Raw genomic sequence first — 115,343 nt, 5'->3', positions numbered from 1 at the left:
TCTCCCGAACTGAAAAAGTTAAACGAGAAGTATGCTAACGATCCGGCAAAAAAACAAGAGAAGATGTTGGAATTATACAAAAAACATAATATGAATCCGCTCTCTCAATTGGGTGGATGTCTTCCTATGTTGATCCAACTTCCTATCTTCTTCGCATTATACGTTGCGTTTGCAGATACAATCGATCTTTGGAAGTCTCCTTTCCTTTGGATTTCGGATTTGAGTGAGCCTGATTTTATCTGGACTTCTCCTGCGATCCCTTATCTCGCAGCAGCCGGGCTTTCTATTAACTTATTGGTATTATTGATGGTCGGAACTCAGTTTCTTTCTATGAGACTGACATCAGTGCAGACTGACCCGAACCAAAAAATGATGATGTATTTAATGCCTGTTATGATGGTATTCTTCCTTTGGAGCATGCCGTCCGGACTGACATTATATTGGACTGTGACTAACGTCCTTTCCATTGCTCAACAGTGGGTAACCAATATTCGTAAAAAAGACGAAACCCCTGTAAAAGTTTGAATTCATATATCGAGGATACGATATGGAAAACTATATTTTCGAAGCCGAAGGAAAAACAAAAGCCGAGGCCGAAGAGATCGCGTTAGAAACCTTAAGACTAGAACCCGGAGACATTCGTTTTGAAACTGTCGAATCCGGTAAGTCTGGATTTTTAGGTTTAACACAAAAAAAACCGGCAGTTGTTCGAGCATTCGTTTCGAACTTTGATATTCCGGCTGAAAAGATCATCCATGGAGTGGTGCTTACACTTCTCCGCAAGATGGGAGTAGAAGCGGAAGTTGTCGGAATGGGAGACGTGGACGGAAAGATCTATATTGAACTTACCAGCCGCGAATCCGGACTAATTATCGGAAAGAGAGGAGCAACTTTGGATGCTCTTCAATTTTTGGTAAACCTGATGGTGGATTCTAAGATCCGTCACGGTCGTAAGATCGTATTGGATACCGAATCTTACAGAGACAAAAGAGAACTGTCCTTGATCAGATTGAGCAAGTCGGTAGCTTCTTCCGTCGCAAAATCAGGTAAGTCCAAATTACTTGAGCCAATGAATCCTTTCGAAAGAAGGATCGTTCACATGGCTCTACAAGAGAACGAAAAAGTTTTCACTAGATCGGAAGGGAACGGGACTTATAAAAAAGTTCGAATCATTCCGATGAAAGACAGACACAAGTACAAAGACGTCGTCGAAAAAAGCCCTAACGGGGACTTACTCGAGGAAGTAAACGATTACTGATCGGTCGTGGCTGATACAATAGCAGCTATCTCCACAGCTTCCGGCGCCGGTGCTATCGGCATCCTTCGGTTATCCGGACCGGAAGCACTTCCTATCGCCTATAGGCATTTATCCTTTTTTGAGGGAGCCTTTCCTCTTTCTTCCATCAAACCTCGTAACGCATATACCTGTCGATTTGTAGATGGGGAGAAAAAATTAGACCAAGTAGTTTTTATCTATTTTGCAGGACCGAATTCTTTTACGGGAGAAGATCTGTGTGAGATACATACTCACGGAAATCCTATCCTACTCAGAGAAGCTTTAGAATGTTTGTTTCGTTCAGGAGCTAGGCCGGCCAAACAAGGCGAGTTCACTAAAAGAGCATTCTTAAACGGTAAAATAGATCTGAACGAAGCGGAAGCGATCGGAAGGATCATAGGCGCTCGTTCCAGATTCGAATTGGAACTGGCCCAAAAGAATGCTTTTGGCGAAATTTCCAGACTCGCTTCGAATCTCAGAAGCCAATTGATTTCTCTCAAAGCGGAATGCGAAGCCGAGATCGATTTTTCTACAGAAGATCTTACTTTCGAATCCTTCGAAGAAAGAAAAAAAAGAATTCGTTCTATTTCGGATATTTGTTCCAACCTTCTGAAAAGATCCAGCGAGACAGAAACTCTTTTAGAAAGAAGTAGAGTAGTTTTGTATGGAGAGCCGAATACCGGCAAGTCTAGTTTGATGAACCTGATCTTAGGAAGAGATCGTTCTATTATCTCCGAAATTCCTGGGACTACCAGAGATTATATCAGCGAGGACCTATTACTTTCAGGAGTTCCTATCCGGCTCATCGATACCGCAGGTGTTAGAGAGACCGGTGATAAGATCGAAAAGATGGGAATTGAAAGAAGTGAGAAAGAATTCTCCCAAGCAGATGTAAGATTATTCGTGATAGACGTCTCTCAAAAGAACGATTGGGACAAGTTTGCAGAAGAGAACAGATCCAAACTGGAAGGCGCAATCGTTGCCGCAAATAAATCGGATATAAGAGATCCAAGCTGGGATCCTGAAAGTATTCTAAAGAAAAATTATCCCGGCACAGTCCTAGTCGAAGTTTCCTGCAAATCCAGACAAGGTCTAGATACTTTGGTCTCTGAAATCGCCACTAAACTACAGGGTTTAGAAAGTTCAGAAGATTATGTCCTTTTGGAAGAAAGGAACAGATTTCATTTTTCTTCTATCACTCGAAGCCTGGAAAACTGTCTGACTTTAATGGAAGAAGGGGCTCCAGCGGAGATTTACATCAAAGAAATTGATTTCGCTTTGGAACAAATCGGGGAAGTAAATGGAAGAGTGGACACGGAAGAAATTTTAGGAAGAATTTTTAGTAAATTCTGCGTTGGGAAATAAGCTCTTTCAGAAATAGAATAGAACCTAGGCCCGATCGTCGAAAAATTGGTTTTATCGTTATGAGAGAAAAATCCCTCGAATATCATTCCCTTCATCCAAAGGGTAAAATACAAGTTGTTCCGACAAAGCCGACTAGAGATTCATTCGACTTATCCTTAGCATACTCTCCGGGAGTTGCCTATCCTTGTCTGGAAATTAAAGAAAATCCGGACCTGGTGTACGAATACACCAACAAAGGGAATCTGGTAGGAATTATTACTAACGGGACTGCAATTTTAGGTCTCGGAGATATCGGACCTGCCGCAGGAAAACCTGTGATGGAAGGTAAAGCGGTACTTTTCAAAAAATTTGCCGGGATAGACGTTTTTGATATTGAGGTAGACGCCAAAGATCCGGACGACTTCATAAAAACTGTAAAAATGTTAGAACCTACCTTCGGCGGGATAAACCTAGAAGATATCAAGGCTCCCGAAAGTTTTTATATAGAAGAAGAACTCATTAAAGCGATGAATATCCCGGTCTTCCATGATGACCAACACGGGACAGCAATCATTACCGTTGCTGGGTTGCTGAACGCATTTGAGATTAATAAAAAACGTCCTAGTGATGTAAAACTGGTAGTCTGTGGAGCGGGAGCGGCAGGGATCGCGATCGCAGAATTAGTCCAACATATTGGTATCAGAAAAGAACATATCTTCTTAGTAGATACCAAAGGTGTGATCCACACTGAAAGAACCGATCTAAATTCTACCAAACAAAAATATGTTCAGAAGACAAACGCTCGTACTCTTGCAGACGTTATGCAGGATGCGGATATTTTTGTGGGAGTTTCAGTAGCAGATATGGTTACCGAAGACATGGTAAAATCCATGGCTCCAAATCCGGTTATTTTTGCTTTAGCAAATCCTGATCCTGAAATTCCGTATGCAGTGGCAAAAAAGGTTCGTCCTGATATTATTATGGGAACTGGAAGAAGCGATATGCCGAACCAAGTGAATAACGTACTAGGTTTCCCATTCATTTTTAGAGGTGCATTGGACGTTAGAGCCAAACATATCACTTTAGAAATGAAATTGGCTGCGGCTCGTGCCTTAGCGGAACTTGCTCGGATGGACGTTCCTGATGCGGTTAGCCTCGCTTATGGCGGAGAAAAATTCGTATTTGGTCCTGATTATCTGATTCCAAAACCTTTCGATCAAAGGGTATTGTATCATGTGGCTCCGGCAGTTGCAGAAGCTGCAGTCCAAAGCGGAACAGCCAGAAGACCATACCCTGGAAGGGAAAATTACGTTTCTTTCTTAGAAGGTTTGATGAGGTCTTAAGACGGACTTCTATAGAAGTTTCGAATTTAGTCTAATACTCTTGGAACTTGCTCAAGAAAGCATGTATTTGTTTCCGAAAATATTATACTAGCTCGGCTCAGACAAAAAGCCAAATCAAGATCGGAGCAAAAGGGAAGAATTTATGCCCGAAATGGAAAGTAATTCCACGCCCCCGGCTTCGAATCCGCTCTCGGAAGAAGGTGTAATTCCGGTAGATCGTGTAGATCTGATACCGGAAGAGGAACTTCGTAACCTTCTTCTCCAAACGACTCCCAAAGCAATGAGGGATTTGGACCTAATTGAGAAAGGAGTCGAGAACTTCTTCTTATTCAATTATTCTCCTTTCGCTCTCGCAAAATTCGAACAGTTACAATTCTTAAAACCTGCAGATCTAAAATATTTCGAAGATAAGAACGGTTTCGTTCTCTACCAGTATCTATTCGTCTCGGAAGAAACAAAAGAATTAGGATTAGCCAATGTTGCCCTTCGCCCTGCGTCCAGAAGAGCAGAGCAGATCCAAAAAATCAAATCTGCTTGTTTGGCTCAGTCTGCAGCTGCATTTTTACAATTCATCGTCCGAAGAGACATCAATTTGGCAGATAGAAGGTCCGCTGGGGAATTAAGGGATTGGGTGATTCGACAATATCTGAATACAGATGAGAAAGGAAATCTTTTGGATTTCCAAGATTCCAGAAATCTTCCTTACTCGATGAGGAATGTTAAAACTCTTTCTGTAGAATCTTTTCTACAAAGGAATTTTAAAATCCGAGAAGATATTCTAACTTCTTTAATTTCCCTTTTGAGTAAAAAACCGAACGAGATAGTCGCCTTCTTATCACAGATCAAAACGGTTCCGGACGCATTACTTGCATTAGAAAAAAGAGGAAACCGCCCTCCTTTATTAAGACTACATTTGGAGTTTCATGTTATCCAACCTTCTTTAGAAGAACTTGTGGGCGAAATTTCCATAGATAGCAAAAAACCGAATGCAAATGAAGAGACTGAATTAGAAATCATTTTCGAATTATTCATTGGTTTATCTAGAAAGATATTAATCTCACTTCTTCCCGGAGAACAAGCCGGATGGATCAAAGCCTCCGGGACCGAACAAGGCCCCGACTATCTAAGAGAATTATCCAAACACCCTGCATTTACTTCCGGAAAAACCTGGGAAGGTTCTGATATATTCTTACAAGCTTTCGAAGTATTAATGGGCTCCATGGACTCTCTTTCCAGTTTAAGAAAAGAGTCTCTAATCAATTTAGCTTTTAGTGATATGGTGATTCGTATCAGAGAATCTAAAGAGCCGCTTGTAGTAGATTCAGGTGCTTTGAAGATCAAGGACTCTTCTATCCAAGCCGCGGGCCTTACTAAAACAGAAGTTTTGGATCAGGTACTGGAAAGATTCAAAACAAGAAATGATATTCTCACGAGAGAAAAAGTAACAGGTGGCGGCCCCGGGATCGTAGCACTTGCTCTGGAAAATGTGGTTTCTTCTTTTTTAAATAATAAAGAAAGAAGGACTTCGATTCACACTTTGATCCGTAAGAACGGACAGCCGAAAGGAATTTATGCTTTTCTAAAGGATGTTGTAGAAGGTGTCGATCCTGAACTCGTAATAGATGATCAGATCCGTCTTTCTAAAGCCATTGCAGATTGGGAAAAAGAAACGGAAAAACAAAGACTGAAAGCAATCCAAGATTCCAAGTCCTTCTTGGTAAAACTTTTGGAATGGATCCTCAGTTTATTCGGCGTGAATTTTTCTCCATCTCCTAAAAAAGACATCGAACCTGCGGACGAATTCCATTCTTCCAAACAGAGTAAAAAATCTCCAAGCAGTGGAGCTGCTTCTGCCGAGCCCGAAAAAGAAGTTCCTAAAAAGAAAAAATCTTTGGGAGTACTCCTAGGTCCTAAAGAAAAATCCACTTTGATCCCCGCTAAGGTCCAGAAAGCGATTGATTACGTGGATCGTAAAAATAACGGAATTATCTGGCTCGATGAAGTGGTGAATGCTAGTTCTGCTCCGGAATTCGGAAAAGACAAAGTAGCCGACCTTATGTATTATGACCAGAAGCGGAGATATATCGAGATTCGCTCCATGAATTCTATCCGGCATGTGTTTATCCGGAAAGAATTGGAATCCGATTCCGCCTGGTTGGATTCTACCTTGGAATATTTGGAGAATGTCACCGCCAAAAAACCGGAGTTTGCAGCCTTAGCGGATACTCTTCGCAAATTCCGAGACGAGTGATCTACCCCATATTCTGATTAGGACATTCGTTCCGATCCCGGAAAATCCAACCCGATCAATTTACTACTATTGAACGGAGGATTCATGAAAACTAGAATCGAAACCGACTCCATGGGAGAAATCCAGGTAGACGATTCCAAATACTGGGGCGCTCAAACCGAAAGGTCTCTTCATCACTTTCATATCGGGAACGATCGTTTCCCAAGGGAAATGATTCGTGCTCTTGGAGTTCTTAAAAAATCAGCAGCAATCGTAAACGCTCAGCTTGGTCTTTTGACCGAAGAGAAAAAAAATCTGATCGTTCAAGCTGCTGACGAAGTGATCTCCGGAAAATTGGACGAACATTTTCCTCTAAGCGTTTGGCAAACGGGTTCCGGAACACAAACCAATATGAACTCCAACGAAGTAATCTCCAATCGTGCGATTGAGATTGCAGGCGGGACAAAAGGTTCTAAAAAACCTGTACATCCAAATGATGATGTAAATAAGGCTCAATCTTCTAATGATACTTTTCCAACTGCAATGCATATTGCTGCTGCAGAACAATTAGTGAATAAACTTTTGCCTGCATTAGAACAATTGAAAAATACTCTAAAGAAGAAATCTGATGAGTTCAAAGATATTATCAAGATCGGAAGAACTCACTTGCAGGACGCGACTCCTTTAACTCTTGGTCAAGAATTCTCCGGTTACGTAAAACAATTAGAGTACAATATTGAAAGAGTGAAGTCAGTTCTTCCTTCCGTATACAGATTGGCTTTAGGTGGAACTGCAGTCGGAACTGGGTTGAACACTCATCCTGAATTTGCAGTAAAAGCTGCGGCTCAGATCGCTAAAGAAACTGGACTTCCTTTCACTTCTGCAGAGAATAAATTTGAGGCATTAGCGGCTCACGATTCTTTGGTAGAAACTCATGGAGTTTTAAAAACAATCGCTGCTTCTTTTATGAAGATTGCAAACGACGTGAGATGGTTGTCTTCCGGTCCTAGATGCGGGATCGGTGAGATCTCTATTCCGGAGAATGAGCCTGGCTCTTCCATCATGCCTGGAAAAGTAAATCCTACTCAGTCAGAACAAATGACTATGGTTGCTTCTCAAGTGATCGCTAACGATGTTGCCGTGAATATTGGCGGAGCCTCCGGAAACTTCGAATTGAATGTTTTCAAACCTCTGATTATTCATAATGTTTTGAATTCGATTCGTCTATTGGCAGACTCAGCAGTTTCTTTCGAAGAACATTGCGCGAGAGGAATAGAGCCGAATAAGGAAAATATCAAAGAACATCTGAAGAACAGTTTGATGCTTGTGACTGCGTTAAATCCGCATATCGGTTATGATAATGCTGCTAAGATTGCAAAGAATGCTCACAAAAAAGGAACTAGTCTGAAAGAGTCCGGGATTGAACTTGGCTTATTGACTTCAGAACAATTCGACCAATGGGTTCTTCCTGAAAAAATGATCTCTCCAAGCGTTGATTGATAAAAGCCTAAAGATTCCTAAAGCTCTGAGGGCATAAAAAAGGCAGTGTGTAAACACTGCCTTTTTTGTCGGATCGAAACCCTACTGATTATTGTTGTTGAGCAAATTTGAAGGTTACTCTACGGTTTTTAGGATCTTTTGCATCCAATCCGGAAACTGGAGAAGAAGAACCTGCGCTCTTAGTAACGATACGATTTGCAGGAATTCCTTGTTTAACTAAGGATTGTTTAACCGCTTTTGCACGAATTTCTCCGTAGAAAACGTTTCCTTTTTTATCGCCTTCTGCTTCTTCAGGTCCTACTTGGTCAGTGTGACCAGTGATCTCTAATACCCAAGAATCAGGAAGTTTAGAAATTCCATCTTTAAGAACGGAAATATTAACTTTTGCCCACTCGCTGAAATCTCCCGCGCTAACATCAGCTTTTTTGTAGCTGAATCCTGGACGAGTGATCCCGTCTGGATAGCGGAAGTCTTTAATTTGATTATTGAAAGCGTCTGCAGGAGAGTCTACGTTGACGTTACGAGAAGCTGCGGAATTTTGTTCTCCAGGCTCAGGAGCCGCTTGGTCTTTGTTGTCTGCAGAAGAGCAAAGAGCTAAGGAAAAAACCGTTGCACCGATGAGCAGGATATTGAGAATTTTTTTTACCATGTTGTATTCCTTCCTTGATTAGGGTAGGGGTTTATTTCGATGAATTTATCCAAAATATACCTATTCTCGCAAAATGGGAAATCTTTTTTAGACCTCTGTGCGAAAGGGATACGTTTTCGCCGCTTACATATTTCTTAGGAGAACTATTATGAATCTGGAACTTCATGCCGAAGTTAACGCTGACTCTGATGGATCCAGACTCGATCGATTTTTAAAGGACTTTCTGGGAGACGAAATATCCAGAGCTTCCATTCAACATTGGATCGATTCCGGTTGGGTCAAAGATGGAAATGGAAAAATACTCCTTAAATCTTCTTATAAAGTAAGCCCTGGAGAAAACTTCCTTATCTCAGTTCCACCTAAACCTCCATTGAACTTAACGCCAGTAAAAATGGAGATCGAAGTTTTAAAGGAAACTCCTCATTATCTGATCATTCGTAAACCGGCAGGCATTGCATCACATAGCGGGCCAGGAGATAGATCCGCTACCTTGGTTAACGGATTACTCTACAAATTTAAGGAGCTTTCGAGTGTCGGCGGAGAAGCAAGGCCTGGTATCGTGCATCGTTTGGACAAACCCACGGAAGGGATTATGATCGTCGCAAAGAATGATCAAGCGCATGCAAAACTTTCCGAGTTGTTTAGAAGAAGGGACATTACCAAGAAATATCTTGCCTGGGTCCAGGGCACACTTCCGGAAGGAGAAGGCACAATAGATAGACCGATCGGAAGACATCCGGTAGAAAGATTAAAGATGACTGTGACTCCTAAAGGAAGAGCCTCTGTCACTCACTATAGGATCTTAAAAACTGCGGTTTCTAAAAACGGCAGAAAGTTCTCTCTCATCGAAGCTGATTTGGAAACAGGAAGGACTCACCAGATCCGGGTTCATTTTCAGAGCCTTAGATGTCCTGTGGTTGGAGATCTTCTTTATTCCAGAAACGCTGCACTTTTTGAGAACTACGGACTTTTACTCCTTTCTTATTTGTTAGAATTCAAGGATCCTTTTACGGGAGAAGAAGTGCAGATCGTTCTGGATCCTCCCCAAAGGTTCGAAAATTTCGAAAGTAATTTGGAGAATTTTTGATCTTATTCAGATCTTATAGAATAAGTAGCACTTATGGAAGAAGATAAAATAGAAAAGATCAAACAGGGTTTCTGGCCTAAGGTAAAGAAGGTCGCAGGAAAGGTTCCTTTCCTTGCGGATGCAATCTCTTTGTATTATGCGATGTTGGATCCTTCTACTCCCCTGAAAGCAAAACTTACGATCGCGGGCGCACTTGCTTATTTTCTTACACCTTTTGATGCGATCCCGGATATTTTATTTGGAGCAGGTTATATAGACGATGCAGGAGTCGTCGCCGCTGTTTTAGCAGCTGCTTCTATGTACGTAAAAGAAGAACATAAGAAGAAGGCCGCGGATTTTTTAGATTCCAATCCTAAGGGTACCCTGGAGAATTGAAAAACTTCTCCAATGAGCTACCAAAACGAAATCAAGATAAGATACCAACATTTCCTCAACTTCGTCCCAACAATCTCTGAGTTCCTGAAAAAAACTCACGAAAGAGAAGATCTGCAAATCTCCTTTAAGGGAAGTATAGAGTCCGACCTAGTAACGATCGCAGATAAAGGTTCCGAAGAATTGATCGTCTCCGAGATCAGAAAAGCATTCCCGAGCGACCATATCTTAGGAGAAGAAGGAAGTAACTACGAAGGAAGTTCTCAATTCAAATGGATTATAGATCCCTTGGATGGAACTGTAAATTATTCTCATCGTATTCCTCTATATTGCTGTTGTATCGGATTAGAAGATCAGGAAAAAAAATCAGCAGTCATGGGAATTGTTCCAATGCCTGCACTCGGACATGTATATCATGCGATGTTGGGAGAAGGTGCCTTCAAAGATAAAACTTCCATCAAAGTCACTCAAACCAAAGAAATCAAAAAAGCACTTTTATGCACCGGATTTCCTTATGACAGAGAAGAGAAGATAGAACAACTCATGTTCAATCTGAAAAAATTTATCTTAAGATCTAGAGGTGTAAGAAGGACAGGTTCCGCCGGTCTGGATGTTTGTTGGGTGGCCGAAGGCAAGTTTGACGCATTCTGGGAAGAAGATCTAAAACCTTGGGACATGACTGCTGCTGCGGCAATACTTCAAGAAGCCGGCGGAAAATTAAGTACTTATGCCAACAATACATTTCATCCGTACGTGACCAGTTTGATTGCGTCTAACGGAGTATTGCATGAAAAAATGGTAGAGATCTTACAGGAGTTTTTAGATATATGAGTTGGGTTTTATTGGTGTTTGCCGGACTATTCGAAGTCGGTTTTACTACTTGTATGAAATTATCCGACGGCTTTAAGGACTGGAGATACGGGCTTGGATTTTTAGTGTTTGCTATTTTGAGTTTTTACTTTTTGAACAAAGCAACTCAGAATATTTCTCTTGGAACTGCGTATGCTGTATGGACAGGGATCGGCGCAGCAGGGACTGTGATTATCGGAATTCTGTCCTTTGGAGATTCTATCAATACTTGGAGGATATTTTTCCTTTCCACTTTGATATTATCCGTGATCGGCTTAAAGTTTTTAGGCGGGGACTAAATCCTATTCAGAATATCTTCTTCTGATACATCTTTCTACGATATGGGCGATCTTTTTTTCCACGATATCAGGATTGAAGTTCGCTTGAACGTATCTTTTACCGTTCAGACCCATTTCTTCTCTTTCTCTTCCGTGATTTACTAAATATTCTGCGACCGCGCAAAAGCTGTCTAAGTCGGAATAATATAAACCGCCGTTACTTCTCAAACAATGACCTCTTAGAACGTCCGATTTTCCGTTGACTAAGACTACTTTTTTACGGATCCAAGCTTCCATAATAATAATCGAAAAACTTTCCATAGGAGAAGGATTGATAAGTATATCGGAAGAACGAATTATCTCGTCCTTGGCTTCTTCGCTTACAAAACCTAGAGGAGATACATGAGAAAATTTTGATATTCTTTGTAAAAGTTTGGAATCCCCCCTTCCAGCCAGGAGCAATTTATCATTACGGCCGCTTCTTTTTTGCCAATCGGAAAAGTATTGCGCCATCTCCAGCACACCTTTTCCTTCGTCTATCCTTCCCACATACAAGAACTGAAAGGAGTCCTGGGGATTTTTTTTCTCAGAAGGTTTTTTATCCGTTTCTTCTGGAATGGCTAAATGCATTCCGATTACATTCCCAAGACTCGGCTCGTATCCGTACAATTTATGAAAGAGATCTTTTTCTTCGGGAGTATTAAAACAATATGCAGAGTCATCTTTGAAAAGATTCGAATATACTGATAATTTTGCAGGTGGTTCATCGTGCAATGTTGGAATTACTACAGATTTTTTTGCGACCAACGGAAGTCCATAAACCATCGGATAATACAGATAAGAAACGAACACGAATACATCGTAATCTCTTTCGTTTGTCTCAATGTATTGGATCAGATCCGGACAATAAGGACCTTGCATGTCTACCCAGATCCTTTCTTTTTCCTCTTGTGATCCTACACTTTTTCCTGATTCAGAATTTCGAAATAGTTTGTTCGAAAATTTGTTAAACTTGGAAATATTTCTTTCTTTATCAACAGAGAATCTAAGAACTCTGATTCGATTTCCCGGTTCAGGTTCGATCCATTCTCTGCTAACCTTCTTCTCTAAATCTTTTCCTAGAAGTACAGGTTCTAAATCTTTGATTGGGATCTGGTTTTTCCAAGTGATATAATCAAGTGAGCGGCTCGCGAGAACTGTAACTTCGTAAAACTTGGATAATATTAGAGTATATTGATAGATTAGTTTTTCGGAACCACCTGAAATATGATCCGAAAAAATAGGAGTAACAACGGCTAATCTTCTACGAGAGTCTAGCAAGAACAGGCCTCAATACAGTTTCTGCGTTGATCTGAGAGAAGGAAGAAAGTCGTTTTTGTTGGGTTTCTAAGATCAGATCTTTCCAATTTCGATCCGTCACCATTTTGTGGGCAAGTTCTACGATTATATCCATTCTCTTTTCTTTGAATAAGATTCCTGCGCCGGATAGAGTTTCACCTACTGCGCCTCCATCGAATGCAAGGATCGGAATATTATGAACCATCGCTTCCAATAACGGAACACAAAATCCTTCATGCTCGCTCATTGATAGGAAAAGATCACAGTTGAGATACATGGATCTTAATTCTTCGTCGGATAAAAAATCTGTGATGATCACATTCTTTCTCAATTTATAAAAATCGAGCATACGTTCCAATTCTTCTCTGTATAAATATAACTCTTTAGAACTGAATCCTACCATAAAAAGTTGGAACTCAGGACCGTAAGCCTTGAGATAATGGAATGCAAATCGGATCAAGTCATCCTGTTTTTTATTCGGGGCAATTCTTCCTACAAATAGGAAGCGGGGAATATTGGGTCGATTTTTCGGAAAATTTTCCTTAAGAGTTTGTCTGCCTTGGGGGAGCTGGTAGGTGATCGGAAGAACATCCACATCTTCAAAACCCAATTCCAAGAGTTCGGATTTATTGTATTCCGAAACTGCGAATACCTTATCAAATTTGTTTCGTAATGACTCTAATTCTTCTCTTCCTTTCCGAAGAAGGTAAGTAAGTTTCAGATCATATTTTTCGAAAAAATGGCCAGGCGTTACGTTATGGTATATTAAAATTTTTGAATTCTTGGGCTTTAATATCGTTTCCAAGACATCGGAATGGATAGAATGATGATAGATTAAAATATCTTTGTTATTGGAAGAATACGCCTTATACTTTTTTACCAAAGTATCCGTTCCAGGACCCGTATTTTCCGCATATATTTCAGAAGAATATCCTATTCTTTTGAAAACGGATTTTAAGGAATTCATTTCGTTAGAAATTGCATCCCCTAAATTGAAACCTGCGGCGAATTGATGTACTCCTCTTCTTCTGAAGATCATGAGGCCGCCGCTTCTTTAAATGTGAATATCTGTTTTAAAACTCTTCCGTAAGGCATGGAATCATAATCCATACAAACTTCTCTTCTTTTGGAAGAAGCATGAGGACCATCCACTGGGCGAACGGAAGATTGGGATTCTAAGATAAAATGGATCCACTCTGCTAATTTTTCCAAACTATTCAGATCTTTTTTTCGGAAAAGATATCCGGCATCTTTTAAAGTTTCCGGAACGGCAGTGCAAGCATAAGCGAAAACAGGAATATCATAACTCAATGCTTCTACAAGAGGTATGCCGAAACCTTCGTGCTCACTCATGCTGATATAAGCGTCCATCTCTTCCCAAAATCTGGGTAGCTCGGAATCTTGAACCCCCATTCTAAATTGAATGTTTCCTCCGACGCCGAGTTCTCTAGCCATTTGTTTTAAGTTCGTAAAATAATCTTCGAAAATACTGGGTACATTTCCGATCAGTAAAATCCTATATTTAGGTTCTATTCTTTTTAGGAAGTAAGAGAGGAATAGTATATCTTCTATCTTTTTGCTCGGGACTAATCTTCCGACATAGCCAAGAGTATAGCCGTTCTTACGATTTCGTTTTTCGCCCTTCCATCCATATTTTCTAACAATTGGAAGAACGCTGGAATTCACTATATTCAAATCTTCTAGATTGGATGCGCTGTATTTTGAGCTGGGAAGAAAACGTTCGGTGAATCTTTTTAATTTATGTAATTCTAATATGGATTTTTTATAATCCAATTCAAAACTTCTAAATATATCCTGAGAAACAAAAGGTTTAAAAAACTTAGGAGGGGTGATATTCTGGTAACGTACGAATTTTCTGCCGGGAAAAGAAAGAAAGGAATTTATCGGATAACCGGAACCGCCATACTCCAAAATATGCATGGAATTAGAGGACAAATTGTTCTCACTTTGAAGTTCTTCTGTTCGTAACGTATTAATAGAGCCGTCGCTCAGATCGGTTTGGCAGACAATCTCTGTCTTGATCCCGGAAGAATTTAAAACTTCCCTTAAACCTTTGATATCGTTCCCGATCCCGTCCTTATCTCTAAATTCGGAAATATGGAGATAGGCGTTCATTTTCTAAAACTAAACACCGAAAAGCCGTCTCCGGCTTTGGTATCCACTATATTCTTAAAACCTAATTTTTGTAAGAACTCTCTGAATGCTGACTCGCTGATCTGAGTCAAAAGGATCGGTTGAAATGGAGAGACCATTCTATTCGAATAATTGGAATATCTAAAGATGAATTCTGTACCGGTGGAAGTTTTAGAAGCCAGTGATTTGAAAAGTTTTTCTAAAACCCAATTCGGCAAAAGACAAAGGTTTGTATTGGAGATAATTTTAGAAGGAAGAGGAGACTCGGGAAGAACTTCCTCGAAAGAAAGAAGGGATACTGAATTCGTAATATGTTCTTTGATATAAGAATATTGGGACTTGTTCCAAGTGACTGCTTTGAATTCTATCTGAGCCTTTAAGAGTTGTTTGAGGAATTTTCCCCATTCAGGATTGATTGCAAGAACCGAGTCTCCAGGGTTTAGTCTGGAAAGAATGAGAGTCTCACTTTCTTCTAAGGTTTCTTCCTCGTATAAAAACTCATTAGACCAAACGAACTCGGGACTGATCTCTTTTTTAAGAGTATAATTTAATTCCACAAACTCGTTGTAAAACTTTTCGAATTTGCGTTTTAACTTTTCATGATCTCCTCTTAGTAGGATCAATTCATTCAAAACACTGTAGAATGCGCGGGTTCTGTTCTCGGAAAGTTTTTTGTCTAGGAAAGCATATAGCTCGATCAGTTTGATAAACAGCCAACGGATCGGACCGCGGATGTATTTAAATTTTGGATTAGTAAACTTAGGAGGGGAGATTCCTTTTTCGAATAAATGAGCAGTTTCTGCAGCATCAAATTCCCTATATCCTTCAGGGGACTGGGGAGAAAACTTCCAACGAGAAAGTCGTTCCAATTCTTCCTTGGAAACTGGCCTCCTGGCAAGCCTGGATTCTATTTCTTCCATGAGCTCGCGGACATTGACCGAGCTGTCCTTGATTTCTATAATATCTGAGGATCTTTCTTCCATGGGCGCCCGGACTTTTATTCGATTGTTTTTTTCTTATTCGACAAAACAATCGTATTTTTACTTCGATTTATCATAACAAACATGAAATACTTGGTCACAGGAGCAGAAGGTTTTGTTGGATCTTATCTGGTTCCAGAACTTACGCAAGAATCCGGGTCTGAACTTCTGGGCCTGGGAATGAATCCTAAAAATACCGAGTTTCCATTTCCTTATAAGGTTTGTGATATCAGGGATATCCAATCACTCCAACAAGTATTCGAGTCCTATTCCCCAGATGTATTATTCCATTTAGCAGGACAAACATTCGTTCCGAGATCCATCGAAAATCCTGAGGAAACATTACTTATCAATGTGGCGGGTACATTGAATATTTTAGAATGTTTTAAACGTTCCGGTAAAAAAATAAAACTAGTATATATATCTTCTTCGGAAGTGTACGGAAATATAAGGGAAGAACAACTTCCAGTTTCAGAAAACCTTCTTCCGAATCCTGTGAATCCGTACGCATCCTCCAAGCTTGCTGCAGAAACTTATTGCCTTCAATATTCCCGCTCTTATCAGAATATAGAAACTGTGATCGCAAGGCCCTTTAATCATATTGGAGTTGGGCAAAATCCGAACTTTGTAGTCCCGAATTTCTGCAAACAGGTATTGGACAATATTTCTAAAAACGCTTCTTCTGAAATTTTAGTCGGAGATCTGACTCCCACTCGTGACTTCTTACATGTAAGAGACGTAGTCAAAGCCTATCTTCTTTTAGCAAATAAAGGACAGAGTGGAGAAATTTATAATATATGTTCCGGAACCGAGACGCCGATCTCTCAAGTATTAAAATGGATTTTGGAATTTGCAGATTCCAAATTAGTTTCCAAACAGGATCCTACAAGACTAAGACCCGCAGAGATGAAAAGATCTTTGGGAAATAATTCCAAACTGAAATCTTTAGGATGGGCTGCCGGAATTTCCGTGAAGGACGCGGTTCGGGAAATTTTCGAACATATTCGAAAAACAGAATATTCTTCTTAGATTACGGAACCTTTCCAAGTTTTGACTCCGCTGCCTTCGATTGGGAATGGTTTGCCAAGATATTTGGGTGCGGTGTTCGTCAGATTCATATCGATCCAAGCCAAGGTTCTTGCAAAAAATTCTCTGAACCTGCTAGTAGGTCCGCTGATATAGATTCTTCTATCCGATTCATAAGATTGCAGATCCAATCCTATCTTTTTAGAAATGAATGCTGCCCTAGGTTGGTGAAATCTTTGGCTAACGAAGATCGCATCCTTCACTTGGAAAATTTCCTTTGCTCTTACTAAAGTGTCCAAGGTTCTAAATCCTGCGTGATCTACGAACACATCTTTTTCGCTCACTCCTCTTTCTAAAACGTATAATAGCATAGGTTTTACTTCGTTGTAGTAGCTGGTTCCGTTATCACCTGAGAGTAGAATTTTCCGGACCTTCCCCTGTTTATAAAGTTCTACTGCACAATCAAGACGGTCTTGCAAAACGGGAGAAGGGATTCCCTTGTAAACGGAAGCTCCCGGAACGATTGCAACAGTCGCAGGTTTGAGAGAACGATAATTTCCTGCATGGATACTTCTATTTTCGTAATCCCATTCGATAGAAAGATCTATGGAAGCAGGGATTCCAATGCAGATGGCGGCCGCGAGTAAAAGTGCGAGTCTTATCCTCCCCTTAGAAAAGGGAATGGGTGTTTTCTGGATTTCCTGGTTTTTTAGTCCGAAGTCCATAGTACTTTAAGGGGAGAATACGCTAAAGAAGCGGTTCTGGAAAAGGAATTTTCCCAAAAATCCGGGTTTTGTCCCAAATTATGTTCTCTTTAAAGAAGACCGGATTTCTTTTTTTCTCGGACCAAAAATTTCGATCGATATTTGGAAACGTGGCGGCTACCTTGGGGTCTTAGGATACACTAGGTTATGAACCGAGTAAGACTCATGAATCTCCTGAATTCATTCGTCAGAGTTGCTCTGGCCGGTGTGTTCCTCACGCCGGCGTATCTTTTCTCTGAAGATACCAAAACTAGTTTTCATACTGCCCGACCTATTCGCACCATCTCCTTCTACCGTAATGAAAGAGCTGCCGGAGTAGTTTTCGGTGACCTAGATTCATTTAAAAATCGTTATATTCTTACAGACACACAACTCGAACGTATCGCTGAGCTGAACCGGAGATATAAAAACGAGCATGAAAGATGGCTTCGCAGACTTTCTCCGAAACAAGTCGAACTCGAACTGGTTCTCATGGATGAAAATCCTGATCTAGTCAAAGTTCGACTTCTCGTTAACGCGATTGCAAAGTATACATCCGAAATCCGGATGAATCAAATCGCGCATCGGCTCGCGATCGAAAGGGTTTTATCCTCTGAGCAAAAAAAGAGGGGAAAGGAAAGGGAATTAGTTACCCTACCCGAGGAGCATAGGGAAGCTCCAGGGTTCCCCTTGAATCTGTTTGTTCCCGAGAGAATAATTTTGCCTGTGCCGGGCATCCTGAGATAAGGAAACTAAAATGGACCAAAGAGAATTTGCCGGATTGATAGACAGTACGAAACATATCGTACTCTCCGCGATTAAAAAGAATTTATACGAAGAGTTTTACGATACCATCGATGATGTTGTCCAAGAAACTTATATCCGTGCTTATAAAAGTTTAGCAGCCAATAAGTTCAGAGGAGAATCTTCTCATAGTACTTGGTTATATACAATTGCAAGAAACGAATCCTTGAGAATGAACCAGAAGCGTATGCGCCAAGCAAACCTTGCGATGAAGTTGAAGGAAAAAGCCACTCAAGATTCTATTTTAAATCCAAGAGAAGAATATTCAGATTCTGGAATGGACATAGAACTAAAGGATCTGATCTCCAATCTACCTTGGAAATATAAGTCTGTGCTTGCATTAGTTTCCGAAGGATACAAAGAGCAACAGATTGCGGAGAAGTTGGGAATTCCGGAAGGAACTGTTAAGTCCCGATCTTTCCGGGGCAAACAAATGTTAAAGAAACTTTTTTTTCAAGAGACCTAGAGATTATCGGCAATGGAAGATAAAAACAGAGAAAAGTTAGACCAAGAGATTTTCCGTCGTTTGGAAAGTTACGAATGGAGCGACAATATTTCTGCAAAGATTATGAGAAGGAGAAAGATCGCTAGCTTTAAGCGATTTTTCATCTTCTCCTTTAGTGGATTGATTATCGTAGGTCTTGGTTTATCTTCCTTTTACTTTCAGCCGGAAGGTGAATCCGAATCCGGAGATTGGCAGGTCCTGATCGAGGAGCAGATCGAAGGAACCTTCGAGGAAGCTGAGACAAGTATGCAAACTCCTGATTTGAATCAGGAGGATACTAGTTCTTCTTCGAACGTACCTTCTTCTTCCTTAATGGATATGGACGCGTTGATCGAAACTTCTTTCGAACGTAGATAGGTTTTCGAAAATAAATAGAAACTCGGCTTGCTAATATAGCGGTTGTTACATAGAATTGCGGCAAGGATTGGTTGGGTGAAACTAATCCAAACGTCCATTTTGGACTAGGAGTACACTCTTGTTTTCCTTGCATGAACCGACCTCAGGTCGTACCAAAAAAAATAAGCCGAATCTTCCTCCTGGAGTTTTCGGGATCCGGGCCCTTCCTTACGTTTCCAAATTGGCAAAAGATCCGATCGGATTTTTTCAATTAATGCATTCCAAATTCGGAAAATCGGTTCGATTCGGTTTGAGACAGGTTACATTTCATTTAATCACTCAGCCTGAAGATATGAAAAGGGTCCTGCAGGAAAACAATCAGAACTATCATAAGGGAGTTTTTTATAAAGAACTCGGAAGAATTTTAGGCAAAGGATTGTTGAATAGCGAAGGAGAGTTTTGGAAAAAGCAGAGAAAGCTTATCCAACCTTCTTTTCATAAACAAAGGATCTCCGAATTTGTCGAGATCATGGCTCAGGAAACCCAAAAAACTTCCGAAAATTGGAAGAAAGTTTCCAGTCTGGACATTTCAAAAGAGATGATGCGACTAACGTTTGCGATCGTAGGAAGAACCTTATTCAGAACCGAAGTAGAAAGTTACGCCGCAAGAATAGAACATTCTTTAAAGATTGCGTTGGAGCTGGTCACTAAAAGGATCACTCGTATTTTTCCATTTCCTTTTAGCTGGCCTACTCCTGAAAATTTAAAACTCAAACGTGCCTTAAAAGATATGCATTCCGTAGTGGATGAGTTGATCGCAGAACGTAAAAAAAATCCTTCTAACGATTTGATCTCCATGCTTCTAGAAGTCAGGGACGAAGAAACCGGAGAAACTATGAGCGAAGCTCAGGTTAGAGACGAGGCAATCACACTTCTTCTTGCCGGACATGAAACTACTGCAAATGCATTGTCTTGGGGATTTTATCTTTTATCCAAACATCCTGAGATCTGTGAAAAAGTAAGGGAAGAAGCAACCAAAGTTTTAGGAGATAAAACTCCTAGTTTGGAAGACGTTCAAAAATTGACATACACTCGCAAAGTATTGGATGAGGTTTTGAGATTATATCCTCCTGCTTGGGTGATTGAACGAACTGCGATGGGTCCTGACCAAATTGGCGGTTATGATGTAGAGACCGGCACCAATATCTCCATTTGCATTTTTAATATTCATCGAAATCCTGATTTTTGGGAAAATCCTGACAAGTTTGATCCGGATCGTTTTGATGAAGAAAGATCTGTGGATAGGCCAAAGTATGCATATCTTCCTTTTGGAGGTGGGCCAAGGATTTGTATCGGTAATATTTTCGCATTAACGGAAGCCACACTGATCCTTGCTATGTTGGTCAAAAACTACAAATTCCAAACGGATCCGAATCATCCTGTAGTTATGGAACCTTTAGTCACATTAAGAGCGAAGTACGGAATTCTATTAAACATAGTTTCCACTTGACCCTATCTTTCCCGGCCGGAATCCTTCTACCAGAGGGATTTCGACCATGGAAAAGATGATAAAAAAACGCATCGACCAGGTAAAAGAAAAAGGTCACCAAAGGTTGACGGTTCTTTTAATCCCTCATGGATTCGATAAGTCCTTCCATTTTCAAATTTCTATCTTCACTATCTTCTTTTTAGTAGGATTATTATTTGCGATCGTAGGGATCGCGGTTTTAGGAATTGTTCGTTATAATAATACAAGGATCCAGATCAACGCACTCGCTTCCGTTTACGGAAAATATTTCGATGAGTATATCGAATACAGCGAAAAGTTAGGAGATATCCGAGATGATTTCGCAAGTCTGAACGAAAATTTGCAGGAAGTTCATTCTTTGATTGATGGCGAGTCGGATGAGTTGCTTAAACTTCCCGATGAATCAGACTCGGAGGACTTAGCTGCTACAGAATTAAAGGTAGAAGAAGCAGTGGATAAGGATCTCATGTTAGGTAGATCCTATCTCTCTGAAATTTATGGATATCGCGCAGTAAGAGTTTCCATGGAAAAGAACAAAGCTCTTGTCGACTCCGTATTTAACTTTTTAGACTCCAGATATGGAATTATGAATTCTCTCCCATTTGGAGAACCATTATTATCTTATAATTTAACTTCTTATTATGGAATGAGAAGGTCTCCTACTTTTGGATATATGGAATTCCATGACGGAGTGGACTTGGCGAATGTTCCAGGCACAGACATCACGGCTACCGGAGATGGAAGAGTTTATCGTGCCATTTATTCCAACAGAGGATACGGAAATCATATCGTGATAGCTCATGCAAATGGATATTACAGTTTATACGGCCACTGCACATCATTAAAAGTAAGAGAAGGTGAATATGTTCATAAAGGACAGAGGATCGCGACTGTGGGTGCCACAGGAAACGTAACAGGTCCTCACCTTCACTATGAAGTATGGATCGGAGAGTCGAACCGCACCGATCCTATGGATTATATGAAAGTAGGTTTCGGCCAATATTAATTTTATATAATCGACTATGCCTAAAAAAGTCCCGGCTAAAAAGACCTCCTCTAAAAAAGCGGAGCCAACCGAAACGTCTAAAAAGGCTTCCCTAGATCTCCCCAAAGATCCCAAGAAGGCGGAAAAGGAAATGCGCTCCTTAGAAGAGCAGATCCGCCATCATCAATATTTATATTACGTTAAGAACACCCCTAAGATATCTGATTACGATTTCGATCAGATGTTCAAGAGGCTCCAAGCTTTTGAAGAAGCATTCCCGAAATTAGCCGATCCTGCTAGCCCCACTTTAAGTGTTGGTTCCGATTTGGACAAAGATTTCGAGAAATACACTCACAAACTTCCGGTTCTTTCCTTGGAAAACACATATAACGAAGAAGAACTTATGGAATGGATCCAGAAAACGGGATCAGATGAGTTGTACTCAGTCGAATGGAAAATCGACGGTGCTTCCATCATGTTATATTATGAAAATGGAATTCTTGCTAACGGGGTAACCCGAGGCACAGGGGGGGTCGGGGATGATGTTACCGAAAATATTCGGACCATTCGATCTATTCCTCTCAGATTATCCGAGTCTGTTTCCATTTATTTAAGAGGAGAAGTTTATATGACTTTCTCCGACTTCGAAGAATTTAATGAAGCTTCTGAAGGAAGATATGCGAATCCTCGAAACTTGTCCTCGGGATCTTTGAAGCAGAAAAATTCTTCAGACGTAGCAAAACGACCTCTTAGAATATTTACATATGATGCATTTTTTCCAGGCTCTAAAGCAAAATTCAAAACTCACCAAGAGGTAATGAAGAAGGCAGAAGATCTGAAATTTCCTCTTCCACCAGATACTAAATTACTAAAAGGTTCTGAGATCCCTGCTGCGATCAAAGACTTTAAAAAGAAGAAAGAAAAAGTAGGATTTCCTACAGACGGATTAGTTATCAAACTAAACGATCTTTCTAAAAGAGAAGCCTTAGGTTATACATCTCATTCTCCTCGCTGGGCCCGCGCTTATAAATTCGATGCTTTGATGAAAGAAAGTAAGATCGTAGGTATCGATTATGCTGTAGGAAGAACAGGAAAGATCACTCCAAGAGCTGAAATCGAACCTATTAGTTTAGCTGGAACCACAGTTACATTTGCGACCTTGCATAACCAAGATTATATTGATGAGTTGGGAGTAGGGATTGGAGCAACTGTTAGGATTTCCAAAAGAGGAGAAATCATTCCTGCAGTAGAAGAAGTAGTCACTCCAGGAAAAGAAGTTTTTAAGATCCCCCTTCGTTGTCCTTGTTGCGGCACTAAGACTGAAAAGAAACAAGACTCTGTGGACTATTTCTGCCCGAATCCAGAATGTCCCGATCGAGTAAAGAACGGGATCATATTCTATTGTTCTCGTAAACAAATGGATATAGAAGGTCTGGGAGAGAAGCAGGTAGAATTTTTATACGATCAAAAGTATATCAAAGACATCGCAGATCTTTATTCTTTGAAGGCGCATAAAGAAAAGTTAATGGAAGAAGAAGGGTACGGAGAGAAAAGTGTATCCATCATTTTAAATGGGATCGAAGAATCCAAAAAGAAGGATTTTAGATTTGTACTTTCTTCCTTGGGATTAAGAGAAATAGGTCCCAAAGTTGCTGAACTTCTGACAGAGCATGGATATGATACGATCGATTCTATTATCTCCGCAGCTAAAAATCCTAAGAAGCTGGAAAATGTTTTAGAAATTCCGGGCATAGGACCATCTACAGTAGAAGCTATCCAAGAAAGTTTTACGGATAAAAGGATTCTTTCTCTTATTGATCGTTTGAAAAAAGCCGGCTTGAAGATGAAGGCAGATCCGATCGAAAAATCGGATAAACAACCTTTTGCGGGACAGACTTGGTGTGTGTCCGGTTCCTTTGAAAATTTCCAACCTAGAGATAAGGCAATGGATCTGGTCGTTTATTATGGCGGAAAAAAAGTTGGATCTATTTCTTCTAAAACAACTCACCTTTTGGCAGGACCTGGTGCAGGCTCTAAATTAGAAAAGGCAGAAGAGTTAGGAGTGCAAGTAGTCTCCGAAGATGAGTTTATAAAAATTCTAAATCAAAACGGAATTAAGATCTAAAAGATCTCTAATAAAATTATACGTCGCGTATAGTTTTATAAGCTTTTCTCTTTTTCTATCAATATCGCTAAAGGATTGAAAATTCTCCGCTTTCATTACTATAGAGCTATGCCCCAGAAGAAATGCCCTCAATGTTCTCGCGTTTTGGAATGCGGAGTGGACCAAGGAACTTGTTGGTGTTTTGATATTCGTTTAGATGGGGAAGTTTTAAAGAATATAAGAGAAATGTATGAAGACTGCTTATGTAAAGATTGTTTAACTCATTTTGAAACGAACGTAGTTAATCAAAATATTTGAATAGCGGCCGTATAATTTGTGAACAATCGTTCAACACATTTCAGTTTTTTTAATCTAAATAAAAATCGATTGAAGCATAGGTCCTTCAACATAGTGTTTCCGCCGTAGGGAAAAAAACCTAGTTTATAGTGTTCTCAGGGGGAGTTTTTGGAAACTGATCAAAAGTATTTTTACGATATGCTGGAAAGGACGGCATCTAAATTTCCGAATAAGGAAAGTTTTTCCCGTAGAACCAAAGATGGAATTAAAGGAAGGACTTTTTCAGAGATCAAGTCCTTAACGGATTCTTTGATTGCAGGTCTGATCGAAGAAGGAGTCCAAAAAGACGATAAGATCTTATATCTTTGTGATTCGAGTCAGAACTGGATCATAGGTGATATCGCTATCGTCTCTGCAGGGGCTGTATCTGTTCCGAGAGGAACCGATGTGGTTGACGAAGATATATTATATATTGTTAATCATTCCGAGAGTAAATATGCAATCGTTCAGAAAGAGAAAGATAAACAAAGATTAGTCAACCTTGGTTCTAAACTTCCTAGTTTGAAAAAAGTTTTTGTGATCGAAGACGATATTGGAGATCTAAAATCGGGAACCGACACGATCCTTGGCCTAATCGAAAGAGGAAAATCGAATCTGTCAAAAGATCCTGGCATTGTTCGCAAAAGACTCCAGGAAAAATCTCCGAATGAACTTGCTACTTTGATCTATACCTCGGGAACTACCGGCGCTCCCAAAGGAGTTATGCTCACCCAAACAGGCTGGATTTCCGCGGTGGAAAAAGTAATTGGATTTGTTCAATTAACTTCTGCGGATTCAGGTGTAAGCCTTCTTCCTCCTTGGCATGCTTTCGAAAGAGCGATCGAATATTGTATCTTAGAATTAGGTGCAGGGTTTCTAGTTTCCAATATTAGTAACTTGAAAGAAGATTTGAAGGAATTCCAACCGACATTATTCCCTTCTGTTCCAAGGATTTGGGAATCTCTATATAACGGAATTATGAATAAGGTCTCCAAGGAATCCGGCTTCAAAAGAGCAGTATTCAATTTCTGTCTGAAAATTGGGAATCTTTGGGCAGTTCAAAAAGGAGTTCTGTTTGGTTACGATTTCAGGATAGAAAAGCCTAATTTTATCGTCTGGACCTTCTCTAAATTCTCCTCTTTGGTCCTTCTCATTTTATTATCTCCTCTCAAGTTACTAGCATTGGCAGTTTTCAAACCTATCCACAATGCTCTTGGTGGAAAATTAAGAGTCTCCGTTTCTGCAGGAAGTGCTCTTCCTTCTGTAGTGGATAAATTTTTATCTTCTATCGGGTTAATCGTTTTGGAAGGATATGGAATGACGGAAACTTCTGCAGTACTTTCCATTCGTAAGCCTAAACAACCTTCTCCTGGAACCGTAGGAACTCCAATACAAGGCTACGAATGTATTTTGAAAGATGAGCATGGCAATCTTGTCTCTCAGGGCGGAAAAGGAAGTCTTTGGGTAAAATCCAAACAGGTTCTTATGGGATATTACAAACGTCCTGAATTGAACGATGTAGTTTTTGATAAGAATGGTTTCTTCGATACTGGTGACATCATGCGTTTTAATTATAGAAACGAATTGGTGTTTGCAGGAAGGGCAAAGGATACTATAGTGCTTGCCGGAGGAGAGAATGTGGAACCGGTTCCTATAGAGGACCAGCTTTTAAATTCTCCTTATGTGAACCAAGTTATGGTAACAGGTCACGAGGCAAAACATTTAGTGGTTCTGATCGTTCCGGATTTTGAAAGATTGAAGGCCGAATTTCCGGATATACCGGAGGATGCGAATGTTTGGAATTCTCATCCTAAAATTAGAGAGATCTTCAAGAAAGAAGTTTCGGATAGAATATCCCGTAAAACAGGATTTAAATCTTTCGAGCTGATCCCTCAAAATGCGTTCTATGTCATTCCAAGACCTTTCGATCCGGATAAGGAAATGACCAGGACCTTAAAAATAAAAAGAAACGAAATATTAGAAAGTTTTAAAAAAGAAGTTTCCGATCTGACCAAAAATTAGAGCGGGATAGGGAGAAAAATTATGTTTTTAAATCCGTACTTAACGTCCTCCGATCTGGAGTTTTACGAAACCGTAAAGGACTTCGCAAAAGAGAGAGTATTACCTTCCGTAGAAGATCGGGACGAACACGGCGTATGGGGAGACGATATCTGGAAGGAAATGGGGAATATGGGCTTATTAGGCATTCCTGTTCCAGAAGAATTTGGAGGCCAAGGTGGGACCTGCCTTCAATGTTGTATTGCTCAAGAAGCGTTTAACGCAGGTTCTCTAGACGGAGGATTCGGACTTTCTTGGGGAGCCCATATGATTATCGGGACTCTTCCTATTCTTTTTCAAGGAACAGATGCTCAAAAGAAAAAATACCTTCCTAAACTTGCATCCGGAGAATGGATAGCAGGTCTAGCTTTGACTGAGCCTGATTCAGGTTCGGACGCTGCAGCGATGAATACATTCGCGACTAAAGTGGATGGAGGTTTCATTCTAAACGGAAGCAAACTGTTTATCACCAACGGACCGAACGGACAAGTGTTCATCGTGATGGCGAGAACGACTAAGTCAAGAGGACCAATGGGAGTCTCTGCATTTATAGTAGAATCCCATATGAAAGGATTTCACGTAAGTAAAGTCCTTAAGAAGTTGGGGCATAATACTTCCATGACTGCTGAACTTTCTTTCCAAGATATGTTTGTGCCTGATGAAAATCTTTTAGGTCCTCTAAATTCAGGTTTTGTTCGTATCGGAAAAGGAACACTAGAATGGGAAAGAACAGTTCTAGTCGCAGCAGTTCCGGGTGGAATGGAATTCGGATTGGAACTTTGTTTAGATTACGCATGGAAACGTCACCAATTCGGAAAACCGATCTTATCTTTCTTCGGAGTACAAGAAAAAATTGCACGTAACTGGGCGTATCTATGCGCTTCCAGAAGATTGATCTATTTCGTAGCAAATAAGAAGGATCAAGATCCAACTGCAAGTCTTCCATTCGAAAGTTCTGCATTAAAAGTTTTTGTTACGGAAACTGCGGAAGAGTTAGCAAGCGATGCAGTTCAGATCCACGGCGGAATGGGTTATATGAGAGAATGTCATGTAAGCCGTCAGTATAGGGATGTAAGACTCGGCACAATCGGTGGAGGAACAACCGAAGTCCAAAAAAGTATTATATCTTCTACCTACAAAGGTTTTGAAAAGTTGATGGATGTCCTACAACAATCTCAACCAGAAGAGATCAGAACTAAGGCAGAAAAAATCCTAGCAAACACTCCGGAAGAGAAAGTTCTTACTGCGGCGAAAGAATTATTGAAAGCAGCGGGAGAACATTCTGACAGAAAGAAAAAACAATCTTTGGAATTCGGATTTGCAGACCTTGCAGTATTCGTGACCACAGTTCAGTTAGGATTCTGGGATACTGCAAATTCTACTTCTGAATACAAATCGGAAGACAGGCTTAGAGATCTAAAAATACTAACCTTCTACGCCGGATGCAGATTTTTCAAAAGTGTACATTTCTTAAAAGAACTGGATGCCGAAAAAACCAAAAACTTGATGAGACTTTTCTCCGAACTTCCTTCCGTGGAAAAAGAAGTGGCTGATTGTGTGGAGTTCCTGAAAAACGGGGTCTTAGGCGCACAACTCGCTTAATCCAAAAAAGAATAAGGAAATCGGAATGTACGAAAGAGGAAAGACTTACGACGAAATACAAATAGGGGAAAAGGCAAGTTTCACAAAAACGATCACTGAAACGGATATCTATATATTCGCAGGGATCAGCGGGGATTTTAATCCTCTGCATGTGGACGAAGAATATGCAAAGACCACAGCGTTCGGAACTAGGATCGCTCATGGTGGACTTGCTGCTTCTCTATTAGCTCCTGTGCTCGGGATGAAACTTCCTGGGTTAGGGACAGTCGCTTTAGAAACATTAACCAAGTTCCGCAAACCTGTGTATCCTGGAGATACGATTACTTGCACAGTCACAGTGAAAGAAAAAATCCCAAGACTGAAAGCGGTCTCCATGAACATAGAGTGGACCAATCAAAAAAAAGAAACAATCGGCAAGGGAGAATGTAAAGTTCTACCTCCTTCTGCCCAAGCCTAGAATTTTCAGGAGTGATACATGAGTTTTCCCGTTCTACTAGGAGTCGCTGACAGTACGACCAAAGATTTTTCGGAAGAAGAATACAAATCGTGGAGCGGTTCTCAAAAAGTTTTTCAACATTATAAAAAATCCATAGCTACACTTTTAGATTTTTTAGGAATGAAAAATGAAACATTGGCTTCAGAGATCACTGACTTTGTAAGTATCGAAGCTGCTTCTTTAGGAAAGGGAGGTTACGGACACACAGTTCGTATTGCTAACGAGCTTGGATATACAGGAATGAAAGCCCATGTGATCGACTTGGGAGGCGCAAGCGTTACAGGAGCAATCGGACAAGCAAGAACCATCTTAGTGGATAATCCTGATGCAGTCGTGTTAGTTGCAGCAGCAGATATTCCTAAATCAGCATTTCGTCAAGTTTCCGATCTAAAGATGGTAAATGAAACGGTATGTCATCCTGAATTTGAATTAGATAATGGCGCAACTCTCATTGCAATGTATGGACTCATGATGAAAAGAATGATGTTCGAAGAAGAGATCAGTCTTGATGATCTGAAAGAGATTACTCAAAAGTTCAGATCTAATGCAATAGGAAATCCAAGAGCATTCTATTATGGACAAGAGATCACAGAAAAACAAATGTCTCGTCCTATTTCGGATCCTTATCCGACACCAATGATCGCGATCGTGACCGATCATGGTTTTGCCACCATCTTAATTTCCGAAAAAAAAGCGGAAGAATGGAAATCTAAAGGTTGGATCCGAAAAGATCTGAAACCTTTACATCTTGTGGGAGCTTCTCATGCTGCTCATAGCGAATATTTCATTTTAAAAGGTGGATTTGATTCTCCTTCCAGAAATTCAGCAGAAAGACTTTTCGCTCAATCGGGTTACCAAAGAGAAGAAGTGGATTATGCTTGGATTTACGATTGTTTCCCTGGGCAGGTTATCCAACAGTCCGCTCAATATTTTAAATTGGGCAAAAAAGACGTAGTGAATGCTCTTAAAACTTCTTCATTAAAACTTTCTAATGGAAAACAGATCCCAATCAATCAAATGGGCGGGATTCTCAACTACCAGGCTGCCATGTCTATTTCTGCTGCTACAGGACTTGTAGATATTGCAGTTCAATACGGGTTATATGCTCAGGTTGCTGATTCTGGAAAAATTCCGGCACATTCTCCTAAGTTATCACTCTTGGGAGGGAATGGTGGAATAGATAGTATCAATTCCATTGCGTTATTCTCATCGGAACGTCCTTCAAGCGACAGAAAATCCAGAACACCGGAACTTTCTCCACTTACGTTAAACAAACCAGGCGCAGATATTGGAGAAGAAGGTGTCGTTTGGTCAGCTACAACAGTTAACATGAATCCAGGATTCTCTTGGAAGCCTCCTTATTCCTTAGCACTGATCAAGTTGGGAGAAGATCGTTTCGTTCTGGCAAACATCCATGAGAAGGATGGGACGATTCGCAAGTCCGGGGACGAATTGCAATACGACAGAACTAGGGTAAAAATAGAAAAAGAAGGCCGAAGATGGAAGGCCATACTTTTATAAACCGATCGTTCGTCTTGCAAAACTAAATAGATTTTTTCTAATATTCTCCGCAGAAATTTGAAAATAAATTGATTAGAATTGTTTTAAGAAGAAAAACTTTTACTTTGTTTTTGGAAAAAAATTTCCGAACTTGAAGTACGCTCCGATTCCATTCCGTCAGATTTTTTCTCGGAACGAAAAAGCGGCTTCGGATCGAAATGATCTGAAAACAAGGCAGTCAAAAAAGCAGTCTAATACTTGAGGCCGCCTAGCCCCGGATAAAACCGGAAATCTGAAAAGAAAATGCGAGAACCGTTTCCGTGATTTGATCTTTGTATAGGGGACGATATTCTTGTTTATCACTGCGGAGAACATTCGAACTGGAGAAGTTAGGACCTTTCTTGGAAAAGAAAGGATCTTAGTGCCTGATTCCAAACATACCGAGGAAACCCGTTCCCTCTGCGCACATTGGGAAACGGTAGAGGATTGTTTGGACTTACGAAAATATTCCAAATTTTTCTATGTCTCTGAGTCGGAAGGTAAATGGCAAAGGGGAGAAGAAGTTTTAATCTCCACCGAAAGGCCTGTTTCCGACAGACCGGGAAGTAAAAGCCTATCTATGGATCATGTGGACAGTTATAGGGTACTCGGAATTTTTTTAGAAAAGGAATAAAATCCGAGTAGAATACGAATCGGGAGAAGATAAGGTACGGACCCGAAGCACTCAGTAACAATGGTCCAAAAAAAGAAAAAGAAACCCTTACCTAAAAAGAAGGTAGTTAAACGGGCAAAACCCTCTTCTACCGGGACAAAAAACGTGCGTATCCCTAGGGATAACGACGTTAAGATGAGCGAAATGGTAGATTTGGCCGCTGAGATATTCGTTCAGACCTTAGAGATCTCCACTAAAATTCCAGACAAGCTCCGAGCCAGATTGATCAAACAACTTAAGGATGCTGCGAAAGAAGCCTTATCCTGAAAGTTTTCCTACCCTTCCTCCAGGGATAAATTTTCGATTTTGAGAAATTTTTTTCCAAAAACCTCGCTCAAACGAGGTGGGATTCCTGGTTTATGTCCGTCGAAATGGAATATGGAAACGATGTTTTTAGCAACGGCCCTTTTCTTGATTCTTTTCGAACAATATAAGGAAAGAAAAACCCGAGAAAAGGTTTTTGTAGAACCTTTACGTAACTTCCTTCACCGTTAACCTACGGTCCAAGCGCCAGGCGAAAGGATGCCCTGGCCTTCGTTTTTCTCGCCTCGTTAATGTTGGAACCGACTTGAATCCTTCCGGATACCAGGGATAATGGCCTTGGGCGGATTTCAACTTCTATGAAGAACAAATTACTCACACCTATCAAAGCGATAGACACCTTCGTAAAATGTAAAAAAGAAGGGGAGCGCATTCCCATTTTGGTTTGGGACAGTTTAAGAACCTACCAAAGATGGAATCAGGTGGAGCTAACGGGACTTCTAAATGCTAGCGCCTATTTTCCTGATATTCTTTTCGAAAAGGATATGGAGAAGAAGATCCAGAATCGTCTGGACGAATTTAATTCCAGGATCGTGGACATTCCTATTAAATGAACCAAACTGCTGAACCTAAAATTTTATACCAAGAAGCAAATCCTTACGGATCATTAACCGCGTATTTGGAAGACGACGGAAGAACTGTTTATCTTTATTTACAAGCGGAAGAAAGTCCTGATTTTGCGATCAAATCCGTTTGGGTATGCAATCGTATAGACGCACCCAAAACAAGAACCGATCTAGATCTAAGATCGGGCCTCGCACCATTCTTAACAGAAGACGAAGTCACCGATCCTAAGGGCCAACCGGAATTTGATCCTAAAGAGATCCATTTTATCTGGTCAGAAGAAGGAAACGGAGTCTCCTTATTTTATAAAGAAGAATTGATCGCATATCTTCCTCCTTGGTCCGGTATCAAAGGATTTCACGGATATTCTAAATTTACAAAGGCGGATACGATCACCGCTTATCCTATAGGAAACACAGAATACGGAGTGATCCCCGATCGTATCAACCAAGACAGAAATTTTTGGGAATACAGATCTACCAAAGGAATTTGGAAGAATATACAAGAATCCAGGCTTGCTTATCTAGAATACGTATTTGGTAAACATGATAAATATTGGTCTGCTGATGGCGGAAAATATCCTCAACTAGGAATCGTAAGATTCGCTCCTAAGAATATGCCGGGCGTTTATATATATTCCACGATTGGAATGAGTGCACAAAATCTTCCTTCAGTCGAATTGTACAGAAAAGATTATGAAAACTATGCAAGAGTAGAGTTAATCTGTGCTGTTAAAGTTTCAGATGAGGATAGATCAGAAAGTTGGGTCCCCCATCAAATCGGAGAGATTATTCGTTATCCTTGGGTCATGAGCAAATGGTTTGGTCATGGACATTCGATTGCAATGAATAGGAGAGATCCGGAAGCTTTGTACTTAAGTTTTAGCTCCTTAACAATTAGAGAGATCGGAAAAGAAGAAGGCTTCCCTGAATTGACTGAATTAAAGTCTGAAAGAGGCAATCCGATCAAATTTTTGGCTTTGATCCCTGTTTCAGAGGAAGAAAGGGTCTTTATAGAAGAAAAAGGCGCAGAAGAGTTCTTTTCTTTATTAGATTCCACTCAATCCAAGTGGATTCATAATCCAGAGAGACAATCTACAATCTGATCAGAAAGTTTTGAATGAAAACATTTATCTCGAGGCGATATTTAACTTTTCTGAATTTATTCTTAGCGTTTAGCTTTTTAAATCTGAACTTAAACGCTCAAGAGAAGAGTTCTGCAGCGAATATCGAGAAAATTTGGGAGAATATATACTCTCAAGACTTCATTTCAGCTAAAAAACTAGTCCAAAAAGAACTTCAATCATCCAATTCTGAGTCGTTACAGCTTCTTTCTTTGATGGAAATCTGTTTGAATGGCTTGGAAAGATATAAACAAGCCGATGAAAGTCGCAAAAAGATCCTAAACGTTTGGGAAAAGAACCATAAAAAGGCTTATCTAGAAGAGAATTATCCCTTAAATCTTGCTACTTGGACTAGAATGGCGGTTGTTACGCCGAATATTTTAGTATTAGGAGCGGAATATTACCTTCCATATCCCGTAAATTCAAAGAAAGAAGGCTTCTATTATCATAAATTCACTGCATATAACCGCTATAGCAAGCATGCAGTTAAGTTTTTTAAGCTAGAGAACTCTCCTAAAACTGAAAAAGAGTATAGGTTATTCGAAATTACGGAAGAAGGAGAAGCGAAACTAGTTAAAAATTATGGAAATGCACTGCCAGATTTCAGAGATGAGATGAAAGACGTGCTTAAATATATAAATCTTTAAGTTGATCACACCTAAAGTGTTGTATTTTTACAACACAACGCTTGCAAAATTCGGAAATTACTACTTAAGAAGGGCTATAAAAGAAAAAACCCGCCTCATAGAAGCGGGTTTTAAGCTTCATTTCCTCCATAAACAAATATGGAAGAGATGTTGTTGAAGTTACTTATTTCTTTTTCGCAACTTTCTTCTTAGCAGCTTTTTTCTTTGCTACTTTTTTCTTAGCTGCTTTCTTGACTGCTTTCTTTTTTGCAACCATTGACGTCCTCCATGTATTAGATCTTTAATGCTCTTCATATAATATGATAGATCAGTAAAGATCTTGGATAGTGACATAATTAAGCAATTTACTTTTCATTGTAAAGTATTTTAATTAATTTTAGGAAAAAAATTTAAAGAAGTTGATTTAACACTAAGTGATACTTACTCAGCGACTTCTAGACAAACAAAAGAGATATCATCGCTAGGTTCTTTGTAATTTCTAAACTCTTCTAGCGTTTTTTTAATAAGATCAGCTAGTGATTGGGCATCTTTATCGTGATTTAAGGATAATATTCTTAAAAGATTCTCTTCTCCGAAGATTTCTTCGTTATCATCGAACGTTTCAGTCACTCCGTCGGTGAACAAAACTAATTTATCTCCCGGATTTAAATGAATAGTTAAGATTCTATAATCCGTTGGTAGAACACCTAAAACTCTTTGAGTTTCGTTTCTAAGTTCTATTTTTCCATTCTTTCGAATACAAATCGGTGGAGTGTGACCTGCATTTACGAATGAGAATGCTCCATCGCTAGCGTTATATATCCCTGCGATGGAAGTCATGAACTCACTTCCTCTATATCTCTCGATCAAAAACAAGTTAATCGCTCTAAAAATATCGGGAAGAGAAGAAGAATTGCCCAGCTGACGGCGAATAATTCCTCTTACTGCAGAAACTAGATAACCTGACCCAAGTCCATGTCCTGACACATCTCCTAAGAACAATAACTGCTTTTTAGGAGAAAGTTTGAGAATATCTAGATAGTCTCCTGAAATTCCGACTGCAGGAAGTGTAAAATAGCCTAATTGAACCGATTTTATGGTCTCTAATTCGGGTAAATGAAGAGTTTTATCTAAGACCGCAGCCATATTCAGGTCTCTAACGATTCTTTTCTTCTCCACTTCATCAACTAGTAGGGAGTAGTTTCGAATAAGTAAGGATGCTAATCTAGTACATTCTTTTAAAAATCTAAGCTCACCTAGGGTAAAATTCTTACGATTGATCTTCTCTCCGACCAAAAATACTGCGATGACCTCTTTTCCTTTTTCAAAATTGAATAAAGGATAAGCTAGTTGGACTTCCATCTGATTTAAAAATCTAAATACGGACTCTCTGATCCCTAATCCGTATGCAAGGTGAGAAGTAATGGTAACTTCGGTATGATTTTCGAAATAAGTCCAAATTTCGGATCCGTAAGGAATTCGAATGAAGTTGATATTTCTTAGGTCAGTTCCGGAAAATTTATCCGCTGGGATCAATATCTGAAGTTTTTTTACCTCTAGTGCATCTACTAGCCTTCGGATCAGATTATTGATCGTAGCTCTCATGGAGATCGGAGCACCGATCATTACGGATAATTCTTCTAATGCAGTGTGAAGTTTGGGATTATTTCTGAAGCTCCAATAATCTATCCACTTATACAATTTATTGTTCAATGAACCTAAAAAGTAGGCCGCGGCGACTACATAGAATAAATTCCATTCTCTTTGGTGTTTTCCTAAAAATCCCGGGTTCCATCTTACAAAAAACTCCAGACCAAACAAATATCCGAAGGTTAAGATCAAGATAGAGTATATAGAAGTTAAAGAGGAACTGAAAGCGATCTGTACCGGCACTAAAGAATAGGTATAAGTCCCGAATACGATCAGGACTGGAAATAGAATCAATGCCGTCATTAAATAAGGACGGATCATAAAGAAACTTTTAGTTGTTCCTAATTCTGCCATTAAGAACGGAACGACCGTAATTAAGAAGAATGCTAATACGATGCTTAATTTTTTAGAAACTTCCTGAAACGTTCCTTTGTTTCTAAATGTATGAAATACCAACTGCAAGATACAAATTCCTGCAGAGAATAAGTTGAAATACATTCCATTGATGGATAAGAACTGAAACAGATCTGGATTTCCTTTTTGAGAAAGTCCTACAAATCCTGCTACCAAGGAAAAAATCACCTGAGGTGCAAACCATCTGGAAGGGATCTCTTTTCCTCTTAATCTGAAGGAAACGTCTAAGATCAAAAATCCAGTGAAGTATAAGAAGAAGAAAAATGGAAAAAGGAAATCGTGGAATGCTAATAAGAAGAAGTTAAATAAGAATAAGGAGGATAAAGATCCGAATAGTAAGAAAATATATAAATCTCTGGTATAAAAGAAAAACCAGATCGCTACTAAGAAATATAATAAAGAAAGAAATATATCCGGCAGGAAGTCTTTTAGAACCTCAAAGGAAGATCTCATGTCCAGGGAAAGACTTTTGACTATACTTCCTTCTTTTGCAAAAAAATGAAATGAAAGTCCGGATAATCCGTAATCTGCTCCAAGCTTTCGAAAGATTTCATATTCGATCAGATCTATTTTCATTCCGACTAGATCTGCATGCGCTCCGCCGGAAACCGCGATCTTTCCATTCGGGTAAAAGTAAAAAGGAAGTCTTGCTTCTTTAGAATAAGAGTTCAATAATCCTGAAAACAGGATCAAACTGAAAAGGATTACGGAAAGAAATACGATCAGGATATTTCTCACGGCTGCATCCCCAAATGTTGGAACGAAATAATATTACGATCATTTAAAGTTAAGAAGAGCGCATCTTTGCCGGGAGTTTCTATATTTTCCCAGCCGATGGATGCCAAGTTCCTATCCGGTTTGGAAGCATCGAACAATTTGAATTTTTTTCCGATAAATCTAAGAGAGATCTTGCCCGTTTCCTTTTCTACCATTCCAACTGCAAGATCGTATTTTTCCGTCCATGAGATTTCTTTTAAGTTATCTTCTACCATTGATTTGATCTGAAGAATGTTCTTTAATTCTCCATTTAATCTGGAGGAATATAGAGTTCCTAATATATAACAAAGTGCTAAAACGGAAACTGCGTTGGTAACACTCAAGCGTAGAAATACGAAATAAAAATCTCCGGAAGGACTTTGGAAAAATTCCAGAAGTTCACCAGGTTCTCTGGACAATAGATCTATTTTTATATCTCCTATCATAGGAGGCTCAGGAGATTCCAAAAACTTGCGGATCTTGCCCGCATTCTCTAATTCTTTTCTGTATTTTTTATTTTCCGCAATTTGAGAAGAAAGGATCTGATTATGGACCGCTAATGCGCATTTTCCGGCCAGGAAACCAAGCTCATGTCTAACATTATCTTTCGGAATATTAGAAACCGCTAAAAAGCCGAAAAGTTTTTCTCTAAAAACGAAAGGAAGAATAAAGTTCGCTCTTAAACTTACGAAGTCTTCGTTGATAATTTTATTTTGGTCCGGTTCTCCGATCATAGCTCCGGATCTTTTGTTCAAGATATAAGTAAGAAGTGCCGCTCTTGGGTTGATCCCTTCGAATGTGTTTACCTTTCTTTGTTTTTTGTGAGCGTAAGTATATAATTCGTAATGGACCAAATCATTTCTTAGTATTGCCAATTTTCCGAAATTACTATTGGTCAATCTTACTAATTCAGGAAATACGTTTTTGATCAATCCTTCTGAATCGAATCTTCTGTGAGCGAGTCTTGAAGAACCAGGGTCGTCGCTTAAATATTCGGAAACGAACGTGGATTTTAAAAAGCCTGAAATTTTTTCCTGGATGGGTAATAGTCCGAAAACCCCGAATACCAAACAGGTAAGAACTGAAATTTCACTTACGAATTCTATTTCTTTAGGAAGAAGATAAATGCTGAGTTCATACAAACCTAGGATCACGAATACGGAAAGTAATCGTACGGTTATAGTGATAACCGAAGAGATAAGTCGTAGATCGGAAAAATAGGTCTTCACGTTTCAGGGATTCGATACGGATTCGGCAAACTTAGGTTGTGTAGTATGCGTTTTCCTTCACGTAACCTTCGGTCAGGTCGCATCCCCAGAACACCATCTCTTTGTTTCCGGTATTCAATACCACATCGACGAAGATCTCGGAATTCTTTTTTAGATACTCTGATAATTTTTTGAGAGTTTCAGTATCCGCACCTTTGACAGGAAGTCCTCCGAAATAAATTTCCAAAGAGTCGAAAGGAATGGGTTCGTCAAAAACCTTACCGACTGCCATGACCAATCTTCCCCAATTCGGATCCCCGCCATAAATTGCGGTTTTGATCAATGGAGAATTTAGTATGGATTTTCCGATCTTTCTGGCTTGGGATTCATCTTTGGACTTTTTGATACGGACTTCTATCAATTTAGTTGCACCTTCTCCATCTCTCGCCACTTCTTTGGCAAGATCGGTACATATTTCTAAAAGAGCTGATTTGAATTCGTTTGCATTTACTGAACCTGCAAGACCATTACTAAGTAAAACAACTGTATCGGATGTAGAAGTATCCGAATCGATTGTGATACAATTAAAACTTAAATCCGCACAATCCTTTAAGATCGGGTAGACTTCTCCTTCAATTTGAGCGTCTGTAAGAATATAAGAAAGCATAGTAGCCATATTCGGCTCTATCATCCCCGCACCTTTGGCCATACCGAAGATAACTGCTTCTCCATTCGAAGATTTGATCTTTCTCACGGAAATTTTTCTGCGAGTATCTGTGGTCATAATTGCTTCTGCCACTTCTTCCAGATTGCCAGGTTTTAAATTTGATTTTGCTTGAGCACACGCTGGAAGTATAACCTGCATCGGAAGAGGAACTCCGATCACTCCAGTGGAAGAAGGTAATACAGAAGTTTCTGCAATACCGAGAGACTTTGCGATCTCGGAACAGATTTGTCTGGAGTTTGAGATCCCTTTTTCTCCCGTAGCTACATTCGAGTTTTTAGAATTGATGACTACAGCTTGCAAAACTCCATCTCGTATATGTTCTTTGCCTACGATGACTGGAGCGCCTGGAAAATTATTTTTAGTAAATACCGCAGCTGCCTTGCAGGGTTTTTCGGAATAGATAACTCCGAAATCTTTGGTTTTATCTTTAATACCTATATTTGTGCCGAATGACAAAAAGCCCTTAGGATAATCCATGTTCTAACCTCGACCGGAGGGTCCGGGATTTCGGTAATGTGAATACATCACCGATTTTTATATAGAATCTCTATATTCGCTTTGGGGCAGTTTTAGGAAAAGCGTATTACGAGCAAATGCTCGGATTTCAAACTTCGGAAATTTCGGAATACACTAATGGAAGGGTTACGGAGAAGATAGTTCCACCTTCCGGATTATCGAAAACTTTGACAGAACCGTGATGTAATCTCACAATATGTTTCACGATAGAAAGACCTAAGCCGGTCCCTCCTTCTTTTCTGGATCTATTCTTATCTACTCGGAAAAATCTTTCAAAAATTCTATCCTTGTCCTCGTCCTTGATCCCGATCCCTTGGTCTATAACCTGAAAATTCACGGAATCAGGTTCTACCTTGGCGATTTTCAAAGTGATCGTTTTATCATCTGGAGAATAAGAAGAAGCATTCGAAATCAAATTTAAGAGCATATGTTCCAAGAGAACCCAGTCAGCAGAGATAGTCAGAGGAGAAGGCATCTCCACTACAAGCTTTTGTCCTTTGGGAGAAATAACACCATCCACAGTGAAGGAAAGATTTTCTACCAGAGACTTTAAAGTAAATTCTTCAGGCTGAGCGATTGCACTTTGGTTTTCAATCCTAGTGATCGTAAGCATATCTTCTACGATACGCACCATTCGGTCTGTGTTTCGAGAGATTGCGTCCAAAAATCTTTTTTCATGACTTTCTTCCAAAAGTTTCAAACGGCCGAGCAATGTTTCCGTATAACCTTTGATGGAAGTGATCGGTGTTTTTAATTCATGAGAAGCGTTTTGTACAAACTGTTCCCTTATCAGATAAGATTGTTTCTCTTCAGTGATATTTCGAATTACTCCTATAAACATAAGGAGGTTCCCATTCGTTCTAAGAGGATACATTTTGATTGCATAGAAGTTTTGGCTCAGGTCCAGTTCCGTTTTAGGTTCTCCCTTTCCGGAAAGATTCTTTTTAATGAAGTCTAGCAGTCTTGGATCTTTGACTGCGTCTTCTACCTTTCTTGAACCTGAATTAGGTTCTATCAAAGAGCCAGGGATACTTCTGTTTTGAAAAACGATGGAGCCTTCCAAATCAACGGAGAATACACCTTCTTTCAAATTTTGTAATACTGAATCGAACTTTTCTTTTTCGATCGTAAGGTCTACGAATTGGTGTTTCAAACGTCCCGACATCAAATTGATAGAGACTGCAAGATCCGCTAATTCTTGGATTTCGGGTAGACTCAACTCGGAACCGAAATCCCCGGCGTTGATCTCTCCCGTTTTCATTTCGATCTGGTTGAGTGTTTGGGTTACACTTCTTGCAATCGAAAAGGACATATAAAATGTCCCGAACATTGCTAATAAGATATAAGCGGAGAATAAAAGTACTTTGAGGTCGGGGTTGATCAAGTCCTCTAAAAAGAGGACGATCCCCGCAATAGCCATGAGGAAAACGAGTAGAAGCCAGTTACTTAAGAGTAGTTTAGAAAATAAGCTACGCCTCATTGAATCTGTAACCGATCCCGCGGATGGTTTCCAACCTCTCCTTCTCTTCTCCTAGTTTGTCTCGGAGTCTTTTAATATTAACATCGACAGCTCGATCCGTCACGTAAATATCCTTTCCCCAAACTTTATCTAAAAGTTTATCTCTGGTAAAGGCAACACCCGTATTAGTCATAAATAGATAGAGTATTTTGTATTCGATCAATGTAAGGTCGATTTCTTCGTTATTGATGAATACTTTATGAGCTTTTGGATTCAGAAAAATTTTGCCGACCGTGATGTTTCCTTCTTGGTCCTGCTCATCTTCTCCTTCTCCTGATCTTCTCAATACGGAACGTACTCTTGCGATTAGTTCTCTGGTGGAGAATGGTTTTCTAACATAATCGTCCGCACCTAGTTCCAATCCTAAGACCGCGTCGGTCTCTCCGGATTTTGCGGTGACCATGATGATTGGTAGAGAATATTTTTCTTTGATTCTTTTACAAAGGTCCATTCCCCCAATACCTGGGAGCATTAGATCCAATACCACTAAGTCGGGCAGATTTTTTTCGATCCTAGGAAGCACCTCTAAACCGTTTTGGCAGGTGTCTACTTGGTAGCCGTTCTCTTCTAAATGAAATTTGATCAGTTCTGCGATATCCTCTTCGTCATCTACTACGAGGATTTTTTGGCCTGGGCTGCCGGAAGCATTTTTCATAAATTCGCTGAAGCTCTTTCTCCTACGCCTCGGAGGATTTTTATCGTTAGTCGTCGGGGTGGAGGATCCTTGGATTTGGATAGGTTCCATCCCATCAGATTGTCAGAAAATCGTTACAAAAGGTTTACACAAACATTACAATCGCCGGAAAAAGAATATTCCACGCTTATTCTTATGACAACCAGTAAACAAAAAGGAATATGTTCCTTTTTGGACTAAACCTTAGACGGGGATTTTGATCAGTCCTGGTCCTTAATAATTTCGTTTAACTCGTTGATCAACTTTCTTTGACGGAAAAGGACATAAAGAACGAATCCTGAAAATAAAGCCAGACCTAAAATATAGACCCAAAGTAGACCTTTTAGCCTGGTTTGTTCTTCTTCTATCGCTTTGATTGTGGTCAGGTGTTCGACTAAGAAAAAATAATTATCCGATTGGGCCCAGGATTTTCTGGCTTCTTCTCTGATCTGTGTGATCAGAATATCTGCTTCCTGTTTGCTCATGTTTTGGATGAGAGGGAAAACAGAGTCTAACTTCATTTCTAAGAATTCTTTTGCAGTTAATTTGGTCTCGGCCTGTTTTTCCTGTGCGGAGATTTGGTTTCCGAAGGTAAGCAATAAAGATAAAACGATCCCAAAACTGAAATATTTCATTCGTCGAATCCTAACTTGTTTTTCCATTCCTTGGTATAGGGACTCTTATTTTGCACAAGATAAATCCCTATTAGAACCGTAAAAAGCAGGAACAAAAAACCGCTAGTAGCTAAAATCGCATGTAAAAGCCCTGTTTGGAAGAGAAAATTCCAATCAGTAAACAGAAGGGCAGTCAAAGGAGAAAATGCCAAGATCAGAATCGTGATCAGAATCAGCCGGATATGCCTCAGATGGACTAAATGAAGCATTACTTTTTTCTTAAGCATGGGCGGTACGTCGTCATTCACCCTGCCTTCCGGAGGTTTTACAAAAAAATCCAATTGCTCCCGCAACTCGTCGGGAAGTTTATCTTTTTCCGTGCTCATCGTCTTTTTTCAGCCAATCGCGTAGGATTTCTTTCCCTCGAAAAATATAACTCTTTAATGTGTTCATTTTCAAGTTTAAATTTTCGGAGATATCTTTATAGGACATATTCTCAAAGTAGTGTAACGATATAGGTTTACGGTATAGCTCGGGTAACTTGTCCACCAGGGATCTGATCTTTTCTGTGGTTTCTTTTTCTAATACTTCGGATTCTTGAGAGGAGAAGTTATCACCCAGCTTATCACTGGATAACGTGTCTATAGAAGCGTCTATCTCAGGGTGTTCTTTTCGGTATCTGCGTATGATTTCGTTTCTTGCAATGGAGAAGACCCAAGTGGAAAATTTGGACTTTCCTCTGAATGTGGACAATCCTTCGAATGCCTTTAGGAAAACATCCTGAGTAAAGTCCTCGGCTTCCGCTTCGTTACGGAATGCTTTTTTGGCCTGAGAATAAACCATTGCTTCGTACTTCAATACGAGTTGTTCGAATGATTCAAAATCTCCTGCTAGAACGTTTTGGATATTGGCCCAATCCTCCGGATCGCATAGGATGGGTTCTTCCGGTTTCATGGGAGTAATACTAAACCTATTTTATGGAAGGATCGGATTGGAGAAGGACCGATTCACTTCCTAGGAGACCATTTATAATAACAAAGAAGACCTAAACCGGTTCCGAGAGGGATTAATCCTCCGAGCATCGCTAAAGATTTTCCTAATACTAAAATGAAAGTAACGGAAAGAGCAATACCAACGAAGGTAAGGATCAGTCCTAAGAAAAAGGAATAAAGACGTAGATCGAATTTTTCTTTTTGGTAAAGGCCGGCTTTGATGATCGCCATTCTTTGACGATACCACCAAAAGAATAGGAAGAATAATAATAACCATCCGAAGATGATCCCTACAATCGGAATACTGTACAAGATTGCTTTATATTCTCCGCCAGGCTGACTTGCTTGGATGGCGAACTTGATCTCTTCTAGACTACGAAAGAGGGCTTCCTTTTCTTCCGGGGTCATCTGCTAAGAACCGCCACCTTCAATGAAGAAGTTTCTCCCTTCTTAAAGTAAGGGATTTTTTGTTCAATGCCAGGTCGGCCGGCGAGTGACTCGTACCAGTCCTCTTCTTTCCAGCTCTCTTTTAGATAACTAGTGCGGATATCGGAATTAAATAGATCCTTAAATTTGCTCATTGGAATGCTCCTATGTAAAATGCCTTTTGAAGTTCGAATACGAACTTTAAAACTCCCGGAAAAAGAGTTTTTAATTATGTCGTATATAATTTCGGTCCACTTTTGAATTCTCTAAAGTGGAAAACCTCGTAGGACTACATTTTTTAGAGACGTAAGGGTTAGAAGAAAAATTGGAAGATGAGACAAAAAAATAGAAAGAAAGAAAAATCAAAAACCCTGGATCTTTCGTTTTAAACGGAAACTATTCAGGTTTTTTCACGTCCAAGAACGGCGCAGAACTTAGGTTAGGAGTTCTTAAAATGGGAGAACGATCAAAGCCCGCGTGTTCTCTTAAGAAGTCCACAATGATCCTTGCAGTGGCTCCCCATAACAGTCCCTCTTCTATATCGAAGTAAAATACTTCCATCAAAGGTAAGTCAGGTCTCCTTCTTCCCTTGATACTATAAAACGGAGCTTCCCAAAGTCTGTCCAATTCCAGTATGATGATCCTTTCTACTTCTTCCGGATTGAATTCGAATTTAAAATCTCCGGAATATTTAGCCAGGAAGGGAGTGATATGAAATCCAGTGTGAGTGAGTTGCCCTCTGTAATTTCCGATCACGGACAATTCTTGGTTGGGAGCCCCCATCTCTTCTTCCCATTCTCTAAGAGCAGTGAATAAAAGATCTTTATCTTCCGGATCTTTTACTCCTCCTGGAAAAGAGATTTGTCCTGGATGAGAAGCAAGATTCGGATTTCTTTTTTGTAAAAGGAAACCGTCTTGCCCATTCTTTTGAAACACAGGCATGACCACGGAAGAATGTGCTACATCTTCCGGTAGGTTTGGTTCTCCTTCGGGTAGAAAGGGAAGTTCCTTTTTTAATTTATCTAATTCTAATCTAATCAAATTTCTTTTTGATCGGGATCAAACCGGACAAAGTAGTCTCGTACGGTTTAGATTGGATTGCTGCCAGAAGAGAAGGTCCGTAATTTTCGACTTTCCAGTTAGAAAAAATACCGAGCTCTTTTAATTCTTCGATGGACTTAGGATTTCTTTTTGCAATCTCCGCGATATTCTTATTAGACGGCATCAAGTTATGACCCATCCGGCGAATGGACATAACTGTTTCTCGCCATTGCCTTAATCTTTTGAATCTGTCCGCTTCTTCTCCCGATAAATCCTCGATAGATCTTTTAAATAGATCATTTTTTTGGATAGGAGGTCCGCTTGGATTTTTATAAACCTGATATAAATTTTCAGCGTCTTTTTTGCCTACGATATCTACGAGTTTGTTTAATTCTCCGCGGGACTTGACTAATTCCAAAACTTTATCGTTGTTCCAAACTCGGAAGGGAGCCTTGTTCAGTTTTTTTGCTTTTTCGTCTCGAAAGCCTAGAGTATCATGAAGTGCCCTTCTTTCGTCGGAACCCAATTCTAGAACATTTGGAAATTTTTCCAAATTGATGGAAAATCCTTCGAAAGGTTCGGGCTCTTCTTCCGCAATCTTTACGAACTCTGAAAGCGCTTCGTCTAACAATTTCCGTTTTCCGAGTTCTTCTCTCATTTTGTCCCAAATGGATTCCAGATAAACTGTATCCAAAGCAGCGTATTGGAGCTGACTTTTTTCCAGAGGGCGCTTTTCCCAGTTGGATTTTTGCTCCTTCTTGGAGAGTTTGACCTTGTGATAATGTTCCACAAGATACAACAAAGAGTTCTGTTCTAAGTCTAATAAACGAGAGCTGAACATCGTGTCTGCGATGTTTATAAACTTGAAACTGAAGTCTCTTTTCAGAGCTTTGATATCGTCTGAAGCGGAATGAAATATTTTTAAAATGCTTGGATTCTCGAATAGAGGTCCTAACCCGGAGAGATCATCCAAACGAATAGGGTCAAAGATATAATTTTTACCCTTAGAGGATATTTGGATAAGACAAACTTTGGAATAGTAGGTGTAATAACCGCTGGATTCCGTATCAATAGAGAGGCAATCGGATTGAGAGAGAGTAATCAATGCCAACTGTAGGCTTCGGACGTTGTCTACGACAATATAATCGGATTGTATTTGCATCTAAAAGGCGACCTGGGAGACTAGCGTCGGAAGGGGGACCATGAGTTCGATTCCCAATACGTCCAGTCTACGGACCCTAGTCCGAGATGACAAACCAAAAGAAGAATGTGCTATCTTTGGGATTTTTAATTCTCCAGAGGCAGCCAATTTCACTTACCTCGGCCTGTACTCCATGCAGCATAGAGGCCAAGAATCGAGCGGGATCGTTTCCTCCGACGGCGAACATCTCTACCGTTACGCCGGGATGGGACTCGTAGCCAATATTTTTACCGAAGGCAAAATCCGGGAGCTAACCGGAACCGCGGCCATCGGGCATAATCGTTATTCTACCACAGGTGCGAGCTTCTTAAGGAACGCTCAACCTCTCAGAGTCGAGTCCCATTTGGGGCCAATCGCTCTGGCTCATAATGGAAACCTGGTAAATTCCTGGGAAGTTCGTTCCCAACTGGAAAAAGAAGGTTCCATTTTCCAAACCACAATCGATTCGGAAGTGATTGTCCACCTGATGGCTCGCTCCGGAGAGACGGATCTGCTTTCTGCGCTTTCTTCTGCTCTGAAAAAAGTAAGAGGGGCATATTCCCTGGTTGTTCTTACCAAAAACCAATTGATTGCAGTCAGGGATCCGAACGGTTTCCGTCCTTTGGTAATGGGAAGAAGGGATGACGGATCCATCGTATTCGCATCCGAAACTTGCGCATTCGATATCACTGATACCACTTACGAAAGAGATGTGGAGCCAGGTGAGATGATCGTTGTGGATAGAACAGGAACCCGTTCCTTCTATCCTTTCCCTCCTGCAAAACCGGCTCTATGTATTTTCGAATACATTTATTTCGCAAGACCTGATTCCAATATTTTTGGTGAGTCAGTGTATAAGGTCCGTAAAGCGCTTGGAAATCAACTCGCTCAAGAACTTCCTGTAGAGGCTGACGTTGTGATTCCTGTTCCGGATTCTGCAAATATCGCAGCTTTAGGATATTCAGAAGCTTCTGGAATTCCTTTTCAATCGGGACTCATCCGTTCTCACTATGTGGGTAGAACTTTCATCGAACCGGACCAAAAGATCCGAGATTTCGGTGCCAAGATAAAGTACAACGTAGTGAAGAATGTAGTGGATGGAAAACGTGTTGTGATTGTAGACGATTCCATCATGAGAGGGACAACCAGCCGCAAGATCATTAAGATGATCCGAAATGCAGGTGCCACCGAGATCCATTTAAGAGTTTCCGCTCCTCCTACAGTTTCCCCTTGTTATTACGGTATCGACATTCCCACCCATAAAGAATTGATCGCTGCTACTCATACGATCGAAGAGATTCGAAAGTATCTAAGAGTGGATTCCATTGCATATCTTTCAGTGGATTCTATGCACAAAGCGGTTAGCGAGCATAGGGGCGGAGGTTTCTGCAACGCTTGTTTCACTTCGGATTATCCAGTGGAATTCCAAAGCGATATGGGAAATCAAAAGAGTTTATTCAAGGAATACGAGGTAGAAGAAAGGGTCTAAATATTTCCGCTCGATTGCGAATTTCTTTAGATCTTTATTTTACTCTGAAAACTTGCTGCCTTTTTCCGAAGGTGATAAAGTCGGACTCTTCTCCTTTGATATAGGCGGATAATAGGCTTTTTTCAGAAAATCCTATATGGCTCTGCTCTTCTAACATTCCTAAAATTTCCAGAGCCGCATCTTTGTCCAAAGTATTCAGATAATTTAATACTTCTTGGTGGGAGTTCTTTTTGTGAGCTTCTTCTATAATTTTGAGGACTTCTTCCCTTGCTCTTAATAGGGACTCTTTTCTTTCTACAAGTCCTTCCATTGTGGAAAGTATGATATTGATTTCGGGATCTTCCGAAAATAATTCCAGCAAATGAGGATAGATCGCAGGGAATCGAATCGGGAATTCGTATAAAGATTCTTCCAATCCTTTGTAGAGTTCCGCTTCTTCTTCTTTATTTAATCCTAAGGATTCTCCAAGTATGAGAAGTGTTTCGATCGGCATGAGTCCTAAAAATCTGGCTGCGAATATATTATCTTTCTTGGTTCTAAGACAGAATAATATAAATTTAGAAATCCTTTCAGGCGGAAGTCCGTTCCAGAATTGGGCTGCCTTAGAATCCAAAAAGTTAGTTTCAGTCCCGAAGACCTTCTTCTCTTTTTTAAGTTTTTGGAATATTTTAAAGTCTTCTTTTACGATCCTATAAAGTAAAGAATCGTCCATTTCCAGGATTGTGGACATGACCTGATCTGGAGAAGATATGGAAAGAAAGTATCGAACCAGGTCGAAACCGATTTCAGATCTTGTGGAAAAGTTTTCTAAGATATCTGCAGGAGCTTGTTGGAATGCAGTGGCGCCGACTGAAAATGAACTGACTCCTTCTAAAAACTTTTCTAATTTTTCGAAGGCAAAACAAGCCTGTTCACCGGAATCATTCCAATTCGACTCCCTGTAAAAATCCCTACAATTGCCGGGACAGGGTTTGGACTCGGAGACTCCCGCTAGACAGGTTCTTTCTTGTTGTCTTTCGTTTTCAGGGAATAAGATCACCACAATCACGCATATCCGGAGCGTAAGGATTTAGGATTTTCATACCGGAAAATACCCATGTCTTTTTGACCATTGGACAATAGAAACGGTTTCTTCCAGACTGTAATCCGTGGACCTTCATAGTATTCGCCAAAACTTCGCTAAACTTGGAATAGGCCTCAAAGGATACTTTCACATCCGACGATTTTGCCTCTTCTAGTACATTCTTCATATCTATGGCAAAAGATTCCAAGCCACCTTTTACTTCTCCCAAAGAATTTAAGGAAGAAATTAATCCGCTTACATCAGGCGAAACTCCTTCTGTTGTTAAGAGAAGTTGAATTATCTTATCGTTTTCCGACAAAACTTTTTCGAAAAGAGGTTTTTCGGTCTCCAATACAGGCTTCTCTTCCTTTTTGCAGAAAGAAAGGGAATATAATAATGAAGATAATAAAATTAGTAGTACGGATCGTTTCATCCTATTCTCCAAATATGAGTAAATACTCGCGAATCGAGCCTCTTAGACCATAAAAAAATCTTTTTTAGGTTCTGGCAACCGTTAGAGCTTCAAACTATTCTCCGAAAAAATGGGTTCAAAGCTTTTGCCTATATAGGAAATTAGGAGGAAAGGCAAGGCTCTAATGTATTTTGATAAGCATGTTTTTGTCTGCGAGAATGTCAGAGCGGAAGGAGAAAGGCCTTCTTGTGGCCCGAAAGGATCTCCTCAATTACTCGCTTATATGAAAAAGAGAGTACAAGAACTTGGATTAAAAGGTAAGATCCGTATCCAAAAATCGGGATGTTTGGATCGTTGCGAATTAGGTCCTGTACAGGTTTCTTATCCGGAAGGACTTTGGTTTTCTATCAAAACACAAGAAGACGCAGAAGTATTTATTCAAAATCATATACTAGAAAATAAACCGGAAGCGATCCGGCATCTGACGTTAAAGGACGAAGAGTGAGAGGGTAATCAAATGGCAAAAAAATTCGAACTACCAAAATCGTATCTCGCATACGAATTGAAAGAATACAGCAACGAACCTGGAAGAGCTAAGATTGTAGAAAAAGAACTTAAACCTTTAAAGAAGGGAGAGGTTTTACTTAAGGTACATTCAGGCTCCATCAATCCATCCGATCTAATGTTCATGAGAGGATTGTATGGAATTAAGAAAAAACTTCCTGTTGTTCCCGGTTTTGAAGGAAGCGGCTTGGTGATTGCAAGCGGCGGAGGCTGGAGAGCAAATTCTTTAGTGGGTAAACCAGTTGCATGCGTGGCTCCGAATAAAGGTGACGGACCTTATGCAGAATACATGATCACTGATGCATATTCTTGTTTTACTTTAGGAAAAGATGTAAGCCTGGAGCAAGGTGCTTGTTTATTCGTAAACCCTATCACTGCTTGGGCATTACTTGATCAAGTGATCCGAGAAAAACATAAGGCATATGTTCAAACAGCTGCCGCTTCTGCCTTGGGAAAAATGTTATTAAGGCTTTCTAATAAAAAAGGAATCCCTGGCATTCATGTGGTAAGAAGAAAAGAACAGGTGGATCTTCTTAAATCTTTGGGTGCAGAACATGTATTGGATTCCAGCTCTCCTAATTTCGATAGAGAACTTAGAGTTCTTTCTAATAAACTGAATGCTACTATTATGCTGGATGCAGTTGCAGGAGAGATTACGGGAAGAGCGTTGGCCGCTATGCCTTACGGAAGTAAATGTGTGGTTTACGGCGCATTATCAGAAGAGCCTATTTCTTACCATGCAGGACTTGGTATTTTTCAGGACAAAAAGATAGAAGGTTACTGGCTTTCTTCTTGGATGCCTCAGCAAAGTCCTTTTAAAATTTGGAGGATCACTTCTGAGATCCGTTCCCTTTTAGGAAAAGAATTCCAAACCGAGATCGCAGCTAAATATCCGCTCAAAGAAGCGGACAAAGCGATCCAAGAATATGCAAATAATATGACTAGAGGAAAGGTCCTGATTTCTAACGGATGGGAGCTTTGATGGGAATCTCATCCGGTACGAGGCAAATATTTCGACCTTGGGTTTTAGTTTTAGGAACTGGTATCCTTTTTAATTCCTGCCTACTGGACCTAAGGGAGAATGTTAAAAAATTACAGACTTGTAAGTTTAGGATTATAGAAACCAAAACGGAAAAAGTGGAAATTCTGCCTTTTCCACCTTCTCCAAAGATCGTAATGATATCTAAATTGGAGATAGAGAATCCGAACGATTCTTCTGTTAAAATTTATAAGTTCGATCTTGGTGTTTTTACCTCAGGCACTGACGGAAAAGAAGCCGAATTAGCCAGGGTCATCTCGGAAGAAGAAACTGAAGTCCCTGCTTTTTCTAAAACCGTGATCCAACTCAAGATAGAAACAAGCTTTGAAAAGAGAGAAAACAAGGATAAACTATTACTTGGAATTTTAGTAGTCACGAACCTCATTGCCGGAAAAGATCCGAATTTGAGAATGAAAGGTAGCGTAAGATACAAAACCGTTTTAGGAGAAGTAGATCTTCCTTTGGATGAAAAAATACGATTATTACCTAAGAAGCCGGAGTATGAAATCTAAGAGTGTGAATTTTAGAACTTCCTATAAAAGTCTGATCCTTCTTATAATTGTACTATTCGGTTTGTCGGATTGTTCAGACGTGGACGACGACTTTTATTCCTTTGGAGAAGCAGCTACTAAGATCATGGTAGCTTATGCCGCAAAAGATGCCGAATGCGGATCGAGTAGACAGATCACCTCTTTTGTTCCCGGAAAACAAAGGAAGAAGGATGTGGACAATTGTGTTGCCTCAGTCGCTTTCGAAAAATGTAGCTTCTGGACGCAGGCAGGAGATCCGGTTCCGTTTGCATGTAAGGCAATCGAGTATAGATTGAAGTGATGGGATGGATAGCCAGACATTTTGATTATTTGATTTTTGCTGCGCTGGCTTTGTCCGGTCTTTCCTATCTTTATATTCTTCTCACTAGAAACCGAAGACACGATTCTAAATCGGTAGTTCGTTATGATATTCCTTCGGAAGAACCTATGAGTTTTGATCCGAACGAAAAACCGAAAAAGAAAGAACCTAAAGTAAATGTTCTAGAAGTATTCGATTATAACGGGATCAAAATCATGCATGAAAATGGTTTGTACACCGTGAATCATGCTGGAGAGATTCAGGTCTATGGTTCTTGGCAGGTCCTTCCTCCTAGGTACCAGGCAATGGTCAAGGAAATGGATAAAACTTCTATAGGACAAAAGAAGAAAGGAAATTATTATATGGAAGTTCTGAACGGAACTTACTATGTAATCTTTCCAGACGGCAAAAAACATAAGTATCCTAAATTCGAAGATATTCCGGAAAAGATCAGAAAGGCCTTGGGCTATTAAACTTATCTAATCGAGGCTCTTTCCTTGAAATTTCGAATTTCTTATCTTCTAGTATTCGTTTTGCTCCATTGTAATTCTTATTTTGAATCCGTTTTGGATCCGACTGAACTGAGGATGCCCGCGGACGGCAAATCGGTTGCCGTATTAAAAATTTCGAATCCGATCTTCGGCGCAAAAGACAATTTTGTTTGGGAAGAGATAGATCCTGAATTACTTAAACTTCTCTCGAGAGAAAAAAACGACAGAGAAGAGATCTTACGAGTGCAAGCGGGGAAGGTCCCTTCAAATATTAGGATACGAACTCAGAAAGGCAAAACGGTTGAAATTTTGCTTTTTAGCCGAGACGGGGATTTTGACCAGGATGGATTTCCTGATTCTGCAGAGCTTAGAACAGAATCGGATCGCCAGACCTTTCGAGACTGGTTTGTTCGGATCTCATTGTCACAATATTTAAAGGAGAATTCCTCCTGGAACCTGAAGGAAAGAGATTGCAGCGGATTGATTCGTTTCGCATATAAGGAGTCTTTAAAGGCTCATACCCAAGATTGGCAAACTCGGACAGGGATCTTATTGGATAAAAATTTACCGGATGTCCGGGAATTTAATTACCCGGATATACCCTATATTGGTAAAAACCTGTTCCGGATCGGAGAGGGCAAATTCGGAGAATTTGCGGACGCGGAAAGTTTGGAAAAGTTCCATACTTCCTTTGTTTCCAAGGAGTTAGAGTCTGGACTAGCGGGAGATATTCTCTTTTTCAGATCGGATCGCGGAGTTGGGACAAATTTCCATTCTATGATCCTTATAGAGGGAGAAGGTCAAAATCCCCAACTTTTATATCATACCGGTTCGGAACGAGGCATCAAATTGATCCGAGCAAAAGAATTGGAAAGAAGTGTGTTGTTTTCCCCGGAAAAGAATAACCGAAATTTTCTTGGGGTTTATAGATTTCGGATTTTAGAATAGGAATTTCAGAATGAGAACTCGTGTATCGGATCGTAAAAAGATAATATTCTCTTTTCTCGCAATTTTGATCTTTGCATTAGGATTATTTTATGTGAAACCGAATCTATTCGGTTCCGCTGCATTTTATCTGGGAACGGATCGCAGTTTTGGCTCCGGTGAAAATGCTTATGTAAATCTGGAAGGAAACGGAACTGTAAATTACGAATTTAGAGTATATAAGATTGCCGATCCGCAAGCGTTCTTGACCAAGAAAGTAAAGGAAAGATTGGTCCAAGAGAATAATGACGGAGCCTTCGGAAATCCGATCGCACTCTTTACAAGAACTGTAGATAAATTCACTTACAATTTTCGTAAGGTTGCTAGAAAAGAATTCAATTCCAAAACAAGGTCCGAATTGAAAAAGACATTAGGAATTGATTATGAAAAACCTGATGAATATAAACCTTTAGCGGTCCCTGCTATTTTAAAAGACCAAGAATTGGTCGCTACATTCTCCATTCCCACTGTAACTTCTTTTTGGGCGTATCGTAGGATCCCTGTCCCGATCCGAGACAATGGTGTTTACCTTGTAGAAGGAGTTTCCGGATCTCAGTTGGCTTATACAATCCTGATTAAATCCGGTCTGAATTTTTTAGTAAAACAATCGGACGCAGAGACATTCGTGTATGTGGGCCGTAAAGATAGCGGAGAGCCAGTTTCCGATGTAGACCTGACTCTTTTTAATTTAGAGAATGGCCAAGCATTCCAAACTGGAAAAACAAGCTCTGATGGAACTTACTTTTATAAGGGAAGAAGTCCCGTAAAAGGTTTAGTTCTCGCTCATAAGAATGGAGAATATTCGGTTTCCGATCCTGAATTTTATTCCAGTTCCTTTTATGGAGAAGGTGGACCAAGAGCTTATATTTATACAGATCGTCCCGTATATAGACCGGGAGATACTGTTTACTTTAAAGGAATTGTTAGAAACTTTTCCCAAGACGATTATAGAACTATCTCCGGCACCGGTGTGATTGCGGTTGCAAGCGAGCAGGGAGAAACTTCTATTCCTAGCGTTCCGATCAATATTTCCGGAGATAACGGAACTTTTTCAGGAGAATTTGTAGTTCCTGAATCTGCAAATGCTACTCTAGGAAATTATTCTCTTATATTAAATTTCCGTGATAAAACTTTCCAAACCGAATTTGCGGTGGAGGCTTATAAAAAACCGACCTTCTTGGTATCGGTATCTGTTCCTAAATCCAATTATTTACAAAGAGAAGAAGTAAATGCTCTTGTAAAGGCAAGGTATTATTACGGCCAACCGGTAGCCGGGCAAGAGGTTGCTTATAGAGTATTTCGCAGGCCTAAATTCGACTATTCTCCTGTAGGAACGATTAATTTCGATGCTTCTTCCGATTATTTGGAACAGTCCGGACAAAGTGATAAACAAGAATTGGTTTTGGATGGAAAAGGAAAGTTAGATTCCAAGGGACAATATTCTATCAGCTTTAAACCGGATAAATCGGATGCGGATTCTGTTTATACTATCATCGCTTCCGTTCAGTCAGAGGACATGACCTTGGATGGATCTGCTTCCTTTTCCGTAAATCGAAGTGCATTTTTTGTTAGGATCTCCAAGGATAACTCCGTATATGAACCTGGGAAAGAAGCAAAGTTAACCGTAAATCTGATCGCTTATGATAAAACTTTGAGCGAAGTAGAACGCCAGAAAATGGTGGGAAATCGAAATGTGGATCTAATTCTCTACAATCGAGACATCCAATTTGTAAAAGAGGCAAATCGTTCTAAAATTTCTTCTTTGTCTGTGATGACTTCTGCCTCTGGAGTTGGGACCGCTTCTTTCACGATTCCTAAAAGAGGACAATTTGTTTTAGTCGCGGAGACCAAGGATCCGAACGGAAATCTTACAAAGTCCGAAACATTCTTCTGGGCTTCTTCCGTTTCTGATTCTATCGAAATTCCTTTCAAGGATATTACTCTCAAACCTGGTAAGGATATTTATTCCGTAGGAGACACTGCGGAAATTCTGGTCTTAAGTCCCGTTTCAAACGGACATATGGTTCTGACTTTAGAAGGAAATAGGATCTTCAAAAAAGAAGTGGTGAAGATGAAGGGAAACGCTTTAAAATATGCGGTTCCGATCACTGCGGAAATGAGTCCGAATTTCACGTTATCTGCAGTTCAGTTTTCAGGAAATGATGTTTATAAAAGCCAAGTAAGAGTGGTCGCCCCTCCTGAGCAGAAATTCCTGAAAGTAGCTTTAGAGCCAGGACATAAGGTATATCGCCCCGGTGATAAAGCTGAGATCCGCTTAAAAACTACGGGCCTTGGAGGCAACGGAGTTTCTGCGGAAGTTTCTCTTGCAATAGTGGATGAGGCAATCTATCAGATCAAAGAGGAGAAGACCCCGAATATAGGAACATTCTTCTATCATCCAAGAAGAAATAACGTGCAGACCACTTTGGCATCCGCTTATAAGTTTTTCGGATATTCGGAAAATAAAAGATTAAAACTAGCCTTGGGGAAAAAAGGAGACTCCGTTTATTCTGCGATGAAAAACGAGGACCAGGCGCGAGATCGTTTTAAAGATACAAGTTATTGGAATGCAAAAGTAAAAACCGGGCCGGATGGGACTGCTACTGTTAGTTTTAATCTTCCGGACAATTTGACTTCTTGGAGAGTGACCGCAATCGCTATCACTCCGGACACTAAAGTAGGAAGAGGTCAAACCAGTTTTGTTACCAAAAAAGATCTGATGATCTTAGGTGGAATGCCAAGATTTATCATCAAGGGGGAAACTCAAAAAGTTTCCGCTACGATTTCTAATCAATCTCCAAGCAAACTTCCTATTAAGGTTACCGTAAAAGCAGAAGGCGCAAAAATTTTAGGAAACTCCGAAACTACAATCAATTTGGAGCCAGGTCAAAACCAATCTCTACATTTTGATGTGCAGACTCTTGCAGATCCTAAAATCAAATCCGCGAAGATCAGCATTCTTGCGGCGGCCTCTGGTTACCAAGATTTACTTAAATCTGAAATCCCACTCAAGACTTGGGGATTGCCTAAAACTATTTCGGATAGTTTAGGAATGGAAGAAGGAGAACATTCAGGAGTTCTAAACTTAGAAGCGCCTAAAGAATTAGGAGACCCTCGTTTGGAGGTTCGACTCAGTCCTGCTTCCTTACCAGCTTTAAGGCAGTCTCTGGATTATCTTGCAGATTACCCTTATGGTTGTGTGGAACAAACTATGAGTAGATTCTATCCTCTTTTATCCGCTCAAAAGGCCGGTTTCATCAATGAGAGACTTAGGAAAGAACTTCCTAAGATGATAGATATAGGATTAAAACGAGTGTCGGAACTCCAACGCACTGATGGAGGATTCGGTTGGTTTGAAGGCGGTGTGGAAAGTGATGTTCTGATGTCTGCCTATGTATATAGGGGATTGGCAGTTAGTCAGAAAAACGGAGCCAAGGTTCCTGCTCCAGTATTGAGCCGAGCCAGAGCTTATTTGTATGATGTTTTGGGTAAGGGCGATCTTTCCCCGAATGCAAAGGCATATATTATCTTTTCTTTAAGTGAAGGTGGTAATTTAGAAGATTCGATTTTGGACGGTTTAGTAAAATCGTCCGCTAAGCTGAACCAATACGGGCAAGCATTGCTTGCATTAACATTAGCTAATAAAGGTAAGAAAGCGGAAGCCTCTACCTGGTTTAAAAAAGGAGTGGAGACCAGTGGATTCGGCAAAAAGCCATTCTTCAAACTCACTTCTTACGGTAAAAACCCTCGCTGGGAAGAAGATAGGATTGAAACAATTTCCGCACTTTTGAGCGCGGGAGTTCGATTGGGAGAAGATAAGGTCATTCTTGCAAATCTTGCTTCTTCTCTTTTATCCAATCGTATCGAATTGGCCTGGAATAACTCAAGAGATACATCTGCTGCGGTCTTGGCACTGTCTGAGTTTTTGGCTTCTATTCGTGAATCGGAAACTCCTGCAAATGTAGAGATCATATTGAACGGAACCAGTTTGAAAACCGTAACTCTTCCTCCTAAGTCCGAGCAAGGAGAGTTGTATAAGATCCCGATTCCTTCCGAGTTGATCCGCTCCGGGCCGAACAAAGTTGAAGTTTTGAAAAAGGATGGGCCTGTACTTTATGCAACCGCTTCCTTATACTACACGGATCGAAGTAAGAAGATCCAAACATATTCTAATGGAATCAAAGTAAAACGGACCTACTATAAGTTAAAAGTGGAATCGAATGATATCACTCCAGTAGAATCTAAAACTTTCCAGCCGGGTGATTTGGTAATGGTAGAAGTTTCAGTCCAGAAAGAAGGAGACGCAGACTCTTATTACCAAGTAGAAGATTCACTACTGCCCGGATTCTCATTCTTACAAAGAGATGCAGAGTATTATGCAGGCGATCTGAAGATGGAATATCTAAGTCGGCAGATTTACGACGATAGAGCCGTATTCTTTGTAGGAGGTCCTACAAAAGAATTTAAGGTCCGATATTTTATCAGAGCAGAAGTAGGAGGGAAGTACAAGGTAATTCCAGCCAGAGCTTCCTTAATGTATTATTCAGAAGTAACAGGAGCGAGTTCAGACGATGAAATCAACGTTCAATAATCTACTTCTAAGTTTCCTTTTACTTTTTGGATCTGCTACGTTCGCGCAGACTGTGACTATAGATTCTCCTCATGGTGGTTTCACTACTGAAAGGATCCAAACTGTTTCCGGTTCTGTTAGTGGAAATCTAGAAAAAGCGACTATTGTAATTAACGGAATTCCTCAGATGATCCGTTTACAAGGCGGAAAATTTTCCTTAAGCACAGTAGTTGCTCCAGGAACAAATCTGATCGAAGTAAAAGCAGGCAACGCAAGCGATAGAGTTTCTTTCTTCGCAGCCGTTCCACCTAGAGATATCAAAGTGGTTCTTACTTGGGACACGGCGACTGATGTCGATCTTTGGGTTTTGGATCCTACGGGAGAAAAATGTTTTTATGCAAATCGTTCCACTAAGACCGGAGGAAATTTGGATGTGGACGTAGTGGATGGATATGGTCCTGAAACTTTTACCATGTCCAAGGCATTACCAGGGAATTATTCCATCCAAGTGCAGTATTACGGTTCTTATGATAAGCCGGTCACCAGAGTAAATGTGTATGTGGTCTTGAACGAAGGAAAGCCGAACGAAAGAAGAAAACAATTTCAGTTCGTGATGACACGTTCCCAGCAAGTATATCATATTGCGAATTTCGAGATAGATCCGGAATCCTAAGATGTTTTTTTCCAATCCAAATATGTCTTCTGGAAAGTTGAGCAGAGGTCTTGGAATACGGTTCCTTGCGTCCTTTGTCATAGTATATTCGATTTCCATAATGTATTTGAATGCAGAAGCTGTTTCGATAGATTCTCCTAATGGCGGCTTTACTACCGAGAGAATCCAAAAAATTTCAGGAACTGTGACAGGTATTAGCCCAGAGAAAGTCACGGTAGTTATCAATGGTATTCCTCAGATGGTGCCCTTGTATGCCGGAAAGTTTTCCTTTAGCACTGTGGCTTCTCCCGGAGACAATCTGGTGGAGGTCCGTGCAGGCAGGGCTTATGATAAGGTCAGCTTTTTTGCAAAGGTTCCTCCTCGAGATATCAAAGTTGTTCTGACCTGGGATACTTCGAGTTATACGGATCTTTGGGTAATCGATCCTTCGGGGGAAAAGTGTTACTGGGCCCATACTTCCACTAAGTCTGGAGGAAATCTAGTTTATGATGATGCTACTTTCGCTCCTCAAACTTTTACCATGTCTAAGGCTCTACCCGGAAATTATGCAGTCCAAGCACAGTATTATGCTCCGTTTAATGCCCATGTTACCAGAGCCAAGGTATATATAGTTCTGTATGAAGGAACTCCCAGAGAAAAAAGAAAACAATATCAATTCACAATGACCAGGGCCCAGCAAGTTTATCATCTGGGTAATTTTGAGATAGAGCCGGATTGATCGGAATGAATTCAAAAGTATATTATAAAATCAGAATTCTTTGCGCTGTGCTCTTTCTTTGCGCGGTTGGAATCGGAGCGGCACCGAAATTTTCTTACTCGTATTTGGATGAAACGGTAAAAGAATTCGAATCTAAAAATTCTACATCTTCTGTAGTCTTGATGGAAATTGAATCCGGAAAAGTAGAATATATTTACAGACCGGAGATAGCAGTTTCAAAAAAATTACCTCCCGGTTCATTAGTAAAAACCTTTTCAGCTTTAACTTTATTAAAATACAAAGACAATCTTGGATTCTCTCCTGAAAAAAAGGTCTTATGCAAGGGTAGATTTTATCCTAAAGAAAATTTAGCTCCGATTAAATCGGATCTAAACACATTCCATTTGCCTCAGGATGAAAACGGAAAAGAGTATTTGAGATGTTCCTTGGCAAAAGGCCATGGAGAAATGGATCTCAGATCTGCATTAGTTCAATCATGCAATGTATATTTTTTAACGAATGCCTCATCCGACCCTGATCTGTTTTATTCCAAATTGTACGAGGATTGGAGTTTGGGAAAATCCACTCGATCTAGATTGGATTCTTATATAGAACCTTCTGATACAAATTTTACTTCTATCAGCCCCTTGCGAAAAGTAGCGGCTTCTATTGGAGAAGGTGGGCTTCTTTTAAGTCCTTTGAAAATTTCACAGTTGTACGCTTCTATTTGGAAAGAAGGTCCTAGACTTTCTCCTTATTGGGGACCGGATCGAAAGCCTATTCGATCGGAAGATAATCCTTATACAGGAAAGGATTTGAGATGGATCGTTTCTGCTCTTTCCGAGGTTCCGAGATCAGGAACATTAAAGGATTTGAATATTTCTGAAAATGGAAACGTGGAAATCCTGGGTGCAAAAACCGGAACTGGAACTAAATTTATGCACAAGTATGAAACCCACGGATGGACAGTATTATCTTTTCGTAAAGATCAAAAATTGTATGTACTAACCGTTTTCGTGGACAATGGTTCCGGAGGGAATCAGGCCAAATCCTTGGCTTCGATTCTTCTGGATAAGATCGATCCAAAAAGTAAAAATTCTGCAATAAAATCAGGTAAATAAAATGAGAACTTGCATCCAAATTTTCAAAACAAAAATAATTCCTAAAATCAAAGGTCTTTTTTCGAAAGAATCATTGGAAAATTTTAAGATCGGATTTAGGGAAAACATATTGAAAGATCCTAAAGTAGGTGCCCCAGCGGGAGCGGGAGTCGTGTTTTTAGCAATCGGCTTCTATCTTTCTTTAAAAGGATATTCCATTGACTCCTCGATCAAAGATCCAGCTCTCCTCATTCCTAAAAAAGCAAACGTTCTAGTGGAAATATATCGCCCGGAAGAATTTGTAGAAGACCTAGAAAAAACAAATTTAGGAAGAGAACTTTCCGAAGATGGTACTTTTCAGAAAATTCTCACCTTGCCTGAACTTAGAAAGATCAGTTCTGTTTTATATTTATTAGAAGCAAAAGCGGGTGTAATGACCAAACCATCCAGGTTGGCGGCTTTATTTGATGGACCTGTTGCCGCAGCAATATTCCCTAAATCTAATTTTCTGCTCGTGGGTAAGGCGAGTGCAAGTTCCAAGTTGGGAGTAAGTTTAATCACTGCATTCAAGGGAGAAAAGATTGTAATTAAAGAAGCTCCTAAGGAAGAAAAACCTCAAACTCCTCCACAAACAGAAGAAGGATATTATACTCCTACTGGTTCTGAAAATACACATTCTGCGGATGATTATGCCGATCAATTTGCAGCTGGCTCTGAAAAATTTGGAAACTTGGAAGCATTTAAATACGAATTTGGTTCTGGAAAAATTTTAGCAATTGTTCTGGGAGATTTTATCATTCTCACAGATTCAGAAGAACTATTGGAAAAATCTTTGGACCTTGCTTCTTCTGCAAATAGTGATTCTTTAGGTAACCAAAGTGGTTTTGATGTTTTAAGAAAGGAAACTTCTAAAAAAGAAAATAAGATCTTATTCTATGCGGGAACCGATTCTTTAATTGCTCCATTCCTTAAACCTTCTTTTGGAAATTCAGGAGTAGCTTTACTCTTAGGTTGGGAATCTGGAAAAAATTTGGAAGGAAAAGTTTATAAGATAGGTGGAGAGAAAAACCAAGTTGTTAGTTCCGGTCCCGCTCTTTCCAAAGTATTACCTCGAGAAACAAATTTAGTATTCTATTCGGAAGAATTAAAACCTTCTGAAGTTTGGAAATCTTTAGAATCCATAAGCGGAGAATGGGAAGAGTTTGGAGAAGGTTTAAATGCATTCGGTAAAAACGCGGGGGTCCATGAACAATACTTTGGTTCTGAAAAAGGGATTGCTCTAAGCTTTAACGGATTGGAATACAAGTCGGGTATGATTTATCCGAGATTTGGGATTTCTCTACCTGCTTCTGTTCCAGATGATAAACTTTTAAAAGCGATTTTCAAAGTTGGCAATCCTATCAAAGTTTCTTATCAAAATACGAATTTGGAATCTTATCCTTTGAGAAAAGGTGGCTTCTATACTCCTGCATCTTTGAAAGTGGGAAATTGGAAATACTTAGCTTCCGATAGGAAAAGTGCAGAAGAAACGGTCTCTTCCGGAAATGGAAATCGACCTAACCAAGCAGATCTATTTTCTTCCGGTCCTGCAAAAGAATTGGCTTATTATCCGCATCATTTAGTGGTCCGTGTGCCAGGAATTTTGGATGACCTCAAAAGTTTCTATTTGTATGGAGCAGAAGGTTCTTCTGAATATACTTCCAAAACAATTGATAGAGATGTGCAGCCTATTTTAGATAAACTGAAAGTTTATGAAAGACTGATGATCTCTTTCGGTTCAGGAAAAGAAAACGAAGATTGGGGAAAGTTGAAGGTCTTTTAATACCTCGACTTTATAAATTGTGAATATATATTTTGGATTTCAGGATTTGGAGCTTCTATAAAAGCTCGAAATCGTGCTTCCCCTTTTGTTTTTAAAAACCAGGAGCCCCAGAGAAAAAGTTTCTGGTATAAGATCTTCTTTTTAGCCCCGTTTCTTGTTTGGATTTCTTTGATACATTCTTCGTCGAATTTTTCCCAACTCCAAGGAAACTTAAGATCTACAGATGTAGGTTTCGGATTTGTTGGATACAGAGACTCACAATAAGATTCTTGCATCCAGAAGGAAGTTTCAGATTTAGATTCTGGAGCTAAAAAATGACAGATCTCATGTTTGATCACCGTATCTAAAATTCCTCTTTTAGCCAAACTTTCCGGATTTTGAAAAAAGAATTTATTACTTTCAGGAGAATAGAAAGCGGCTACGCTCCCGGATTGACCTGAATATTTTCTAAACACCTCGGAGTTTTCTGAGATAAATATTCGAACATCTTGGGGAATTCTTTTTTCTAATCTTTCCGATTCGGATCGGATCTCGGTCACGAATTTATCTGCAAATATTTCGAGTAATTTGTCGGGATTTTTCTGTTTATTCCAGTCGTCTAAAAAGTAAAATTCGAATCCTTCTATCTTTCTTCTTGCTGCCTGAGCGCTCGCTGCTTCGAAGAAGAATATTATAAAAAATAAATATAATAGAGATGATATAAGGATAGGTCTCAAGGGATTTGCCTCAGTTCCGCGCCTGGAAAGTAAAATTGAAGTATCTCTTCTGATTTCGCTCCTCGAAACGCCATTTCTCTTGCGCCATATTGACAAAGACCGATCCCATGTCCGAATCCTTTTCCTTTTAAATAAAATCCTCGAGCGCTTGTTTCGATCTTAAAATCGTTACTCTTGGTTTTATTCCAGCCTAATGATTTACCGATTTTAGATAAAAATTCGGAGGCTTGGATATTCTTTTTTCCCGAATAATCCTTATATTCTAAGGAAGTTATTCTGGATTCAGAATACTTAGGTTCTAATTCGGTTATCTGTTTTGTTTCCAGGGCAGATTCGATTTCTTCTTTTGAAATAAAAGTTTCCCAAGAAAAATACGGAGAATTTTTGCATTGTACTTCCCCTCCCTTGGTATCGGGACCCGATCTATAGTATTGAGGATTTTTAAAATTTTTCCAAAGAACAGAAGGAGAAGATAAATTTCCTCCGCAGGTAGAATGAAAGAATGTTTCTAACACTTTTCCACCTTTGTCTTGCAGAATTATTTTTTTAGAAGGAGAGAAGTTTATATTCTCCTTTTTTAATTTTCCTGAAAATTGAAGGCAATGAGTTAGATCGCAAAGATCGTGACCTTCTTTGGAATGTCTTCCTAGGTTTGCGAGCGCATAAGAACGGATCATTGCTAACGCAGCTATTGTGTATTCCTGTTTCCAGTTTGCATTCGGAATCTTTTCGTTCTTAGGATAAAGTAGATTCCCAAATTCTGAAATCATTCCGATCAATACATATTCCTCTAATGGAACGATAAGTATAAGTTTTAGTTTTCCTTTCGAAGACGATATTTCCAGATCTCCTCGATATTTTTTAGGGCTCTGATCTTTAGGAACTTCGAGTTCATATTCTCCACCGGAAAATAGAATATGTTCCGCTCTTGAGTTCCTGGTTCCGTCTATAATTCTGATTTGATCTTCTTCTGCTCGGATCAAAATCGTTTTATCTTTTTCTAAACTATTTTTTCCTGAATATTGAATTCTAGAATTTTTCGTAATGATACGGACCGTGTCCGGAGAATATTTAGATAAGATTCCTATTTTGATCTTATTTGGGATTTGATCTGCGAATAAAGAATTAGAGAATAAAAGTAGAAATGCCAAACATACAAGTTTGGAAAGATTACTCATTGTACTTGGATAGCCTTAGGGAAAGTAGGACAAGAAGAAACACATAAGCCGCAACCCACACAGTCATTAGAAAAGTTTGGTTTGTTTCCTTTGAACTGAACTACATTTGGAATAGGGCAGGTGATTGCGCAGGTTTCGCAGGTTTTTTCTCCTGTTCTGGAATTGATACAATGTTGGAAGAAACCTTTTGCTTTTCCGAATTTAGGAGATTGATTTTCTTTATAGGGTAAGAGTGCGCCTGTCTCACAAGCTGAGATACATGGATAATCTTTGCATAACATACATGCATTCAGATTCACATCCATATGAGGAAAATGTTTACCAGTCTTATCGTCAGGAACTGGAAAGAGAACTGAATAAGGACATGCATAGATACAATCACTGCAAGCAGTACATTTGGAAAAGAATCGTTTTCCTTTTGCGTCCGCTCCGGGAGGAAATTGTAAATTTCTAAAACCTTTAAATTTACTTTTAACTGTTTTAGGTTTAGGAACCTTGATCTGAGTTTTTTTAGGTAGGGCCGTTTTTGGTTCTGCTTTTTTATCTTCCTCTACAGCAGTTTTCCAGGTTTCCGAAATTTCATTTACGCCTTCTTCCATTACGGAAAATGCTTTTGCTAAGCCTTTCCGGAAGAAGTCTTTTCGGTTCATTCTTCACCTATCCTCTCAATATGAGCACCGAGAGATCTAAGTCTCGTATCTATGTTTTGGAATCCTCTATCAATTTGTACGATATTATGAATGGAGCTTGTGCCTTCTGCGCAAAGAGCTGCGATGATCATTGCCATTCCCGCTCTGATATCCGGGCTTGCTACTTTTTGTCCGTAAAGACGATTGGGTCCGATCACGATCGCCCTGTGAGGATCGCAGAGTATAATTTGAGCGCCCATCGAGATAATATTATCCACGAAGAATAGTCTAGATTCGAACATTTTTTCGTGAATGAGAACTGTTCCTTTACATTGTGTAGCAGTGACTAACGCAACCGAAGTCATGTCTGCGGGGAAGCCAGGCCACGGAGAATCATCTATTTTAGGAGTAGCTCCGTGATAATCCGGAATGATTTCCATTTTTTGGTCGGAAGGAACTAAGATACCTCCGTCTTGCGGACGAACTTCTATCCCTAGGCGGGAATATACCATGCGGATCATTCGGATATCTTCCAGTTCCACATCTCCGATAAAAATTTCTCCACCTGTGACTGCAGCTAAACTGATAAAACTTCCGATCTCCAGATAGTCGGATCCGATCCTATGAGGTTTGTCCGGAGTTTTTAAGGAACTGACTCCTTCTATCGTGAGGATGTTAGAGCCGATTCCTGAAATTTTTGCTCCGGCAGAAACTAAAAATTTACAAAGCCTTTGCACATGAGGCTCGCTTGCCGCATGACGTAAGATGGTAACACCTTCTGAAAGTACTGCAGCCATGACTGCGTTTTCAGTAGCAGTAACAGAAGCTTCGTCCATGAGAAGATCTGTGCCTCTGAGTCTATCACCTTTGATTTCGTAACCGTCAGGAAATACTTCTATCTGAGCGCCCAAGGCTTGGAGTGCGAGAAGATGAGTGTCCATTCTTCTCCGCCCGATCTTATCTCCACCTGGTCTCGGTAAAAATACTCTTCCGGTTTTGGCAAGAATCGGTCCTGCAAGTGTGACAGCTCCTCGGATCTTGGAACATAGTTCTGCAGGAAGATCCGACTTTAGATCTCCGTTGTTTCTGAATAAGAAAGTACCTTCTCCCTTATCTTCTACTTCCATTCCTAAATGGCGTAGAACGTCCATGAGCATAAGTACGTCTGAGATCTGGGGAATATTTTCGATAATCACTTCGCCAGGGACTAAACAGACTGCACCTAAAATAGGTAAGGCCTCGTTTTTGTTCCCTTGGGGCATTACAGTTCCGTGAAGAGGATTTTTACCGATAATTTTGAAGTATGGAGAGCTCATGATCCGACCAGTGTTATTGGTATAGTCATGCCTCCTTCTCCCACGGCAAGCACTTCACCGAGACCGAAATCGATTGACTCAAAAGGATTTTTTTCCGATCAACGTTGATACCCATGGATTCTTTTTTACATCGTTTTAGAGAGTTTCAAAAAACACTGTTTTTCGACTTCTTCTGTTTTCTCTGGATGGGGGGATTTGCCTTCTTAGCCTTCGCTCCTTTTTATCTCAGCCATTTAGTTTGGATCGCTCCATTCGGTCTCTTTTGGATCACTCATAAATATTCCGGAAGATACTGGAGACTGGTGGGATACGGTTTCCTATTTGGGGTATTCTTCTACGCGATCGCATTCCATTGGATCCATCATATGGCGATGGTCTTCGGGAATTTCCCTTGGCTTGTTTCATTTATTATCCTTCTTTTAGCGGGAGTTTTGTTCGGAGCTAAGTTTCCTATCTTTTTAGTCTCATATTCCTTCTTGTCTAGAAGAGCAGGCAAACATAGCGTTTGGGTGGCAGGAGTCTGCGGAATGGCCGCAGATATGATCGGGTACCAATTATTTCCTTGGTATTGGGGAAATCTTGCTGCGGGAAATATTATACTAGCTCAAACCGTCGAGATCACAGGAGTTTATGGACTTTCCTTTTTAGTATTCGTAATCTCTTATACTCTCTTTGAAACAAATCTGTTACATCTTCCCGAGATATTAAGATCCAAAGATAAAAGATCTCATTTTATAAAATTCTGGACCTTACCGTTTGCGTTACTTCTTCTTTTCGTGATTGTAGGTTCTACTTTGTATTTGAAATGGAAGAATGTAACTCCAACCAAAACATTAGAAGTTCTCGTAGTCCAACCGGATGCTCCTATGAGTATTCGAGACGAGAGAGGAAGATCTCCGAGAGAAGTGATAGAAGATCTGATGGGTAGAATGGACAAGATGGTGGAGAATGCCGTCCAAAGAGCCGGTAAAAATCCGGATCTGATCGTTCTACCGGAGGCAGGTATTCCATATTTTTCCGCAAATCGTGAACTACTAAAGATCAGAATGGGAGATCGGATTTATTGGCCTAGGTTCGATTCCTTGATGGTCTCTTTTGCAAATAGATACAAGGCTACAATATTCTTTAATGAAATAGATGCGGCTTATAAGATCAAAAGTTCCGGAAAAGAATATCTCAGATACTTTAATAATAACGTAGTATACGATCCGAATGGAGTGAGAAGGCAAGCTTACCAAAAACAATATTTAGTAATGTTCGGAGAGACAATGCCTTTCGAGTTCATGTATGATCTAAGTCCTCAGACTGGAAGGTTTGATCCAGGAGAATCTTTCGATCTTCTGCATTATTATTCTGATATTCCTAAGGAAAATCCTCCTACTGTATTACCTGTTACTTGGGAAAAAACAGAAGGGATAGATGCGGAATTTGTAAGAAATTATTATTCTCCGACTCATACAGAATTAAAGGACGAAGGTACATTTCTTCCTCTGATCTGTTATGAAGTAATCGTTCCGGAGTTTGTAAGAAAGTTCAAAGACTCAGGAAATCCTCAATTCATTGCAAATCTTACCAATGACAAATGGTATGGGACCACTACTGAAAGTGACCAACATTTTGAGTTAGGAAGATTAAGAGCGATAGAATGGAGAAGATGGCTAGTCCGTTCTACTAACTCCGGTATCTCAGGTTACGTGGATCATTTAGGGAATTTTATAGAAGGTAAATCCACTTCTCTTATGAAAGCGGAAACCAGTTGGCAACAGATCCAAGTGATTGATTCTCCTCCAGGATTTTATATTCTTTATGGAAACTTAATCCCTTGGATCATGATTGTTCTGACTGCTATATATTACGGAAATCTATTGCTTCGTACTAAAAAGTCTGCCGTTTAAGGATTGATTAGATAATAGGAAAAAATCCCCCGGAAGTTCTTATCTTTCGGGAGATTTCCTTCCGGAACTTGAGCACAGTCCAATTTGGAATCCGTGATATAATAAAGTTGATAAGGTTTCGTAAAGAATAATCGAACAAAGAACCGAAGTACCGCGGAAATATTCGAAAGAACATAGATCTGTCCTATAGTATGTTTTCGAGAGACAGTTAAACTACAGGAACCACTTTCATCTAAGTAAAACTTTTCTTTGATAGGAAGATGGTATCCGGAGAAAGGTTCCGTTTCCGATTCTAAAACTTCAGACTTCAAAACCTTTGCGGAGAATAACATTTTCCCCGAAGGGTCCAACGCACTTACGGTTCGAATCTCTTCTTCAGGAAAGTTTTCGTTTCCTATGAAACCGCCTGCAAATAATCTTTCACCTGCGCTATTAATGGAACGATATAATTCCCAACGTCTGCTGTATTTATACACTTCGTAATTGGTAAGAAGGTGTTCCATTCCCCCTCTTCCATTTAGTTCCATTCTATTTCCGTTCAAAACTAAATATCCTTTTGCAGGAACGGATGAGAATGCCATGTCAGCTTGTACAAAACTATCTTTTTCCGGTAGATGGATCTTTCCTCCGGACAGAGAAACTGCTTTAGACCAACCGGTTTTATAACTTATAACAAGTTCCGCGGTATCCGTGATCATTTTGATCTCCGGGCCGCCTTCTCCCTTATAAACAGAACTATCATAAATTTCTAATTCTAAATTTCCATTTTCCGCTTTAAGCTCGTCTTTGGAATATTCTCTGGTGGAAAATTGTGTCCCGTTTTGTTTGTCATAAACGACAAGACTTACTCCACAATTTTTGGTACCCGGGCCTAAATTGCTTACGATGAATGTGGCAAAGATCCAGGTCTGGTCATCCGTAAAGGAATAGTTCCAGGCCTGGAAATAACCTTCCTGAGTATAAGGGTGAAATCCCATTTCATGCTTGCTTGTTTTTCTGGCCTGGACCTTTGTTTCGTCCGCCTCTAGTTTCCATTCTCCTAAAGCGCAGAATACTAGCAAAAAGATCAAAATAGATTTAGAAAGAATGGTTTTACGTCGTTTAAAAGAACAATCGTTCGCCGAAGAATTTTCGGATAAGAAAAACATGGGGATCAATTCCTAACCTTGGTTTTATTCTCCGGCAAGCAATTCTTGTCCGGGGGAAATAAATTTTCCAAATTTTGTTTTTAATTGAAACGACTTATCCCCATATTTTGAAATTAGATACAATCCAAATCTATTTTATCTTCTTCCGATTTGGATGCCGGCACACAGGAGGATTCGAAAATATCGCTGAGACATCTGATTTCGAAAGAAGGATGATCCTTTACACCTTTCGCTTTCATTTCGTCCCTTTCCATTCTGATTCCATCCACATGGATCCAAGAATCGGATTCTGATTTTCCTTCCGTTTCGATGCACGCATAGATGAGGTATTCATAATCTCCGAACTTCTTCATGAAAATTTTAGAATATCTGAAATCTGTTTTTACCAATTTTCTCCGAAAATAACGAAGTTCGTTAGATTGGGACCCTTGGAGAGAATCGTAGAATCTGTTTACGGAATGTATAATTCCTAAAAAACCCAATTGATCCGTTTTCAATTTCATCCAACCGAAATGTTCCTCTATATCTTTGTTCCTTCTAGCCTTCATAAAAATCCTCCGGGGAGACGGGTTTTGGCCGAAGGAAATGGCTGAAAAAAATTTAGAGTTTTAGGAAAAAATGGGACCTAAGGGATAAACTTAGCGTTCCCATATGGGACCTTAGTATCGAACTTCAGGAGTTTTTATGCAGAGCATTTTAAATTCGAATGGGTTCTGGTCCGGAATTCTTCCTTTTTGGATCATTTTTTTTCCGTTTCAAACCAATTCTTATTAAAAAAAATCCAAGGAAAATCCCTTTGCTACAACTACTTCTCTAAGGAAAGAGAAACACATTGGGATCCTTGGACACGATTTACAGACGGGAAAGAGATAGAATCCTTGCATGGGTTCGTTCCAGGGTTGCGGATCCTGAAGAAGCAGAAGATCTTCTTCAGGAATCTTTTTTAACCGCTGTGACTGAACTGGATTCCGCGGGGTCTATAGAATATCTTTTAGCTTATGTGTATGCGGTACTTCGCAATAAAGTGGGGGACTGGTACAGATTTAAAAAAGCGGGGAAGTATTCTAACTCTCGTTTAGAGCAGGAGTTTTTCTTAGAGGACGCGATACCAGATACGACGCCAGGACCTGAAAAGGAATTTTACAGAAGTCTTGTGCTCCAGGAATTAGCGATCGCTGTAGAAGAATTACCTGAAGAACAAAAATCTGCGTTTGTGGAAAACGTGTTCGAAGGAAAATCCTTCAGAGAAATTTCGGAAGCCACCGGAATTCCAGAAGGAACTCTCTCGGCACGAAAATCTTACGCTAAGGATTTTTTAGCAAAACGTTTGAAGGACCTGAAGGTTTTCTTTCTGGAAGAGTTTTAAGTTTTGGAGGAAAACCATGCACGGTACAGGCGAGTTTAAACATAGATTAGGAAAATTTTTTCTGATCATTTTCTTTATGCCGCTGTTCTTCTTCGGTTTGGCCTATGCGGTTTGGCAACTTTGGAACTGGTTGCTTCCTGATATTTTCGGGATCAAGCAGATCACTTACTGGCAAGCTTTAGGTTTGTTCGTTCTTTCGCATATTTTGTTTAAAGGCGGACATTGGTTTGGTCCAGGTCATCACCATGGTCATCGAGAAAGAGCACATTGGAAACGTAGGATGAAAGAGAAGATGAGGCAGAAACTTCAACAGAAGTTAGATCAAATCGATCGCGAATTAAGGGAGTAAAATTATGTTTATGGAAGTAAATCATATCGGAATCACCTCCCGTGATCCGGAAGTAAGTGCGAACTTTTATCGTGAAATTTTCGGTCTCCCCCAAGAGGAGGAGACCGAGAGAGCCGCAAAAGTTCTTGGAATTGGAAAATCGAATATAGCGATCTATGGAGAGAAGAATGATTCTTCTGCTCCTGTATTTGGATCCGGATGTGATTTTGCTATTAAAGTTGATTCAAAAAGTTTCCACGAGATCGAGCAGAGATTATTCTCTCAAAGATTAGAATACGGTGTTCGTAAATCTGCTAAGACACTTTTTTTGAATTTCCAAGATCCGGATGGCTACTTGGTGGAATTGATTTGCGAAGAAGAATAGAATCTTTGCTTTATAGGACGGGCTTATTCCTTTGGTACTAATACTTTCCCCTATAAGCGGTATAGTCCAAACAGAATTCGACACCCAAGATAGAGATTGCCAAAAAAGACCGAGTAAAAAATGTACTCTTTACCCACATGGAAACGGAATTACTGGGCCTGTTCTGGACGGAAAAGATCAAGCTCAGCCAGTACACTATCCAAACCGTAAAAGATCTAAGCGATTCTCAGCTGGATCATACCGATGCGTTGGGCGAAACAATTCGAAGATATTTGAATTCGATAGTCGCTTCGGACTTTTTGTTCCGTCTTTCCCTTCCTGTTTCCTTAGGGATCAGCTCTATTCTTCCTATTCCAAGACAAACAGAGTCCGAGGTCGAAAAAGACCTAGTGAAGGTAAGAGACCTATTCGGTTCTCCGGCTCTTCCCAGTAATTTAAAAGATATAATCGTTAGCTCTGCAGAAGGTCTGTATTTCGAAGGATGTAATCCTTCTCTTCTCCCCACCTTACAACGCTGGCAAAAGATACTTTTACGTTTAGAAAAGTCCATTACCGGTCTGAATGGAAAAGATTCTTTAAAATATCGTTATTTTTCAGTCTTGGGGATTGTTTCCCTCCCGGTTGCGATTAATTATTTTTCCACCCAAAACCTATACTACCTCCGAAGCGGAATCTTGAAAATAAAGGAGAATCCTTCTTTCCCGAAGTCCTAAGTCCTTAGAAAATGGAAAAACCTAAGGTTTAAACCTGCAATCCATCTGACATTCTAAGGAGCATTCCAATGGCTAAAATTAAGGTGAAAACTCCTCTCGTCGAGCTCGACGGGGACGAGATGACACGTATAATTTGGAAAGAAATTAAGGATCGTTTCATTCATCCTTATCTTGATATAGAATTAGATTATTATGATCTAGGCGTAGAATATCGCGATAAAACGGACGATAAGGTCACTGTAGATTCCGCTAATGCTATTTTAAAATACGGAGTTGGCGTTAAGTGCGCTACCATCACTCCGAACCAAGATCGAGTCGTTGAATACAAACTCAAAAAAGAGTGGAAGTCTCCGAACGGAACCATTCGTTCCATTCTGGACGGAACTGTTTTCCGTAAACCGATCATTGTAAATAATATTCCTTCCGGAGTGAGATCCTGGGAAAAGCCGATCGTTGTTGGTCGTCACGCATTTGGTGACCTTTACAAAGACACTGAACTTTATATTCCGGAAGCAGGAAAAGTAGAGATCGTATTTACTACAAAAGACGGAAAAGAAAAAGAAAGAGTAACTATTAACGACTTTGATGGACCGGGAGTTGTGATGGGACAGTTCAACTTGGACAAGTCCATCTATAGCTTCGCAGAAGCTTGTTTCAATTATGCGATTTCTGAAAAGATCAACGTTTGGTTCGCAACTAAAGATACCATTTCTAAAAAATACCATGCTCGTTTCCGTGCAATCTTTGACGAGGTCTCTACTAAAAGAGCAGCGGAATTAAAAGCTGCTGGAATCGAATACTGGTATTACTTAATCGACGACGCTGTCGCTCAGATTGTTAAGAACCCGGGTGGAATGCTTTGGGCTCTAATGAACTACGACGGAGACGTAATGTCCGATATGGTGGCATCCGGATTCGGATCATTAGGACTGATGACTTCTGTTCTTGTTTCTCCGGACGGAAAATTCGAATACGAAGCGGCTCACGGAACTGTGACTCGTCACTACCGTCAGTATCAAAAAGGAGAAACCACTTCTACCAACTCTGTAGCTTCTATCTTTGCATGGACCGGAGCTCTTGCTAAGAGAGGAGAATTGGATGGAACTCCTGATGTGGTTGCTTTCGCTCAAAAATTGGAGAAGGCGGTAATCGACACTATCCAAGCGGGAGAGATGACCAAGGACTTAGTCCTTCTTACCACAACCAAAGGCCCGAAACAATTAGATACCTTCCAGTTCATGGAGGCTATCCAAAAACGTCTTTAGTTCAAAAGGGATTTCATTCGTGAAATTGAAAGACACAGACAAAAGAGGGAGCCATTATCGGCTCCTTCTTTTTTTGTTTTTGGTCGCTCCGATTTTTGGCCAAAAACTTAGTTTGCCCAAGGATCCAACTCTTCCGAACGAACCGAGTTTAGATGCAAGAGGGGATGCTACAAATTCTTCCAATTCTTCGAATAACCAAAATTCAGGTCCGAATGTAAAAGCATTCTTTTGCGACGGTAGAACCATCACCGGGACTTGGAAGGCCGCACCTAAAGAATTCTCATTCAAACATACGAGAGAGAATGTACAATATTCTAAAACCTTAAAGTTTGAGGAGATCTCTCGAGTTTTATTGAAGGCTTGGAAATTGATCCCGGGCAAACCGAATTCTCAAGGTGTTCCCTATAAGGCTGAACCGTGGGAGATACATTATAAAACCAAAAACGGAGAGACTTTCGAAAGAATAGGGGAGATCAAAAAAGATTTCGGAGAACTCAAGATCCAAAACGAATTGGGAGAAGCGAATTTGTTTTTCTATTGGATCGATCTATTATTCGAAAACAAAACCTGGTTTTCTAAATTGCCTAAGTTAGAAGGTGATATCAGAAGAGAATGCCATCCGGATGTGATCGTCGGAGTCGAGTTTCTCTAACCTATGAAGCAGGCTTCAGAAGCGAAACTAGACTATTTCAAAAAATCACAGATCTCTTGCATATCATAAGGTTTGGAAAATAATTCCACACCATTTGGGATTTTGTCTCTGGTAAAAGAAGATTCGCCCGCGGCGGAAGTGATCCCCAATCTAATCTGAGAGAACGCTGGATTCTTTTGGACGATACTACAGAGTTCGTTCCCATTCATTCCGGGCATGTACATATCAGTGAAGATCGCCTGGAAGTCCTTTGGATTTTCTTCCAAAATTTGGAGTGCATGTTTTCCGGAAATTGCGGTTTGGACTTCCGCACCTTTTGATTCCAATAATCTTCTGAACAATACTAGGTTCAGTTCGGAATCATCTATGATAAGTACTTTGCGTTTTTCTAAACTAGGATTCTTTTGAGAAGGATCCTTTTTCTCTTGTATCAGATCTTTTACGATCTCATCTATCGTAGACTGAAAGGAACTTAGTTCCTGGGATTTTTCTATAAAACCGTCGGCTCCAGCGTTATGAGCAATCATCCTATTTTCCTCAGTAAAATCGGAGGTTACGAATATGATCCTGGCCGCTGTGGATGCGAATTTTTCCTTCTTATCTTTACCTCTGATTTCTTTGCAAAGATCGAATCCAGTCCCACCTTCCAAATGGATCCCTAAAGTGATTAAGTCGAATTTATTCTCCCTGGCAAGTTTGGCAGCTTCTTCCATAAGAGATACTTTTTGGACTGCGAATAAAGATGAGGAGAATTCAGCGGAGATAATTTCAAGGATGACCTTGCTTGTATCTACGATAAGTATTTTAAGTTTTTCTGGAGGCAAACCGGAACCTTCTTTAAGGTCGCCTTGGTAAGGTATTTCCTTGTTTGCATTCATGATAATGGAGACGGATAGAACTTTCGATCTAGATTGGAAAATCCGTGTCTTTATTAAGGAAAATTATTAAATAATTTATTAACGCTGTATCCCATAACGGATCACCCTTCTTTTCCAGATATTGCCTTTGTATAATCGTGGATCGACCCTAAAATTGCCTCATATATATCTTCCTGGGTTTTATAAGAATTTCCAGACAAATCTTCCCAGGCTCCAGGATTCTTTTCGGATAAATTCAAATAGAAAATTGGCTGGGCCTTTCTTCCCCAAGGATCTGCACTCGGTAATAATGTCATAGATCCGAATGCTGAAAATACCAAAGAGTACTCAGCCGATTGGTAGGAAAAACTATAAGTTTTGGGCCAATCCGTTTCAGGGATTTGTTTCCAAATTAGAAAAGAAGAAAGCCCGCGGATTAGTTCTGAAACGATCGCCTGCTTTTCTTCCAATGGATTTTGAGTTTGTTTTTGGATTCCTTTTTTTGCTTGGTTCCAGAGTTTTTCCAGCTCATCTAAAGGGGTTTCCGAAAATTTACGATCCGATTCTCCTAGGCGTGTTTCTATATATTCTATTCGATGTTTGAACTTTGTATTGGTTCTAGTGAGAGAAGATTCTGCAGATACCCCTAACTTTCTCGCCAGATTCACGATAGTAAAAAGTAAATCTCCCAATTCTTCTTCTATCCTAATTTGATTGGAAGAAGGATCTGAAATTCCTCTGATCTCTTCTAAGAATTCCTGCAATTCTTCATTTAGTTTTTCTTCTACACCCTTTATATCTTCCCAATCGAAACCAGCTTTGGCTGCTTTTTTTTGGAATTTTTCCGCCTTTAATAGAGAAGGGAATGTTTCAGGAACCTCGGATAAAATGGATTTAGACTTGGAGGTTTTTTGTCGGAGTTGTTTTTCTTTTTCTTTAAATAGATCCCAGTTAGCGACTACCTCGTCCGCAGAAGAGATATCCTTGGTTTCCGGATCGAATACGTGAGGGTGCCGAAGTACTAATTTTTCCGCTACGTCTTTCGCCACTTCTTCCAAACCGAATGCACCTCTTTCGGATGCGATTTGGGAATGAAGAACCACTTGGAATAAAAGATCTCCCAATTCTTCCTTAGTATTCTCGTCGTTCCCTTTGAGAATTGCTTCTACTACTTCCTGGGATTCTTCGATCAGATAAGGCACCAAAGTAGAATGTGTTTGTTCTCTATCCCAAGGGCAACCTTCCGGACTTCTGAGTTTAGAAGTTATGTCTTGGAGAAATGCCATCGAGTTCGGATAGTCTTTCGGATCGGGAGCTTTCATTAAGTACTAGGCTCGATTTTTGATTCCGAATTCCCAGCCTTTTTCCCGGAAATGAAGATTGACTGGTGGATTTCTCCTAACATCCTATCCGAAAATCCCTGATTAATCCTAAGTGCTTTTCAATTTGAAGGACTTATGCTAAAATCGGGTAAAAGGATACCAGAAAGAACATGTCACTATCTAAAAATTTGGTAGCTTTCGCATTACTCGTACTTGCGGTTCTTAGTCGTTTTCTTCCTCATTTACCGAACTTCACTCCGGTTTTGGCGATTTCCATTTTCGGCGGAGTTTATTTCTCTAACCGTTGGTTAGCGATTGCTCTTCCTTTGGGAATTATGCTGATCAGCGACTTGGTGATCGGACTTCACGAAATGATCCCAGTGATTTATGGATTGTTTGTAGTTTATGCAGTCGTAGGAATGAAAATTAAAGATCGTTTGGGCCTTGGATCTCTTGCGATTGCCGGTCTTGCAGGTTCTGTTTCATTCTTCTTAATCACCAACTTCTTCGTTTGGTTGACTTCCGGAATGTATACTTTGAATGGACTCGGATTAGTAGAATGTTATATTGCTGCGATCCCTTTCTTCAAATATAGCCTGCTCGGAGATTTCACTTATGTTTCCGTTCTGTTCGGTTCCTATTATCTATTGGAAAAGAACGGATTTGTGGCTTCCACTCAAACAGCTTAATTTTCCAATTTCAAGCGCCGTACTCACAAACGGCGCTTTTCATTCTTCTTCCTTCCTAAATAGTCAAAGTTAAACTTAGATAAATTCCATAAAATTTATCATGCACTTCTTTCTGTAAGGCCGAGCCTGTGGAGATTTGATCTAAAGGTTTGGATACCTGATTTAAGAATAATATATCTCCGGGTGATCCAGGAAGAACATTCGGATTATAATTATAACCAGAAACTTTAGAGATCAATTCCGTATATTGGAATCCTAATGTGTATTTCAACCAACGGCTTCTGAGTAAGGAAAGACCTACATCAATTTCGTATCCGGTTCTACTGAGCAGATTTTCTTTTAACCCGCCCGGAGGAGCAGTATCTAAAATATAAGGTCCTGAAATTCCGTTTAGAACACCTTGTGTGTTTCGATTATAATGTCCTACAGTTCTGAAATAATCCGCTTTGAAATGCCCCACTAAGAATGCGTTAAAATTTTTGAAGATCCTAACTCCAATCTGAGGACCAAGTCCTCCTGCTTTTTCTTCCGATTTTCCGAACCCATAATTCCCAGGGATCACTCCATATTCGCTGGAGATGATATCTAAGTTTCTTGCCCCTACTGCGAAACCAATTCTTCCTGTTGCGGTATGCATATACCAAGCAAGGTTCAAAGAATAATCCAATCTTCTGTATTGAACGGAATGATATTGGACTGGGGCAAGTGCTGACAATGCGGATGCAGTGTCCACGGTTGTGTAAGAAGGTCTAATCTTTAGATCTAAATAATTGAATTCTATCCCGAAAGTTTTGGCAGTATTTAAATAAGAAAGTTTGATCGGAAATGCTGTTTTAGTATTTCCTTGGGGACTGGAATAACTTGTGATACTGTCGTTTAACAAGTTCGGATTTACTCCGGCGCCTGCAGCAGTTGTTTGCGCGTTCTGATAAGCACCGGAAGCAGAAAGGATGGCATTGTAATTATTAACGCCGATATTCTTTTGTCTGGCCATTACCTCCGATTCCCAAGTCGATTGTAATGCTGCGAATTGGATGTCCAGGGTAGGTCGATCATAAGGTTTGGACAATTCCCTATCATGAAGTTCGTTTCGGACCTCTGCAGCTTGTTTTCTTTTTTCTGCGGCGAGTAATGCCAGCCTTCTTCTTTCCGCTTGGACTTGGGACTTGCCGGCCTGGTATTCCAGCTCGTCTGCTTCTTTTTCCAGGGCTTCCGGATCCGGTAATTTGCCCTGAGAATATACAGGACCGGAAACGAACAGAAAGATGCCTAAGAATATGGATGCGGAAAGTTTCAGGAAAGTCTGCAAGGTCTACCTCTAAGTATTTCGCGTGGCTTTGTAAACGGAAAGACTAAGTATCTTGGACGCAAGACTCCAATTCTTTTTTATAGGAAGAATGAAAAAAGGGAGGAAGTATTTTCCTAAAATCGAAAGTTTTGAGGTATGGCTTTCGACTTTTCGGATGAATATAAAGAGATTGTCCGAAACATTCTTTCGGATCGGTTCTCCCAGGTTTCTAAAATTTATGATCTGAAAGCCAGATCTAAGGGAGAAAGGAAATTTCTTGAGTTCAGATTGGAGTTCAAAAAGGAAACCGACCCTTCCGAATTTCCTAAGATCTTGGGAGCTTTACTAGACGAATTAAAACAAGAATTCCCTTATACAGAGATCATCATTTATCCGAACGAAGGATAGATTCAAAATCTTTCTTAAGATCTGTTCCTTCTCTCAAATCAGGTTGCCAAACCTCCTTCAAAATCGATCCTGACTCAGATGAAACCAGCCATTTGTGTATTCTGCGGGTCCAGACCTGGAAAAGAACCTCGTTATCTCCAAGCCGCAGTATTCTTAGGTCATCTTATGGCCACAGAGGGAGTGGGACTGGTGTATGGTGGAGCTACCTCAGGATTAATGGGAGCAGTTGCAGATGCCGTTTTAGAAAAAGGCGGAACTGTGATTGGAGTTCTTCCCGAGTTTCTATCCAGTAAAGAGATTGCTCATAAAGAAATTACAGAGTTGATCTTAGTTCCAACAATGCATGAAAGAAAACTTCTCATGTACGAAAAGTCCATTGCATTTATTGCTTTGCCAGGTGGGATCGGGACCTTAGAGGAATTGGTAGAAGTTACTTCATGGAATCAGCTAGGAGTTCTTTCTAAACCGATAGGTATTCTGAACGTAAATGGCTTTTTTGATCCGCTACTGCAGCAACTGGATCATATGGTAGAGGAAGGTTTTTTAGATTCTCAAACCAGAGAATGGATAGAAGTTAGCGCAGATCCGGAAGAACTTTTCGAAAAGATCATCAAAAGAAGTAGGATCTAAATTATTTTCCTTCTTCCGGATTCAGGAATTGTTTAAATATCTGTTGAAGTGCAGGACTTTCAGAAGCTTCTGCAAGAGCTAAAGGAGAATTTCCCTCCTTATCAGTAGAATAAGGAGAAGCTCCATTTTTCATTAATAATTCGATCAAATCTGTTTTCCCGGATTTTACGGCAAGCAATAATGGTGTGCGACCAAGCATGTCCCGAACTTCTGCGTCGTAACCGTTGCTTAGTATTTTTTCCACAGTATCCGTTTTTCCTTCAGAAGAAGCTCTGAATAATAAAGTGATCGTGGCCTTATCCACTACCTTCAGGGTATGATGGAATTTCATTCTATAAGCTTCTTCTTTAGCTGTTTTACCGCTTAGGTTTCTGGCCAAAGGATCCGCTCCGAGATTTAATAATCTTTCCAGACATTCTACGCTATCGTATAATGCGGAAAGTAAAAGAGGAGTATTTCCGTCTTGGTCCTTATTCTCCAATAAAGAACGCACTTCTTTATTCTCAGAGAATAAATCTAATATCTCATAATCATTATGTAATGCGGTAAGATGGAGGATAGTCCGGCCTTCGGAATTTTTCTTTTTAGGATCAGCACCTTTGGTTACCAGATATTCTGCGATCTCTAAATGGCCCATATCCACTGCGAGTAAAAGTGGAGAATAACCTTCTCCATTTCTGGATTCTATATCAGGAGGATGATTGGGTAGATCGAATAAGATCTCTACTAATTCTAATTTTCCGGAGCTGATCGCTCTGGTTAGAGGAGTGTTCCCGTCCATATCTCTGAGTTCAGGATCTGCACCGTAATCCAAGAGAATTGTGGTGAGTTCTGTATTTTCAGATTCCAATGCGAGAAGTAGCGCTGTCTCTCCTCTCGAGCTTGTTTCATTTGGATCGGAGCCGTATTCTACTAAAAGATTGGTGGCTTCTTTATTTCCTTCTTTGATGGCCCAATACAAAAGTCCGCAGCCATACGAATCTCTCAGTTCAGGAAATTCTTCTGCAAAACCATCTCTTGTCGCAGCCTCGGATAATAAGGCGCGAAGGGTTCCGTTGTTACCTGTTTTTACTGCCCGAAAAAGATCGTTCCAGTCCACGCCTGATTCTCCAGGAGGTAATACAATCCCAAGGTCGTTAGAAAAGAAAGCGGTATTCCAATTCCGACTAGGGAAACGGCCAATCTAGGCGCAAGTCTCCATTCTGCTGCGAGAAGACTTCCGGTGATCATAGGAGCCATTGCCGATTCCATGATTAGTATCTTAAAATTTCGGAGAAAATCTGCGCCTAAATTCTTTTCGGAATAATGGAAGAAGGTTCCGAAACAAAGCCAGACCAAGACGGGGCCGATGATCAATTTGAATACTAAGCCGAATAACAAAGGAATTCTTATCCTACTAGAATCATCTGATTCTCTCTTGGGATTTTCGGCATTTGGTTCTTCAGAATTGATGCGAATGGTTCCAGGAAGTTGGTATCCGACTGAAAAAAGAGCTAACGGGATCAGGGTATCTCCGATCCTTGAGATCGCTGATTCAAGCTCTGGTGGAACCGAAATCGGACGAGAAGCCAAAGAGACCAATAACGCGATAAAGGGAGGGAATGTGAATAATGTCTTCCAAAGTGAGGACTTGGTTTCTGAGGATTGGAGAGCATGCCTGGCCTTTGTTCCTAAATAAGTTCCAGGAATGGCAAGAGTGAGAAATGTTCCGAGTTGGTCAATGATGAGTACTGTAGGAAGTCCGTCTTTCGAATAATAGGACTCTATCAGCGGTATTCCTAAAAAGGAAGTGTTTCCTAATCCTGCGGAAAGGCAAAGACATATGATTGTGCTTTCTTTCCAATTTAGGAATTTTCCTACTAGGCTGAAAAATAAAAATCCGAATGCGAATAATACCCAGGGCATCGCCGCAAAGGTTAAGAAGTTCCCGTCCAGAGAAGCATGACGTAGAGGTCCGAACTCCATACAAGGAAGGGAAACAGTAATGATAAATGAATTAATAACCTTATGAGAATCGGAAGGAAATTTTCCTTTGCTACGGATAAGTATTCCGAATAGAAAGCAAAGCCCGATTACTATAAAATTAGACATGGATCGATCCTTTTCACCCGACCGCTAATTTAGGTCAAGGAAGGATTTGTAAGGATCTTTCTCCGATTGCTTTTTCTTCTAGATAAAATTTGATCTTATACTTTCCAGCGTTCAAGACGGGCGATATTTCCCATGCCACGAAATTGATTCCGCCCGGGATTTTTTCCTGAAAGGTAAAACTTACCTTTTTGGTTTTTAAAGAAATGAATTCTGCCTTAAAAGTATAAGGCCCGGATTTATAGATCGGGATAGAAAGATAAAATTTCCTTTTTGTTTGGATCTTATCGGGACAAGTTATTGGCTTTTCAGGATCCGGAATGGAATGGCTGATACACAATTCTTCTAAATTGGTAATCGGAAATCCGGGAGGAGTTTTTCCGTCCGGAGTCCAGTAAGCATTCTCCTCGCTTAAATATTCTTTTTCTTCGGATTCTGTTTTGAAAATCGTCGCAAAACTTTTTTTCTTACGGTTCTCTTCCGGTTTATAAACTTCGAAGTGAAGATGAGGTCCGGTGCTGAATCCAGTGTCTCCGGAGAGTCCGATTTTTTGCCCTGCTATTACCTTCTCCCCTGGTTTTACGAATACACCTTTGGATTTTAGATGTCCATAGATTGCGACTGTTCCATCCGAATGTTCTATCACGATTCGATTTGCTTTATCTATAAGTTTAGGGTCCCTTCTTCCTTCTGTAAATTTGTCTTCTGTTTCTACTACGATTCCATCTCTTGCTGCTAAAAGTGAAGTTCCTTCCGGGAGGACGAAGTCTAGTGAATAGGCTCCTCCACCTTTATGTTCTTCTCCGCTATTATAACCTACTGAGATCCAAGATTTGCCTTCGTAAGGAAGAGTATATACATAAGTTTCGTCATGTTTTGCGGATAAGTCCCCGTAATAGGCAACTGCCAATACTGCTACCGAAATGGGAGCATCCGTATTCTCTTTCTTTTTGAACGTCAGTACCTTCTTCTTTTCTGAATCGTTTAATACAAAAGAGATCGGGCTTTGGGGTTCTGTTTCTATATTAGAACCTTCGATTGAAGTATAAACTGTGATATGAGTTCCAGGGATTAGATTTTTGGCTTGGAGATAAACTGAGGTTTCGTTGTTCTCCGTTTCTATTGAAGAACAGATATTTTTTTTATCACAGTTTTGGGTGATATCTGCAAAAATCGGGCAGTACCAAATGGATAAAATAAATATCGTAAAACTTCGGATCATCATATTATAAGATCGGAATTTTAAGGAAAATAAGACAGCCCGCTGCCGGAATTGAACCGGCGACCTTTTCATTACGAGGGAAATGCTCTACCCCTGAGCTAAGCGGGCAAACTTTAACGATCGCCTCTGGCACTTCGAAATTCTTTTACCATCAAAGAAGTAATACTGTCAAGAGGTTTCACTTGCTGCTTCAATTCGGGAGTTTCATGTCTATCTGAGAAACTATAACAGGAATTTCGGACACCTTTGTCTTTCATCCACCAATGCCGTCCGATCTCTCTTCTGGATTTTGGATCCAAGTCACCTTGGTACATTCTGTATTCATCCCATTCAGGTGGAAAATTTCTTTCCTTTAAGAAGAAAGCGTATGCAGAAGAAAAACTTTGGGCAGCGTTTTGTAGGAGTTCGTTTATATGAAGGCAACCTATCGTTTTATCCTCGGGGAATTTTCTCATAATTTTATTATAAGATATATCTTCTCCAATAAGATATGAATAAGTTTTGATCGCATGAGGGCAGGTTTCGTAAGGAACTCGATCTTCCTCAACATCGAGATCGATAATTTTCATCGTAGCTAAATTCACCAACATGTACAAAGTCATGTCATGATATGGATCTCTTTGGCTGACTTCTATCAAGCAGCTTGGAGGACTTTCTTCGGGAAACCAATAATATCTACTTTCGTACCTGCGCTGGAAGCCGCAGTCTTTGTATCTGATCTTTTGTTTTAATTGGGAAAGTGCCATACATTCTCCTGGTTCCTTTTTTTTCCCGAGAGATAGACCTGAAAGGATTTTACCGTGTTTTTATTTGCTTTTTTAGCATTCTTACCTATTCTTCTACCTACTTTTACGGAAGTTTGAGATGGGGTTATTTTTTCAGGATAAGGTTTTTTTAGTTACCGGCGCAAGTTCTGGGATTGGTAGAGCTTTGGCCATTGAATTGGAAAAGGAAGGGGCCTATGTGGGAGTGATTGCTCGCAGAAAAGAGGCTTTAAAAGATCTAAAACTTTCCGCTTCCAATCCGGATAAAATATTTGTTCTGCAAGCGGATGTGATGTCCGAGTCCGAATTAAAAAAAGTAGTCGAAGAATTTCGGAAAAAATTCAAACGGGTCGATGGCTTTATTCATAATGCCGGAATTTCTATGAGAGGAACTGCCGCAGAAACGGATCTGAAAATTTTCAGAGCGATTATGGACACGAATTATTTTCCTCTGGTCTTACTGTATCGTTTATTGGAATCTGATCTTCGCCAAAGTGAAGGGCATGTGATTGCAGTCTCTTCCATACAAGGGAAATATGCTACTCAATTAAGATCCGGATATGCAGCAAGCAAACACGCGATGCAAGGATTTATGGACAGTATCCGTTTAGAAAATTTGAAAACAGGGATCCATGTGATGAGTGTTTGTCCCGGCTTTGTAAAAACGGAAATTTCAGTAAAGGCATTAGAAGGAGATGGAACTCCTCACGGGATTATGGATGAAGGCCAGAAAAACGGATTAGATCCCGAGGTTGTGGCGAGAAAAATCTTAAAAGGAATTGAGAAAAGAAAACGAGAGATCATTCCATCCAAGTTGAAGGAGAAATTCGGTTATTTTCTAAGTAGAATCTCTCCTAAAACTTTGGATAAAATTTTAGTAAGAGTTAGGATCTCTTAATAGAATTTTAGTTTTTAACTTCTGTGATCAACCTGAGACCCGCTTTTCTATCGTTCAATAAATTCGGAATCCCTCCAAAGTCTCTGGCGTAAACTTTTGCTTCTTCTTTGGTGCCTGAATAGGAACCGCCTCGGATCACTTTCAGATGTTTTCCGAATCTTCCTGTGTTCGGTCTATGTCCTGGATAAGGGATATAAGGAGAACTTGTCCATTCTGCTACGTTGCCACACATTCCGATCGCGCCGTATGGGCTTTGGCCTTTGGAAGGAAGTTCATAAACGGAAATTGTTCCTTTGCTTCCGCTTTCTCTTGTATTACAAAGTGCTGAATCGAATTCATTTCCGAAAGGATAGTCTTGCGGTTGGGAGATAAATTCGTAACTTTCATCCTTCAATAATCTCCAAACAAGTCCTGTTCCTCTGGCGGCCTTTTCCCATTGCCATTCGTTCGGGATCTTTTTTCCGGCCCATTTGGAATATGCTTCTGCTTCTCTATAAGTCAGATTGGTTACCGGATGATATTCTTTTCCTTTCGGAAAAATTCCGTTTTCCCAATGAGGAGGAGGAAGTGTGCCTGTCTCCTTTAGGAATTTATTATATTCTTTATTGGTGACTTCGTACTTATCTATGTAGAAGGAAGAAATTTCTTCCAGGCTGCTTCTATCAGGAACTCCGAATTTAGGGTTATAACTATCGTCTCCAGGATCGGAACCTTGTCCATATAGGAAGTATCCCATATGCTCGTACAAGATCCGCCCATTGGATTCATAACCGGTGTGAACGAGCACCATTTCTTTTCCGTCTTTTGGATGAAGAATATTTTTAGCTAAACGATTTCTGACTACATCTGTGGCATCAAATCTGGAAGGATCTTGGTAGAATGTTTCTTCTCCGTAGGCGCCGATTAAAAGTCCTACGCTGATCAATCTAGCTGGTTTACCTTCCGACACGGAAAAACTTCCTCTGAGCTCTATGGAAACAGGTTTGGTGAGTTTTCCCACTTTTCCGAACTCTACTTCTATATTCTCTAATTGGAAGGTGCCTATCTCTTCCATTTTAGGTTTTCTGAATAAAGGTAGATTCTGTTTTTCGCTAAGGATTCCTTTGATCTCTTCTTCCGAACGTTCCGAAAAATAGGAATTCCTACCTATTTTGATCTTTGCCTTTCCTTTATTTCTATAAACGGAAAGTACTTCCCCAGTCCAAAGTATTGTCTTTCTGGTATCGGAAGATGTGGTCTCCTTTTCTTCCTGGCTTGTCCCGGTTTCCGAAAATAAGAAAAGAAAACAAAATGATATGAATATAATAACTCTGGTCCTGGACATGGAAGAGTGAGATCCTCTAAACTTAAAGATCGGCAGAAATTGTAGATTTTTGGATGGTTTTTTATGGTTCTTAAGCCAGTTCAACGGCTATCCGGACTAAGCCTTAGATTTAGGAAAGAGAGCATTCCCTGCCTTTCTCATCACGTGGACCAGTTCTTCGAATACGATAGGCTTGGAAATATAATCGTTCATCCCAGCTCGAATACAAAGGTCCCTGTCGCCCTGCATTGCAGCCGCAGTCATGGCAATGATATAAGGTTGAGATTCGGTAGGCCAAGTGTTTCGGATAACCTGAGTTGTCTGGAGTCCATCCATTTCAGGCATATGAACGTCCATAAAGATTAGATTAATTTTCCTTTCTCTCAAAGCGATCAAAGCTTCTTTTCCATTCGGAACAATGAACGGTTCGTATCCCAATTTTTGGATAATCCTCTTTGCAAGAGTTTGATTGATCTCGTTGTCCTCTGCTACCATGATCTTAAAGGGAAATTGAGAACTTAGTATATCTTTTTGGCTGGCAAGATAAGAAGATCTTGTATTCGCCTTTGCTTTACTTCCGCCCTCCGCTAAAATTTCGGTAACGATCCGTTCTATATCTTTTTTCTTAACCGGTTTACTCAATTCTCCCGCGAATAATTCGAGTGCGATTTCTTTGTCTTTAGGCTCCAGGAAGGAAGAAGATAGAAGCACCAATGGAAAATGGAAATTTTTTTTACGGATTTCTCGAGCTATCTCTATCCCTGTGTTTCCTGGAAGATTATAATCTAAAATTCCCAGATCAGGCATGATGTCCAGATCGAGCAGGTTCATTGCTTCTTCTTTTGATTTAGCGGAGAAGGTTATGAGTCCAAGGATTTGCAACTGATATGCGAGTATCCTGAGGTTTGTTGGATTATCATCTACTATGAGTACTTTTTTATTTTCTAATTCTGAGTTCGCCGATTTTTCTTTGACCTTGGCTTGGTTGTTTCCTTCTACCTGAATATAAAAGGAGAAGGTTGTACCGATATTCAGTTCACTTTCTACCCAGATCACTCCGCCCATCATTTCTATCAAACGAGAAGAGATAGAAAGTCCAAGCCCTGTTCCCCCATATCTTCTGGTGGAGGTTGTGTCCACTTGGTAGAATGGTTGGAATAATTCTTTTTGTTTTTCAGCAGGAATTCCGATCCCAGTATCTCTGATTGCAAAGAGGATTGTATAAAGATTTCCTTCTAATTTAGAAACTTCTGCAGATAAAAAGATCTCGCCTTGTTCAGTGAATTTTAATGCATTCCCTATGAGATTGATAAAGATCTGTTTTAATCGTAAGCTATCGCATAAAATCCGATCGGGAACGTTCGGATCTAGATAATAGACTAGATCGATCTGTTTTTGGGCGGCCCGGGACCGGAACAGATCCAAAACTTCTTCAATCGTTTCAATGACTGAAAATTCTTTGATCTCCAGAGACAAAGTCCCGGATTCGATTTTAGAATAATCCAAAATATCGTTAATGATATTTAAAAGGCTTTCTCCACTTTTTTGGATGATCTCTGCATATTCTTTTTGTTCCGTATTCAGGTTGGAATCGATCAGAAGTTCCGTCATGCCGACCACTCCGTTCATAGGAGTTCTGATCTCATGACTCATCATCGCCAAAAATTCCGATTTTGCGCGGTTGGCCTTTTCAGCTTCTTCTTTTGCTTTTTTAAGATCGTGCTCGTAGTTTTTACGTACGGAAATATCTGTGAATAATCCGCAAACTGAATAAACTTCTCCCTCTAAGTCCACCAAGGGAACGATCACACAGTAGAATGTTTTTTCTTCGTCGGAAACGACTAAGTCTAGTTCGAAATCCAAGGGACCTTGTTTTTCCAAGGATTTTGAGATAATGGTAGAAATAAACTGAGCCTTCTCCTCTCCAAAAAGATTTTCAAGGCCCATATCTTGTCTTTTGTTTTTATTTTCTAAGAACCGGTTTGCGAATACTTGGTTATGGAATAGAGCTCTTCCTTCTAAATCCATCATACAAAATGCGGAAGGAAGATTATCCAAAATGGAAAGAAGCCTGGACTCACTTTCGATCAATCTATCTGTGATCCTTCTCTTCTCTTTGATATCTTTTTGAACCGCATAGGAGCCATAACCTACCACTAGAAAAGAAACTATGACTAATGTAAGCAGAGAATAAGCGACTCTCGTTCCTCTTAAAGAATTGGTAGCATTTCTGCTATTCAGAAGTCTCAATTCTTCTTCCTGCATATTGTTCAGAAGTTCCGCGATTTCTATCAGTATGATTCCTTTTTTGGATTCGAAAGAGCCAGGTTGTTTCTCGGTAGTTGCGATCAAGTTGGAAATTCCAAGGATTCTTACTTGTTGGATCTGATTGTCTTTGGTAAGATTCTGGAGGATCTTAATTTCACTCTTTAAATTGGAGAACAAAGACCTAGTATTCTCTGACGCTGCGACTTCTGTATAAGCTTGTGCAATCCCAATCTCTCTAGTGATACTCTTACATTGGTCTATTTCTTCGATGACAGTAAATGTATGCTCTATTAAAACTCCAGAGTCCTTCAGCTCTATCATTCCATACAAACTGATCAAACTTGCGATGATCAATAATAAGGTAAGGGAGAAAAAACCGATCAGTACTTTCCATTGCAAGAATTGGGATTTTTCTTTGATTTTTTCTAAAAAGGAAAATTTCATGAAGGACTTTCTAAAATTTTAGAAACCTGAAAATGGTTTCAAAAAGGCTTCCAAATTTATTACACGTACAAAGGTCTTTCAACAAGCTTTTTTCGCGATTTTGATAGCCCCATCTTGACTGGATCGGGCCAAAAATCATTCTGGTATTCTAATAAACGGTTTTTTGTGGATTATGGTAAAGAAAGCCGGTAAAAATCTTGTACCTTGGAGAGCGATTCATTAGTATGAAATCCGTCGTTCATGAAATTTATCTCTCTGTTTCTGGAGAAGGAATTTCAACAGGTTTGCCTACAATTTTTGTCCGGTTCGCGGGATGTTCTCTAAGATGCGGAATGGACGGAAATCGCAAACTATGGTGCGACACTCCGTACGCTCTTTCTCCGAATGCGGGGAAACATATGGAGTTAGAAGATGTGATCTCTGAGATAGGATCGATTTCTTCTTCTCCTACACAAATACTTCTGACGGGCGGAGAACCATTAGAAAATTCGAATAGGATTTTCAGCCAAACATTGGCGGAAAAATTGAAACAGTCCAGACAAGTTTCGGGGCTTTATACGAGGGTGAGGGTGGAGACAAACGGTGCGGAACCGATCTCCGGTTTGGAAAATATGGTCTTTACTCTGGATTACAAACTTCCCGGCTCAGGAATGGAAAACAAAATGATCTTGGATAATTTGAAATTTGTCCGGGATAGAAACGATAATTTGGATGAGATCAAATTCGTAATTAGAGATAGAAAGGATTTCGATAGAACTTTGGAAGTGATAAACGATTTTAAATTAAAGGGAAATCTTTTGGCTTCTCCCGTATTCGGAGAGCTAGCTCCCGAAATCCTTATAGATTGGATTAAAGAAAATAATAGAACGGATCTGCGCCTTTCTTTGCAGACCCATAAATATATCTGGGGAGAAAAAAGGGGAGTTTGATCTTGGACTCTACTTTGCAGCTCAGTCTAGATTTCGAATCTGATTCTTCCAGCGGATTCAGGGGGGATTCCTGTTATCTCAAGGATGAACCCGAATTAGGAATTGGAAGAATAGAAAGTTCCGACTCCGGAAAATTCCAGATCTATTTTCCATCTTCAGATACTCGAAAAACAGTCTCTGAAAATTCAGGCAGACTTAAAATTATAGGCTCTTATCCGACTGCATTTACCGAATCTTTTGCGGATCCGGAATTATTGGATTTAAGCTTACAAGCATTCGAATTAAAACTCACTCACGCTTACGACAAACTTTCGGCATTATCCAACTCCAGAACAAGATTACTCCCTCACCAGATAGAATCTACTTTCGTGGTGGTAAATTCTCTCCGACCCAGATTCATTTTGGCCGACGAGGTGGGATTGGGCAAAACGATAGAAGCGGCTTTAGTCATGAAGGAGCTGATCTTTCGTAGAGGATACAAAAAGGTTTTGGTCGTTGCTCCTTCTCCGCTTCTTGTCCAATGGAAACAGGAATTAAAAAACAAATTTAACGAAGACTTTGAGATCGTTAAAAGAAAGAATTTTTTAGCTACTGGTGAGAAGAACTGGAAGAATTTCAAACATGTAATCACTTCCGTAGACTTTATTAAAAATCCAAAATACGCCGAAGAGATCCTAAAAACAAAATGGGATATCGTAGTCTTCGACGAGGCACATCGTTTAAGAAGGGATTATCATAAGGTTACTAGAGCTTATTTATTCGCGGAGAAGATCGCCAAAAAATGTGAATGTTTGCTTCTTCTTACAGCAACACCTTTTAGAGGAAAATTAGAAGAGTTATATTATCTGGTCCACTTAGTGGATCCGAATTTGCTCGGACCATATCATACTTTTATAAACGATTATGTTCTCGGAAATAAAAACGGACTAAAGGAAAAGATCTCTAAAGTCCTTTTAAGAAGAAGAAAGGTAGAGGTCGGCGGATTCACCAAACGATTTGCCAAAACCGTTAAAATAGAATTATCCGATATAGAAAGACAATTCTATAACGAGACCACCGAGTATGTTCGTAGAGAATATAATCTCGCAATGAGAACCCAAAACAGGGCCATCGGATTTGTGATGATCGTATTCCAGAAATTACTGGATTCTTCCGTATTCGCACTTCTTTCTGCATTATCCAAACGTAAGTTTATGTTGGAGAATAGACTCCATCGTTTGCAGGCAGTGGGTAATAAATTAGAAGAATGGGATCTGGACGAAACAGAAGGTGTAGAAGACTTCGTTTCAGATCTGGATGAATCTGCTCCTTCCGATCTTGCAAATCTCAGAAGAGAATTATTGTCCTTAAATAGATTAATTCTTTTGGGCAAAAAGATCAAAGAAGATCGAAAGAGCCAGAAACTGAAAGAGACAATTGCAAAGCTCAAAAAAGAAGGGCATCCTAAATTTATAATATTTACTCAGTTTAGAAGCACACAGGATTTCTTAGCTTCTACTCTATCCGAATACAAAGTCACATTATTTCATGGATCTTTAAGTGCGGATGCAAAAGAAGATGCAATCTCCGAATTCAGAAAAACTTCCGAAATTTTGATCTGCACCGAAGCAGGCGGAGAAGGTCGTAATCTTCAGTTTGCAAACGTTCTTTTTAATTATGATCTACCTTGGAGTCCTCTAAAAATCGAACAAAGGATCGGAAGGATCCATAGATTCGGGCAAAAGGATAATGTATTTATTTTTAATTTCGCCTCTAAAGACACAGTTGCTGAGAGGATTTTAGAAGTTCTATCCAACAAGATCAGACTTTTCGAAGAATCTATCGGAGGTTCCGACGAGTTACTTGGAGCAATCGAAGACGAATTGGATTTTCATTCTAGCTTCATGAGATTCGTCACAGGTAACAAGAAGTTAAGAGAAGTAGAAGAGGAGATAGACCAAAGGATCAGGATCGCCAAAAAAGGTTTCGAAAAACTCGGATCTTTGGTTACTCCTAAATTATTGGATTTTAATTTAGAAGATTATTATAAAACTACTCTGCAAGAAAGATCTTTTACCAATCAACATTTGGAGACTTTTTTCGTTAGATACGCTAAGAAGTATTCAGATCGATTGAACTTCAAGCTCAAGACCTTGAAACCTCAGGTGTATGAGTTGGATGGAGTAAATTATAAAGGGAAGAAAGCCACATTCAATTCCGAACTTGCACTTGCAGATGATGGATTGGAATTTTTGGCATTCGGTCACCCCTTGGTCGAAGAAGCGGTCCAATCTTTTCTAAAAGACAGATCAGGCTGGAAGATCGGATTTTATAGAACGACCGGTAATTTCTTATACTTCATATTTATAGTAGAATTCAAATTTTCTTTAGATAGAAAAGAATTATTCGTGGTAGAAGTGAACCGACGGAGCGGAAATTCCAAGGTATTAGAAAACCTTCCCGAAACAGTGAGAGAGAACCGATTCAGTTCTTCCGAAACGGAATTGCCGGGTGATACCGAAAAATATTTCGTGATCGCTTGTGAGACCTTGGAACTTACCTTAGAAGATAGAAAAAAGGAATTATACGAACAAACCAAAGATCTTTTCCAAAAAGAAGAATACAAGATTCGGAACAGCAATCAAAACACTCTACGCCAACTAGAAGAGAAACTGATGAGACAAGAGGCCGCTTTCAAATGGGAAGGAAGGCCTGAAAAAAAATCGGCAATGAATCGAACTAAAAACGAAATCCAAAAAGTAAAAGAGGATTTTGAAGTTGAGTTAAGAAAGGTAAAGGTAGGAAAAGAGATCCACCATCGTTTTGAACTTTTCCAAGCCTATCTTCCTGGCTCGGATTGATCTAAAAAAAGATCCACCTTAGATCTCTTATATCTCTGTTTTTACTGCTGGACATAGGCACCCATTGTCCGCTTTTGTTAAACTACTCCGCCAAATATTCGGCCTTAGGAGACAGTTTACGTGAAATTATCCCTAGATTGGATCAGCGATTTTACCCCTATTAAAGACGTATCCCTCGAGGATGTCCTGAAAAAAATTGCGGCTTCTATATGTGAAGTAGATGGGGTCGAAGATTATTTTTCTCATTTAGAGAAGGTTGTTTTAGTTAAGATCGAATCTTTAGAAAAACATCCTCAGGCAGACAAACTTCAAGTCGCTCAGGTCACAGACGGTAAAAATAAGATCCAAATCGTTTCAGGTGCTCCTAATCTAAAAGTAGGGGACTTGGTTCCATTGGCTATTCCTGGCGCGGAGTTGGGAGATAAAAAAATCCTGGAGTCCGAGCTGAGAGGAGTGAAGAGCTCCGGCATGCTATGTTCCGAAAAAGAACTTGGTCTTTCCGAGGAAGATGCTGGTGTTATGGTTCTGGACGATCCGGAAGCAAAACCTGGTTTAAATTTGAGAGAATATTTCGGATTCAGAGATACTATTTTAGATATTGATAATAAATCTATCACACATCGTCCGGACCTTTGGAGCCATTTCGGATTCGCAAGAGAACTTGCAGCTCAATTAAATTTACCGATCAAATTTAATCCTTTGGAAACCAACTGGGAATTTTCAAAAGACTTAGCTTCCCCTAAGGTAAAAGAAACCGATTACGCGCATTCTTATTATTCTTCCTCGATTGAAGGAATTCAGATCAAACCTTCTAATAAAACTGTTCGTTCCCGTTTGAAAAAATGCGGAGTGAGAGTGATCAATAATGTGGTAGATGTTTCTAACTATCTATTATTGGAAGCAGGACAGCCTACTCACTTCTTTGATTCTGATAAATTGTCCGCTCAAGGTGGGATCGAATTAGAAGTGGATTACGCGAAGAAGGATGAAAGTTTCCTACTTCTAGACGAAACTTCTCCTAAACTTGATCCTGAAATCCTGATCATTCGTAACTCAAAAAAGGGAGTGGCGATTGCAGGTGTGATGGGTGGTGCAGATACCGCAGTGGATTCCAATTCCAAAAAAGTAATTTTAGAATCTGCAGTTTTCCCACGGGAGTTTGTTCGTAAGTCTATCAGAAAAACAGGGATACGTTCCGAGTCTTCTGTTCGTTACGAAAAAGGTCTGGAAGCAACTACTACTCTTCCTATCATCAAAAGAGCATTAAATCTTTTGAAAGAAAACGGTTGTCCCGATCTAAAAGCGAGTTTGCCTGCCGGATATATTCATACCGCAGATAAAAAAGTAGAAATAGAAGTCAGCTTAGGCTTCTTGAATAAAAAACTTGGAACAGAGATCGATCAATCCACTTCGGATAAGATCCTAAAACAACTTTCTTTCGGTACTGAATGGAAAGGCGATACAGTCAAGGTTCTTGTTCCTAAATACAGACAGAATTACGATATCACCATTCCGGAAGATATAGTAGAAGAGATCGGTCGCACGTTAGGATACGCTTCTATTCCTGTCCGTCCATTGGCTTCCGATGTAAAACCCCCTACTCGTAATTTTTCTAGAGAACTGGAAAAACATCTAAAAAGAGCATTCTCTCAAATCTTGGGATACAACGAAGTATTCAATTATTCTTATGCTTCCTCAAAAGATAATTCTTTCGAAGAAGATGTAAAAGATTCTATCAAAATCCTAAATGCGATGCCGGACGAGCAGGCGTATTTAAGGACTTCTTTATATCCTTCTCTTTTGAAAAATATCCGATTTAATTCGGATCGATTCGAAAAATTGAAAATTTTCGAATTCGGCCGCACTTATAAAAAAGCGGAAGAACCTTTTAACGAATCTAAATGGTTTGTTTGGGCAGTTTCTTTCGGTAGGAAGTCCAACGAGAAGGATCTAAACGTCTTAGAGTCCGATTTTTTAGATATCAGGACAGGCGTAGAAAAAGTATTAAGACATTTAAACTTAAGAGAGGTCGAATGGAAAATAGAAGAGAAAAGCTATTTCCATCCTAAGGCTTCTCTATCCCTATTCGTCTCTGGTAAAAAAGTAGGGGAGTTGGGGTATGCACATCCTGCTGTATTGGATACTGCTGATATTAAAAAGAGGGTCATTTTAGGAAGATTCGAATTCGCTTCCTTATTGGAAGTTTGGGCTCAGGATCGAAATAAAAATTATTTTGCAGCACCTTCTCATTTTCCTCAAACAGAGATCGATCTTTCTTTGGTAATGGATCTAAACGAGTCTTCTTCTAAGTTCAGCGATTTCGCGGTTCAAGAAAAATTCCCTGAATTGCAAGATGTAAAAGTTACGGTCGTATTTATCGGTGGAAATCTTCCGGAAAACAAAAAGTCCGTTTCTTATAGATTTAAACTTTTGAGCCAAGATAAGAACTTAACCCAGGAAAGAATTAAAGAGATCACGGATCGTCTGATCGAGATTGCTAATTCTTCCGGATACCCTCTTCGTTAAATTATGAAAATCCACGAGACAGCATTTATCCATCCGGCTGCAACTGCATTCGGAATGCTGGAGATGGGACCTCTCTCTTCTCTATGGCCGGGAGCTGTTGTTCGTGCGGATCTGAATGAGATCAAGCTGGGAGAAGGTGTAAACATCCAAGATAATAGCACACTTCATACAGATTCAACCGGTAGTTTGTTCATAGATGATTATACATTAGTAGGTCATAATACGATGCTTCACGGTTGTAAGATCGGTAAGGGTTGTTTGATCGGAATAGGTGTGATCATTTTGGATGATGCGGTAATCGGAGACGGAGCGATGATACTTGCCGGTTGTATGATCCGCGGTGGTAAAAAAATTCCCCCTAGAGCTATGGTGCTCCCGAAGAATGGAGACATCGTCATCTATGAAAAAAAAGCAAAACCTGAGATGAGCATCGCAGGTTGTTTGGAATATATACAGTTAGCGAAAAGATTCCAAGAGAATGTATTCAAACCCTTCACAAAAGAAGAAGAACTCCAGTTTGTAGAAGAAGCAAAGTCTATCATAAAAAGATACAGCATCTAATTTACTCTCTTAATATCTCGCTTCTTTCAATTTGATATAAATCAATTCCTGTCGTTCGATTTCTGATTCGTTCCGAAACTTACTCACAAATCCTTGTAACTGTTTTCCGCAAAACAGCTGTAAGGATGATCTCATGTATGACGAAAGGGTTATAGAAAAAATCAGAGGCATTTGGAAGACATTCGATCTTTCTTTAGGAATTCCTGAAATAGATAAACAACATCTTTGGTTGATTGGCATTCTTGCAGACTTGGAAGACAAACTGGAGTCTGGAAGTAGATCTGAGCTTGAAGCCACATTTACGAATGCATTATCTAAAACCTTGGATTATGCGTCGGAACATTTCGCTTTGGAAGAAAAACTCTTAGAGGGAATAGGTTATACAAAGCTCGGCCAACATAGATTACAACATATGAGATTCATTACAGCTCTTAGGAACCGAGTCAGAAAAAGTTTCGAAGGAGATTTCGAAAACGCTGTTTTAGATCTTCTGAAAAATCTAAAAAAATGGCTGTTTAGGCATATCCTCAGTGAGGACAGACAATATGTAGATGCTGCAATGGTCCATGTCGATGATAAACTCACTGATTGGATGCAGAGGCATTTACGCGCTTCTAATTATGCGGATGAGATCGAAAAATTATACCAATTGGTTCTATTCTCCGGAAAACAGGAGGTCTCTTCAGAATTCAAAAAGTTGGGAGAAGAAAATCTAAAACTGATCTCAGACCTTTGGTATCGTTATAAGCTCAAAACGGGAATCGCGATCGTGGATATCCAACATCTATGGCTCTTGCAGTTATTGGTGAAAACGGATAAATTATATAAACAAAAGTTAAAGCAAGAAATAGATGCAGAATCTCTAAGCACTCAATTGAAAGAAGCGATCCATGAAACAATAGAATATATCCGTGAACATTTTAATACGGAAGAAGCTATTATGCATAATTTCCATTATATCGGGGAAAAAAATCACCAGAAACAACACGAAAGATTTAATGTGCTCATCAACGACATGATAGAGAGAAGCGAAAAAGAGGAACTTGAATCTCTGGCAATTTTGATCCAGGACTTAAAGGATTGGCTGGTAAGTCATATCGCGATAGAAGATAAAAAATTATTCTATTTTTTTAGATCTCGCCTATCAGAAGTAAATGAATATGTTCGGAATCTAAACAAAGAAGGGCGGATCCATATTTGGAAGGACGCGGTTTCGATTTACAAACTTCTCGTAGACTACGAAGATATTACGGAAGAAAAAAAACCTAAATCTTTAAGGCGTACTTAATTAAAAATTATATCTTTTCAGTAAGGGTTTGGATGGTGTTTAGGATTTTTTTATTTTTCTCTGAAAATTCTGACTCTGGTATGGTACCTGTAAAAATGTATACTGAACCTTCTTTAAAAAAGATCCATTGTAAGGTTCGAATTTGTTGTTTTTCTGCAGTATTCGGAAGAACAAACTTGGATTCAAAAAAGATACATTTCTCTTTTCCGAAACTACATTTTTGAGGAACGGAAAGTATTTCGTACTCTTTATATATATTTGAATACAATCCACTGATAGAAGCCACATAATCTTCTAAGGTTGCTTTGGAATATTTTGGAGGGATAGGCTCAGATACAAAATTGATATTGGTCCTGATCTCTGAAGTTTTGTTTTGTTCTGGTTCAAAAAGATAAAACATTACCTTGATCTGTTTATCACTTGAGGCTTCTCTTCTGTTCTTGGAGCGATTAGAGTCGGAACTATCTCTATTTGGATCATATTCTTCGTAAATCCAACCTTCATAATTCAGCACTAACCCTAACTCAGGGATCTCGATTGTCTTTTTGACTTCCGGAACTTTTTCAATACAGGCAAAACATAAAATGATCCCAGGTAATAGGAAGCCCAGACTGTAACGTTCTAATAGGATCATGTTCAAGTTTCCGAAAGTTTTCTACTGATTTAACTTTTTCTTCTTCTAAAAAGTAAACCGGACCAAACCGAATCGATTGCGCAGACTTTAACGTCTACCAACCCTGTCTTCAAGCCTATTTCTCGGATTGTGTCTTCTTTTAGATCGGTTTTCACACCCGAACTCATCTTTGGCCAAGAGATCCAAACCATTCCTTTGTCTGCCAAGTAATCCGGGAACTTAGAAAAGTTTTTAGAGAGTTCATCTTTGGTCTTACAGAAAAAATGAATATAATCGAAACTGCCCGCTAATATCTTCTTGAATGTGATATTAGGAGGAAGCCCTTCTAATAAGCCTTTAAATTCTTTTGGTTCGTTGATGATGATTGCATTCTGGCCTTCTTTGAATCCCAACTTTTTGGCCAAGGGTGTGCCTGAATATCCTGCCATAGTTCCTCTGTTCGATTCGGATACGAAAGCTGGAAGAAAAACCTCAGGCTACAAAAAAACCGGCGTTGTCGCCGGTTCTTTTGAAATACAAAGGAAGTATTGAATTCTTCTTAGTAAGGGAATCCTGCGAAAATTTTCGCTCTTGTGTAGATGTCAGCTACCGAGAATCCGAAAAGAAGAAGTAGGAACAAGAACCCGGATCCGAAGATCACTCTGTTCATTACGTTATCATACTTAAGGTGCATGAAGTAAGCTAATACTAAGGAAGCTTTGATGGTTGCTACAAGCATAGCGATTACAGTGTTCAATGCTCCAAAGTCTACTTGAGCTACTAATACTGTGATCACAGTTCCAAGGATTAATGCAGCAAATACGAGAGAGTAAGTTTGAACGGAAATGAGATGATGTCCGCCATGTCCATGCTCTTCTGCGTGAGCAACCGAACCAGGTTGAAGTTTGGTCTTACCTGCTTCGACAGCTTTTAATAAAGCCTGACCGATTAAAGTAGACTTATTCTTTTCAAGATAAGCCTTAAGTCTATCCTCTTCTACGATTTGGGCCAGCAAGTTAACGGCAAATCCGGCAACGGTAGCGTTTACGATCGCTCCCGCTCCGACAACAAATCCAGTGAAGGGAATCAAGAATCCGATACTTACGATAATATACAGCGCGTAATTGAGAAACAGTTCCATCTCTTTTCCTGAAACCTGAGTAATATCTGCAGGCTGAGTTCCCCGAGGGGATTGGAACCAGTCTCGGAGGCAGGTAAAGAATCACAAGTACATTTCAGGGGCCTATAACTTGGATACCGCTTTCCGAAACAATTTTGGCCTCTTCCCAGGGATCCTGGGTTTTTCCTGCCGGAAGACGAACCCAAATTAGGTTTTTTTGGTTCGGTCGTCGATAAGGAGAAAAGAATGCAGAAAGAGGAAAAATTTCCCAACCTGTTTCCTTCTCCCAAGTTTTTAATTTAGAATATGGATCCGAGTTTTGGACTTTAGGTAAGAAAAGAAGAAGGTCGTTTCCTTTTTTGGGAAATCTCCGTCGGAGTTCCAACAATAAACATCCCATGGTCCATCTAAAATTGATCTCCGAAATTTTACGTAAAACTTCGGTTCCCTCCGATCGATAAAAGAAAGAATCCACTGAACCGAATCCTTCGTAATTCGGATAGAATTTGGAAATCTTTGAAAAAGTTTCCGACATTCCAGAAAGATAATTTTCGATCTCTGGAAATTCTCCCATCCATGTCCCGGAGTATTTTCCTTTATGATCGTTGAGCAGAATGGTACCTTCTTCTATTTTGAATTTTCCGTTCTTTGCGGAGAATAATAAGCTGAAATCTTTGGTTCTCTCCACCCAGGTTTCGATTCTAAAAGGTTCTTTTTTTACATTTAAGAATAGATCCGCTAGATCTTTTAGCCCGGCAATATCTCTAAATTTTTGAGCCCCCGCAAATCCAAACTCAGTTTTAAATACGAATTTTTGATATGAAGAGAGATTTTCTTTTTCCTTCTTTAGGAATATCTCCCAATCTTTTCGATTGCGAATAGAGTAAGAAAAAAAATCGGGATTAAACTCTTGGTTCCAATCATTTTGATTCAATTTAGATCCACACTTTTTTGCCGAGTCAGCAAGAATTGGATCTATCTCTAAGTCTCCGTTATTGGAATTCCAACGGGCGATTTTTCCCCATTCTTCTAATTGGATTTCTTTTTGCAAAGATTGTTTCAGATTTCGTAGAAGAATAGGTTTTGGGATATCTATTCCCTTCTCCTTCCAATATTTGATCCAATTTTCTTCCGGCGGAGAATGAGCTAAAATTTTTGCCGAGTCCGGAAAAGAGCCGAGGACTAAAAAAGAGGATTCTAAAATGGAATTTCTGGCCTCCAACTCCCTAGGAAATAATTTTCCAAGTCGGAGTTCTTCTTCGAAATAGGCATTCGGGCGGAAGATTCGAGGCATAATCAGGAAAGAACCCTTGAAAAAATCCTTTTTAGGATCAAGAATGGGGTATAGTCTTTTCGATATTTAGAAGGAAGGCAGTTCTAATGAAAACCCTTATCTTTCTCATAATTTCTCTTTTGGCCATATTCATCCAGATAGATGCGGCTCCTAAAATTCTGACCATGGAAGAAAGAGAAATAGAACGTCAGATCGAAGCCATCCGCAAGGCGGGATTCTCCGATATAGAGATAGATAATTTGCATGCTTCTATTTCTCAGAATATCCATCAGATCAATAAGATCCTGCAGATGGATACTACCAAAAAAGCGTTACGATATATCGGTGACGAGCCTCAGGAATTGCCTCAATTCTTAAAAACAGATAGAGACAATAAACCTTATCTAGAATTAGACATGGGTTCCGGAGAATCTTTTTGGGACTTCCCTAAAACATATCTTTATAATGCGCGTATCTTTATCTATCCGGGAAGTAATCCTGAAAAATTAGAAAAGATCATTATGCAATTCAAACGAACAAACTCCAACGGGGAAATTTTCGTAAGAGAAATGCGTAGGGTGATCAATGTGGATCCCAAAGGACCTCAGCTCGGTAGCGAAGGGAAACGAACTCCAAATAATAATAAAGAGATAAAATTGGAATATTATTCCAGTTATGATACCGAATTGATCTGGCCAGATACGCCGGTTCAATCCATCGCGCCTAGTGTGGAGACCAAACTACATGAGGAAACGAACCCTCTTCCTTATAATAAACAAAAACAGATTATCGTAACATATAAGAAATACCTACGTAAGGTAGACAAGAATGTTCGCCATAAGCTGAGAGATCTTGAGCTCAACCAAAAGAGACTTGTTTCTAAAATGTTGGAATTCCAATAAGAGGGAATTTTAGAACTTTTGAATAAGGGAAAGGCGGACCAATCGGTTCGCCTTTTTGTTATTGAGATATATCACAGTATACTGTGGTTTTCGTTAGAAGTAGAAAAAGGAAAATCTGTGGCAAAACTAGCAGGATCTCTTGTCTATAAACTTCTTAAACGATTATCCTCTGGCACATGACGTTAGTTCCTACTCATTGGATAACAATTGTTATCTACATAGGCAGAATAATGTATCCCATGAACAGGGAGAAGGTCGGTATTTTAAGAATATCCAATAGATAGGCAATCGGATCAAAAAATGTTTTCGGTTTCTCGCTTGCCTTTTCTTGGCGAAAAGGATTCTATTTACCGATGGCTATCCATTCCGTTTTCGGTAAATTACAATTCAAACCTGGCGAAGGGGAGATTTGTGTTTTATCTTCTCCTTACGAATTCGAACCTGCACTTTCCAGTTTAGGGGCTCCAGTTGATAGAGCACTAAGGTCCGGAAAAAGATACAGACTTATTCTCGCATTCGTTCAAACCGAAGTCGAGATCCGCAATATAGCCTCTATGGTTCCTACCACCTTGATAGAAGACGGACTCTTATGGTTGGCCTATCCTAAAAAGACTTCCCGTAAATATAATGTATCCATTCACCGGGATGCAGGTTGGGACCCTTTAGGAAAGATTAGTTTCGAAGGTGTAAGATTGATCTCTATCGACGATGATTGGTCAGCACTTAGATTCAGGCATTCTTCTCTTATTAAAAACATGGAAAGAGACCCGAGCCTCACAATAAGCGAAGAAGGTAAGAAACGGACAGTATCTAAGAAAAAGCCCGCTAAGAAGAAAACTGTTCCTAAAAAATCTTCCCCCAAGAAAAAAGCAGCAACCAAGACTCCTAAGAAAAAGCCCAAAAAGAAATAAGAAGGATTTGATTTTTTCGGATTCAGGAATTTTTCTTAGGTTCTCTTGCTTCTTTTTGCAAAAAGGAGTCTATCCTGATGTATATCAGGATAGGTTTTCCAAAGGATTATCCTTTGGAAAATAAAGCGGTATATTCGCATGTCAGAGAAGTTTTTGGGCCTTCTATCCAAATTTAGTTTTTATAATATAATTGGTATATTGCTGGTCTTGACCTATTGTACTCCTTCGGTTGATCGCACACCTTACAAAGAATTAAGAGAACTCGCATTCGAAACCGAATACGATGATATAGGCATTCAAAATCCGAATGGTAAAACAGTCGTATATGGGATTATCATGGATTGGCCGACTCAAAGTGAGATCGTAACTTTAGCCACATTTCTTTCCGGGGACGCTAGCATATTTTTAACTTCTGGAGCTTCTTTCATCGGTGGTGGTGGAAGAGAACGTATCCAAAAAAGTTCCCTGCGTCTGATCCATAAATATGCCTATCTTTGGAAACAAGGGAAGAAGGTACGCTGGACGCCGAATCCTGACTTGGATCAGGTCAGATTCTTTTTCTTAACCACACAAGGCACATATTATTTAGAAGATACAGTCAGCGAGATAGATGCAGACACTTCTACCTTGACCCCGATGTTTGACGAGGCCCAAGCAGTAATCTCCGAAATACGAATAGAAGCTGAAAAAGAAAAAGACGATGATGACGAATAATTAATTCGCAGAATCTCTTCGAACGATCAGATCGCTGATCACTTTTTCTTCTGTGAGATATTTACGGTTCAGGTAAGAGATAGCGTAGTTTAGAAATTTAGGAATTTCTTTACCAGCATCCAACAGATCCAATTTGGTTTGGGTCAATTCGTCCATAGTCGCCAAAGCCAATTTTCTTTGACTCTGGTGGGACTCAAACTCGTCTTCTGTATGGAATTCTGTGCCTGCCACAATCTAAAGTATAGACGAGTAGTTTCGGATTTTCAAGCAAAAGCTTAGAAGAAGGAGGGTTAATTCCCTCCGTTTCTTTCCCATTCTTTCGCTTTTTCTATTCCTCTTTTTTCATTCACAAACGTATTGATGATCAAAGAGATAAAGAAGAATACGGCAACCACTAAGAACGCATTTCTAAGATCGAAAATTTTCTGTAATATACCGATTGCAAAAACTCCGATTGCAGCCGCAAGTTTTCCGGAGAGACCCCAGAGACCAAAGAATTCTCCTGACTTGGATTCAGGGGAGAAGACCCCAACAATCGCTCTACTTGCCGACTGAGTCGATCCAACTCCTGAACCAGCAAGAGTTCCGAAGATTACGAATACCCATTGTACGGAGATATCCACTCCTAGTCCGTTTACAAAACCTGTGATCTCTCTTACGAAATAAATCCCGATCAGACAGAAGATCCAAAATACCAAAGTGATATTGAAAGTTTTCTTGGCTCCGATCTTATCCTGAACGAATCCGAAGAATATTGCTCCTATCATCGCAAAAAATTGAAGTAATACGAATAATGCCGCCTCTTGTCCGGGAGTGATTTTAATTTCTTGATTCCCATATAAGAATGCAAATGCGATCACGATTGCAAGTGCTGCCATGGAGAAGAATAGGGAGATCAAATAGATGACTAGGTCTTTAAAATGTCTTATCGATTTAATACTCTCTGATAATTGTTTAAAACCGATAGTAAGATAACTTTCTCCCTCCGGTATTTTAATAGCCGGTTGGTATTCTTTCAAAAGTAAGAATGTTGGAATTCCTGCAAGCAAGAAGAACAAGGCTGTAAGAGGTCCTACAAATCTAAGAGAACCGTAGATTGCGGGATCGATCGAAGGTGCCACCAGAGTCTGGACCAAGAATACGGAAAGAAGCCCCCCCATATACCCGACTCCCCAAGCGTATCCCGAAATTTTACCTAATTCTTCCTTGGGCCCCAAATGAGGTAAGAAAGAAGAAGCAAAGTTCTCTCCTGAAGCAAAGAAGAAGTTAGAAAGAATGATTAAAGCAAAACCTAATTCCCAAGAACCTGGAGTGGTAACCAACCAAAAAGCTGCAGTGCTGATTACACAGCTGATATAACTCCAGAATAGGAATGTTTTCTTCTTAGCGGAGAAGTCGGAGATAGCCCCGAATAACGGACCAGTTACTACTACTAATAAATAAGAGAAAAATAAAGCTAGTCCAAATAAAAAATTCCCGTCCTCATAAGGATTTGCCGGATTGGAGGAGATTGGAACGATTACTTCCGCGAAAACTCTGCAATAGATGACTGTTATAATTACTGTGGTATAACTAGAATTGGCGAAATCGAACATGCACCATCCGAAAATTTCCCTTAAGGGAGCGCGTTTGGTTACTTGCATTCTGTAGGTTTCCTTTATGGAATTTCCGAAGAGGATGAGCCCGAAAGTCCGGTTGTCAACGAGAAATATCCCTTCTGGAATCCGTTATATTTCGTTAATCAGATGGGAAAAAATTCTCTTGATTCGAGCCTTCTTATGTTTAGCTTGAGTGATGGTTTTGCTTTCGGCGTCCAATAAATAGAAGGCCTGATGAATTCTTTCGATTTTAATCAAATAGACCTGAACGCTCTGATGCGGCCTAGAAAGGTTTGCGTATGCAACCAAGTATCCGAAGAGGATATTACGAATTCTATCCGTAGAGGCAATGACACTTTGGGTAAATTGATGAGAGACACAAATTGTTGTACCGGCTGCGGTACATGCAGAGGAAGAGTTCTCAAATTGCTTTCCGAAACCCTCTCTTCTAAACCTCAATGACTCGTCCTTTTTTAGCCGTGAATATGGCGATGACCTTGGACGGAAAGGTATGTCGTCCGGACGGAAAATGGTATGGCCTTTCTTCCCGAAATGATAAAAGAAGAATGGACCAGATTCGCTCCGAAGCGGACGCGCTCATCCTCGGAAAAAACAGCATTCTAAACGACGATCCGGTTACACATCTAAGATACGTAGAATCTGAAAAGGAACCTCGGGCAATTTTACTTGTCCGAACTGGCATACTTCCTTCCGATAAAAAAGTATTTCATTTTTCTAAAGTAAAACCGCTGCTCTTCTGCACTTCTAAAAACGAATCTCAGGTCAGGTCCGAATTGTCCGAGTTTGCGGAAATAGTTTCATTACAAGGAGAAGATCTGGATCCGGAGATTATTCTAAAAGATTTGGAAAAAAGAGGGTATTCCAAAATACTTTTAGAAGGTGGCCCGAGATTGAATGATTCTTTCTTTAGGAAGGGACTAGTAGATAGACTTTATCTTACCATAGTTCCTTTTTTTATAGGTCAATCCGGTTTACCTTCTATCACGGGAGGAGAATCCGCTTATCTTAACTTTGACAAAGCGGATTGGAAACTTGTATCTTCCGAACAGAAAGAGCAGGAAGTATTCTTGGTATACGACAAACAAAACAATCCTGAAGTCCAATGAACGAAGGAAATCATTTTTTACATAGATGGTTTTTCTTTGGGATCAGAAGTATTCTTGTATTAGTATTCCTTCTTCTTATTTATTACCAAACCTTTCCTGAAAAAAGGATCTTATTCAGAGAGAACAAACTAGTTTACTTACCGGAAAATTTAGAGTCAGTCCCGCTTGAAAATGATTGGGTAAGATTAGAGGAATTGCCCCCAGGAAGTTTGGAATATTTAGTAGAAGTAGAAGACTACAGATTCTACAGACATAGAGGATATTCTTTGGCGGATATACAATCTTCTATTATACAAGCTGCCTTTTTTTTCAGAAGATTAAGAGGAGCAAGCACTTTGGACCAACAACTTGCCCGGACATTATTTTTATCCAGAGATAAAACATTAACTCGCAAATTGAAAGAGATCAGGATCGCACAAGCCTTGGACGAGGAGTTGGGTAAAAAAGGGGTTTTGGAATATTATTTGAATTTGGTATATTGGGGGAAGGGGTTGAACGGTATCTATAAATCTTCCAAATATCATTTTAATAAACATCCGGGAAAACTTCTTCCTAGAGAATTCAAAGCATTGGTCCAAATATTAAAAAAACCGGATGCATATTCCAAAGAAGAAGTCAGAGCACTTTCTTTAGAATATTGAAACTTGGATCTGCGTCGCGGGACGGAGGAAAAAATTCCGAAATTCGGCTCCTTCTTCTCCTTAAAAACTTCTTCTTTTTCTTTGAAAAAAAGTAGACTTCCGAGGTCGGCAGGGAATACTGGTTATAGATTCTCGGTGGTTATAGAGAGAGGGTCACACCCGTTCCCATCCCGAACACGGAAGTTAAGCCTCTCATCGCTGATGGTACTGCATGGTTCGCTGTGTGGGAGAGTAGGACGTTGCCGGGTTTCTACCGCAATCATATAAGGCCGGATTCAAATCCGGCCTTTTTTATTTCCCGGGATATTCTTTCCAAAAATTAAAACTTCAATCCAGACCCTTGGATTTTATCGACCATCGATCCATTAAAAATCGGAATTCTGAACAGTTAGTATAAAGTTTGGAATACGGCCGATTTACCTAAAGATCATTACAAATAGTGAATATAATCTATTTGATCGCCTGTGGAATATCGACTGTTCGAAAAAAGATATTTCCAAATGAAATTTTTTTCCAAATTTTGCATCAGATTTATTTTGTAAGCTTGACGAGTGCAAGACTCGATAGTAGAATGCGGACCGCTCTGAAGGTATGGACCCGGGGAGTTAATGTTAGATTAGATGGGCATTTTATATCCTATATACGGGTTCCAGTTGATGTACTATGGCGGTTGATTCCTGACTGTGCTTGGTCGGGGGGAATTCCCCTCCCGACCCACCTTTTTAAAACGATTCTAATATAATTTTTTTGAAATATAGGAAATTAATTTCGTTTTAGTGAATATCTCAATCCGTTTGATCGTAAACGGATCAATAAATATTTTTCAGTCCGGAATATTTCAGGATCGCAAATTCTTTTTCAATCTAGATCCTTGTCGAACCATTCGATTTAGGAGCCGATAGAATGTATCGTAAACCGATATATCTTTTAAAATTCATCACTAGTATTCTTTTTGCAGGTTTGCTTATTTTAAGTGGGACTTCTCTTTCTGCAGAATCCCAATGCCAAGGTTTATCCAAAGGTCAATGTGAATCCGATTCGGATTGTACTTGGGTTTCCGGTTATTCCAAACAAGACGGAACTAATGTAGATGCTTATTGCAGGGCGAAGCCTGGTAAAGCTTCCGATTCAGGAGATTCTGTAAAAAAGTCTAAGGCTAAAAAGTCCAAAGATAAGGACGAAGACGACGACCAAGACGAGCCTAAAAAGAAGAAAAAGTCTAAAAAAGACAAGGATGAGGATGACGTTAAGGAATCCAAGAAATCCAAAAAAGATAAAGACGACGATTCTGATTCTAAGAAGTCCAAAAAATCCAAGAAGGATAAGGACGATGACGATGATGGAGATTCCAAAAAATCTAAAAAGTCAAAGAAGTCTAAAAAAGATAAGGATGAGGATGACGTAAAGGATTCCAAGAAATCCAAAAAAGACAAAGACGATGATGACGGAGACTCCAAGAAGTCTAAAAAATCCAAAAAGAAAAAGAAAGACGATTAATTCTGAACTTTCTATCTTTTGAAAACAAAAAGACCGGAGCAAAAACCCCGGTCTTTTTTATTATCTTCTGACTTTACCGAAAAATTAAAGATACGCTTCGGGAGGTAGGCAGGAACAAACCAGATTCCTATCTCCATAAACATTATCTATTCTTCCTACATAAGGCCAGAACTTATGCTCTTTAGTCCAAGGTGAAGGATAAGCGGCCTTTTCTCTGGAATAAGCATGGTTCCAGCTATCAGAGATTACCATCGCAGAAGTATGAGGTGCATTCTTAAGGGGATTATCTTTTGGATCAGCTTTACCTTGCTCTATCTCTTGGATTTCTGAGTGAATGGAAATCATTGCTTCGCAGAAACGATCCAATTCTTCTTGGGACTCAGATTCTGTAGGTTCTATCATCAAAGTTCCAGGCACAGGGAAGGACATCGTAGGTGCATGGAAGCCGTAGTCCATCAGACGTTTTGCGATATCTTCAACTTCTATGCCGCTAGTCTTTTTGAAAGGTCTTACATCCAGGATACATTCGTGGGCAACGAATCCGTTCTTTCCTTTGTAAAGGACGGGGAAATAGCTTTCTAAACGTTTCGCGATATAATTTGCGTTCAGGATTGCAGCTTTAGTAGCCTGTTCCAATCCTTCTGTTCCTAAAAGTGCAATATACACCCAAGAGATCAGAACGATACTCGCACTTCCCCAAGGAGCAGCTGAGACTGCACCATGTTCGTTACCTGTTCCGTTATCTACAAGAGGGTGGCCTGGTAGGAATGGTTTCAGATGTTCTGCAACTCCGATTGGTCCGACTCCAGGGCCTCCTCCTCCGTGAGGAATACAGAAAGTTTTATGTAAGTTCAGATGGCAGACATCAGCGCCGATATTCGCAGGTCTTGTAATCCCTACTTGAGCGTTCATATTCGCTCCGTCCATATAAACCTGTCCTCCATTCTCATGAATGATGGAACAGATTTCTTTAATAGGCTCTTCATACACTCCATGTGTAGAAGGGTAGGTAATCATTAATGCGGCCAGATCTTTAGAATGTTCTTTTGCTTTTGCCTTCAGATCTTCTAAGTCTACGTTTCCTTCTGAATCGCAGGCAACCACTACCACTTTAAATCCTACCATCGCAGCGGAAGCAGGGTTGGTTCCATGTGCGGAAATCGGGATCAGACAAATATCTCTGTCCTTATCTCCTCTGCTAATATGATAGTTTCGAATTGCGAGAAGTCCCGCATATTCTCCCTGAGAACCTGCATTTGGTTGTAGAGAAATTCCCGGGAATCCGGTTACCTGAGAAAGCCAAGATTCTAATTGAGAGAATACAGTTCTGTATCCTTCTGTTTGGGAAGCAGGCGCGAATGGGTGAATATTAGAAAACTCAGGCCAGGTTACTGGGAACATTTCTACTGTTGCATTGAGTTTCATTGTACAAGAACCCAGAGGAATCATGGAAGTTGTTAGAGAAAGATCTCTAGATTCTAATTTTCTAATATATCTCAACATCTTCGTTTCTGTGTGATGTAAATTAAACACAGGATGTGTAAGATATTCTGAAGTTCGGATAAATTCGTTCGGGATGGATATCCTGTCTAAGGAAAGATCTATCTTGGAGATTCCGAATACGGAAAGAATATCTTCCAAATCGGAAACTTCTACAGTTTCGTCTAGGGCGATAGAAATTCTGCCATTTCCTAAACTTCTGAAATTGATCTCTTTTTTAGAAGCAGCATCCAAGTAAGTTTGGGCCTTGGATCCTAAATCTAAAACAATTGTATCGAAAAAGGATTTGTTTTGGATCGTAAAGCCTGCCTTCTCCAAATTTTTTGCCAATGTTTCAGTTAATCTATGAACTCTAAGCGCGATATCTTTCAGACCTTTTGGTCCATGATAGACTGCATACATAGAAGAAAGAACCGCCAATAAAACTTGCGCGGTGCAGATATTAGAAGTCGCTTTATCTCTTCTGATATGTTGCTCTCTTGTTTGTAAAGAAAGTCTGAGTCCTGGATTTCCTTGGCTGTCCTTGGAAACTCCGACAAGTCTTCCGGGCATATGTCTTTTGAATTCATCCTTGGTTGCAAAATATCCTGCATGAGGTCCACCGAATCCGTAAGGTAATCCGAATCTTTGGGAACTTCCTACTGCGATATCTGCTCCGAATTCTCCGGGAGCTTTTAAAACTGTGAGAGAGAGTAGATCCGCAGCACAGATTGTTAGAGCTCCAACATTATGAGCTAACTGGAAGAAACTTTCGTAATTATAAATGGTTCCTTCCGTTCCAGGATACTGTACTAATACCGCAAAATAATCTTCGTTTAATTCTGCATTTAAATGATTTCCGACTTTTACTTCGATCCCGAGAGGAAGTGCTCTTGTGCGTACCACATCAATCGTTTGAGGATGGCATAACTCGGAGATAAAAAGTAATTTAGAAGTTTCGTTTTTGCGAATTCCGAAAGCTAAGAATACTGCTTCTGCGGCAGCGGTCGCTTCGTCCAATAAAGAAGCATTTGAAATTTCCAGACCGGTTAGATCCATGATCATGGTTTGGAAATTGAGAAGAGCCTCTAGTCTACCCTGCGAAATTTCTGCCTGGTAAGGAGTGTAGGCGGTGTACCAACCCGGGTTTTCCAGAATATTTCTTTGGATGACTCCAGGCATTACGCTCGCTTGGTAGCCAGATCCGATATAAGAGCGATACAACTTGTTTTTAGAAGCGATCTTTTTCAGATCGTTTAAGATCTTTCTTTCGGTAGAAGCCTTAGGAAGATCCAATGCTTTTTCCAAACGAATTCCTTCTGGAACTGCTTTTGCCACCAATTCTTCCAACCCGGACAATCCCAGAGTGGATAACATTTCCTTAATCTGATCTTCATCAGGGCCTATATGCCTTCTGGGAAAAGTATCTAAAGGATCGAGTGGATTCTTCATTTCAGTTTGTTTGCCGGATTCGTTCCAAGTTGCCGTACTCATTCTATTTTCCTAATCCAGTTTGCTGACTAATTCTCTGTAAGATTCGGGATCTAATAATTTCTCCAACTCGGAAGAATTGATCCCTTTGACTCGGATCATCCAAGAACCGAAAGGATCCGAATTCACTGCAGCCGGGTTTTTGGAGAGGTTTCCATTAACTTCGACTACTTCTCCGCTGATAGGAGCATATAAATCTTCTGCCGCCTTTACGGATTCGATTGTTCCGAATGTATCCAGTTGTTTGATCGATTTTCCTACTTTTGGAAGATCCACAAAAACGATATCTCCAAGTGCCGCTTGTGCATAGTCTGAGATCCCGATCAATGCGGTGTCTCCTTCTACTTTTACCCATTCGTGTTTTTCTGTGAATTTATAGCCCGGAGGTGCGTTAGTTACTGCCATTTGAAAATCCTTAGTTTAATTTTTCCGAATGCTTCCCGGAATGAAAGATTGGGTGAATATAATTGCGGACTTTGCCTGTCCTCTGATCTCTATTTGGATCGATTCTCCATGTTGGATCTTTTCAGAATCGATGAGTGCGAGTCCTATTCCTTTTTTTAAAGAAGGGGAGAAGGTACCGGAAGTTGTAATCCCGATATTTTTGCCGTTTGAATCTAAAACAGGCATATTCTCTCTTGGGACTCCAGCTTCTTGCAGTTCGAATGCCACGATCTTCCTTTTAGGGCCTTCTTTTTTTTCGGAGATAATCTCTTGGTATTTAGGATACTGCGTTTGTTTTTCTTTTACGATCCAGCCTATCCCGGATTGGTTTGGACTTCTATTCTCGTCCAACTCATGGCCATAAAGAGGATATTTTGCTTCGATCCTAAGTGTGTCTCTGGCACCTAAACCTACAGGAAGAAGTCCTTGGTTTTTTCCGAACTCTATAAGTTCCTTCCAGATTTTAACACCAGTAGCATTGGAACTATAAATTTCAAATCCATCTTCGCCCGTATAACCTGTTCTGGAAAGAATGATCTCTTCGCCCGCAAAGGGGAATAACACGAATTTATAATATCCGATATGGCTTAGATCCGATTTGAAATAAGAAGAAAGAATGGAATCTGCTTTGGGACCTTGGATTGCGATCTGATGCCAAGAAGCGCTTTGGTTCTCCAACTTTGCAGAACTCGGCACGTATTTTTTCAGATACTCGTAAACGGAATCCACATTAGATGCGTTTGCGCAGATCATATATTTTTGATCACTGAACTTATAGAGAGTGATATCGTCGACCAGTCCGCCATTCTCATTGATGATAGCGTTATACTGTACTTGTCCGTTAGCTAAGGAAGAAACAGAATTGCAGGTAACTGATTCGAGGAAGCCTAGAATAATATCAGCCTGGCCTTCGATAAAAATTTCTCCCATATGAGAAACATCGAAGAGACCGGCAGCTTCTCTAGTCGCCGTATGTTCAGCGATGATTCCTGAATATTGAACAGGCATATCCCAGCCGCCGAAAGGGATCATCTTGGCGCCTAAAAGTTTATGCTCCTCATACAGAGGTGTGGTTTTCCATTGGGACATAAGCGTTTGGGGCCATCATTTCATCGTAGTCCCTAGGGAAAAACAATTTTAGGCCCCTTTAAAAAAGATTTAAAGGGCTTTCTTTAGGATCATCCGAGTCGAAGGTCCCGGGCTTGGTAGGAACTCCAACAAATCTCATACTGACGAAATTTGGGCGGCAGACTTTATATCTTACTCTTTCAATTTTTTTCTGACATAGATGACCTTATCTACTTCGGCCACAAGTTTGCCGGTTTTCACATCGACGATCTGGGCGGTGAATGTAACGTCCATTTTTCTTTTACGATCTGTTTCTTCTTTGATCTCTTGGATTTTTTCCTTAGGGATATGAAACTCTGCTCTTACAGTTCCTTCTCCAGGTTTGATGAATCGTATAGTTGCAGCTTTGTCCCAAACCAAATATCCGGATCCTAAATGTTCCATCAGGATCAACATATAAAAAGGATCACACATTGAATAGAGAGATCCTCCGAATTGTGTTCCCACATAATTCTTATTAAAAGATGTGAGTTTCATTGTGGTGGAGAATAAAGTTCTTTCTTTGTTCAAGGCTTTCACCTTGATCCCCGCACCAAAATAGGGAGGGTAGAAATTGAAAAAATGAAATTTAAGTCTTTGTAAAAAGCCCGGTTGGGTCATAGAAGATTCCTGATCTTTTACTTCTTATTTTATCCCAAACTAATAAGAGGCTCAAAAATCCGAGCTATTTTTGGAGAATATAATTGGTTTGTAAGACGGATCGATACCATACTCATATCCGAAAATTCTTGCTAAGAACTTACCCTTCTGATAGCAAGTAGAGGCTAAAAAAACCAAAGAATTCCCGGAGGGGGAATGAACCCGAATCAAATTGTGAAGAAAATACAACCGTACCTAGTTTCGATCCTTCTGATCTTTTCCGCAGTCGCTTGCGGAACCGTCGCCGAATATAAGATCGCGTATAAAAAACCGGAAGTTGCTTCCAAAACCAGAGGACTGGTCGCAGGAATTTCCAAGGTGGACCTAACTCCTCCTCCCGGTTTACCTTTGGCAGGTTATTCCAAAATGGCAGAAACCGAAAAAGGTTTTCGCACTCGTCTTTATGCTAGAATTTTCTATATTAGAAAAGATGCAAATGAACCTGTTGTGCTGATCCAAAGTGATCTTTTGTCAGGTTCTCTTTTGATCCATCACTTGCTTGCAGAACGTTTGGCTTCCAAGACTGACATTTCATTTGGCGGGATCGTATTTGCAGGAACTCATACTCATTCTGCTCCTGCTAATTTCTATGATAATAATTTTTATAACGAGTTCGCTTCCAATAAACCGGGATTCGATAAGGGTTGGACCGATTTCGTATTGGATCGTTTAACCAATGGCGTTGAAGAAGCTTATAAGTCGGCAAAACCTGCTAAGATAGCTTCCGGAAAAACAGCTATTTGGGGATTAACTAGAAACAGATCCTTGGACGCATATCGTGCAAATAAAAACTCAGGATTCGAAGAATTAAAACCTGAGATCCAATACCAAGCAATCAATCCTGATTTAGTGATGATCCGCATCGATGCACAAGACAAAGACGGAAGATATAAACCTCTCGGAGCATTTTCCACATTCTCCGTTCATGGAACCACAGTACCTGATTCCAATGATGTTGCAAACGCGGATGTGTTTGCATATCCTGCTCGAATTTTAGAGAAGAAGATCCGTAAAGATTTTAAACCTAGCTGGGATCCGATTCATGCTCTGAATAATTCCACTCATGGGGATAACTCTCCTGATTACCGCGAAGATATGCAAGGTTTCATAGAATCCAGAAGAATAGGAGAAGCAATCGGAGAAGAAGCGGCAAAACTTTTTGATTCCCTGCAAAACTCTTTAAGTACCGAAGCAAATCTTTCTTTTAATACAAGAGAAGTGGATCTGTATGAAACTCAAAAGATAGGAGATGCAGAAGTTTGTGATCGTCCGTATGTGGGAACTGCGTTAACTGGCGGAGCAGAAGATGGACTTACTCCGGTTCTGAACTGGTTACCTTTTTTTGCAGAAGGTTGGCCTCGTTGGTTTTTGACAGGCGGATGCCAAGGTCATAAAAGAATCGTAGGTTTCAAATATCTGCAGCCTATCGTTCTTCCTAAATCGAAATTTCCTCATAAACTTCTTTTGCAATCTGTGAAAATTGCGGATACACTTCTTCTTCCTGTTCCCTTCGAAGTTACCAAAGAGTCCGGAAAAAGATTCGTAGATGAGGCATTAAAATCCAGTTCTCAACCGATTAAAAACGCGTCTGTGATCAGTTGTGCAAACGGATATTTCGGTTATGTAACTACTCCTGAAGAATATACCCGCCAACATTATGAAGGGGGTCATACTCTTTACGGACCGGGCACTCAACCATTCTTACAGGCTCATCTTGCTGACCTGACCAAAAATCTTCCTGCAGCAGGAGGAAAAGAAGCATTCCCTGCTTCTTGGGATTACGAATTGGATCGTTCCGATCGTTATCCTGAAACTGAAAAATCAGAAGGTGTAAGAGAATTAGTAGATTCTCCTGAGCTAATCTTAGCGGAAGAAAACCTAGAAAAACATTGGGTCTTCCGTTATAAGGATGTGGGTCGTTCTGAAATTTCCTTACATGAATCTTTGGTTTCCATCGAATACAAAGAGGGTACGTCGGATTGGAAAGAATTAACTCACGAAGGAGAACCTGTAGACGATAAAGGAGTCGATATAGAAGTGAGAAAAACTTCTAACTCCGGAAAAGGAATGGCAGTCTACCAAGTTCGTTGGTACAACCCGGAACAAATCGCAAAACGAAAATATAGATTTGTGATTCGTCCTCGTGCCGGCCAAGCTAAGTTCGTTTCCCCAGAGTTCTAACAATAGAAAAGTGGAAGGATCTTCTTTTTAATTGACAGATAGATCTTTCCATTTCATAATTTAAGGAGTTGCCGGAGGCTTTCGGCAGCTTCTTTCTACAAAAAACAATTTTGTTTTTTGTCCTACCTTAGCTTTTGTCTTGCATTCACCGGATCGGCCCAAGACTAAAATCCAAAATCTAACCCCTATAGTCCTTTTTGAGAGATCAGAAAGTGCGTTTTTGCGTTTAAGGAGAATTCTTTTGAAAAGAAAACATTCAATATTTGTAAATTTATTCCCCAAGTTTTTGGCATTCTGCTTTTTATTTTTCGGAATTGTTAACCCTTTCCAAGCTCAGCCATTAAGTTATGGACCGAATATTAATTTGGAACAGGCAAAAAAAGTAATCGCTGCCGCGGAAGCTGAGGCAAAGAAAAACCAATGGAATATGGCGATAGCGGTAGTAGACACCGGAGGAAATTTGGTATTACTCCAGAAAATGGATAATACTCAGATAGGTTCCATAGAGATCGCTAAGGGAAAAGCTTCGACTGCAAATAATTTCAAAAGGCCGAGCCGAGCCTTAGAAGAAGCGATTGAAAAAGGAGGAATTGGTCTCAGGCTTTTGGCCGTTCCGGGAGTTTTTCCATTAGAAGGAGGAGAGCTTATCCTTCTGGACGGAAAAATTATAGGGGCGATCGGAGTCTCAGGTGCTCAATCAACTCAGGACGGACAGGTTGCTAGAGCAGGAGTTTCCGCTTTAAGCTCTAAGTAAGAGGGATCCGGGACTTTTTCCTTTCCTGGAGAATCGATTTTAAAAGGATATCTCTATGGATTGGAAAATCTCCAAGTTTAAATCTGGCAAACCTCTTCGATGGGAATTTTTGATTCCTCCTGGTTCTGCCAGAGAAACGGAAACTCTACTTTCTCAAATTGTTTCTAATCCATTTCTTCCCAGAAATCATACTCCCGAGTTTAAAGTTTTTCCGGAGAAATTCGTATTAGAAAAAACGAATTTTCGTCAGGCACTAGAAGTGTTGGTGAGAATTCCCTGGACCAGGGATTTTCGATTGAACCTGGGCAAATTCCCTTTGGATGAAAAGTTTTCCTTCTCCGGTCTCATAGAATCTTTAAGAGAGAATGAGATCTTACCGGAAGGTTGGGGAATAAACTTCCATCCTCAGGTCCGTGGAAGAAAAGAAATTTCCAGAGAAGAATTATATTCTTTTTGGGAAGAATCTTATTCCTCATCGGGGGATTTTGATTCTAAAAACACAGAATTAAACTCACTTGCTTTAGGAGATAGTATCGTAATTTCTTTGAGTTTGGCAGGCGCCCCCATTTTCCAAAGAGGAAATTTTAAACCCTTATCTAAGTCCGCTCCGGTCAGGGAAGATACCGCCGCTTTTCTTTTACATTTATTAAAGAAGAAGATGCCGGAACCGGATGCAGTTTTTGTACCTTTTGCAGGTTCCGGGACATTTGTTTGGGAATCTGCTTCCTTACTTTTTCAACTAGGATTTCCTCATTTGGATCGGAACTATATGTTTCAGGAAATGAAAGAGTTCCCTGCACCCAGTTGGGAATTTTTAAAACGTAAAATAGGACCGGAAGAGGAAAGTAAAAAATTCACATTTTGGTACAACGATTCCGAATCGGAAGTTTTCTCCTATCTAAACGAAAGAAAAGAAGAATATCAGAAATTTATAAAACAATTTCCTTTGAGTCCTGAAAATCGGTTTATCGGAAAAGAGGGAGACTTCTTCTCATTATCTCCTAAAGAGATCTGGGAATCTGCAGGCAAACCGAAAAAAATCTGGATGCCTCTCAACCCACCTTATGGTTTAAGAATACAAAAAGGTTCCGATTTAGGCTTGTACAAACGGATCGCAGAAACTCTAAAAACTTGGTGGGAGCTTCCTTGCGAAGTCTCTGGATTCGTTCTGTGTCCTGACGAAGAGACCTGGTCTTCTTTTTTGAAAGGAATTCATTCTAAATTACAAACAGTTCACATCACTCACGGTGGTTTGGATCTTAGAGTAGTTTATTTTTGATCCTAGTTTTTTTGCTTTAAATTTCGAATCAGTCTAATATCTAAATTATTTTTTATACGGGAATTCCCGAGGTATATAAGAATGAAAAAGATCATTTGGTTCAGTATAACATTTCTTTTAGCGACAAATGTTTTATCTGCAAAGGTAAAATCCGAAATTGTAGAGTATAAACAAGGCGACACTGTTTTAGAAGGTTTTGTTGCTTATCCGGAAGGAGTCAAAAAAGCTCCAGGTATCGTACTTGTCCATGACTGGATGGGCCTGGGAGAAAACACAAAAGCAAGAGCAGAACAGTTAGCAGAGTTAGGATATGTAGCTTTCGCAGCGGATATTTATGGAAAAGGTGTACGTCCTAAATCCATGGAAGAAGCTTCAAAATTGGCAGCTTCCTTTAGAGAAGGGGATCGTAAATTATTAAGAGCCAGAGGGCAGGCTGCGTTAGACGCATTAAAGTCCCAAACCGGTGTAGATCCTAAAAGCCTAGCAATCTTAGGATATTGTTTTGGTGGGACCACTGCCTTAGAACTTGCGAGAAGTGGAGCTCCTCTAAAAGGAACCATTAGTTTTCATGGAGGATTGTCTACTCCTAAGGCGGACGACGCTAAAAACATTAAGGGTAAAGTATTGGCTCTTCATGGAGCAGACGATCCTTTCGTAAAACCGGATGAAGTGGCAGCTTTCCAAGAAGAAATGAGAAGTGCAGGCGTGGATTGGCAATTCGTTTCCTATGGTGGCGCAGTTCATTCTTTCACCATTAAGGAAGCAGGGAATGATAACTCAAAAGGAGCTGCTTATAACGAAAAAGCGGATAAACGTTCCTGGTTGGAGTTGAAAAATTTTCTGAAAGAAATTTTCCCTTCTAAGTAATTTACCGAGAAACGGAGGAGAATTTTCCTCCGTTCAGAACTGTTTTTTCCTTTTAGGATAGGAATTAAAAGAGCAGAATGCCCTCATGATTCGCTCCGTTTATCGAGTCGATACCAAAGGTTCCTTAGATTCTCTGGAAAGAAGAGAAGAGGAACTTCCTCCTCCTGGGGACAATGAAGTCACAATAGAGATCCGTGCTATCGGTCTGAATTTTGCGGATATTTTCGCAATCCAAGGATTGTATAGTGCGACACCTAAAGGTTCTTTTATTCCAGGTTTGGAATATTCCGGTAAGGTTATCGCTGTAGGCAAGAAAGTCAAAAATTTCAAAAAGAACGATAAGGTCATGGGAGTGACCCGCTTTGGAGCTTACGCTGACTATATCAATATCGACTCTCGATATATTTTTCCACTTCCACCTAAGTGGAGTTTCGAACATGGAGCTGGATTTTTAGTCCAAGGACTTACCGCTTATTATGCTCTTCTTCCTTTAGGAGATCTTAGAAAAGGCCAAAATGTTTTAATTCATAG

At 39.9% G+C, this 115,343-nt stretch carries 112 protein-coding genes, 1 tRNA gene and 1 rRNA gene (2 of these 114 cut by a window edge); 68 read left to right on the top strand and 46 right to left on the bottom strand.

The window, feature by feature from the left end; genetic code table 11:
- The 6 genes from yidC to fumC all read left to right on the top strand — a co-directional run.
- On the top strand, nt 1-525 hold the 3' end of the coding sequence (gene yidC / locus CH365_RS05660) for a membrane protein insertase YidC (protein ID WP_100767629.1). The gene continues 1,332 nt to the left of window position 1, outside the view; 525 of the gene's 1,857 nt are visible here — the last part of the coding sequence; its start codon lies off the left edge, out of view; its stop codon occupies nt 523-525.
- A gap of 22 nt (nt 526-547) precedes the next feature.
- Nucleotides 548-1,258: an RNA-binding cell elongation regulator Jag/EloR gene (gene jag / locus CH365_RS05655; protein ID WP_100708504.1), complete on the top strand. Its 711-nt coding sequence runs from the start codon at nt 548-550 to the stop codon at nt 1,256-1,258.
- A 6-nt stretch (nt 1,259-1,264) separates the two neighbouring features.
- Complete coding sequence (gene mnmE, locus CH365_RS05650; RefSeq protein WP_100767628.1) at nt 1,265-2,641, top strand: tRNA uridine-5-carboxymethylaminomethyl(34) synthesis GTPase MnmE; 1,377 nt, start codon at nt 1,265-1,267, stop codon at nt 2,639-2,641.
- Between the two features lie 59 nt (nt 2,642-2,700).
- Entirely contained in the window at nt 2,701-3,963 is a 1,263-nt protein-coding gene (locus CH365_RS05645) for a malic enzyme-like NAD(P)-binding protein (RefSeq protein ID WP_100767627.1), read from the top strand.
- Nucleotides 3,964-4,105: 142 nt separating this feature from the next.
- Nucleotides 4,106-6,214, top strand: a complete 2,109-nt coding sequence (locus CH365_RS05640) for a hypothetical protein (RefSeq protein ID WP_100767626.1) — start codon at nt 4,106-4,108, stop codon at nt 6,212-6,214.
- Nucleotides 6,215-6,298: 84 nt separating this feature from the next.
- The gene (gene fumC / locus CH365_RS05635) at nt 6,299-7,693 is read left to right on the top strand and encodes a class II fumarate hydratase (RefSeq protein ID WP_100767870.1); all 1,395 of its coding nucleotides are present in this window, start codon (nt 6,299-6,301) and stop codon (nt 7,691-7,693) included.
- A gap of 88 nt (nt 7,694-7,781) precedes the next feature.
- On the opposite strand, the gene loa22 is transcribed toward fumC, so the two are convergent.
- Entirely contained in the window at nt 7,782-8,342 is a 561-nt protein-coding gene (gene loa22 / locus CH365_RS05630; RefSeq protein WP_100767625.1) for an OmpA family outer membrane lipoprotein Loa22, read from the bottom strand.
- Between the two features lie 148 nt (nt 8,343-8,490).
- On the opposite strand from loa22, the gene CH365_RS05625 reads away from it, so the two are divergent.
- From CH365_RS05625 to CH365_RS05610, 4 genes are read left to right on the top strand one after another with little or no spacing between them, the layout of a single operon-like run.
- Nucleotides 8,491-9,429, top strand: a complete 939-nt coding sequence (locus tag CH365_RS05625) for an RluA family pseudouridine synthase (RefSeq protein WP_100767624.1) — start codon at nt 8,491-8,493, stop codon at nt 9,427-9,429.
- Between the two features lie 33 nt (nt 9,430-9,462).
- Nucleotides 9,463-9,804 (top strand): YkvA family protein, encoded by a 342-nt coding sequence (locus tag CH365_RS05620; RefSeq protein ID WP_100767623.1) that lies wholly within the window; start codon nt 9,463-9,465, stop codon nt 9,802-9,804.
- Nucleotides 9,805-9,816: 12 nt separating this feature from the next.
- Nucleotides 9,817-10,632, top strand: coding sequence for an inositol monophosphatase family protein (locus tag CH365_RS05615; RefSeq protein WP_100767622.1), 816 nt, complete (start codon nt 9,817-9,819; stop codon nt 10,630-10,632).
- Complete coding sequence (locus tag CH365_RS05610; RefSeq protein ID WP_100767621.1) at nt 10,629-10,949, top strand: DMT family transporter; 321 nt, start codon at nt 10,629-10,631, stop codon at nt 10,947-10,949. The genes CH365_RS05615 and CH365_RS05610 overlap by 4 nt, the downstream gene beginning before the upstream one ends.
- 3 nt (nt 10,950-10,952) lie before the next feature.
- On the opposite strand, the gene CH365_RS05605 is transcribed toward CH365_RS05610, so the two are convergent.
- The 4 genes from CH365_RS05605 to CH365_RS05590 are packed head-to-tail and all read right to left on the bottom strand — an operon-like array spanning nt 10,953 to nt 15,403.
- On the bottom strand, nt 10,953-12,248 hold the full coding sequence (locus CH365_RS05605; protein ID WP_100767620.1) for a glycosyltransferase family 4 protein: 1,296 nt from the start codon (nt 12,246-12,248) through the stop codon (nt 10,953-10,955).
- Entirely contained in the window at nt 12,232-13,305 is a 1,074-nt protein-coding gene (locus tag CH365_RS05600; RefSeq protein ID WP_100767869.1) for a glycosyltransferase family 4 protein, read from the bottom strand. Before CH365_RS05600 ends, CH365_RS05605 begins: the two co-directional genes overlap by 17 nt.
- Nucleotides 13,302-14,402, bottom strand: a complete 1,101-nt coding sequence (locus CH365_RS05595; protein WP_100767619.1) for a glycosyltransferase — start codon at nt 14,400-14,402, stop codon at nt 13,302-13,304. The genes CH365_RS05600 and CH365_RS05595 overlap by 4 nt, the downstream gene beginning before the upstream one ends.
- Nucleotides 14,399-15,403 carry an LIC_10202 family protein gene (locus CH365_RS05590; RefSeq protein ID WP_100767618.1) on the bottom strand — a complete coding sequence of 335 codons (1,005 nt, stop codon included), beginning with the start codon at nt 15,401-15,403 and terminating at the stop codon, nt 14,399-14,401. Before CH365_RS05590 ends, CH365_RS05595 begins: the two co-directional genes overlap by 4 nt.
- An 81-nt stretch (nt 15,404-15,484) precedes the next feature.
- Between CH365_RS05590 and CH365_RS05585 the strand changes: the two genes are divergently transcribed.
- On the top strand, nt 15,485-16,429 hold the full coding sequence (locus CH365_RS05585) for a GDP-mannose 4,6-dehydratase (protein WP_100767617.1): 945 nt from the start codon (nt 15,485-15,487) through the stop codon (nt 16,427-16,429).
- On the opposite strand, the gene CH365_RS05580 is transcribed toward CH365_RS05585, so the two are convergent.
- A complete protein-coding gene (locus CH365_RS05580; RefSeq protein WP_100767616.1) occupies nt 16,426-17,151 on the bottom strand; it encodes a SanA/YdcF family protein in 726 nt (241 codons plus the stop codon). The genes CH365_RS05585 and CH365_RS05580 overlap by 4 nt on opposite strands.
- 186 nt (nt 17,152-17,337) lie before the next feature.
- Here CH365_RS05580 and CH365_RS05575 point away from each other — a divergent pair, with 186 nt between their 5' ends.
- From CH365_RS05575 to CH365_RS05500, 16 genes are all read left to right on the top strand, one after another.
- Nucleotides 17,338-17,916 carry a Spy/CpxP family protein refolding chaperone gene (locus CH365_RS05575; RefSeq protein WP_100708488.1) on the top strand — a complete coding sequence of 193 codons (579 nt, stop codon included), beginning with the start codon at nt 17,338-17,340 and terminating at the stop codon, nt 17,914-17,916.
- 10 nt (nt 17,917-17,926) lie between these two features.
- A complete protein-coding gene (locus tag CH365_RS05570; protein ID WP_100767615.1) occupies nt 17,927-18,439 on the top strand; it encodes an RNA polymerase sigma factor in 513 nt (170 codons plus the stop codon).
- Nucleotides 18,440-18,451: 12 nt separating this feature from the next.
- Nucleotides 18,452-18,835, top strand: coding sequence for a hypothetical protein (locus tag CH365_RS05565; protein WP_100767614.1), 384 nt, complete (start codon nt 18,452-18,454; stop codon nt 18,833-18,835).
- A 118-nt stretch (nt 18,836-18,953) separates the two neighbouring features.
- Nucleotides 18,954-20,324, top strand: coding sequence for a cytochrome P450 (locus tag CH365_RS05560; RefSeq protein ID WP_100767613.1), 1,371 nt, complete (start codon nt 18,954-18,956; stop codon nt 20,322-20,324).
- 46 nt (nt 20,325-20,370) lie between these two features.
- Entirely contained in the window at nt 20,371-21,348 is a 978-nt protein-coding gene (locus tag CH365_RS05555) for a M23 family metallopeptidase (RefSeq protein ID WP_100767612.1), read from the top strand.
- A 16-nt stretch (nt 21,349-21,364) separates the two neighbouring features.
- Entirely contained in the window at nt 21,365-23,452 is a 2,088-nt protein-coding gene (gene ligA, locus CH365_RS05550) for an NAD-dependent DNA ligase LigA (RefSeq protein WP_279627747.1), read from the top strand.
- Between the two features lie 108 nt (nt 23,453-23,560).
- Entirely contained in the window at nt 23,561-23,749 is a 189-nt protein-coding gene (locus tag CH365_RS20140) for a cysteine-rich CWC family protein (protein ID WP_100767611.1), read from the top strand.
- A 147-nt stretch (nt 23,750-23,896) separates the two neighbouring features.
- Entirely contained in the window at nt 23,897-25,789 is a 1,893-nt protein-coding gene (locus tag CH365_RS05540; RefSeq protein WP_100767610.1) for an AMP-dependent synthetase/ligase, read from the top strand.
- 21 nt (nt 25,790-25,810) lie between these two features.
- Entirely contained in the window at nt 25,811-27,427 is a 1,617-nt protein-coding gene (locus tag CH365_RS05535; RefSeq protein WP_100767609.1) for an acyl-CoA dehydrogenase family protein, read from the top strand.
- Nucleotides 27,428-27,452: 25 nt separating this feature from the next.
- Nucleotides 27,453-27,884, top strand: coding sequence for a MaoC family dehydratase (locus CH365_RS05530; protein WP_100767608.1), 432 nt, complete (start codon nt 27,453-27,455; stop codon nt 27,882-27,884).
- Between the two features lie 18 nt (nt 27,885-27,902).
- Complete coding sequence (locus tag CH365_RS05525) at nt 27,903-29,444, top strand: thiolase C-terminal domain-containing protein (protein WP_100767607.1); 1,542 nt, start codon at nt 27,903-27,905, stop codon at nt 29,442-29,444.
- 331 nt (nt 29,445-29,775) lie between these two features.
- Nucleotides 29,776-30,096 (top strand): hypothetical protein, encoded by a 321-nt coding sequence (locus CH365_RS05520; protein ID WP_100767606.1) that lies wholly within the window; start codon nt 29,776-29,778, stop codon nt 30,094-30,096.
- Between the two features lie 60 nt (nt 30,097-30,156).
- Nucleotides 30,157-30,402: a hypothetical protein gene (locus tag CH365_RS05515; RefSeq protein ID WP_100767605.1), complete on the top strand. Its 246-nt coding sequence runs from the start codon at nt 30,157-30,159 to the stop codon at nt 30,400-30,402.
- A 353-nt stretch (nt 30,403-30,755) separates the two neighbouring features.
- The gene (locus CH365_RS05510) at nt 30,756-31,010 is read left to right on the top strand and encodes a hypothetical protein (protein WP_100767604.1); all 255 of its coding nucleotides are present in this window, start codon (nt 30,756-30,758) and stop codon (nt 31,008-31,010) included.
- Complete coding sequence (locus tag CH365_RS05505; RefSeq protein ID WP_100767603.1) at nt 31,007-32,125, top strand: suppressor of fused domain protein; 1,119 nt, start codon at nt 31,007-31,009, stop codon at nt 32,123-32,125. The genes CH365_RS05510 and CH365_RS05505 overlap by 4 nt, the downstream gene beginning before the upstream one ends.
- Nucleotides 32,126-32,139: 14 nt before the next feature.
- Complete coding sequence (locus CH365_RS05500) at nt 32,140-32,790, top strand: hypothetical protein (RefSeq protein WP_100767602.1); 651 nt, start codon at nt 32,140-32,142, stop codon at nt 32,788-32,790.
- 420 nt (nt 32,791-33,210) lie between these two features.
- Here the strand turns inward: CH365_RS05500 and CH365_RS05495 are convergent, their stop codons facing one another.
- The 12 genes from CH365_RS05495 to CH365_RS05440 form a co-directional block, all read right to left on the bottom strand.
- Complete coding sequence (locus CH365_RS05495) at nt 33,211-35,571, bottom strand: PP2C family protein-serine/threonine phosphatase (protein ID WP_100767601.1); 2,361 nt, start codon at nt 35,569-35,571, stop codon at nt 33,211-33,213.
- The gene (locus CH365_RS05490; RefSeq protein WP_100767600.1) at nt 35,568-36,818 is read right to left on the bottom strand and encodes a hypothetical protein; all 1,251 of its coding nucleotides are present in this window, start codon (nt 36,816-36,818) and stop codon (nt 35,568-35,570) included. Before CH365_RS05490 ends, CH365_RS05495 begins: the two co-directional genes overlap by 4 nt.
- A 31-nt stretch (nt 36,819-36,849) precedes the next feature.
- Nucleotides 36,850-38,001 (bottom strand): bifunctional glutamate N-acetyltransferase/amino-acid acetyltransferase ArgJ, encoded by a 1,152-nt coding sequence (argJ, locus tag CH365_RS05485; RefSeq protein ID WP_100767599.1) that lies wholly within the window; start codon nt 37,999-38,001, stop codon nt 36,850-36,852.
- A 127-nt stretch (nt 38,002-38,128) separates the two neighbouring features.
- The gene (locus tag CH365_RS05480) at nt 38,129-39,520 is read right to left on the bottom strand and encodes a HAMP domain-containing sensor histidine kinase (RefSeq protein ID WP_100767598.1); all 1,392 of its coding nucleotides are present in this window, start codon (nt 39,518-39,520) and stop codon (nt 38,129-38,131) included.
- Entirely contained in the window at nt 39,510-40,214 is a 705-nt protein-coding gene (locus tag CH365_RS05475) for a response regulator (protein WP_008590830.1), read from the bottom strand. Before CH365_RS05475 ends, CH365_RS05480 begins: the two co-directional genes overlap by 11 nt.
- Before the next feature lie 239 nt (nt 40,215-40,453).
- Nucleotides 40,454-40,867: a hypothetical protein gene (locus tag CH365_RS05465; protein ID WP_100767596.1), complete on the bottom strand. Its 414-nt coding sequence runs from the start codon at nt 40,865-40,867 to the stop codon at nt 40,454-40,456.
- Nucleotides 40,864-41,232, bottom strand: a complete 369-nt coding sequence (locus tag CH365_RS05460) for a hypothetical protein (protein ID WP_100767595.1) — start codon at nt 41,230-41,232, stop codon at nt 40,864-40,866. Before CH365_RS05460 ends, CH365_RS05465 begins: the two co-directional genes overlap by 4 nt.
- The gene (locus tag CH365_RS05455) at nt 41,213-41,800 is read right to left on the bottom strand and encodes an RNA polymerase sigma factor (protein ID WP_100767594.1); all 588 of its coding nucleotides are present in this window, start codon (nt 41,798-41,800) and stop codon (nt 41,213-41,215) included. The genes CH365_RS05460 and CH365_RS05455 overlap by 20 nt, the downstream gene beginning before the upstream one ends.
- Nucleotides 41,801-41,853: 53 nt before the next feature.
- The gene (locus CH365_RS05450) at nt 41,854-42,246 is read right to left on the bottom strand and encodes a hypothetical protein (RefSeq protein WP_100767593.1); all 393 of its coding nucleotides are present in this window, start codon (nt 42,244-42,246) and stop codon (nt 41,854-41,856) included.
- Entirely contained in the window at nt 42,243-42,419 is a 177-nt protein-coding gene (locus CH365_RS19960; RefSeq protein ID WP_020769516.1) for an LIMLP_16695 family PerRB-regulated protein, read from the bottom strand. The genes CH365_RS05450 and CH365_RS19960 overlap by 4 nt, the downstream gene beginning before the upstream one ends.
- 241 nt (nt 42,420-42,660) lie before the next feature.
- Nucleotides 42,661-43,302: an NUDIX hydrolase gene (locus CH365_RS05445; RefSeq protein ID WP_425268540.1), complete on the bottom strand. Its 642-nt coding sequence runs from the start codon at nt 43,300-43,302 to the stop codon at nt 42,661-42,663.
- The gene (locus CH365_RS05440; protein ID WP_100767591.1) at nt 43,298-44,467 is read right to left on the bottom strand and encodes a ribonuclease D; all 1,170 of its coding nucleotides are present in this window, start codon (nt 44,465-44,467) and stop codon (nt 43,298-43,300) included. Before CH365_RS05440 ends, CH365_RS05445 begins: the two co-directional genes overlap by 5 nt.
- A 40-nt stretch (nt 44,468-44,507) precedes the next feature.
- On the opposite strand from CH365_RS05440, the gene purF reads away from it, so the two are divergent.
- Nucleotides 44,508-45,974, top strand: a complete 1,467-nt coding sequence (gene purF / locus CH365_RS05435; protein WP_100767590.1) for an amidophosphoribosyltransferase — start codon at nt 44,508-44,510, stop codon at nt 45,972-45,974.
- Between the two features lie 34 nt (nt 45,975-46,008).
- Here purF and CH365_RS05430 read toward each other — a convergent pair whose 3' ends face one another.
- Both CH365_RS05430 and CH365_RS05425 read right to left on the bottom strand, forming a co-directional pair.
- Nucleotides 46,009-47,013, bottom strand: coding sequence for a hypothetical protein (locus tag CH365_RS05430; RefSeq protein WP_100767867.1), 1,005 nt, complete (start codon nt 47,011-47,013; stop codon nt 46,009-46,011).
- Nucleotides 46,997-47,470, bottom strand: a complete 474-nt coding sequence (locus tag CH365_RS05425; protein ID WP_100767589.1) for an LIC13259/LIC11441 family protein — start codon at nt 47,468-47,470, stop codon at nt 46,997-46,999. Before CH365_RS05425 ends, CH365_RS05430 begins: the two co-directional genes overlap by 17 nt.
- 163 nt (nt 47,471-47,633) lie before the next feature.
- On the opposite strand from CH365_RS05425, the gene CH365_RS05420 reads away from it, so the two are divergent.
- From CH365_RS05420 to CH365_RS05370, 11 genes are read left to right on the top strand one after another with little or no spacing between them, the layout of a single operon-like run.
- Nucleotides 47,634-47,954 carry a (2Fe-2S) ferredoxin domain-containing protein gene (locus tag CH365_RS05420; RefSeq protein WP_100767588.1) on the top strand — a complete coding sequence of 107 codons (321 nt, stop codon included), beginning with the start codon at nt 47,634-47,636 and terminating at the stop codon, nt 47,952-47,954.
- A 12-nt stretch (nt 47,955-47,966) separates the two neighbouring features.
- On the top strand, nt 47,967-48,995 hold the full coding sequence (locus CH365_RS05415; RefSeq protein WP_100767587.1) for a zinc-binding dehydrogenase: 1,029 nt from the start codon (nt 47,967-47,969) through the stop codon (nt 48,993-48,995).
- Nucleotides 48,995-49,564: an LEA/WHy family protein gene (locus CH365_RS05410; RefSeq protein ID WP_100767866.1), complete on the top strand. Its 570-nt coding sequence runs from the start codon at nt 48,995-48,997 to the stop codon at nt 49,562-49,564. Before CH365_RS05415 ends, CH365_RS05410 begins: the two co-directional genes overlap by 1 nt.
- Nucleotides 49,554-49,883: an LIC13255 family lipoprotein gene (locus CH365_RS05405; RefSeq protein ID WP_100767586.1), complete on the top strand. Its 330-nt coding sequence runs from the start codon at nt 49,554-49,556 to the stop codon at nt 49,881-49,883. Before CH365_RS05410 ends, CH365_RS05405 begins: the two co-directional genes overlap by 11 nt.
- Nucleotides 49,883-50,374, top strand: a complete 492-nt coding sequence (locus CH365_RS05400) for a hypothetical protein (protein WP_100767585.1) — start codon at nt 49,883-49,885, stop codon at nt 50,372-50,374. The genes CH365_RS05405 and CH365_RS05400 overlap by 1 nt, the downstream gene beginning before the upstream one ends.
- Before the next feature lie 24 nt (nt 50,375-50,398).
- Nucleotides 50,399-51,340: a DUF1175 family protein gene (locus tag CH365_RS05395; RefSeq protein WP_100767584.1), complete on the top strand. Its 942-nt coding sequence runs from the start codon at nt 50,399-50,401 to the stop codon at nt 51,338-51,340.
- A gap of 10 nt (nt 51,341-51,350) precedes the next feature.
- Complete coding sequence (locus CH365_RS05390; protein WP_100767583.1) at nt 51,351-55,967, top strand: alpha-2-macroglobulin family protein; 4,617 nt, start codon at nt 51,351-51,353, stop codon at nt 55,965-55,967.
- Nucleotides 55,948-56,619 carry a YfaP family protein gene (locus tag CH365_RS05385; protein ID WP_100767582.1) on the top strand — a complete coding sequence of 224 codons (672 nt, stop codon included), beginning with the start codon at nt 55,948-55,950 and terminating at the stop codon, nt 56,617-56,619. The genes CH365_RS05390 and CH365_RS05385 overlap by 20 nt, the downstream gene beginning before the upstream one ends.
- Before the next feature lies 1 nt (nt 56,620).
- Entirely contained in the window at nt 56,621-57,337 is a 717-nt protein-coding gene (locus CH365_RS05380; RefSeq protein WP_100767581.1) for a DUF2135 domain-containing protein, read from the top strand.
- Between the two features lie 5 nt (nt 57,338-57,342).
- Entirely contained in the window at nt 57,343-58,437 is a 1,095-nt protein-coding gene (locus CH365_RS05375) for a penicillin-binding transpeptidase domain-containing protein (protein WP_100767580.1), read from the top strand.
- A gap of 1 nt (nt 58,438) precedes the next feature.
- Nucleotides 58,439-60,238 carry a hypothetical protein gene (locus CH365_RS05370; protein ID WP_100767579.1) on the top strand — a complete coding sequence of 600 codons (1,800 nt, stop codon included), beginning with the start codon at nt 58,439-58,441 and terminating at the stop codon, nt 60,236-60,238.
- Here CH365_RS05370 and CH365_RS05365 read toward each other — a convergent pair.
- From CH365_RS05365 to murA, 4 genes are read right to left on the bottom strand one after another with little or no spacing between them, the layout of a single operon-like run.
- Nucleotides 60,235-60,954: a hypothetical protein gene (locus CH365_RS05365; protein ID WP_100767578.1), complete on the bottom strand. Its 720-nt coding sequence runs from the start codon at nt 60,952-60,954 to the stop codon at nt 60,235-60,237. The genes CH365_RS05370 and CH365_RS05365 overlap by 4 nt on opposite strands.
- Nucleotides 60,951-62,132 (bottom strand): SpoIID/LytB domain-containing protein, encoded by a 1,182-nt coding sequence (locus CH365_RS05360; protein ID WP_100767577.1) that lies wholly within the window; start codon nt 62,130-62,132, stop codon nt 60,951-60,953. The genes CH365_RS05365 and CH365_RS05360 overlap by 4 nt, the downstream gene beginning before the upstream one ends.
- Nucleotides 62,129-62,782, bottom strand: coding sequence for a 4Fe-4S dicluster domain-containing protein (locus tag CH365_RS05355; protein WP_100767576.1), 654 nt, complete (start codon nt 62,780-62,782; stop codon nt 62,129-62,131). The genes CH365_RS05360 and CH365_RS05355 overlap by 4 nt, the downstream gene beginning before the upstream one ends.
- A complete protein-coding gene (gene murA / locus CH365_RS05350) occupies nt 62,779-64,077 on the bottom strand; it encodes a UDP-N-acetylglucosamine 1-carboxyvinyltransferase (protein ID WP_100767575.1) in 1,299 nt (432 codons plus the stop codon). The genes CH365_RS05355 and murA overlap by 4 nt, the downstream gene beginning before the upstream one ends.
- A 113-nt stretch (nt 64,078-64,190) precedes the next feature.
- On the opposite strand from murA, the gene CH365_RS05345 reads away from it, so the two are divergent.
- A complete protein-coding gene (locus CH365_RS05345) occupies nt 64,191-65,972 on the top strand; it encodes an apolipoprotein N-acyltransferase (protein ID WP_100767574.1) in 1,782 nt (593 codons plus the stop codon).
- Here the strand turns inward: CH365_RS05345 and CH365_RS05340 are convergent.
- A complete protein-coding gene (locus tag CH365_RS05340) occupies nt 65,969-67,120 on the bottom strand; it encodes a hypothetical protein (protein ID WP_100767573.1) in 1,152 nt (383 codons plus the stop codon). The two genes, CH365_RS05345 and CH365_RS05340, sit on opposite strands and share 4 nt — an antisense overlap.
- A 113-nt stretch (nt 67,121-67,233) precedes the next feature.
- The gene (locus CH365_RS05335; protein WP_100767572.1) at nt 67,234-67,668 is read right to left on the bottom strand and encodes an LIC_13246 family protein; all 435 of its coding nucleotides are present in this window, start codon (nt 67,666-67,668) and stop codon (nt 67,234-67,236) included.
- A gap of 284 nt (nt 67,669-67,952) precedes the next feature.
- Here CH365_RS05335 and CH365_RS05330 point away from each other — a divergent pair, with 284 nt between their 5' ends.
- The 6 genes from CH365_RS05330 (at nt 67,953) to CH365_RS05305 (ending at nt 71,829) form a co-directional block, all read left to right on the top strand.
- On the top strand, nt 67,953-68,486 hold the full coding sequence (locus CH365_RS05330; protein ID WP_100767571.1) for an RNA polymerase sigma factor: 534 nt from the start codon (nt 67,953-67,955) through the stop codon (nt 68,484-68,486).
- Nucleotides 68,487-68,502: 16 nt separating this feature from the next.
- Complete coding sequence (locus tag CH365_RS05325) at nt 68,503-68,835, top strand: hypothetical protein (protein ID WP_100767570.1); 333 nt, start codon at nt 68,503-68,505, stop codon at nt 68,833-68,835.
- Between the two features lie 10 nt (nt 68,836-68,845).
- Nucleotides 68,846-69,199 (top strand): VOC family protein, encoded by a 354-nt coding sequence (locus tag CH365_RS05320; protein WP_244282998.1) that lies wholly within the window; start codon nt 68,846-68,848, stop codon nt 69,197-69,199.
- A gap of 137 nt (nt 69,200-69,336) precedes the next feature.
- The gene (locus CH365_RS05315) at nt 69,337-69,912 is read left to right on the top strand and encodes a hypothetical protein (RefSeq protein WP_100767568.1); all 576 of its coding nucleotides are present in this window, start codon (nt 69,337-69,339) and stop codon (nt 69,910-69,912) included.
- Nucleotides 69,913-69,980: 68 nt separating this feature from the next.
- Entirely contained in the window at nt 69,981-71,177 is a 1,197-nt protein-coding gene (locus CH365_RS05310; protein ID WP_100722563.1) for an NADP-dependent isocitrate dehydrogenase, read from the top strand.
- A 19-nt stretch (nt 71,178-71,196) separates the two neighbouring features.
- Nucleotides 71,197-71,829: a hypothetical protein gene (locus CH365_RS05305; RefSeq protein WP_100767567.1), complete on the top strand. Its 633-nt coding sequence runs from the start codon at nt 71,197-71,199 to the stop codon at nt 71,827-71,829.
- Between the two features lie 32 nt (nt 71,830-71,861).
- On the opposite strand, the gene CH365_RS05300 is transcribed toward CH365_RS05305, so the two are convergent.
- A complete protein-coding gene (locus CH365_RS05300; protein WP_208861162.1) occupies nt 71,862-72,707 on the bottom strand; it encodes a response regulator in 846 nt (281 codons plus the stop codon).
- Between the two features lie 101 nt (nt 72,708-72,808).
- Nucleotides 72,809-74,008 (bottom strand): nucleoside triphosphate pyrophosphohydrolase, encoded by a 1,200-nt coding sequence (mazG, locus tag CH365_RS05295; RefSeq protein WP_100767566.1) that lies wholly within the window; start codon nt 74,006-74,008, stop codon nt 72,809-72,811.
- Nucleotides 74,009-74,178: 170 nt separating this feature from the next.
- Here mazG and CH365_RS05290 point away from each other — a divergent pair, with 170 nt between their 5' ends.
- Nucleotides 74,179-74,697, top strand: a complete 519-nt coding sequence (locus CH365_RS05290; RefSeq protein ID WP_100767565.1) for a DUF6580 family putative transport protein — start codon at nt 74,179-74,181, stop codon at nt 74,695-74,697.
- Nucleotides 74,698-74,752: 55 nt separating this feature from the next.
- Here CH365_RS05290 and CH365_RS05285 read toward each other — a convergent pair whose 3' ends face one another.
- The gene (locus CH365_RS05285; protein WP_100767564.1) at nt 74,753-76,006 is read right to left on the bottom strand and encodes an LA_2444/LA_4059 family outer membrane protein; all 1,254 of its coding nucleotides are present in this window, start codon (nt 76,004-76,006) and stop codon (nt 74,753-74,755) included.
- 135 nt (nt 76,007-76,141) lie between these two features.
- Here CH365_RS05285 and CH365_RS05280 point away from each other — a divergent pair, with 135 nt between their 5' ends.
- Nucleotides 76,142-76,393, top strand: coding sequence for a cation transporter dimerization domain-containing protein (locus CH365_RS05280; protein ID WP_100767563.1), 252 nt, complete (start codon nt 76,142-76,144; stop codon nt 76,391-76,393).
- A 69-nt stretch (nt 76,394-76,462) separates the two neighbouring features.
- Entirely contained in the window at nt 76,463-77,023 is a 561-nt protein-coding gene (locus tag CH365_RS05275; RefSeq protein WP_208861166.1) for an LOG family protein, read from the top strand.
- Nucleotide 77,024: 1 nt separating this feature from the next.
- Here CH365_RS05275 and CH365_RS05270 read toward each other — a convergent pair whose 3' ends face one another.
- From CH365_RS05270 to CH365_RS05250, 5 genes are all read right to left on the bottom strand, one after another.
- Nucleotides 77,025-78,122: an ankyrin repeat domain-containing protein gene (locus CH365_RS05270; RefSeq protein ID WP_100767561.1), complete on the bottom strand. Its 1,098-nt coding sequence runs from the start codon at nt 78,120-78,122 to the stop codon at nt 77,025-77,027.
- On the bottom strand, nt 78,092-79,114 hold the full coding sequence (locus CH365_RS05265) for an AEC family transporter (RefSeq protein WP_100767560.1): 1,023 nt from the start codon (nt 79,112-79,114) through the stop codon (nt 78,092-78,094). The genes CH365_RS05270 and CH365_RS05265 overlap by 31 nt, the downstream gene beginning before the upstream one ends.
- Before the next feature lie 34 nt (nt 79,115-79,148).
- Nucleotides 79,149-80,336 carry a M23 family metallopeptidase gene (locus tag CH365_RS05260; protein WP_279627746.1) on the bottom strand — a complete coding sequence of 396 codons (1,188 nt, stop codon included), beginning with the start codon at nt 80,334-80,336 and terminating at the stop codon, nt 79,149-79,151.
- A 33-nt stretch (nt 80,337-80,369) separates the two neighbouring features.
- A tRNA-Thr gene (locus tag CH365_RS05255) sits at nt 80,370-80,441 on the bottom strand.
- Between the two features lie 5 nt (nt 80,442-80,446).
- The gene (locus CH365_RS05250) at nt 80,447-81,079 is read right to left on the bottom strand and encodes a DUF2889 domain-containing protein (RefSeq protein ID WP_100767559.1); all 633 of its coding nucleotides are present in this window, start codon (nt 81,077-81,079) and stop codon (nt 80,447-80,449) included.
- A gap of 118 nt (nt 81,080-81,197) precedes the next feature.
- Here CH365_RS05250 and CH365_RS05245 point away from each other — a divergent pair, with 118 nt between their 5' ends.
- Complete coding sequence (locus tag CH365_RS05245; RefSeq protein ID WP_100767558.1) at nt 81,198-81,995, top strand: SDR family oxidoreductase; 798 nt, start codon at nt 81,198-81,200, stop codon at nt 81,993-81,995.
- A gap of 7 nt (nt 81,996-82,002) precedes the next feature.
- Here CH365_RS05245 and CH365_RS05240 read toward each other — a convergent pair whose 3' ends face one another.
- Both CH365_RS05240 and CH365_RS05235 read right to left on the bottom strand, forming a co-directional pair.
- The gene (locus CH365_RS05240; RefSeq protein WP_100767863.1) at nt 82,003-83,319 is read right to left on the bottom strand and encodes a formylglycine-generating enzyme family protein; all 1,317 of its coding nucleotides are present in this window, start codon (nt 83,317-83,319) and stop codon (nt 82,003-82,005) included.
- A 96-nt stretch (nt 83,320-83,415) separates the two neighbouring features.
- Complete coding sequence (locus CH365_RS05235; protein ID WP_100767557.1) at nt 83,416-86,010, bottom strand: response regulator; 2,595 nt, start codon at nt 86,008-86,010, stop codon at nt 83,416-83,418.
- A gap of 224 nt (nt 86,011-86,234) precedes the next feature.
- On the opposite strand from CH365_RS05235, the gene CH365_RS05230 reads away from it, so the two are divergent.
- The 5 genes from CH365_RS05230 to CH365_RS05210 all read left to right on the top strand — a co-directional run bounded on the left by CH365_RS05230 (nt 86,235) and on the right by CH365_RS05210 (nt 94,154).
- Nucleotides 86,235-86,939, top strand: a complete 705-nt coding sequence (locus CH365_RS05230) for a 7-carboxy-7-deazaguanine synthase QueE (protein ID WP_100767556.1) — start codon at nt 86,235-86,237, stop codon at nt 86,937-86,939.
- A gap of 2 nt (nt 86,940-86,941) precedes the next feature.
- Entirely contained in the window at nt 86,942-89,779 is a 2,838-nt protein-coding gene (locus CH365_RS05225) for a DEAD/DEAH box helicase (protein ID WP_100767862.1), read from the top strand.
- Nucleotides 89,780-89,899: 120 nt separating this feature from the next.
- The gene (gene pheT, locus CH365_RS05220) at nt 89,900-92,305 is read left to right on the top strand and encodes a phenylalanine--tRNA ligase subunit beta (protein WP_100767555.1); all 2,406 of its coding nucleotides are present in this window, start codon (nt 89,900-89,902) and stop codon (nt 92,303-92,305) included.
- A gap of 3 nt (nt 92,306-92,308) precedes the next feature.
- Nucleotides 92,309-92,866: a gamma carbonic anhydrase family protein gene (locus CH365_RS05215; protein ID WP_100767554.1), complete on the top strand. Its 558-nt coding sequence runs from the start codon at nt 92,309-92,311 to the stop codon at nt 92,864-92,866.
- A 133-nt stretch (nt 92,867-92,999) separates the two neighbouring features.
- The gene (locus CH365_RS05210; protein WP_100767553.1) at nt 93,000-94,154 is read left to right on the top strand and encodes a bacteriohemerythrin; all 1,155 of its coding nucleotides are present in this window, start codon (nt 93,000-93,002) and stop codon (nt 94,152-94,154) included.
- 7 nt (nt 94,155-94,161) lie between these two features.
- Here CH365_RS05210 and CH365_RS05205 read toward each other — a convergent pair whose 3' ends face one another.
- The 4 genes from CH365_RS05205 to CH365_RS05190 form a co-directional block, all read right to left on the bottom strand.
- Nucleotides 94,162-94,788 carry an LIC_13215 family putative lipoprotein gene (locus tag CH365_RS05205; RefSeq protein ID WP_100767552.1) on the bottom strand — a complete coding sequence of 209 codons (627 nt, stop codon included), beginning with the start codon at nt 94,786-94,788 and terminating at the stop codon, nt 94,162-94,164.
- A gap of 29 nt (nt 94,789-94,817) precedes the next feature.
- On the bottom strand, nt 94,818-95,216 hold the full coding sequence (locus CH365_RS05200; protein ID WP_100767551.1) for a DUF3052 family protein: 399 nt from the start codon (nt 95,214-95,216) through the stop codon (nt 94,818-94,820).
- Nucleotides 95,217-95,326: 110 nt separating this feature from the next.
- Entirely contained in the window at nt 95,327-95,908 is a 582-nt protein-coding gene (locus tag CH365_RS05195) for a cytochrome C oxidase subunit IV family protein (protein WP_100767550.1), read from the bottom strand.
- Between the two features lie 94 nt (nt 95,909-96,002).
- The gene (locus tag CH365_RS05190; protein ID WP_100767549.1) at nt 96,003-97,181 is read right to left on the bottom strand and encodes a hypothetical protein; all 1,179 of its coding nucleotides are present in this window, start codon (nt 97,179-97,181) and stop codon (nt 96,003-96,005) included.
- A gap of 86 nt (nt 97,182-97,267) precedes the next feature.
- Here CH365_RS05190 and CH365_RS05185 point away from each other — a divergent pair, with 86 nt between their 5' ends.
- The 3 genes from CH365_RS05185 to CH365_RS05175 all read left to right on the top strand — a co-directional run bounded on the left by CH365_RS05185 (nt 97,268) and on the right by CH365_RS05175 (nt 99,687).
- Entirely contained in the window at nt 97,268-98,062 is a 795-nt protein-coding gene (locus tag CH365_RS05185) for an LIC13212 family protein (protein WP_100767548.1), read from the top strand.
- Between the two features lie 353 nt (nt 98,063-98,415).
- Nucleotides 98,416-98,973 carry a hypothetical protein gene (locus tag CH365_RS05180; protein ID WP_100767547.1) on the top strand — a complete coding sequence of 186 codons (558 nt, stop codon included), beginning with the start codon at nt 98,416-98,418 and terminating at the stop codon, nt 98,971-98,973.
- A 138-nt stretch (nt 98,974-99,111) separates the two neighbouring features.
- Nucleotides 99,112-99,687 (top strand): hypothetical protein, encoded by a 576-nt coding sequence (locus CH365_RS05175; protein ID WP_100767546.1) that lies wholly within the window; start codon nt 99,112-99,114, stop codon nt 99,685-99,687.
- Here the strand turns inward: CH365_RS05175 and CH365_RS05170 are convergent, their stop codons facing one another.
- Nucleotides 99,688-99,918: a hypothetical protein gene (locus tag CH365_RS05170; protein ID WP_100767545.1), complete on the bottom strand. Its 231-nt coding sequence runs from the start codon at nt 99,916-99,918 to the stop codon at nt 99,688-99,690. It abuts the gene before it with no gap.
- 59 nt (nt 99,919-99,977) lie between these two features.
- Nucleotides 99,978-101,330 (bottom strand): MFS transporter, encoded by a 1,353-nt coding sequence (locus tag CH365_RS05165; protein ID WP_100767544.1) that lies wholly within the window; start codon nt 101,328-101,330, stop codon nt 99,978-99,980.
- A gap of 189 nt (nt 101,331-101,519) precedes the next feature.
- Between CH365_RS05165 and CH365_RS05155 the strand changes: the two genes are divergently transcribed.
- The 5 genes from CH365_RS05155 (at nt 101,520) to CH365_RS05135 (ending at nt 104,550) form a co-directional block, all read left to right on the top strand.
- Entirely contained in the window at nt 101,520-101,747 is a 228-nt protein-coding gene (locus CH365_RS05155) for a (2Fe-2S)-binding protein (protein ID WP_100767542.1), read from the top strand.
- Nucleotides 101,744-102,412, top strand: coding sequence for a RibD family protein (locus CH365_RS05150; protein WP_100767541.1), 669 nt, complete (start codon nt 101,744-101,746; stop codon nt 102,410-102,412). Before CH365_RS05155 ends, CH365_RS05150 begins: the two co-directional genes overlap by 4 nt.
- Entirely contained in the window at nt 102,409-103,053 is a 645-nt protein-coding gene (locus CH365_RS05145) for a biosynthetic peptidoglycan transglycosylase (protein WP_100767540.1), read from the top strand. The genes CH365_RS05150 and CH365_RS05145 overlap by 4 nt, the downstream gene beginning before the upstream one ends.
- Before the next feature lie 131 nt (nt 103,054-103,184).
- Nucleotides 103,185-103,301, top strand: a 5S ribosomal RNA gene (rrf, locus tag CH365_RS05140).
- 655 nt (nt 103,302-103,956) lie between these two features.
- On the top strand, nt 103,957-104,550 hold the full coding sequence (locus tag CH365_RS05135) for a hypothetical protein (protein ID WP_100767539.1): 594 nt from the start codon (nt 103,957-103,959) through the stop codon (nt 104,548-104,550).
- Nucleotides 104,551-104,634: 84 nt separating this feature from the next.
- Here the strand turns inward: CH365_RS05135 and gcvP are convergent, their stop codons facing one another.
- The 4 genes from gcvP to CH365_RS05115 all read right to left on the bottom strand — a co-directional run bounded on the left by gcvP (nt 104,635) and on the right by CH365_RS05115 (nt 109,692).
- Nucleotides 104,635-107,523, bottom strand: a complete 2,889-nt coding sequence (gene gcvP, locus CH365_RS05130; RefSeq protein WP_100767538.1) for an aminomethyl-transferring glycine dehydrogenase — start codon at nt 107,521-107,523, stop codon at nt 104,635-104,637.
- A gap of 9 nt (nt 107,524-107,532) precedes the next feature.
- Nucleotides 107,533-107,925 carry a glycine cleavage system protein GcvH gene (gene gcvH, locus CH365_RS05125; RefSeq protein ID WP_086447347.1) on the bottom strand — a complete coding sequence of 131 codons (393 nt, stop codon included), beginning with the start codon at nt 107,923-107,925 and terminating at the stop codon, nt 107,533-107,535.
- A 15-nt stretch (nt 107,926-107,940) separates the two neighbouring features.
- On the bottom strand, nt 107,941-109,053 hold the full coding sequence (gcvT, locus tag CH365_RS05120) for a glycine cleavage system aminomethyltransferase GcvT (protein ID WP_100767537.1): 1,113 nt from the start codon (nt 109,051-109,053) through the stop codon (nt 107,941-107,943).
- A 171-nt stretch (nt 109,054-109,224) separates the two neighbouring features.
- Nucleotides 109,225-109,692 carry a YiiD C-terminal domain-containing protein gene (locus CH365_RS05115; protein ID WP_100767536.1) on the bottom strand — a complete coding sequence of 156 codons (468 nt, stop codon included), beginning with the start codon at nt 109,690-109,692 and terminating at the stop codon, nt 109,225-109,227.
- 195 nt (nt 109,693-109,887) lie between these two features.
- Here CH365_RS05115 and CH365_RS05110 point away from each other — a divergent pair, with 195 nt between their 5' ends.
- The 5 genes from CH365_RS05110 to CH365_RS05090 all read left to right on the top strand — a co-directional run.
- A complete protein-coding gene (locus CH365_RS05110; RefSeq protein WP_100767535.1) occupies nt 109,888-111,912 on the top strand; it encodes a neutral/alkaline non-lysosomal ceramidase N-terminal domain-containing protein in 2,025 nt (674 codons plus the stop codon).
- A gap of 241 nt (nt 111,913-112,153) precedes the next feature.
- Nucleotides 112,154-112,666, top strand: a complete 513-nt coding sequence (locus CH365_RS05105; protein WP_100767861.1) for a GlcG/HbpS family heme-binding protein — start codon at nt 112,154-112,156, stop codon at nt 112,664-112,666.
- A gap of 55 nt (nt 112,667-112,721) precedes the next feature.
- Nucleotides 112,722-113,945: a hypothetical protein gene (locus CH365_RS05100; protein ID WP_100767534.1), complete on the top strand. Its 1,224-nt coding sequence runs from the start codon at nt 112,722-112,724 to the stop codon at nt 113,943-113,945.
- 81 nt (nt 113,946-114,026) lie between these two features.
- Entirely contained in the window at nt 114,027-114,812 is a 786-nt protein-coding gene (locus CH365_RS05095) for a dienelactone hydrolase family protein (RefSeq protein ID WP_100767533.1), read from the top strand.
- An 85-nt stretch (nt 114,813-114,897) separates the two neighbouring features.
- On the top strand, nt 114,898-115,343 hold the 5' portion of the coding sequence (locus CH365_RS05090; protein ID WP_100767532.1) for a synaptic vesicle VAT-1 family membrane protein. The gene runs 583 nt beyond the window's last position; the window shows 446 of its 1,029 coding nt (coding positions 1-446); it begins with the start codon at nt 114,898-114,900; its stop codon lies off the right edge, out of view.

Source organism: Leptospira neocaledonica (assembly GCF_002812205.1).
Lineage (GTDB): Bacteria > Spirochaetota > Leptospiria > Leptospirales > Leptospiraceae > Leptospira_B > Leptospira_B neocaledonica.
Note: the sequence above shows the minus strand (reverse complement) of the source record. Positions and strands in the feature narration are given on the sequence as shown.

Excerpts from the sequence above, each read along its gene's own strand:
- CH365_RS05590 (WP_100767618.1), bottom strand. The coding sequence starts at position 15,403 with ATGGAAGAAAGATCCTCAGATATTATAGAAATCAAGGACAGCTCGGTC.
- CH365_RS05500 (WP_100767602.1), top strand. The coding sequence starts at position 32,140 with ATGAAAACATTTATCTCGAGGCGATATTTAACTTTTCTGAATTTATTC.
- CH365_RS05385 (WP_100767582.1), top strand. The coding sequence starts at position 55,948 with ATGAAATCAACGTTCAATAATCTACTTCTAAGTTTCCTTTTACTTTTT.
- gcvP (WP_100767538.1), bottom strand. The coding sequence starts at position 107,523 with ATGAGTACGGCAACTTGGAACGAATCCGGCAAACAAACTGAAATGAAG.
- CH365_RS05525 (WP_100767607.1), top strand. The coding sequence starts at position 27,903 with ATGAGTTTTCCCGTTCTACTAGGAGTCGCTGACAGTACGACCAAAGAT.
- CH365_RS05250 (WP_100767559.1), bottom strand. The coding sequence starts at position 81,079 with ATGGCACTTTCCCAATTAAAACAAAAGATCAGATACAAAGACTGCGGC.
- CH365_RS05280 (WP_100767563.1), top strand. The coding sequence starts at position 76,142 with ATGGCTTTCGACTTTTCGGATGAATATAAAGAGATTGTCCGAAACATT.
- argJ (WP_100767599.1), bottom strand. The coding sequence starts at position 38,001 with ATGGATTATCCTAAGGGCTTTTTGTCATTCGGCACAAATATAGGTATT.
- gcvT (WP_100767537.1), bottom strand. The coding sequence starts at position 109,053 with ATGTCCCAATGGAAAACCACACCTCTGTATGAGGAGCATAAACTTTTA.
- CH365_RS05145 (WP_100767540.1), top strand. The coding sequence starts at position 102,409 with ATGAACGAAGGAAATCATTTTTTACATAGATGGTTTTTCTTTGGGATC.
- purF (WP_100767590.1), top strand. The coding sequence starts at position 44,508 with ATGAGTTCGATTCCCAATACGTCCAGTCTACGGACCCTAGTCCGAGAT.
- CH365_RS05595 (WP_100767619.1), bottom strand. The coding sequence starts at position 14,402 with ATGAACGCCTATCTCCATATTTCCGAATTTAGAGATAAGGACGGGATC.
- CH365_RS05455 (WP_100767594.1), bottom strand. The coding sequence starts at position 41,800 with ATGAAACCGGAAGAACCCATCCTATGCGATCCGGAGGATTGGGCCAAT.
- CH365_RS05325 (WP_100767570.1), top strand. The coding sequence starts at position 68,503 with ATGCACGGTACAGGCGAGTTTAAACATAGATTAGGAAAATTTTTTCTG.
- CH365_RS05310 (WP_100722563.1), top strand. The coding sequence starts at position 69,981 with ATGGCTAAAATTAAGGTGAAAACTCCTCTCGTCGAGCTCGACGGGGAC.
- CH365_RS05340 (WP_100767573.1), bottom strand. The coding sequence starts at position 67,120 with ATGTTTTTCTTATCCGAAAATTCTTCGGCGAACGATTGTTCTTTTAAA.
- CH365_RS05245 (WP_100767558.1), top strand. The coding sequence starts at position 81,198 with ATGGGGTTATTTTTTCAGGATAAGGTTTTTTTAGTTACCGGCGCAAGT.
- CH365_RS05185 (WP_100767548.1), top strand. The coding sequence starts at position 97,268 with ATGAAAACCCTTATCTTTCTCATAATTTCTCTTTTGGCCATATTCATC.
- CH365_RS05300 (WP_208861162.1), bottom strand. The coding sequence starts at position 72,707 with ATGAATGCAAACAAGGAAATACCTTACCAAGGCGACCTTAAAGAAGGT.
- CH365_RS05110 (WP_100767535.1), top strand. The coding sequence starts at position 109,888 with ATGAACCCGAATCAAATTGTGAAGAAAATACAACCGTACCTAGTTTCG.
- CH365_RS05505 (WP_100767603.1), top strand. The coding sequence starts at position 31,007 with ATGAACCAAACTGCTGAACCTAAAATTTTATACCAAGAAGCAAATCCT.
- CH365_RS05375 (WP_100767580.1), top strand. The coding sequence starts at position 57,343 with ATGAATTCAAAAGTATATTATAAAATCAGAATTCTTTGCGCTGTGCTC.
- CH365_RS05580 (WP_100767616.1), bottom strand. The coding sequence starts at position 17,151 with ATGGACTTCGGACTAAAAAACCAGGAAATCCAGAAAACACCCATTCCC.
- CH365_RS05260 (WP_279627746.1), bottom strand. The coding sequence starts at position 80,336 with ATGATGATCCGAAGTTTTACGATATTTATTTTATCCATTTGGTACTGC.
- CH365_RS05265 (WP_100767560.1), bottom strand. The coding sequence starts at position 79,114 with ATGTCTAATTTTATAGTAATCGGGCTTTGCTTTCTATTCGGAATACTT.
- CH365_RS05165 (WP_100767544.1), bottom strand. The coding sequence starts at position 101,330 with ATGCAAGTAACCAAACGCGCTCCCTTAAGGGAAATTTTCGGATGGTGC.
- CH365_RS05190 (WP_100767549.1), bottom strand. The coding sequence starts at position 97,181 with ATGCCTCGAATCTTCCGCCCGAATGCCTATTTCGAAGAAGAACTCCGA.
- CH365_RS05600 (WP_100767869.1), bottom strand. The coding sequence starts at position 13,305 with ATGATCTTCAGAAGAAGAGGAGTACATCAATTCGCCGCAGGTTTCAAT.
- CH365_RS05100 (WP_100767534.1), top strand. The coding sequence starts at position 112,722 with ATGGATTGGAAAATCTCCAAGTTTAAATCTGGCAAACCTCTTCGATGG.
- CH365_RS05155 (WP_100767542.1), top strand. The coding sequence starts at position 101,520 with ATGAATTCTTTCGATTTTAATCAAATAGACCTGAACGCTCTGATGCGG.
- CH365_RS05405 (WP_100767586.1), top strand. The coding sequence starts at position 49,554 with ATGAAATCTAAGAGTGTGAATTTTAGAACTTCCTATAAAAGTCTGATC.
- CH365_RS05210 (WP_100767553.1), top strand. The coding sequence starts at position 93,000 with ATGTATGACGAAAGGGTTATAGAAAAAATCAGAGGCATTTGGAAGACA.
- CH365_RS05290 (WP_100767565.1), top strand. The coding sequence starts at position 74,179 with ATGTCACTATCTAAAAATTTGGTAGCTTTCGCATTACTCGTACTTGCG.
- CH365_RS05565 (WP_100767614.1), top strand. The coding sequence starts at position 18,452 with ATGGAAGATAAAAACAGAGAAAAGTTAGACCAAGAGATTTTCCGTCGT.
- mazG (WP_100767566.1), bottom strand. The coding sequence starts at position 74,008 with ATGAAAGCTCCCGATCCGAAAGACTATCCGAACTCGATGGCATTTCTC.
- CH365_RS05135 (WP_100767539.1), top strand. The coding sequence starts at position 103,957 with ATGTATCGTAAACCGATATATCTTTTAAAATTCATCACTAGTATTCTT.
- CH365_RS05410 (WP_100767866.1), top strand. The coding sequence starts at position 48,995 with ATGGGAATCTCATCCGGTACGAGGCAAATATTTCGACCTTGGGTTTTA.
- CH365_RS05460 (WP_100767595.1), bottom strand. The coding sequence starts at position 41,232 with ATGAGCACGGAAAAAGATAAACTTCCCGACGAGTTGCGGGAGCAATTG.
- CH365_RS05475 (WP_008590830.1), bottom strand. The coding sequence starts at position 40,214 with ATGAAAAATGCTTCCGGCAGCCCAGGCCAAAAAATCCTCGTAGTAGAT.
- CH365_RS05450 (WP_100767593.1), bottom strand. The coding sequence starts at position 42,246 with ATGACCCCGGAAGAAAAGGAAGCCCTCTTTCGTAGTCTAGAAGAGATC.
- CH365_RS05315 (WP_100767568.1), top strand. The coding sequence starts at position 69,337 with ATGGAAACGGAATTACTGGGCCTGTTCTGGACGGAAAAGATCAAGCTC.
- CH365_RS05515 (WP_100767605.1), top strand. The coding sequence starts at position 30,157 with ATGGTCCAAAAAAAGAAAAAGAAACCCTTACCTAAAAAGAAGGTAGTT.
- CH365_RS05380 (WP_100767581.1), top strand. The coding sequence starts at position 56,621 with ATGTTTTTTTCCAATCCAAATATGTCTTCTGGAAAGTTGAGCAGAGGT.
- CH365_RS05555 (WP_100767612.1), top strand. The coding sequence starts at position 20,371 with ATGGAAAAGATGATAAAAAAACGCATCGACCAGGTAAAAGAAAAAGGT.
- CH365_RS05570 (WP_100767615.1), top strand. The coding sequence starts at position 17,927 with ATGGACCAAAGAGAATTTGCCGGATTGATAGACAGTACGAAACATATC.
- CH365_RS05360 (WP_100767577.1), bottom strand. The coding sequence starts at position 62,132 with ATGAGTAATCTTTCCAAACTTGTATGTTTGGCATTTCTACTTTTATTC.
- fumC (WP_100767870.1), top strand. The coding sequence starts at position 6,299 with ATGAAAACTAGAATCGAAACCGACTCCATGGGAGAAATCCAGGTAGAC.
- loa22 (WP_100767625.1), bottom strand. The coding sequence starts at position 8,342 with ATGGTAAAAAAAATTCTCAATATCCTGCTCATCGGTGCAACGGTTTTT.
- CH365_RS05180 (WP_100767547.1), top strand. The coding sequence starts at position 98,416 with ATGGCTATCCATTCCGTTTTCGGTAAATTACAATTCAAACCTGGCGAA.
- CH365_RS05610 (WP_100767621.1), top strand. The coding sequence starts at position 10,629 with ATGAGTTGGGTTTTATTGGTGTTTGCCGGACTATTCGAAGTCGGTTTT.
- CH365_RS05400 (WP_100767585.1), top strand. The coding sequence starts at position 49,883 with ATGGGATGGATAGCCAGACATTTTGATTATTTGATTTTTGCTGCGCTG.
- CH365_RS05115 (WP_100767536.1), bottom strand. The coding sequence starts at position 109,692 with ATGACCCAACCGGGCTTTTTACAAAGACTTAAATTTCATTTTTTCAAT.
- CH365_RS05530 (WP_100767608.1), top strand. The coding sequence starts at position 27,453 with ATGTACGAAAGAGGAAAGACTTACGACGAAATACAAATAGGGGAAAAG.
- CH365_RS05240 (WP_100767863.1), bottom strand. The coding sequence starts at position 83,319 with ATGTCCAGGACCAGAGTTATTATATTCATATCATTTTGTTTTCTTTTC.
- CH365_RS05625 (WP_100767624.1), top strand. The coding sequence starts at position 8,491 with ATGAATCTGGAACTTCATGCCGAAGTTAACGCTGACTCTGATGGATCC.
- gcvH (WP_086447347.1), bottom strand. The coding sequence starts at position 107,925 with ATGGCAGTAACTAACGCACCTCCGGGCTATAAATTCACAGAAAAACAC.
- CH365_RS05320 (WP_244282998.1), top strand. The coding sequence starts at position 68,846 with ATGGAAGTAAATCATATCGGAATCACCTCCCGTGATCCGGAAGTAAGT.
- CH365_RS05355 (WP_100767576.1), bottom strand. The coding sequence starts at position 62,782 with ATGAACCGAAAAGACTTCTTCCGGAAAGGCTTAGCAAAAGCATTTTCC.
- jag (WP_100708504.1), top strand. The coding sequence starts at position 548 with ATGGAAAACTATATTTTCGAAGCCGAAGGAAAAACAAAAGCCGAGGCC.
- CH365_RS05390 (WP_100767583.1), top strand. The coding sequence starts at position 51,351 with ATGAGAACTCGTGTATCGGATCGTAAAAAGATAATATTCTCTTTTCTC.
- CH365_RS05425 (WP_100767589.1), bottom strand. The coding sequence starts at position 47,470 with ATGAAACGATCCGTACTACTAATTTTATTATCTTCATTATTATATTCC.
- ligA (WP_279627747.1), top strand. The coding sequence starts at position 21,365 with ATGCCTAAAAAAGTCCCGGCTAAAAAGACCTCCTCTAAAAAAGCGGAG.
- CH365_RS05215 (WP_100767554.1), top strand. The coding sequence starts at position 92,309 with ATGAAAATCCACGAGACAGCATTTATCCATCCGGCTGCAACTGCATTC.
- CH365_RS05415 (WP_100767587.1), top strand. The coding sequence starts at position 47,967 with ATGGCAAAAAAATTCGAACTACCAAAATCGTATCTCGCATACGAATTG.
- CH365_RS05370 (WP_100767579.1), top strand. The coding sequence starts at position 58,439 with ATGAGAACTTGCATCCAAATTTTCAAAACAAAAATAATTCCTAAAATC.
- CH365_RS19960 (WP_020769516.1), bottom strand. The coding sequence starts at position 42,419 with ATGAGCAAATTTAAGGATCTATTTAATTCCGATATCCGCACTAGTTAT.
- CH365_RS05230 (WP_100767556.1), top strand. The coding sequence starts at position 86,235 with ATGAAATCCGTCGTTCATGAAATTTATCTCTCTGTTTCTGGAGAAGGA.
- CH365_RS05420 (WP_100767588.1), top strand. The coding sequence starts at position 47,634 with ATGTATTTTGATAAGCATGTTTTTGTCTGCGAGAATGTCAGAGCGGAA.
- CH365_RS05150 (WP_100767541.1), top strand. The coding sequence starts at position 101,744 with ATGACTCGTCCTTTTTTAGCCGTGAATATGGCGATGACCTTGGACGGA.
- CH365_RS05575 (WP_100708488.1), top strand. The coding sequence starts at position 17,338 with ATGAACCGAGTAAGACTCATGAATCTCCTGAATTCATTCGTCAGAGTT.
- CH365_RS05615 (WP_100767622.1), top strand. The coding sequence starts at position 9,817 with ATGAGCTACCAAAACGAAATCAAGATAAGATACCAACATTTCCTCAAC.
- CH365_RS05095 (WP_100767533.1), top strand. The coding sequence starts at position 114,027 with ATGAAAAAGATCATTTGGTTCAGTATAACATTTCTTTTAGCGACAAAT.
- murA (WP_100767575.1), bottom strand. The coding sequence starts at position 64,077 with ATGAGCTCTCCATACTTCAAAATTATCGGTAAAAATCCTCTTCACGGA.
- CH365_RS05585 (WP_100767617.1), top strand. The coding sequence starts at position 15,485 with ATGAAATACTTGGTCACAGGAGCAGAAGGTTTTGTTGGATCTTATCTG.
- CH365_RS05440 (WP_100767591.1), bottom strand. The coding sequence starts at position 44,467 with ATGCAAATACAATCCGATTATATTGTCGTAGACAACGTCCGAAGCCTA.
- CH365_RS05345 (WP_100767574.1), top strand. The coding sequence starts at position 64,191 with ATGGATTCTTTTTTACATCGTTTTAGAGAGTTTCAAAAAACACTGTTT.
- CH365_RS05510 (WP_100767604.1), top strand. The coding sequence starts at position 30,756 with ATGAAGAACAAATTACTCACACCTATCAAAGCGATAGACACCTTCGTA.
- CH365_RS05640 (WP_100767626.1), top strand. The coding sequence starts at position 4,106 with ATGCCCGAAATGGAAAGTAATTCCACGCCCCCGGCTTCGAATCCGCTC.
- CH365_RS05645 (WP_100767627.1), top strand. The coding sequence starts at position 2,701 with ATGAGAGAAAAATCCCTCGAATATCATTCCCTTCATCCAAAGGGTAAA.
- CH365_RS05620 (WP_100767623.1), top strand. The coding sequence starts at position 9,463 with ATGGAAGAAGATAAAATAGAAAAGATCAAACAGGGTTTCTGGCCTAAG.
- CH365_RS05175 (WP_100767546.1), top strand. The coding sequence starts at position 99,112 with ATGTCAGAGAAGTTTTTGGGCCTTCTATCCAAATTTAGTTTTTATAAT.
- CH365_RS05465 (WP_100767596.1), bottom strand. The coding sequence starts at position 40,867 with ATGAAATATTTCAGTTTTGGGATCGTTTTATCTTTATTGCTTACCTTC.
- CH365_RS05480 (WP_100767598.1), bottom strand. The coding sequence starts at position 39,520 with ATGAGGCGTAGCTTATTTTCTAAACTACTCTTAAGTAACTGGCTTCTA.
- CH365_RS05195 (WP_100767550.1), bottom strand. The coding sequence starts at position 95,908 with ATGGAACTGTTTCTCAATTACGCGCTGTATATTATCGTAAGTATCGGA.
- CH365_RS05535 (WP_100767609.1), top strand. The coding sequence starts at position 25,811 with ATGTTTTTAAATCCGTACTTAACGTCCTCCGATCTGGAGTTTTACGAA.
- CH365_RS05335 (WP_100767572.1), bottom strand. The coding sequence starts at position 67,668 with ATGAAGGCTAGAAGGAACAAAGATATAGAGGAACATTTCGGTTGGATG.
- CH365_RS05200 (WP_100767551.1), bottom strand. The coding sequence starts at position 95,216 with ATGGCAGGATATTCAGGCACACCCTTGGCCAAAAAGTTGGGATTCAAA.
- CH365_RS20140 (WP_100767611.1), top strand. The coding sequence starts at position 23,561 with ATGCCCCAGAAGAAATGCCCTCAATGTTCTCGCGTTTTGGAATGCGGA.
- CH365_RS05205 (WP_100767552.1), bottom strand. The coding sequence starts at position 94,788 with ATGATCCTATTAGAACGTTACAGTCTGGGCTTCCTATTACCTGGGATC.
- CH365_RS05235 (WP_100767557.1), bottom strand. The coding sequence starts at position 86,010 with ATGAAATTTTCCTTTTTAGAAAAAATCAAAGAAAAATCCCAATTCTTG.